Origin of the sequence: Ilumatobacter sp., from assembly GCF_039969435.1 — a bacterium.
GTDB lineage: Bacteria > Actinomycetota > Acidimicrobiia > Acidimicrobiales > Ilumatobacteraceae > Ilumatobacter_A.
Genome location: NZ_JBDVNU010000014.1, coordinates 1 through 114897 on the forward strand (window position 1 = coordinate 1; position 114897 = coordinate 114897).

The 114897-nt window shown below is 68.5% G+C and carries 108 protein-coding genes and 1 pseudogene (1 of these 109 only partly in view); 59 read left to right on the plus strand and 50 right to left on the minus strand.

Going from position 1 to position 114897, the window contains the following annotated elements; all coding sequences use genetic code 11:
* Positions 1-156: 156 nt before the first annotated feature.
* The gene (locus tag ABJK40_RS07390) at positions 157-621 is read right to left on the minus strand and encodes a metallophosphoesterase family protein (protein ID WP_348480315.1); all 465 of its coding nucleotides are present in this window, start codon (positions 619-621) and stop codon (positions 157-159) included.
* Positions 618-1328 (minus strand): YceH family protein, encoded by a 711-nt coding sequence (locus ABJK40_RS07395; protein ID WP_348480316.1) that lies wholly within the window; start codon positions 1326-1328, stop codon positions 618-620. The genes ABJK40_RS07390 and ABJK40_RS07395 overlap by 4 nt, the downstream gene beginning before the upstream one ends.
* A 191-nt stretch (positions 1329-1519) precedes the next feature.
* Here ABJK40_RS07395 and ABJK40_RS07400 point away from each other — a divergent pair, with 191 nt between their 5' ends.
* Entirely contained in the window at positions 1520-1837 is a 318-nt protein-coding gene (locus ABJK40_RS07400) for a hypothetical protein (RefSeq protein ID WP_348480317.1), read from the plus strand.
* Positions 1838-1928: 91 nt separating this feature from the next.
* On the plus strand, positions 1929-2753 hold the full coding sequence (gene heR / locus ABJK40_RS07405) for a heliorhodopsin HeR (RefSeq protein WP_348480318.1): 825 nt from the start codon (positions 1929-1931) through the stop codon (positions 2751-2753).
* Between the two features lie 53 nt (positions 2754-2806).
* On the opposite strand, the gene ABJK40_RS07410 is transcribed toward heR, so the two are convergent.
* Positions 2807-3520, minus strand: a complete 714-nt coding sequence (locus tag ABJK40_RS07410; RefSeq protein ID WP_348480319.1) for a helix-turn-helix domain-containing protein — start codon at positions 3518-3520, stop codon at positions 2807-2809.
* A 142-nt stretch (positions 3521-3662) separates the two neighbouring features.
* Between ABJK40_RS07410 and ABJK40_RS07415 the strand changes: the two genes are divergently transcribed.
* A complete protein-coding gene (locus tag ABJK40_RS07415) occupies positions 3663-7019 on the plus strand; it encodes a bifunctional proline dehydrogenase/L-glutamate gamma-semialdehyde dehydrogenase (protein ID WP_348480320.1) in 3357 nt (1118 codons plus the stop codon).
* An 87-nt stretch (positions 7020-7106) separates the two neighbouring features.
* Here the strand turns inward: ABJK40_RS07415 and ABJK40_RS07420 are convergent, their stop codons facing one another.
* Positions 7107-7538 (minus strand): Lrp/AsnC family transcriptional regulator, encoded by a 432-nt coding sequence (locus ABJK40_RS07420; protein WP_348480321.1) that lies wholly within the window; start codon positions 7536-7538, stop codon positions 7107-7109.
* Between the two features lie 137 nt (positions 7539-7675).
* On the opposite strand from ABJK40_RS07420, the gene ABJK40_RS07425 reads away from it, so the two are divergent.
* From ABJK40_RS07425 to ABJK40_RS07435, 3 genes are all read left to right on the plus strand, one after another.
* Positions 7676-8743: an ornithine cyclodeaminase gene (locus ABJK40_RS07425; protein ID WP_348480322.1), complete on the plus strand. Its 1068-nt coding sequence runs from the start codon at positions 7676-7678 to the stop codon at positions 8741-8743.
* A 131-nt stretch (positions 8744-8874) separates the two neighbouring features.
* Positions 8875-9771: an arginine deiminase-related protein gene (locus ABJK40_RS07430; protein ID WP_348480410.1), complete on the plus strand. Its 897-nt coding sequence runs from the start codon at positions 8875-8877 to the stop codon at positions 9769-9771.
* A gap of 107 nt (positions 9772-9878) precedes the next feature.
* Positions 9879-10751: a mechanosensitive ion channel family protein gene (locus ABJK40_RS07435; protein ID WP_348480323.1), complete on the plus strand. Its 873-nt coding sequence runs from the start codon at positions 9879-9881 to the stop codon at positions 10749-10751.
* Positions 10752-10776: 25 nt separating this feature from the next.
* Here the strand turns inward: ABJK40_RS07435 and ABJK40_RS07440 are convergent, their stop codons facing one another.
* Positions 10777-11175: a hypothetical protein gene (locus tag ABJK40_RS07440; RefSeq protein ID WP_348480324.1), complete on the minus strand. Its 399-nt coding sequence runs from the start codon at positions 11173-11175 to the stop codon at positions 10777-10779.
* 76 nt (positions 11176-11251) lie between these two features.
* On the opposite strand from ABJK40_RS07440, the gene ABJK40_RS07445 reads away from it, so the two are divergent.
* Positions 11252-12631 carry an NAD(P)/FAD-dependent oxidoreductase gene (locus ABJK40_RS07445; protein WP_348480325.1) on the plus strand — a complete coding sequence of 460 codons (1380 nt, stop codon included), beginning with the start codon at positions 11252-11254 and terminating at the stop codon, positions 12629-12631.
* 28 nt (positions 12632-12659) lie between these two features.
* Here the strand turns inward: ABJK40_RS07445 and ABJK40_RS07450 are convergent, their stop codons facing one another.
* From ABJK40_RS07450 to ABJK40_RS07470, 5 genes are all read right to left on the minus strand, one after another.
* Positions 12660-14003 (minus strand): serine hydrolase, encoded by a 1344-nt coding sequence (locus tag ABJK40_RS07450; protein ID WP_348480326.1) that lies wholly within the window; start codon positions 14001-14003, stop codon positions 12660-12662.
* A 34-nt stretch (positions 14004-14037) separates the two neighbouring features.
* Positions 14038-15273 carry an acetyl-CoA C-acetyltransferase gene (locus ABJK40_RS07455; protein WP_348480327.1) on the minus strand — a complete coding sequence of 412 codons (1236 nt, stop codon included), beginning with the start codon at positions 15271-15273 and terminating at the stop codon, positions 14038-14040.
* A gap of 69 nt (positions 15274-15342) precedes the next feature.
* The gene (locus ABJK40_RS07460; protein WP_348480328.1) at positions 15343-16779 is read right to left on the minus strand and encodes a serine hydrolase domain-containing protein; all 1437 of its coding nucleotides are present in this window, start codon (positions 16777-16779) and stop codon (positions 15343-15345) included.
* 125 nt (positions 16780-16904) lie between these two features.
* Positions 16905-17723 carry an alpha/beta hydrolase gene (locus tag ABJK40_RS07465; RefSeq protein ID WP_348480329.1) on the minus strand — a complete coding sequence of 273 codons (819 nt, stop codon included), beginning with the start codon at positions 17721-17723 and terminating at the stop codon, positions 16905-16907.
* Positions 17724-17927: 204 nt separating this feature from the next.
* On the minus strand, positions 17928-19673 hold the full coding sequence (locus ABJK40_RS07470; protein WP_348480330.1) for an amidohydrolase family protein: 1746 nt from the start codon (positions 19671-19673) through the stop codon (positions 17928-17930).
* A 119-nt stretch (positions 19674-19792) separates the two neighbouring features.
* Between ABJK40_RS07470 and ABJK40_RS07475 the strand changes: the two genes are divergently transcribed.
* Positions 19793-20524 (plus strand): dienelactone hydrolase family protein, encoded by a 732-nt coding sequence (locus ABJK40_RS07475; RefSeq protein ID WP_348480331.1) that lies wholly within the window; start codon positions 19793-19795, stop codon positions 20522-20524.
* A 102-nt stretch (positions 20525-20626) separates the two neighbouring features.
* On the opposite strand, the gene ABJK40_RS07480 is transcribed toward ABJK40_RS07475, so the two are convergent.
* Positions 20627-20911, minus strand: a complete 285-nt coding sequence (locus ABJK40_RS07480; RefSeq protein WP_348480332.1) for a thiamine-binding protein — start codon at positions 20909-20911, stop codon at positions 20627-20629.
* Entirely contained in the window at positions 20908-21276 is a 369-nt protein-coding gene (locus ABJK40_RS07485) for a helix-turn-helix domain-containing protein (RefSeq protein ID WP_348480333.1), read from the minus strand. Before ABJK40_RS07485 ends, ABJK40_RS07480 begins: the two co-directional genes overlap by 4 nt.
* 134 nt (positions 21277-21410) lie before the next feature.
* Here ABJK40_RS07485 and ABJK40_RS07490 point away from each other — a divergent pair, with 134 nt between their 5' ends.
* From ABJK40_RS07490 to ABJK40_RS07505, 4 genes are read left to right on the plus strand one after another with little or no spacing between them, the layout of a single operon-like run.
* A complete protein-coding gene (locus ABJK40_RS07490) occupies positions 21411-22661 on the plus strand; it encodes a M20 family metallo-hydrolase (protein ID WP_348480334.1) in 1251 nt (416 codons plus the stop codon).
* Positions 22658-23704, plus strand: coding sequence for a nitrilase-related carbon-nitrogen hydrolase (locus tag ABJK40_RS07495; RefSeq protein ID WP_348480335.1), 1047 nt, complete (start codon positions 22658-22660; stop codon positions 23702-23704). Before ABJK40_RS07490 ends, ABJK40_RS07495 begins: the two co-directional genes overlap by 4 nt.
* A 55-nt stretch (positions 23705-23759) precedes the next feature.
* Positions 23760-26387, plus strand: a complete 2628-nt coding sequence (locus ABJK40_RS07500; protein ID WP_348480336.1) for a molybdopterin cofactor-binding domain-containing protein — start codon at positions 23760-23762, stop codon at positions 26385-26387.
* A 40-nt stretch (positions 26388-26427) separates the two neighbouring features.
* Positions 26428-27477, plus strand: a complete 1050-nt coding sequence (locus ABJK40_RS07505) for an amidohydrolase family protein (RefSeq protein ID WP_348480337.1) — start codon at positions 26428-26430, stop codon at positions 27475-27477.
* A 73-nt stretch (positions 27478-27550) separates the two neighbouring features.
* Here the strand turns inward: ABJK40_RS07505 and ABJK40_RS07510 are convergent, their stop codons facing one another.
* Positions 27551-28198 carry an rRNA adenine N(6)-methyltransferase family protein gene (locus ABJK40_RS07510; protein ID WP_348480338.1) on the minus strand — a complete coding sequence of 216 codons (648 nt, stop codon included), beginning with the start codon at positions 28196-28198 and terminating at the stop codon, positions 27551-27553.
* 135 nt (positions 28199-28333) lie between these two features.
* On the opposite strand from ABJK40_RS07510, the gene ABJK40_RS07515 reads away from it, so the two are divergent.
* The 7 genes from ABJK40_RS07515 to ABJK40_RS07545 all read left to right on the plus strand — a co-directional run bounded on the left by ABJK40_RS07515 (position 28334) and on the right by ABJK40_RS07545 (position 34969).
* A complete protein-coding gene (locus tag ABJK40_RS07515; protein WP_348480339.1) occupies positions 28334-29047 on the plus strand; it encodes an SDR family NAD(P)-dependent oxidoreductase in 714 nt (237 codons plus the stop codon).
* A gap of 99 nt (positions 29048-29146) precedes the next feature.
* Positions 29147-30892, plus strand: a complete 1746-nt coding sequence (locus ABJK40_RS07520) for an amidohydrolase family protein (RefSeq protein WP_348480340.1) — start codon at positions 29147-29149, stop codon at positions 30890-30892.
* A gap of 68 nt (positions 30893-30960) precedes the next feature.
* Positions 30961-32814 carry a 4Fe-4S dicluster domain-containing protein gene (locus ABJK40_RS07525; protein WP_348480341.1) on the plus strand — a complete coding sequence of 618 codons (1854 nt, stop codon included), beginning with the start codon at positions 30961-30963 and terminating at the stop codon, positions 32812-32814.
* A 26-nt stretch (positions 32815-32840) separates the two neighbouring features.
* Entirely contained in the window at positions 32841-33761 is a 921-nt protein-coding gene (locus ABJK40_RS07530) for a homocysteine S-methyltransferase family protein (protein ID WP_348480342.1), read from the plus strand.
* Positions 33762-33845: 84 nt separating this feature from the next.
* Entirely contained in the window at positions 33846-34334 is a 489-nt protein-coding gene (locus ABJK40_RS07535) for a hypothetical protein (protein WP_348480343.1), read from the plus strand.
* Positions 34335-34478: 144 nt separating this feature from the next.
* A complete protein-coding gene (locus ABJK40_RS07540; protein WP_348480344.1) occupies positions 34479-34628 on the plus strand; it encodes a hypothetical protein in 150 nt (49 codons plus the stop codon).
* 44 nt (positions 34629-34672) lie between these two features.
* Entirely contained in the window at positions 34673-34969 is a 297-nt protein-coding gene (locus ABJK40_RS07545) for a Dabb family protein (RefSeq protein ID WP_348480345.1), read from the plus strand.
* A 33-nt stretch (positions 34970-35002) separates the two neighbouring features.
* On the opposite strand, the gene ABJK40_RS07550 is transcribed toward ABJK40_RS07545, so the two are convergent.
* On the minus strand, positions 35003-35983 hold the full coding sequence (locus ABJK40_RS07550; RefSeq protein WP_348480346.1) for a D-2-hydroxyacid dehydrogenase: 981 nt from the start codon (positions 35981-35983) through the stop codon (positions 35003-35005).
* A gap of 132 nt (positions 35984-36115) precedes the next feature.
* On the opposite strand from ABJK40_RS07550, the gene ABJK40_RS07555 reads away from it, so the two are divergent.
* Positions 36116-37255, plus strand: coding sequence for a nitronate monooxygenase (locus tag ABJK40_RS07555; protein WP_348480347.1), 1140 nt, complete (start codon positions 36116-36118; stop codon positions 37253-37255).
* Between the two features lie 149 nt (positions 37256-37404).
* Here the strand turns inward: ABJK40_RS07555 and ABJK40_RS07560 are convergent, their stop codons facing one another.
* The gene (locus ABJK40_RS07560) at positions 37405-41097 is read right to left on the minus strand and encodes an ABC transporter ATP-binding protein/permease (RefSeq protein ID WP_348480411.1); all 3693 of its coding nucleotides are present in this window, start codon (positions 41095-41097) and stop codon (positions 37405-37407) included.
* A 101-nt stretch (positions 41098-41198) separates the two neighbouring features.
* On the opposite strand from ABJK40_RS07560, the gene ABJK40_RS07565 reads away from it, so the two are divergent.
* Positions 41199-41807, plus strand: coding sequence for a hypothetical protein (locus tag ABJK40_RS07565; RefSeq protein WP_348480348.1), 609 nt, complete (start codon positions 41199-41201; stop codon positions 41805-41807).
* Entirely contained in the window at positions 41804-42718 is a 915-nt protein-coding gene (locus ABJK40_RS07570; protein ID WP_348480349.1) for an HTTM domain-containing protein, read from the plus strand. Before ABJK40_RS07565 ends, ABJK40_RS07570 begins: the two co-directional genes overlap by 4 nt.
* Positions 42719-42794: 76 nt before the next feature.
* On the opposite strand, the gene ABJK40_RS07575 is transcribed toward ABJK40_RS07570, so the two are convergent.
* From ABJK40_RS07575 to ABJK40_RS07585, 3 genes are all read right to left on the minus strand, one after another.
* Positions 42795-44201: a HAMP domain-containing sensor histidine kinase gene (locus ABJK40_RS07575; protein ID WP_348480350.1), complete on the minus strand. Its 1407-nt coding sequence runs from the start codon at positions 44199-44201 to the stop codon at positions 42795-42797.
* A 130-nt stretch (positions 44202-44331) separates the two neighbouring features.
* Positions 44332-45018 (minus strand): response regulator transcription factor, encoded by a 687-nt coding sequence (locus ABJK40_RS07580; RefSeq protein WP_348480351.1) that lies wholly within the window; start codon positions 45016-45018, stop codon positions 44332-44334.
* A gap of 133 nt (positions 45019-45151) precedes the next feature.
* Entirely contained in the window at positions 45152-45805 is a 654-nt protein-coding gene (locus ABJK40_RS07585) for a hypothetical protein (protein WP_348480352.1), read from the minus strand.
* A gap of 221 nt (positions 45806-46026) precedes the next feature.
* On the opposite strand from ABJK40_RS07585, the gene ABJK40_RS07590 reads away from it, so the two are divergent.
* Positions 46027-47277, plus strand: a complete 1251-nt coding sequence (locus ABJK40_RS07590) for an NAD(P)/FAD-dependent oxidoreductase (protein ID WP_348480353.1) — start codon at positions 46027-46029, stop codon at positions 47275-47277.
* 32 nt (positions 47278-47309) lie between these two features.
* On the opposite strand, the gene ABJK40_RS07595 is transcribed toward ABJK40_RS07590, so the two are convergent.
* Together ABJK40_RS07595 and ABJK40_RS07600 are read right to left on the minus strand one after the other, a co-directional pair.
* Positions 47310-48317, minus strand: coding sequence for an NAD(P)-dependent alcohol dehydrogenase (locus tag ABJK40_RS07595; protein ID WP_348480354.1), 1008 nt, complete (start codon positions 48315-48317; stop codon positions 47310-47312).
* On the minus strand, positions 48314-50590 hold the full coding sequence (locus tag ABJK40_RS07600; RefSeq protein ID WP_348480355.1) for an MMPL family transporter: 2277 nt from the start codon (positions 50588-50590) through the stop codon (positions 48314-48316). The genes ABJK40_RS07595 and ABJK40_RS07600 overlap by 4 nt, the downstream gene beginning before the upstream one ends.
* A gap of 184 nt (positions 50591-50774) precedes the next feature.
* Here ABJK40_RS07600 and ABJK40_RS07605 point away from each other — a divergent pair, with 184 nt between their 5' ends.
* The 4 genes from ABJK40_RS07605 to ABJK40_RS07620 all read left to right on the plus strand — a co-directional run bounded on the left by ABJK40_RS07605 (position 50775) and on the right by ABJK40_RS07620 (position 53962).
* On the plus strand, positions 50775-51935 hold the full coding sequence (locus ABJK40_RS07605; protein WP_348480356.1) for a histidine kinase: 1161 nt from the start codon (positions 50775-50777) through the stop codon (positions 51933-51935).
* Positions 51936-51973: 38 nt separating this feature from the next.
* Positions 51974-52609 carry a response regulator transcription factor gene (locus tag ABJK40_RS07610; protein ID WP_348480357.1) on the plus strand — a complete coding sequence of 212 codons (636 nt, stop codon included), beginning with the start codon at positions 51974-51976 and terminating at the stop codon, positions 52607-52609.
* Between the two features lie 111 nt (positions 52610-52720).
* The gene (locus ABJK40_RS07615; protein WP_348480358.1) at positions 52721-53566 is read left to right on the plus strand and encodes a phytanoyl-CoA dioxygenase family protein; all 846 of its coding nucleotides are present in this window, start codon (positions 52721-52723) and stop codon (positions 53564-53566) included.
* Positions 53567-53728: 162 nt separating this feature from the next.
* Complete coding sequence (locus tag ABJK40_RS07620; protein WP_348480359.1) at positions 53729-53962, plus strand: hypothetical protein; 234 nt, start codon at positions 53729-53731, stop codon at positions 53960-53962.
* Between the two features lie 52 nt (positions 53963-54014).
* On the opposite strand, the gene ABJK40_RS07625 is transcribed toward ABJK40_RS07620, so the two are convergent.
* The 3 genes from ABJK40_RS07625 to ABJK40_RS07635 form a co-directional block, all read right to left on the minus strand.
* Positions 54015-54665, minus strand: coding sequence for a DM13 domain-containing protein (locus tag ABJK40_RS07625; RefSeq protein ID WP_348480360.1), 651 nt, complete (start codon positions 54663-54665; stop codon positions 54015-54017).
* A 63-nt stretch (positions 54666-54728) separates the two neighbouring features.
* The gene (locus ABJK40_RS07630; RefSeq protein WP_348480361.1) at positions 54729-55538 is read right to left on the minus strand and encodes an ABC transporter permease; all 810 of its coding nucleotides are present in this window, start codon (positions 55536-55538) and stop codon (positions 54729-54731) included.
* A complete protein-coding gene (locus ABJK40_RS07635) occupies positions 55535-56524 on the minus strand; it encodes an ATP-binding cassette domain-containing protein (RefSeq protein WP_348480362.1) in 990 nt (329 codons plus the stop codon). Before ABJK40_RS07635 ends, ABJK40_RS07630 begins: the two co-directional genes overlap by 4 nt.
* A gap of 168 nt (positions 56525-56692) precedes the next feature.
* Between ABJK40_RS07635 and ABJK40_RS07640 the strand changes: the two genes are divergently transcribed.
* Complete coding sequence (locus tag ABJK40_RS07640; RefSeq protein WP_348480363.1) at positions 56693-57118, plus strand: hypothetical protein; 426 nt, start codon at positions 56693-56695, stop codon at positions 57116-57118.
* Here ABJK40_RS07640 and ABJK40_RS07645 read toward each other — a convergent pair whose 3' ends face one another.
* The gene (locus ABJK40_RS07645) at positions 57119-58270 is read right to left on the minus strand and encodes a beta-ketoacyl-ACP synthase III (protein WP_348480364.1); all 1152 of its coding nucleotides are present in this window, start codon (positions 58268-58270) and stop codon (positions 57119-57121) included.
* A 97-nt stretch (positions 58271-58367) separates the two neighbouring features.
* A complete protein-coding gene (locus ABJK40_RS07650; RefSeq protein ID WP_348480365.1) occupies positions 58368-59018 on the minus strand; it encodes a GTP-binding protein in 651 nt (216 codons plus the stop codon).
* A 137-nt stretch (positions 59019-59155) separates the two neighbouring features.
* Between ABJK40_RS07650 and ABJK40_RS07655 the strand changes: the two genes are divergently transcribed.
* Together ABJK40_RS07655 and ABJK40_RS07660 are read left to right on the plus strand one after the other, a co-directional pair.
* Positions 59156-59938, plus strand: a complete 783-nt coding sequence (locus tag ABJK40_RS07655) for a hypothetical protein (RefSeq protein WP_348480366.1) — start codon at positions 59156-59158, stop codon at positions 59936-59938.
* A gap of 111 nt (positions 59939-60049) precedes the next feature.
* On the plus strand, positions 60050-60739 hold the full coding sequence (locus tag ABJK40_RS07660; protein WP_348480367.1) for a hypothetical protein: 690 nt from the start codon (positions 60050-60052) through the stop codon (positions 60737-60739).
* Between the two features lie 36 nt (positions 60740-60775).
* Here ABJK40_RS07660 and ABJK40_RS07665 read toward each other — a convergent pair whose 3' ends face one another.
* The 4 genes from ABJK40_RS07665 to ABJK40_RS07680 form a co-directional block, all read right to left on the minus strand.
* Positions 60776-60985 carry a hypothetical protein gene (locus ABJK40_RS07665; protein ID WP_348480368.1) on the minus strand — a complete coding sequence of 70 codons (210 nt, stop codon included), beginning with the start codon at positions 60983-60985 and terminating at the stop codon, positions 60776-60778.
* A gap of 60 nt (positions 60986-61045) precedes the next feature.
* Positions 61046-61672, minus strand: coding sequence for a CAP domain-containing protein (locus ABJK40_RS07670; protein WP_348480369.1), 627 nt, complete (start codon positions 61670-61672; stop codon positions 61046-61048).
* A gap of 83 nt (positions 61673-61755) precedes the next feature.
* Positions 61756-62064: an AzlD domain-containing protein gene (locus ABJK40_RS07675; protein ID WP_348480370.1), complete on the minus strand. Its 309-nt coding sequence runs from the start codon at positions 62062-62064 to the stop codon at positions 61756-61758.
* Positions 62057-62791 carry an AzlC family ABC transporter permease gene (locus ABJK40_RS07680; RefSeq protein ID WP_348510214.1) on the minus strand — a complete coding sequence of 245 codons (735 nt, stop codon included), beginning with the start codon at positions 62789-62791 and terminating at the stop codon, positions 62057-62059. The genes ABJK40_RS07675 and ABJK40_RS07680 overlap by 8 nt, the downstream gene beginning before the upstream one ends.
* Before the next feature lie 182 nt (positions 62792-62973).
* Here ABJK40_RS07680 and ABJK40_RS07685 point away from each other — a divergent pair, with 182 nt between their 5' ends.
* The 5 genes from ABJK40_RS07685 (at position 62974) to bmt (ending at position 70431) form a co-directional block, all read left to right on the plus strand.
* Entirely contained in the window at positions 62974-63705 is a 732-nt protein-coding gene (locus tag ABJK40_RS07685) for an LppX_LprAFG lipoprotein (RefSeq protein WP_348480372.1), read from the plus strand.
* Positions 63702-66290, plus strand: a complete 2589-nt coding sequence (locus tag ABJK40_RS07690; RefSeq protein WP_348480373.1) for an MFS transporter — start codon at positions 63702-63704, stop codon at positions 66288-66290. Before ABJK40_RS07685 ends, ABJK40_RS07690 begins: the two co-directional genes overlap by 4 nt.
* A gap of 34 nt (positions 66291-66324) precedes the next feature.
* Complete coding sequence (locus ABJK40_RS07695) at positions 66325-68310, plus strand: prolyl oligopeptidase family serine peptidase (RefSeq protein WP_348480374.1); 1986 nt, start codon at positions 66325-66327, stop codon at positions 68308-68310.
* Positions 68311-68542: 232 nt separating this feature from the next.
* Positions 68543-69328 (plus strand): tRNA (guanosine(46)-N7)-methyltransferase TrmB, encoded by a 786-nt coding sequence (gene trmB, locus ABJK40_RS07700; RefSeq protein WP_348480375.1) that lies wholly within the window; start codon positions 68543-68545, stop codon positions 69326-69328.
* A gap of 110 nt (positions 69329-69438) precedes the next feature.
* On the plus strand, positions 69439-70431 hold the full coding sequence (bmt, locus tag ABJK40_RS07705; protein WP_348480376.1) for a betaine--homocysteine S-methyltransferase: 993 nt from the start codon (positions 69439-69441) through the stop codon (positions 70429-70431).
* Between the two features lie 18 nt (positions 70432-70449).
* Here the strand turns inward: bmt and ABJK40_RS07710 are convergent, their stop codons facing one another.
* Positions 70450-70779 (minus strand): hypothetical protein, encoded by a 330-nt coding sequence (locus tag ABJK40_RS07710; RefSeq protein WP_348480377.1) that lies wholly within the window; start codon positions 70777-70779, stop codon positions 70450-70452.
* A gap of 97 nt (positions 70780-70876) precedes the next feature.
* Between ABJK40_RS07710 and ABJK40_RS07715 the strand changes: the two genes are divergently transcribed.
* The 3 genes from ABJK40_RS07715 to ABJK40_RS07725 all read left to right on the plus strand — a co-directional run bounded on the left by ABJK40_RS07715 (position 70877) and on the right by ABJK40_RS07725 (position 74121).
* Positions 70877-71761: an acyl-CoA thioesterase domain-containing protein gene (locus ABJK40_RS07715; protein WP_348480378.1), complete on the plus strand. Its 885-nt coding sequence runs from the start codon at positions 70877-70879 to the stop codon at positions 71759-71761.
* Positions 71758-72393, plus strand: a complete 636-nt coding sequence (locus ABJK40_RS07720) for a DNA-3-methyladenine glycosylase I (protein ID WP_348480379.1) — start codon at positions 71758-71760, stop codon at positions 72391-72393. Before ABJK40_RS07715 ends, ABJK40_RS07720 begins: the two co-directional genes overlap by 4 nt.
* Positions 72394-72576: 183 nt before the next feature.
* Entirely contained in the window at positions 72577-74121 is a 1545-nt protein-coding gene (locus ABJK40_RS07725) for an NAD(P)/FAD-dependent oxidoreductase (protein ID WP_348480380.1), read from the plus strand.
* A 122-nt stretch (positions 74122-74243) separates the two neighbouring features.
* On the opposite strand, the gene ABJK40_RS07730 is transcribed toward ABJK40_RS07725, so the two are convergent.
* Positions 74244-75260, minus strand: a complete 1017-nt coding sequence (locus ABJK40_RS07730) for a glyoxylate/hydroxypyruvate reductase A (protein WP_348480381.1) — start codon at positions 75258-75260, stop codon at positions 74244-74246.
* 117 nt (positions 75261-75377) lie between these two features.
* Between ABJK40_RS07730 and ABJK40_RS07735 the strand changes: the two genes are divergently transcribed.
* Positions 75378-76130, plus strand: coding sequence for an MOSC domain-containing protein (locus ABJK40_RS07735; protein ID WP_348480382.1), 753 nt, complete (start codon positions 75378-75380; stop codon positions 76128-76130).
* A gap of 19 nt (positions 76131-76149) precedes the next feature.
* On the opposite strand, the gene ABJK40_RS07740 is transcribed toward ABJK40_RS07735, so the two are convergent.
* Complete coding sequence (locus ABJK40_RS07740; protein WP_348480383.1) at positions 76150-76497, minus strand: antibiotic biosynthesis monooxygenase; 348 nt, start codon at positions 76495-76497, stop codon at positions 76150-76152.
* 191 nt (positions 76498-76688) lie between these two features.
* On the opposite strand from ABJK40_RS07740, the gene ABJK40_RS07745 reads away from it, so the two are divergent.
* The 5 genes from ABJK40_RS07745 to ABJK40_RS07765 all read left to right on the plus strand — a co-directional run bounded on the left by ABJK40_RS07745 (position 76689) and on the right by ABJK40_RS07765 (position 82024).
* Positions 76689-79091, plus strand: coding sequence for an MMPL family transporter (locus ABJK40_RS07745; RefSeq protein ID WP_348480384.1), 2403 nt, complete (start codon positions 76689-76691; stop codon positions 79089-79091).
* A gap of 91 nt (positions 79092-79182) precedes the next feature.
* The gene (locus tag ABJK40_RS07750) at positions 79183-79875 is read left to right on the plus strand and encodes a phosphotransferase (protein WP_348480385.1); all 693 of its coding nucleotides are present in this window, start codon (positions 79183-79185) and stop codon (positions 79873-79875) included.
* Between the two features lie 61 nt (positions 79876-79936).
* Positions 79937-80176 (plus strand): hypothetical protein, encoded by a 240-nt coding sequence (locus ABJK40_RS07755; protein ID WP_348480386.1) that lies wholly within the window; start codon positions 79937-79939, stop codon positions 80174-80176.
* A 124-nt stretch (positions 80177-80300) separates the two neighbouring features.
* Positions 80301-80804 (plus strand): 5-(carboxyamino)imidazole ribonucleotide mutase, encoded by a 504-nt coding sequence (gene purE, locus ABJK40_RS07760; protein WP_348480387.1) that lies wholly within the window; start codon positions 80301-80303, stop codon positions 80802-80804.
* Entirely contained in the window at positions 80801-82024 is a 1224-nt protein-coding gene (locus tag ABJK40_RS07765) for a 5-(carboxyamino)imidazole ribonucleotide synthase (protein WP_348480388.1), read from the plus strand. Before purE ends, ABJK40_RS07765 begins: the two co-directional genes overlap by 4 nt.
* 21 nt (positions 82025-82045) lie before the next feature.
* Here ABJK40_RS07765 and ABJK40_RS07770 read toward each other — a convergent pair whose 3' ends face one another.
* Positions 82046-83233 carry an FAD-binding protein gene (locus ABJK40_RS07770; protein WP_348510215.1) on the minus strand — a complete coding sequence of 396 codons (1188 nt, stop codon included), beginning with the start codon at positions 83231-83233 and terminating at the stop codon, positions 82046-82048.
* Between the two features lie 44 nt (positions 83234-83277).
* Positions 83278-84105 (minus strand): agmatinase family protein, encoded by an 828-nt coding sequence (locus ABJK40_RS07775; protein WP_348480390.1) that lies wholly within the window; start codon positions 84103-84105, stop codon positions 83278-83280.
* 45 nt (positions 84106-84150) lie between these two features.
* On the opposite strand from ABJK40_RS07775, the gene ABJK40_RS07780 reads away from it, so the two are divergent.
* The 3 genes from ABJK40_RS07780 to ABJK40_RS07790 all read left to right on the plus strand — a co-directional run bounded on the left by ABJK40_RS07780 (position 84151) and on the right by ABJK40_RS07790 (position 85946).
* The gene (locus ABJK40_RS07780) at positions 84151-84951 is read left to right on the plus strand and encodes an alpha/beta hydrolase (protein WP_348480391.1); all 801 of its coding nucleotides are present in this window, start codon (positions 84151-84153) and stop codon (positions 84949-84951) included.
* 48 nt (positions 84952-84999) lie between these two features.
* Positions 85000-85461, plus strand: coding sequence for a hypothetical protein (locus ABJK40_RS07785; RefSeq protein WP_348480392.1), 462 nt, complete (start codon positions 85000-85002; stop codon positions 85459-85461).
* 98 nt (positions 85462-85559) lie between these two features.
* Entirely contained in the window at positions 85560-85946 is a 387-nt protein-coding gene (locus ABJK40_RS07790; protein WP_348480393.1) for a hypothetical protein, read from the plus strand.
* 57 nt (positions 85947-86003) lie between these two features.
* Here the strand turns inward: ABJK40_RS07790 and ABJK40_RS07795 are convergent, their stop codons facing one another.
* Both ABJK40_RS07795 and ABJK40_RS07800 read right to left on the minus strand, forming a co-directional pair.
* Positions 86004-87407, minus strand: a complete 1404-nt coding sequence (locus ABJK40_RS07795) for a HAMP domain-containing sensor histidine kinase (RefSeq protein ID WP_348480394.1) — start codon at positions 87405-87407, stop codon at positions 86004-86006.
* The gene (locus ABJK40_RS07800; protein ID WP_348480395.1) at positions 87404-88063 is read right to left on the minus strand and encodes a response regulator transcription factor; all 660 of its coding nucleotides are present in this window, start codon (positions 88061-88063) and stop codon (positions 87404-87406) included. The genes ABJK40_RS07795 and ABJK40_RS07800 overlap by 4 nt, the downstream gene beginning before the upstream one ends.
* Positions 88064-88256: 193 nt before the next feature.
* Here ABJK40_RS07800 and ABJK40_RS07805 point away from each other — a divergent pair, with 193 nt between their 5' ends.
* The gene (locus ABJK40_RS07805) at positions 88257-89375 is read left to right on the plus strand and encodes a PepSY domain-containing protein (RefSeq protein WP_348480396.1); all 1119 of its coding nucleotides are present in this window, start codon (positions 88257-88259) and stop codon (positions 89373-89375) included.
* Between the two features lie 54 nt (positions 89376-89429).
* On the opposite strand, the gene dnaB is transcribed toward ABJK40_RS07805, so the two are convergent.
* The 7 genes and pseudogenes from dnaB to ABJK40_RS07840 all read right to left on the minus strand — a co-directional run bounded on the left by dnaB (position 89430) and on the right by ABJK40_RS07840 (position 94353).
* Positions 89430-90839, minus strand: a complete 1410-nt coding sequence (dnaB, locus tag ABJK40_RS07810) for a replicative DNA helicase (RefSeq protein WP_348480397.1) — start codon at positions 90837-90839, stop codon at positions 89430-89432.
* A 257-nt stretch (positions 90840-91096) separates the two neighbouring features.
* Entirely contained in the window at positions 91097-91543 is a 447-nt protein-coding gene (gene rplI / locus ABJK40_RS07815; protein WP_348480398.1) for a 50S ribosomal protein L9, read from the minus strand.
* 197 nt (positions 91544-91740) lie between these two features.
* Positions 91741-91992 (minus strand): annotated as a pseudogene (rpsR, locus tag ABJK40_RS07820) (30S ribosomal protein S18); the annotation flags it as partial.
* A gap of 83 nt (positions 91993-92075) precedes the next feature.
* Positions 92076-92519: a single-stranded DNA-binding protein gene (ssb, locus tag ABJK40_RS07825; protein WP_348480399.1), complete on the minus strand. Its 444-nt coding sequence runs from the start codon at positions 92517-92519 to the stop codon at positions 92076-92078.
* A 38-nt stretch (positions 92520-92557) separates the two neighbouring features.
* On the minus strand, positions 92558-92890 hold the full coding sequence (gene rpsF / locus ABJK40_RS07830) for a 30S ribosomal protein S6 (RefSeq protein ID WP_348480400.1): 333 nt from the start codon (positions 92888-92890) through the stop codon (positions 92558-92560).
* A gap of 267 nt (positions 92891-93157) precedes the next feature.
* A complete protein-coding gene (locus tag ABJK40_RS07835; RefSeq protein WP_348480401.1) occupies positions 93158-93889 on the minus strand; it encodes a DUF192 domain-containing protein in 732 nt (243 codons plus the stop codon).
* A 44-nt stretch (positions 93890-93933) separates the two neighbouring features.
* Positions 93934-94353: a DUF5318 family protein gene (locus ABJK40_RS07840; protein WP_348480402.1), complete on the minus strand. Its 420-nt coding sequence runs from the start codon at positions 94351-94353 to the stop codon at positions 93934-93936.
* A gap of 144 nt (positions 94354-94497) precedes the next feature.
* On the opposite strand from ABJK40_RS07840, the gene ABJK40_RS07845 reads away from it, so the two are divergent.
* On the plus strand, positions 94498-95067 hold the full coding sequence (locus ABJK40_RS07845) for a class I SAM-dependent methyltransferase (RefSeq protein ID WP_348480403.1): 570 nt from the start codon (positions 94498-94500) through the stop codon (positions 95065-95067).
* A 145-nt stretch (positions 95068-95212) separates the two neighbouring features.
* Here ABJK40_RS07845 and ABJK40_RS07850 read toward each other — a convergent pair whose 3' ends face one another.
* Both ABJK40_RS07850 and ABJK40_RS07855 read right to left on the minus strand, forming a co-directional pair.
* A complete protein-coding gene (locus tag ABJK40_RS07850) occupies positions 95213-97432 on the minus strand; it encodes an EAL domain-containing protein (protein ID WP_348480404.1) in 2220 nt (739 codons plus the stop codon).
* Between the two features lie 153 nt (positions 97433-97585).
* A complete protein-coding gene (locus tag ABJK40_RS07855) occupies positions 97586-99058 on the minus strand; it encodes a CCA tRNA nucleotidyltransferase (RefSeq protein WP_348480405.1) in 1473 nt (490 codons plus the stop codon).
* A 131-nt stretch (positions 99059-99189) separates the two neighbouring features.
* On the opposite strand from ABJK40_RS07855, the gene ABJK40_RS07860 reads away from it, so the two are divergent.
* From ABJK40_RS07860 to ABJK40_RS07905, 10 genes are all read left to right on the plus strand, one after another.
* A complete protein-coding gene (locus ABJK40_RS07860; protein ID WP_348480406.1) occupies positions 99190-99924 on the plus strand; it encodes a GNAT family N-acetyltransferase in 735 nt (244 codons plus the stop codon).
* Positions 99921-102335 (plus strand): hypothetical protein, encoded by a 2415-nt coding sequence (locus tag ABJK40_RS07865; protein WP_348510216.1) that lies wholly within the window; start codon positions 99921-99923, stop codon positions 102333-102335. Before ABJK40_RS07860 ends, ABJK40_RS07865 begins: the two co-directional genes overlap by 4 nt.
* 12 nt (positions 102336-102347) lie before the next feature.
* Positions 102348-103202 carry a DegV family protein gene (locus ABJK40_RS07870; RefSeq protein ID WP_348480408.1) on the plus strand — a complete coding sequence of 285 codons (855 nt, stop codon included), beginning with the start codon at positions 102348-102350 and terminating at the stop codon, positions 103200-103202.
* Positions 103203-103320: 118 nt separating this feature from the next.
* Complete coding sequence (locus ABJK40_RS07875; RefSeq protein WP_348510217.1) at positions 103321-105372, plus strand: protein kinase; 2052 nt, start codon at positions 103321-103323, stop codon at positions 105370-105372.
* A gap of 13 nt (positions 105373-105385) precedes the next feature.
* Positions 105386-106132 (plus strand): sigma-70 family RNA polymerase sigma factor, encoded by a 747-nt coding sequence (locus ABJK40_RS07880; RefSeq protein WP_348482303.1) that lies wholly within the window; start codon positions 105386-105388, stop codon positions 106130-106132.
* On the plus strand, positions 106129-107175 hold the full coding sequence (locus tag ABJK40_RS07885) for a hypothetical protein (RefSeq protein WP_348482301.1): 1047 nt from the start codon (positions 106129-106131) through the stop codon (positions 107173-107175). Before ABJK40_RS07880 ends, ABJK40_RS07885 begins: the two co-directional genes overlap by 4 nt.
* A 94-nt stretch (positions 107176-107269) precedes the next feature.
* On the plus strand, positions 107270-107608 hold the full coding sequence (locus ABJK40_RS07890; protein ID WP_348482300.1) for a hypothetical protein: 339 nt from the start codon (positions 107270-107272) through the stop codon (positions 107606-107608).
* Positions 107609-107863: 255 nt separating this feature from the next.
* Complete coding sequence (gene trxB, locus ABJK40_RS07895) at positions 107864-108859, plus strand: thioredoxin-disulfide reductase (RefSeq protein WP_348482298.1); 996 nt, start codon at positions 107864-107866, stop codon at positions 108857-108859.
* A 99-nt stretch (positions 108860-108958) separates the two neighbouring features.
* Entirely contained in the window at positions 108959-109294 is a 336-nt protein-coding gene (gene trxA / locus ABJK40_RS07900; RefSeq protein WP_348482296.1) for a thioredoxin, read from the plus strand.
* 23 nt (positions 109295-109317) lie between these two features.
* Entirely contained in the window at positions 109318-110280 is a 963-nt protein-coding gene (locus ABJK40_RS07905; RefSeq protein ID WP_348510230.1) for a peptidoglycan-binding protein, read from the plus strand.
* 215 nt (positions 110281-110495) lie between these two features.
* Here ABJK40_RS07905 and ABJK40_RS07910 read toward each other — a convergent pair whose 3' ends face one another.
* The 5 genes from ABJK40_RS07910 to yidC form a co-directional block, all read right to left on the minus strand.
* Positions 110496-111377: a ParB/RepB/Spo0J family partition protein gene (locus ABJK40_RS07910; RefSeq protein WP_348482294.1), complete on the minus strand. Its 882-nt coding sequence runs from the start codon at positions 111375-111377 to the stop codon at positions 110496-110498.
* Positions 111378-111411: 34 nt separating this feature from the next.
* Positions 111412-112323 carry an AAA family ATPase gene (locus tag ABJK40_RS07915; RefSeq protein WP_348510218.1) on the minus strand — a complete coding sequence of 304 codons (912 nt, stop codon included), beginning with the start codon at positions 112321-112323 and terminating at the stop codon, positions 111412-111414.
* A gap of 428 nt (positions 112324-112751) precedes the next feature.
* Positions 112752-113291, minus strand: coding sequence for an RsmG family class I SAM-dependent methyltransferase (locus tag ABJK40_RS07920; protein ID WP_348510219.1), 540 nt, complete (start codon positions 113289-113291; stop codon positions 112752-112754).
* 248 nt (positions 113292-113539) lie between these two features.
* The gene (gene jag / locus ABJK40_RS07925; protein WP_348482289.1) at positions 113540-114466 is read right to left on the minus strand and encodes an RNA-binding cell elongation regulator Jag/EloR; all 927 of its coding nucleotides are present in this window, start codon (positions 114464-114466) and stop codon (positions 113540-113542) included.
* Positions 114467-114553: 87 nt separating this feature from the next.
* Positions 114554-114897: the final stretch of a membrane protein insertase YidC gene (gene yidC, locus ABJK40_RS07930; protein ID WP_348482287.1), read on the minus strand. It continues 808 nt past the right edge of the window; 344 of the gene's 1152 nt are visible here — the last part of the coding sequence; the start codon falls outside the window, past its right edge; its stop codon occupies positions 114554-114556.

The following is a 114897-nucleotide window of genomic DNA, read 5'->3' on the forward strand; positions in this document are numbered from 1 at the left end:
GAAGCTCTGTCGCCAGGATTACTACCGGTGGCGCCACCGGCCGGTCTCGGACGAGTTGCTCGACGAGGCGGATCTGACCAACGCGATCTTCGACGCGCACGCCGATGACCCGGAGTTCGGGTATCGGTTCCTCGCCGATGAGGTCCGCACTGCCGGTCACGTCGTGTGCGATCGGACCGTGTGGCGGATCTGTCGGGACAACGCCTGGTGGTCGGTGTTCGGCCAGAAGAAGGGAAAGGCGTCCAAGCCGGGCACACCCGCACACGACGACTGGGTGAAGCGGGACTTCAGACGCGGACAAGTGAACATGGGAATCGACGAAGCCAGGCGAGACCACCATCCCGGTTGCGTCGATCGTGCGACGACCGGCCCACGCGCCCCGATCTCCACCTCGAGGACGTGCGGGAGACCGAGATCGACGTCGTTGTTCCCGTCCACCGCATGGAGCGGGGCGAATCCTGCGAGTCGATCGAGCACCTCCCGGGACACGACGTCGCCGGCGTGGAGGATCGCGTCGGCTCGTTCGAGGCGGTGCCGACCCACGATGTCCACGATCTCGTCGGCACGGTCTGCACGAAGGTGCGTGTCGGCGACGACGAGGATTCGCTCGGGCTCCGTCATCCGTCCGATCCGAGGTCCGGCTCGGGCATTCCGAGGGCGGCCTCGAGCGCAGCCAGGCGTTCTTCGAGCCGCGACACCCGCTCGGCCAACGACGCATCGTGGTCCGCCGACCCCGACACGAGGTCCGTTCCGGGGGTGTACGAATCCACATCGGGTTCGAGGGCGAACGCCAGGTCGGAGTCGGCATCACCGACGTCGGCGACCGCATTCGGTTCGCCGAGCAGGTGTGCCCAGCGATCCTGACTCTGACCCGCCGACCGCCCGACGTTCGCCACCAGCGGATCGGTCCCCTCCGCCATCCGCTCGAGCACCGCCTCGATGTCGTCGAGCGACTCGAATCCGAGACCCTGCGACGTCGGATACCGCTCGGTTCGGGTCTTCAGCTCGCCCGTCGACTGCGGACCGCGCAGCAGCATGATCGCCAGCAGCGCGAGCCGGTCGTGGTCCACGCCGAGAGCGTCATCGAGGATGTGGCGATGCTTGTCCGTGCGACCGCTGCTGTTCATCCGGGCGAGACCCCCTCGGCGCAGCAGCAAGGTGGCGTCCATGACGATCCGTTCGTCGTACTCGACCACCGGATCCCGGTTCGACTTCTGGTTGCATGCGAGGACGAGGGCGTTCGTCGACAGCGGGTACTGATCCGGAGTCGTCGCCTGCTTCTCGATCAGGCAGCCGAGGACACGACGTTCTTCCGCAGAGAGCTCCATCGGTCCAACGTACCGGTGACGCCGATCCCACGAATGCGACGGTCACCCGCTCGTGGGGCCGACCACGTCGATCGCTGCACGTGTCCCGATGCGCGACCGAAACTCACGACATGACGACTGCCCACTGTGGGATCGTCTGCGCCGCAACTCGCGGCGAGGATCCGCCCGCCCGGAGAAACAGGGAGACAGACATGACACGACGCCTCATCACAACATTCGCCGCCGCCGCCACCGTGCTGGCGCTGACGGCGTGCGGCGGGAGCAGCGACGGCGGGAGTTCCGACGCGGACGGCGCGAGTACGGCCGCCGACGATCTCGTCGCGCTGATGGTGGACCAGGGAGCGCCGCAGGACGAAGCCGAGTGCATCGCCGAGAAGCTCGACGGTGTGAGCGTCGACGAACTCACCACCTTCTTCGAAGCCGTCGACGACGGCGAGGACGTCGTCGCGACCGAAGGGGTCGCCGAGAGGTTCATCAACGCCAACGCCGAGTGCACTCTCGTGGAGTGAGCACACCTGCGCCGGCGGATCACGGGTCGGGTTCCATGCGATGTCGACCTCGATCGGTTGACGGCCCGCCGCGTCGGGTAGCACTGGCGCCATGACCACCCTCACCGTCGATTTCGATGCGCCCACCGTCGAGGTGTCCGACGCTCGGCTGCGCAGGCTGCGGATCTTCAACGCGGTCATGGGCGCGCTGCACCTGGTGTCGGGCACGCTGATGCTCGTCCTCGGCGACACCGGTGTGAAGTTGCCGACCAGCACCTTCAACATCAACGGACCACCGGGCACCGCTCTCGCCGACGGTTCGATCAACGAGGTCGGCGGGCTCCCGATCGCACTCGGTACTGCGGCGTTCATGTACCTGTCGGCGCTGTTCCACTTCGTGATTGCCGCGCCCGGTGGCTTCGCGTTCTACTCCCGCGAGCTGCGGCGTGGCCGGAACCGGCTGCGGTGGGTCGAGTACTCGCTGTCGGCGTCGCTGATGATCGTGCTCATCGCGCTGATCACCGGGATCACCGACGTCGCTGCGCTCATCGCGATCGCGTTCGTCAATGCCTCGATGATCCTCTTCGGGTGGCTGATGGAGATGGTCAACACGCCGAACGGCGACCGGTGGTGGACTCCGTTCTGGTTCGGGTGCATCGCCGGCATCGGGCCGTGGGCCGCGATCGCCACCTACCTCGTGATCAACGCCGGCATCGAAGGTGGCCAGCAGCCTCCTGGCTTCGTGTACGGGATCATCGTGACGATCTTCGTGTTCTTCAACTCCTTCGCGATCAACCAGTGGCTGCAGTACCGGGGCATCGGCAAGTGGAAGGACTACGTGTTCGGCGAGACCGTGTACATCGTGCTCAGCCTGCTCGCCAAGAGCGCGCTCGCCTGGCAGATCTTCGCCAACACGCTGATCCCACCCGACGCCTGATCGTTCCGAGCCAACCTCTGTTGATCCGTCCGGGACGGATCAACAGAGGTTGGTCAACTGATCCGGTGGGCGCTGCGGTACGCGGCGGGTGACGAACCGACGACCTGGCGGAAGTGGCGACCGAAGGCACTCTGGTCGTAGTAGCCGCATCGGGTCGCCACGTCGGCGAGAGCGACGTCCGTCGTGGTGATCAGGCGCAGCGCCTCCTCGAGCCGGAACCGCATGATCAGTTGTTTCGGGGTGAGCCCGAGGACCCGGCGAGCGGTGCGCTCGAGTCGGCTCACCGTCATGTCCGCGGCGGCTGCGAGATCGGCCACTTCGAGACGCTCGGCGTAGCGCCGACGCGCCACCTCGACGGCATCGGCGAGTCGGGCGTACGGAGCGGTGCCGTCGACGGCCGTGCGCAGATCGACCGACACGGACACGATTCCGGCGACCTCGCCACGACCGTCGGTCCATCGCGACTTCGAGGTGAGGAACCAGCCGTAGGAGCGGTCGGGGCGGGTGATCACCTCCAACTCGTTGCTCAGCATCAGGCCGGTGTCGACGACGGCGCGGTCCTGCGCCTCGTACTGCTCGGCGAGATCGCGCGGGAAGAGTTCGGCGGCTGTCCGACCGACCACCTCTCCCGGGCCGTTGAGGCCGGCGCGTTCCGCGAACGCGCGATTGGCCGCCAGGTAGGTGCCGTCGACCGACTTGATGCTGAACATCACGTTCGGCACGGTCGCCAGCACGTCGATGACCGCTTCCAACGACCGGTCCAGCATGGCGTCAGTGTGCCAGGCGCCCGTCGAACGGTCCCACGTGGCCGCACACGTTCGGGTCGGCGTGCGCACTGGGTGGAATTCGCCACCGCGCGACGACGATCGCGTCCGAGACATGACCGGCCCGGTGGACTTCCATGTACGTATGACCGACACCGCCGCGCTCCCGACGTCCTCGCGCTCCGAAGCCGACCGCACCGACGCGGCTCTCGCTGATGCTGCGGTCGAACTCGCACGCCGACTGCTCTCCACGAGCCTGCAGGACGAATCGCGACGTGAGGTCCGTCGCCGGGAACGACTGGGAGCACTCCTCGCCGACGAGCGTGGACGTCAGATGATCTTCGCCATGACCGACCAGGTGCTGCGCATCGACGATCCCGCTCTGGCCGCCGACCGCTTCGCCGACGTGGTGCGCCGACACCACACGACGGCCGTCGGTCGCATCGACGCGCTGCTCCTGCGGGCCGGAGCGATGGTCGCTCCGCGCCTCCCACGGATCGTGATGCCTCTCGTCGTGAAGCGGATCAAGGCAGAGACGCACGGCATCGTCATTCCCGCCGACGACCCCGACTTCGCGACTCATCTGGAACGTCGGGCACGCGATGGCGTGAAGATCAACGTCAACCCTCTCGGCGAGGCGATCCTGTCCGATGCCGAGGCAGACGAACGGTTCGTCAGTGTGCTCGACCGGATCGGACGCGACGACGTCGACTACGTCTCGGTGAAGGTCTCGGCGATCGTCGCGAACCTCGACGCCATGGCCTTCGAGTTGTCGGTCGAGCGGATCTGCGACCGGCTGCGCACGTTGTACCGCGCTGCCGAGACGTCCCGCGTGCGGACGTTCGTCAACCTCGACATGGAGGAGTACCGCGATCTCGAGTTGACGGTGCAGTCGTTCATGCGCGTGCTCGACGACGACGAGTTCGCTGCGATCGACGCCGGGATCGTGATGCAGGCGTATCTGCCCGACACCCACGACGCTGCGGACCGACTCGGTGCGTGGGCGGTCGAGCGACACGCTCGCGCCGGCGGCACGATCAAGGTGCGTCTCGTCAAGGGAGCGAACCTCGCGATGGAGGCGGTCGAGGCGGAATTGCACGGCTGGACCGCCGCGCCGTACGGCACGAAGGCCGACGTCGATGCCAGTTACAAGGCGATGCTCGATTCGCTGCTGCGCCCGGAGTGGGCCCCGGCCGTGCGCGTGGGGCTCGCGTCGCACAACCTGTTCGACATCGCCTGGGCGCTCACCATCGGTGCTCGTCGCAACGTGCTCGACCGGATCGAGTTCGAGATGCTCGAAGGGATGGCGCCCGCCCAGGCCCGAGCCGTCCACGCTGCAGCGGGCCGCCTGCTGATGTACGCCCCGGTCGTCGCCGACGACGACTTCGACGCATCGATCGCGTACCTGTCCAGGCGCCTCGACGAGAACACCCAACCCGACAACTTCCTGCGTTCGCTGTTCACGCTCACCGCCGACTCCCCCGAGTTCGACCGCGAAGCCGACCGTTTCCGCACCGCGGTGAACGCCCGCCACGGCGTCGACCGGTCGCGGCGCCGCGCTCCGCTCCCCCTCGGAGTCGACACCGACTCGCGATTCGCGGCCGAACCCGACAGCGACCTCACCGACGCCGCCACACGCGCTGCGTTCCTCGATGCCGTCGCCACGCCGCCGACCCCGACGTTCACCCCCGTCACCGACACGGCCGCGATCGACGCCGTGATGTCCACCGCGACCGCCGCCCTCCTCGCCGGCCGTGCCGGCGAGGAGGATCGCACGGAGCCGGGTGATGCGGGACGCCCCGGCACGCGCTCGTTCGACGAGCGACGGAGATGGTTGCTCGTGGCGGCCGATCTGATGAGCGCCGAACGGGCGGAGACGATCGGGCTCATGGCGGCCGAGGTCGCGAAGACGATCCACGAGGGCGACCCCGAGGTCAGCGAGGCGATCGACTTCTGCCGCTACTACGCGACGACCGGCAGCGACCGCCTCGACGGCGGAATCGACGCAGGGCTCGAGGTGTCGGGGCGAGGCGTCGTGGTCGTGGTCGGGCCGTGGAACTTCCCGTACGCGATCCCGACCGGAGGCGTGGCGGGAGCACTGGCTGCCGGCAACAGCGTGATCCTCAAGCCGGCTCCCGAGGCCACCGCCGTGGGCGCCTGGATCGCCGATCAGTTCTGGCGCGCCGGCGTGCCGCACGACGTGCTCCAACTCGTCGTGTGCGAGGACGGTCCCGTCGGCACGCACCTCGTCACGCACCGCGACGTCGACACGATCGTGCTCACCGGCGCGCACGAGACGGCGTCGATGTTCCTCGACTGGCGCCCCGACCTGCGCGTGCTCGCCGAGACGAGTGGCAAGGACGCGCTGGTCATCACGCCGTCGGCCGACGTGGACGAGGCGATCCGCGACCTCGTGCGTTCTGCGTTCGGTCATGCCGGACAGAAGTGTTCGGCGGCGAGCCTCGGCATCGTCGTGGCCGAGGTCTACGACGACCCCACCTTCCGTCGGCGCCTCCGCGACGCGGTCACGTCGCTGCGGGTCGGAGCCGCCACGGACCCTGGCTCGATGGTCGGGCCGCTCATCGCGCCGCCCACCGGCAAACTCGAGCGGGCGCTCACCACACTCGATGACGGCGAGTCGTGGCTGGTCGAGCCGGTCCTGCTCGACACGCCGGGAACTCCCGAGGGAACCAGTTGGTCACCGGGCGTACGCCTCGGCGTTCGCGAAGGATCGTGGTTCCACCTCACCGAATGCTTCGGCCCCGTGCTCGGGTTGATGCGTGCCGACGACCTCGACCACGCCATCGCGCTGCAGAACGCCGGTGACCTCGGGTTGACCGGCGGCATCCACTCACTGGACGACGACGAGGTGGAGCAGTGGCTCGCTCGCGTCGAGGTCGGCAATGCGTACGTCAACCGCCACATCACCGGTGCGATCGTGGAGCGCCAGCCGTTCGGCGGGTGGAAGCGTTCCTCGGTCGGCGGCGGTTCCAAGGCCGGCGGCCCCGGGTACGTCACGCAGCTGGCACGCGTCTCCGGCGATCCGGTCGACGACGACCCTCGACGGCGGACCGCCTTCGAGCAGGTGTGGGCCGACTGGTACTCGGTCGATCACGACCCGACCGGCCTCGTTGCCGAGGCGAACATCCTGCGCCACGTACCGCTCGGATCCGTCGTCGCTCGCGTCTCGTCGACCGACGACCGGCAGGTCGATCTGCTGCGGACCGTCGCCGCCGTGACGGGCGTCCGCTTCGCCGTGTCGCTCGTGACCGACGAGTCGGACCTGGACTTCGCGCGGCGCCTCGCGACGATGGCGAAGCGCCCCGACCGCGTCCGCCTGCTCGCCTCGCTCGACGACGACGCCCGCCGCATCCTCCACGAGGCCGACATCGTGATCGACGTCGACCCACCCGTCGGTGACGCGATGATCGAACTCGGTCACTGGGTGAAGGAACAGGCCATCAGCCGCACCCGCCACCGCCACGGCCGCCTCCTCACCTGAGCTCGAACCGGATCCCCGACATCATCCAAACGGTGTCTCATCCAAACGGTGTCTGACACCGTTTGGATCACCGTTTGGATGACGGGTTCAGCGGAGGACGGAGTTGAGGAGCAGGCTGGTCTCGGAGTTGATGACGCCCTCGACGGAGCGGATCCGGCCGAGTACCTGATCGAATTCCGCCAACGACTCACAACGCATCTCCGCCACGAGGTCCCAGCCACCGTTGGTGGTGTGCAACGACTGGATCTCGGCCAGACCGCGCAACGCCTTGATCACCTCGTTGGTCGAACGACCCTCGACCTCGATCAGACTGATCGCCCGCACGTCGTCGTCACCGTGGTCGTCGCGCATGCGCACCGTGAAGCCGAGCACCTTGCCCGATTCGAGCAACCGATCGAGTCGGCTGTTGACCGTCGCCCGAGTCACCCCGAGTTGACGTGCGAGCGTCGTCACCGGAGCACGACCGTCGGTCCGCAGCAGCGCGATCAGCTTGCGATCGAGATCGTCGACGTCAGCCATCGCACAGATCGTAGATCAGGGATGCACGATCTGCTCGATGGATGTACATCATTCATCCCCTTTGAGGATTGATGATGCACATCGTCCGATCGTACGGTGGTCTTCACACCTGCGAACTCTCTCGACTGGAGCACCTCATGGTTCGATTCGTCAACGTCCACCACCTCGCGCGATGGGCATCGGACACCGGCCTCGAACCACTGCTCGTCGACCTCGTCGCCGCGATGGAGACCGACTTCCGTCGGTGGCCGGTCTTCGACAAGACGCCACGCATCCCCAGCCACTCCGAACACGGAGTGATCGAACTCATGCCGACCAGCGACGGCGAGACCTACGGGTTCAAGTTCGTCAACGGCCACCCGATCAACTCGACTCGCGGGCTGCAGACCGTCACGGCCTTCGGCGCCCTCGCCGACGTCGACACCGGCTACCCGTTGATGATCTCGGAGATGACGGTGCTCACCGCTCTGCGCACGGCCGCCACGTCGGCCATGGCCGCCAAGGTCCTGGCCCCCGTCGGCGCCCGCACGATGGCGATGATCGGCAGCGGGGCGCAGTCCGAGTTCCAGGCGCTCGCGTTCCGTGCGAACCTCGGGATCACGACACTGCGGGTGTTCGACGTGGACCCTGTCGCCATGGCCAAGTTCGAGCGCAACGCCACGGCGCTCGGCTTCGACGTCACGCTCTGCTCCGACGCAGCCGATGCCGTGATGGGTGCTCAGATCGTCACCACCTGCACCGCGGACAAGAAGAACGCCACGGTGCTGACCGCCGAGATGGTGTCGAATGCACGCGCCGCCGCTGCGTCGGCCGGCGAACCGACCGGGCTGCACATCAATGCGATCGGCGGCGACTGCCCCGGCAAGACCGAACTCGACATCGAGCTCACCCGGCTGGCGTCGATCTTCGTCGAGTTCCCCGAACAGTCGTTCATCGAGGGCGAGATCCAGTACCTCCCACGCGACTGGCCGATCACCGAACTGTGGCAGGTCCTCACGGATGACCGCCCGGGTCGCGCATCCGACGACGAGATCACCCTGTTCGACTCGGTCGGATTCGCCATCGAGGACTTCACTGCGTTGAAGTTCCTGTACGACTCGATCACCGGGACCGACTACTACGAGACCATCGACCTGATCGCCGAGCCGACCGACCCGAAGAACCTCTTCGCCCTCGTCGACGTCCGGCAACCGGCAACGGTGTGAGCGCGCATCCCGAGATCGCGATGATCGACACCCCCATCGCCGCCCCCATCGCCGGCGTTCCGACCACATCGACGCCCACGTCGACCATCGCTGCGCGTCGGCACTCGTTGCAGGCCCCGACGACGGTGTTGATGATCCGACCACACCACTTCTCCGTCAACCCGCAGACCGCCGCCGACAACGTGTTCCAGTCGGATTCCGACGGTCGCGGCCCCGTCGACGTCGCTGCCGCGGCGTATGCGGAGTGCACCGCGCTCGCCGACGCCCTCACGGCACGCGGTGTCCGCGTCCACCTGTTCGAGGACGAATCCGCCGAGCGACCCGACAGCGTCTTTCCGAACAACTGGTTCTCGACGCATCGCGGTGGCCGCATCGTCACGTATCCGATGTGCACGCCGAACCGCCGACTCGAGCGACGTCCGGACATCATCGAACTCCTCAAGGCGCAGTACCGGGTGCAGGACGTCATCGACTACTCGGGCCTGGAGTACGACGGCCTGTTCCTCGAGGGCACGGGCGCCATGGTGCTCGACCACATCGGACGCATCGCGTACGTGGCGCGCTCCCACCGGGCCGACCCGGTGATCCTCGAACGCTTCTGCACACACAACGGGTACGAGCCGATGGTGTTCGACGCGTGCGACGACGACGGCACACCGATCTACCACACCAACGTGCTGATGTGCGTCGGGACCGAACTCGCGCTGATCTGCCTCGATGCGCTCCCCGATGCGAAGCGCCGCGACGAGGTGGTCGAGCGCTTGACCGAGACGGGCCGCACCGTGCTCGACCTCACCCACGACCAGCTCCGTGACTTCGCCGGCAATGCGTTCGAGTTGACCGGCCGCCGCGGTCGCCTCCTGGCGATGTCCGCCCGAGCCCACCGGTCACTCACCGCGTCGCAGCTCCGCGTGATCGAGGCGTCGTGCGAGATCGTGTCGGTCGACGTCGACACGATCGAGCTCGCCGGCGGCTCCGTGCGGTGCATGCTCGCCGGCATCCACCTCGATCAGCGCCCGCCGGCTTGACGCCACCGTCGGCGGAGCCTGCTCCGGGCCGACGTCCCGGCCGAACTCACCCCGACGGATGAGGAGACGGCCGGACCCATCGCCGGACGTCGCGGCAGACTGGAACGATGCTGTCTCTGCTTCGTGTTCCGGTCGACGACGGGTCATCGGACTCGGCCACCGAGCAACTGGCCGACGCGGTGACCGACGCAGGCCTCGGCCCATGGGACTTCGCGATCGCCCTCGGCATCTTCGTCGGCGGGATCGTCCTCGCCTTCGTCGTCAAGGCGTTGGTCACCCGTCTGCTGAGACGCGGAAACCGGCTCGACCCGGCGCTCGCTGCGCTGATCGCCCGGCTCGTGGGCTACCTCGTGATGATCGTCGGCTTCGTCTACGCGTTGGAGTCACTCGGCATCCCGATCGGCCTCGCCGTCGGCGGACTCGGCATCGCCGGCATCGCCCTCGCCTTCGCGCTCCAGGACATCCTGGAGAACTTCATCGCCGGCGTCCTGCTGCAGATCCAACGTCCCTTCACGTACGGCGACCAGATCCTCGTCAACGACCACGAGGGAACGGTCCAGACGATCGACACGCGCAACACCACCGTGCTCACGCCCGCCGGCGAGTTGGTGAAGATCCCGTCAGCGACCGTGATCAAGTCCGACATCACGAACTACACCCAGCGCGGATCGCGTCGCACCACCCTGGCGGTCGGGGTGGCGTACGGGACCGACCTCCGAGCCGCACAGCGGATCCTGTTGGACGCAACCGAACGAGCCGACGGAGTGCTGGCGTCACCGAAGCCCGAGGCCTACCTCGAAGCGTTCGGCGAGTCCAGCATCGACTTCGCTCTCCGCTTCTGGCACAAGCCCTCGATCGCCGACTTCTGGTCGACTCGTAGCGAGGTGGCGTTCGAGGTCGAGGCCGCCCTGGGCGACGCGGGCATCACCATCCCGTTCCCGCAGCGCACGATGTGGTGGGCCGGAGAAACCGACGCCTGACGGGCCTGGAATCTCCCGTGCGCCGTCAGCTGATCTTCTCGAAGGACGGCTCCGGCGAGCGCTTCTTCCTGGCGGCGAACAGCCCGGCGATCAGCACGAGAGCGGCGACGACGCCGATGACGACCTTCGGGTTGCGACGGGAATAGCGGATCGCCCGATCGATGCTGCGGCCACCCTGCGAGACGACCTGACCGGCCACGTCTCCGGCGAACTCGATCGCCGAGCCCGCCAGGTCGGCGACGTCGACGTCGAGTGCGTGAGGCAGGTGCACGTCGGGCAGATGCACGTCGGGGAGGTTCACTCCGGACAGCGAACCGCCGAGGCGCGACACCGCAGGCTGTGAGGCGTCGGCCACACGTCGCAGCGACGTCGACGCACGGTCGGCGGCGATGTCGGAGGCTTCACGGAGATCGGAGATGTTCATTCCTGGATTGTTCCTCGCCCGAACACGCACGAAACACGCGGGGTTTCACGGTCTGCCGACGGGGTAACGGTGCGAGATGCCTCGACCGGGAATCGCCAGCGACCGCGACAACGACCCGCCCGGCGACCGGGAGTCCGACTTCGACGTCGCGATCATCGGCGGTGGTTCGGCGTCCGAAGCGCTTCTGCGTGAACTCGACGGCACCGGCACGTCGGTCGTGATGTTCGAGCCGCACCTCGTCGGCGGCGAGTGTCCCTTCTTCGCCTGCATCCCGAGCAAGGGCCTGCTGCACGACGTGCGCACCGGGCGCACGTGGGACGAAGCCGTGGCTCGTCGTGACGAACTCGTGAATCACCTCGACGACAGCGAGCACCGTGAGGACGCACGCGGCCTCGGAGCCACGATCGTGTCCGCGACCGCGACGATCACCGGCCCGAACACGCTCGACGCCGACGGCGCGCAGTACACCGCGGCGGCGATCGTGATCGCGATCGGTGCCGAGGTGGTGATCCCCGACATCGACGGGCTCGACACCCTCGGCGACCGGATGTGGACGAGCGAGGACGCCCTGACCGCACACGTCCGTCCGCAGCGTCTGGCGATCATCGGTGGCGGCGTCATCGGCAGCGAGATCGCCCAGATGTACAGCGGCCTCGGATCCGAGGTGACCATGGTCGACTCGTCGCCGCGACCGGCCGACGACCTCCACCCGGAGGTGGGTCGCCTCATCGCCGAGAGCCACGAGCGGGCCGGGATCACGGCGATCTACGGCGCCCAGGTCGCAGCGTGTGAGCGCACCGAACATGGCGTCCGAGTCGAACTCGCCGACGGGCGCAACGTCGAGGCCGACATCGCACTCGTGGCGATTGGACGGAAGCCCGACCTCAGCCGGCTCGGCCTCGACGTGCTCGGCCTCGACCACGACGACCTCGAGGTCGACCACGCCGGACGCATCACCGGGACCGGATCGCTGTGGGTCATGGGCGATGCCGCCGGTCGCCAGCAGTACACCCATGTGGCGAACCGACACGCTGCCGTGGTGGCCAACCACCTGACCGGCGACGGCTCACGCTCGTACGACGAAGCCGTCGTGCCCGCCTGCATCTTCATCGACCCGCCGGTCTTCGTGATCGGCGACACCTACGACGACCTCTCCGACGACGGTGACGTCGTGTGGTCCGAGACCAGCGTGCGTGTCCCCCGGTTCTCGACCGACGAACTCCCCGACGGATTCGTCGCCCTCGCCGGACGACGGTCCACGAACACGATCGTCGCCGCTCACGGGATCGGCCCGCGCTTCGACGAACTGTCCCACGCGCTCGTGATCGCGATCGACGGCGCGGTCCCGATCGACGTGTTGCAACGAACGATCCAACCGTTCCCGACGATCGGCGAGATCCTCGACGTTGCCTTCGACGCCCTCGCCGACGCGCTCGCAGCCACGACGGACGACTGAGCGGCGAACGGAACGGATCGCGGCGCGGTCAGGCGGTGGCGGCGGACTCGACGATGTCGTACAACTGTGCGGCGAGTTCGCCCCCGGTGACTGCGTCGGCCTCGACCACGAGGAACGCGCCGTAGCCGTCCTCGAGGTCGAGCCAGGGCACCGACCCGTAGGCGCCGGCGTCGCTGATGCGACCCGTGGCCCTGTCGACCCACCAACCCATGCCGTACCCCGTGTCGCTGCCGTACACGGTTCCCGTCCGGTCGGCATGCAGCGTGTCGAGCGCGCCCTGGGACAGCACCCGCTCGTCACCGCACGTCCCGCCGCGGAGGTGCATCAACAGCAGCTTCGCGTAGTCGCCCGTCGTGACGAAGGCGCCGCCCTCCATGTTCGGGTTGTCGGTCGCCATCAGCGTCTCGGGGTCGCCCGCGAACTCGGTGGGGTAGGCGAACCCGCCCGATCCGATCTGGGTGAAGTGGTTGTTGTAGCCGAGCGCGTCGAGTCCGCAGGGCTGCACGTAGATCTCGTCGATCAACTCCGCCCAGGACCTGCCCGACACGGCCTCGGCCACGGCGCCGGCGACCTGCCACTGGGCACCGCCGTACCGGAACTCGGTGTCGGGGGCGACGATGTCGCCGTCGTCGTCGGGCGAGGTGAAGATCTGTGCGGCACAGTCCTGCAATGTTCCGGACGCGACGTACTGGCACACGTACGGTGCGTAGCCCGGATTCGGCAGCAGCCCGACGAGACCGGAACTGTTCGAGACGAGTTGCGCCGGCGTGATGTCGGGATTGCCTCCTCCCCACTCGACGGCGTCGGCGACGGGAGCATCCATGTCGAGGAGTCCGTCGTCGGACAGGCGGAGCAGCACGCCGGCGGTGATCATCTTGCTCGAGGATGCGACGAGCGAGATGCGGTCGGGCGTGAACTCGCCCCAGTGGTGTTCGTAGACCACACCGGCGTCGCGTTCGACGACCACGAGTCCGGCGCCGTTCAGGCCGCGCTCGTCGACGAACGCCTGGACGATCGGCTCGACCGCCGAGTAGTCGCCTCCCTGCTCGGGCGACGCACCGGTCTCCGGCGCCGTGCCGCCGCCGTTGCCGGCCGTCGGGACCACGTCGTCGAGGGACGTACCTGCGTCGGTGCTGGGAGCGGCGTCGGTCGCGAGCGGTGCGTCGGTGGTGGGGGCGGCGTCGATCACGTCCGTCGTGACCGGCGGGTTCGTGGCGGGGGCCACCGTGGTCGACGGTTCGGCCGCCGTGGACGCAACGGGAACAGACTCGGACACCGTCGTGGCCGCGTCCCCTCCGGAGTCGGTGTCGGACCCCGAGCACGATGCAGCCACCGAACCCGCGAGCACCACCGCCACGAGCGAGCCGAACACGGACGAACGTCGACCCCGATGGTTCATCGTCGCGTCAGATGCGTTCGATGATGATCGCCGGTGCCATGCCGCCGCCTGCGCACATGGTGATCAGACCGACCTGCTTGTCGGTGCGCTCCAACTCGTCGAGCACCGTGCCGATCAGGATCGCTCCGGTCGCCCCGATGGGGTGACCGAGTGCCATCGCTCCACCGTTCACGTTGACCTTGGAGCGGTCCAGGTCGAGGTCGCGCTGGAACTTCTCGGATACGACGGCGAATGCCTCGTTGATCTCGAAGATGTCGATGTCGGCGAGCGTCATCCCCGCCTTGGCGAGCACCTTGCGCGCCGCCGGGACCGGGGCGTTGAGCATCAGCGTCGGGTCGTCGCCCATGTTCGCCGTGGCCACGACGCGGGCCCGGGCCTTCATGCCGTGCGCCTTCGCGTACGCCTCGCTGGCGAACAGGATCGCCGCTGCGCCGTCGACGACACCCGACGAGTTGCCTGCGTGGTGGACGTGCTGGATGTCGAGGTCCGGGTACTTCTGGTTGATCAGTTCGCGGAACGTCTTGGCGACGGTCCCGTCTTCGGAGGTGTGCCGGTAGTCGGCGATCGCCGGGAAGCTCGGCGGCAACGCGGCGAGCGACTCCGCCGTCGTGGACGGACGGGGGAACTCCTCGTGATCGAGGGCGACGGTGCCGTCGTCGTTGTGGACGGTGATCAACGACTTGTCGAAGCGACCTTCCTTGATCGCGACATCGGCACGGCGCTGCGACTCGGCGGCGAGGGCGTCGAGGGTCTCGCGCGAGATGCCTTCCATCGTGGCGATCGCGTCGGCGCACACTCCCTGGTGCGACTGAGGATGCAGATCCTGGAGGTGCTGGTTGCCCGCACCCATCGGGAGCATGCCCTTCTTCGGCAGCGACATCATCTCGGTGCCGCCGGAGACGACGAGGTCCTCCATGCCCGCCATCACCGCATGGGCGGCGTAGTTGGCCGTGGTGATCCCCGAACCGCAGAAGCGGTCGAGCGTCGCGCCGCTGGCGGTGATGTCGTAACCGGCGTCGAGTGCGGCCATGCGGCCGAGGTCTCCGCCCTGCTCCATCACCTGCGAGCTGGTGCCCCACACGACGTCGTCGACGTCGGCGGTGTCGAAGTCGTTCCGCTCGACGAGCGCGGCGAGCACGGTGCGCGCGACGTGCTGCGGGTGGAGGTGCGAGAGGGAACCCTTGCCGAGTTTCCCGATCCCGCGGGGTGTGCGGCAGGCGTCGATGATCAGTGCGTCGGACATGGAGCCGACGCTACGACGTGAGGACCCGCGGCATCGATTCGGACACCGCCGGCGACGCCCGATCGAGGGCTACACCGGGCCGGCGTCGCGCAGCGCCTCGGCGACGATGCCCGCGAGGTCGCGGGTGGACGACGGGTGGTCGCCGCTCACCGTGATCGCCCACGTGACGCCGTCGGCCTGACGGACGGTCATCGCATGCGTGCTCTCGACCGTGCCGGTGTGCCCGAACGCGTCCGGACCGAAGATCATCAGGGCCATGCCGTAGCCGGTCGTGCGTGGGGGCGGCGGTTCGAGCGTCGTCGACGTGGTGGCGGCCTGTTCCGGGGTCAGCGGAGGATCCTCGGTGATCGCCCGCATCTGCGCCATGGTGTCTGCGCCGAGCGGTTTCCAGCCGGGAGTCGACAGGTCGAGCGAGTCGATGATCGTGGCGACCTCGGTGGGCGACGCGATCCACGAACCGGCGCCCGCCAGGACCTCCATGTAGTTGCGGCCGTCGTCGGAGCGGTGTTCGACCTCGCCGTCGCGCACGTCGAAGGTTCCGGCGAGGCGCATCCCGTCGACACCGAGGGGTGCGAGCAGTTCGTCTCGGACCACGTCCTCGTACGGCCGGGCGGTGAGGTCCTCGATCAACAGGCCGACCAGGCACAGATTGAGGTTGCTGTACCGGAACGTGGTCCCGGGGGCCCGCTCCAGTCCGCGACCCAGCCCGACGGCGGCCGCCTGATCGCACGACTCGACCTGGCGGCGGAACATCAGGTCCTCGTACTGGGCGATGCCGGAGCGATGCGTCAGCAGGTGTCGCAGCGCGATCTGCTCGACCCCCGACGCCGGGTCCGTCACGCCGACCCGTGCGGCGAGCCGGGCACCGACCGGGTCGTCGAGGCCGATCGCTCCCCGTTCGACCAGGCGCAGGACCGTGACCGCCGTGACGACCTTGCTGATGCTGGCGATGCGATAGCGGTCGCCGACCTCGACCGGGTCGCCCGCCTCGGTGCGATCACCCAGCGCGACCTCGTGGACGACCTCACCGTCGCGCAGCACCGTGGCCGACACCGCCCGGGAACCGGATTCGAGGATCGTCGTCAGGTGCAGATCGAACGCTGCCCACCCGGTGACCGTCGGCGTCTCGTTCAGCGGCGCACCGGCCGACGACGAACCGCCAACCGACGAACCATCAACCGACGATTCCGGCGACGGCTCGGTCGAGGGTGCGGCCGTCGACCCCGGCACGAGCGCAGGGCCCGACGAGGGTGGTGAGGGCGTGGTGGAGTTCGAAGGGTCCTCGGCCGGCACCTCCGCTGGTTCCGTCGTGGCGACGCCGCCCGGCGTCGCCACCTTCGGATCGACCGGCGCGGCGGGCGCCGTCGCCGGAGCGGCTCCGGGCACGTCGACCTGGCGCTGCACGCCACCGCAGGCTGTCGCCGCGACCGCGAGGGCCGCCGTCACGGCGAGGCTCGCGCAGAGGTTGCGCAGGGGGATGCGGGCGGAGTGCAGCGTCATCGACATGCCAGGTTGATCATCGGTCGGGTCGCGACCGGACGTGAGGCCGAGCGACCGGCGCACATGCTTCCAGACCGCCGACGACCGCAGCGGTCACCATCCCGGTCGGATGTCCGACACGACGAGGGCCGTCAGGTGCCGCCGAGGAAGTCGACCACGGCGGGCCAGAGCGCAGGATCCTGGAACATCATCAGATGTCCGCCTTCGAAGATCCGCATCTCGACATTCGGCATCCGGTCGGCGATGACCTGGGAGTTGGCGACCGGGGCGATGCCGTCGTGACGACCGCACCCGACGAACGTCGGTCGGTCGATCGACGCCAGGCGATCGACCACGTCGTGGCCGTTGCGGGCGCGCAACTGGCGAGCGGCCCCCGCTGCGACCTCGGGGGGCACGGCCTGCTGCGATCGCGCGACCATGAAGTCGTACACGACGCCGAGGTCGGGGATCGGTTCGTCCGCTTCGGGGTCCCACCGCGTGTCGAGCAGGCCCATCCGTGTCCGGAACGCGTCGTCGGGATCCATGTCGGCGAGGTCACTGAGTCGGTACGACGCGTGGTCACCGCCGGGCGACGTGACGAGCAGGACCAGTCGGTCGACCAGGTCCGGGCGGCGCGCCGCCAGGTTCAAGGCGACCATCCCTCCGAAGCTCGTCCCGACCACGTGGCAACGCGCCGATCCGGTCGGGACGATGACGTGTTCGATCAGTGCCGCCGCATCGTCGGCGTACTCCTCCATCGTGTACTCGACATTCGGCCTGGACGTGCGTCCCAGGCCGCGCTGGTCGTACTGCAGGACCCGGAAGTGCTCGTTGAGCGGCGACCGAGCGGGCAACGTCTCGCGCAGGTCGCCGCCGGATCCGCCGATGTTCAACACCCACGGTGCGTCGTCGTCGCTGCGTCCGTGGACCTCGTGGTGGACGTCGATCCCGTTCAGGTGCGCGGTGGCCATCGGCCCATTCTCCCGCCGCGCCCTCCGTGATCCCCAACCGGGACCCGGCCCGGCTGTGAGCTGTCGACCGCGATGTCCCGGTCCACGGCTCACACCCGCTCGCGTCGCGATCCCCGGACATGTCAGCTGTGAGCTCCGGACCGCGATGTCGCAGTCCAGGGCTCACACCGCAGCGTGCCGGGTCGGCGCGGAACGTTCGCGGGCCTACGAACGGACGAGGCGGCCGGGGCGTGCTCCGGTGAACTCGTCGTTCTCGCGCGTGACCACGCCCCGCACGACAGTGGCCACGTAGCCCTCTGCGGACTGGAGCAGCCGGGTCCCGCCGGCGGGCAGGTCCCGGACCAGACGCGGTTCGCGCAGCGTGAGATTGTCGTGGTCGATGACGTTCACGTCGGCTCGCTTGCCGACGGCCAGCACACCGCGGTCGGTCAGGTCGAACAGCGCAGCGGTGTGGGAGGTCATCTTCCGGATCACGTCGACCAGGTCGAGCCGGGGGCCACGCTCGCGGTCGCGCACCCAGTGGGTCAGCATCCAGGTGGGCGTGGACGCGTCGCAGATGAAGTTCGCGTGGGCGCCACCGTCGGCGAGGCCGAGCACGGCCGCCGGGTGCGTGAGCATCTCGTGGAGGGCATCGCCGTTGCCGTGGGCGTAGCCGAGGAACGGCATCATCAACATCGCTTCACCGTCACGCTCACGGAGTTGTTCGTAGAACTCCTCGATCGGCTCGACCCCGTGCGCCTCGGCGAGCGCAGCGATCGACCGATCGGGCGTGGGCTCGTAGTCGACCGGATCGCCGAGCAGGTACTGGCGCTCGTAGGAGTTGACCACCTGGTACGCGATCGGTTCGACGTCCTTGATCGACTCCATGATCTCGGTCGACTCGGCGATCAGTCGCGCCTTGAGGTCGGGGTCGCCCATCGCCGCCGCCTGTTCGGCGAAGGTCAGATCACGCAGCGGTGCGAAGGAGGGCATGTCCTTGAAGCGGTGCTTCGTGGACAGCCCGATCAGGATGCCGAACGGGCGTCCGGCCACCTGCGGGACGACCTGCTTGCCGGCGTCCTGTGCTTCCTGGCTGAGTTGCATCAGTTCTCGCCATTCGTCGGGCTCGACCATGTTCTGCAACATCAACCAGGTGACCGGTCGGCCGATGTCGTCCGCGAGGCGGACCATCCAGTCGACCTCCTTCTTCGGAGCCACGAGGTCCTCGCCGGCCAGACCGGCCGGAGCGACCTCGAACACACCGCGACCGGCCCGCGCCATGGCCCGCCCGATCGTGAACAGCTCGTCCTCGGCGGCGAAGGTGCCGGGCACCGGCTCGCCGTTCATCGCACGGTGGCCGATGGTGCGGCTGGTGGAGAACCCCATCGCTCCGGCCTCGACCGCCTCCTGGACGAGGCGGGCCATCTCGGCGATGTCGTCGGAGGTGGCGGGCTCGTTGTTCGCGCCGCGCTCGCCCATCACGTACGTGCGCAACGGTCCGTGCGCGATCATCGCGGCCACGTCGGCGGCGTACTCTCCTCGATCGAGTTCGTCGAGGTACTCGGGAAAGCTCTCCCAGTTCCACGAGATTCCCTCGCTGAGGGCGGCGCCGGGAATGTCCTCGACGCCCTCCATCAACTGGATCAGGAAGTCGTGCTCGTCGGGCTTCACCGGTGCGAACCCGACGCCGCAGTTGCCCATCACCACGGTGGTCACCCCGTGGGGAGTGGACGGTTCCAGGTCACCGTCCCACGTGGCCTGCCCGTCGTAGTGGGTGTGGATGTCGACGAAACCGGGAGTGACGATCATCCCGGTGGCGTCGATCTCGCGCCGGCCCGGCCCGACCCCGCCATCGGCCTCGTCACCGATCGCCGTGATCACCTCGCCATCGATCGCAATGCTGCAGTTGGGGCGTGCTGCGGCACCCGTCCCGTCGATGACGAAACCGTTGCGGATCACCAGATCATGCATCGACCCACTCTTCCACGGAGCGCAGGACGAATCGTCGTCGGATGGTCGTCGGATGGTCGTCGGACGGCTGGTCGTCGGACGGTGCCGGGCACTCTCGTCGCTCCGGATACGGTCGAACGATGGACACTCGAGACGAGATCATCGACACCGCGACCGACGACGGGGACATGGCCGTCCTGGTCACTTCTCCCGCCGAGGCCGGCGACTGGCCGGCCGTGTTGCTGTTCATCGACGCCCCCGGCATCCGACCCGCCACGCACGAGTTCGCGGCGAAGTTGGCTGCCGAGGGCTACGTCGTGGTCACCCCCGACCTGCATCATCGCCACGGGCGCCTGCTCAACGCATCCGAGACCGCTCCTCCGGACGGGCAGACCACCCAGGAGATGGTGTGGGGCTGGATCACCTCGATGACCGACGCCCAGATCCAACACGACGGGGACCGTGCGCTGCGTGCTGCAGGCGTGAGCGACGACGCACCGATCGTCACGATCGGCTTCTGCCTCGGTGCTCGCGCCGCCTACCGACGACTGACGGACGACGACCGTGTCGTCGCGGCCGCCGGGTGGCACCCGTCGTTCCTCGCCGACGACGGTCCCGACTCACCCCACCTCACGGCACCGACGCTCACGAAGCCGTTGTACCTCGCGATCGGTGACGCGGACGAGGTCCAGTCGATCGCCATGCACCGACGCTTCCTCGATGCGGTCGAGCCGCTCGATCACGTCACCGTCGAGATCTACGAGGGTGCCGACCACGGGTTCACCTGGCCGAGCGCACCGACGTACCACGAAGCGGCCGCCACCGGCGCGTGGGAGGCGACGACGAAGATGTTCTCCGCCGCACTCACCTGACAGCGGCCTCCACCGGAGACCGAGCCGGTGACACCATCCCCCCCCCCCGACGTCTGCTCGGAATGCGTGTCGCCGGATCGGCGACCGATGTAGCGGTGCCGGTCAGTCGATCGCGTCGACGCGTTCGATGCGGACCTGGACGGCGTCGGCGCCCGCGGCGAACGACGCGCGGAGGAGGTCGGTGATCGCTGCGATCGTGGCGTCGAGGTCGCCCAGGGTCTCGGTCGCGAACGGCCCCATGTCGGGCGACAGTCCGGCAGCCGCGAGGACGTCGATCGCGGCCGAGACGTGCGGGCCGGGATCGTTCTCGCGGAACGGCTCCACCAGCACCTCGGCCCGTGCGAGCGATGCAGCCGGGCGGGGGGTCGAACCCGGTTCGTCGGTCATGCCCGTCGCTCCAGTGCGTTGAGGTAGCTGTACAGGGTCACGCGGCTGACGCCCATCGCCCGTGCGATCCGGTCGACCGCACCGCGCAGCAGGAAGGCACCCTGTTCGTCGAGGCAGCGAACCGCGGCCTGTTTCTCGGCACGTCCCATGGCACCGAGCTCGGCACCGCCGTCACGTTCGACCGATTCGATCATCCGTTCCAGTGCGCCGTGCAACTCCGAGGGGCGGACGTGCGCGATGACGCGACCGCCACGTTCGATCGGCAGTTCGCCGTTGCCGCCTTCCGCGACGAGGTTCCCACCGAGGAACTCGACGATCGGGAGCACGGCGCGCAGGAACTCGACATCGCTCGCTCCCTGCTCCACCGCCACGACAGTAACGCGTCGGATCCCGGTGGTCGGCGTGCGCCGTGACCGCCTCGGCCGGCTGCTGCACCACGTGCCGGTGTGACGGAACGGTGCTTGACGTTCTGTAAAGGTCCACTGGTACTGTCGCGACGGTGACGTCGACCGACCTGCGAATCGATCGCGACCGACTGATCCGCCGCCTCGAGGACCTGGGAGCGATCGGCGCGATCGACGGCACCACCGGGTGCGCCCGCCTCGCACTCACCGACGACGACCGAGACGGTCGCGATCTCGTCCGTACCTGGATGTGCGATCTCGGTCTGGACATCTCGATCGACGGCATCGGCAACGTCGTGGCGACCATGCCGGGCTTCGATCCGGCCATCGCACCGGTGATGACCGGGTCGCACATCGACACCGTCGCCACGGGCGGACGCTACGACGGGAACCTCGGTGTGCTCGCCGGACTCGAGGTGATCGAGACCGTGATCGCATCGGGCGTCGAGCTCTCCCGACCACTCGCCGTCGGATGGTTCACCGACGAGGAAGGCGCCCGCTTCGCACCCGACATGCTCGGCAGCCTCGTCTACGTCGGCGGGATGCCGCTCGAGGAGGCGCTCGAGATCGAGGACCGCAACGGCATCGGCGTCGGCGACGAACTCGACCGGATCGGGTACCGGGGCGCAGCACCGACGCCGGGTCGCGTTCCGCATGCCTTCGTCGAGTTGCACATCGAACAGGGCCCGGTGCTGGAGGACGAGGGAATCACCATCGGCGTGGTCGAAGGTGTCCAGGGCATCTCCTGGACCGAAGTGACGCTCACCGGCCAGTCGTGCCATGCCGGCACGACGCCGATGCGGCTGCGTCACGATCCCGGAGTCGTCGCCGCCGACGTCAGCTTGTTCGTCCGTTCCCTCACCCGGGACATCGGTGGGTCCCAGGTGGCCACGGTCGGCGCGCTGACGTTGCATCCGAACCTGGTCAACGTCGTCCCGTCGACCGCAGTGATGACGGTCGACCTGCGCAACACCGACGAGTCCGTGCTCCAGCAGGCCGAGACCCGGTTCCGCGGGCACCTCGCTCAGGCCGCCGAAGCGGAGGGCGTCGGCGTGGACACCCGGATGTTGGCCCGTTTCGAGCCCGTCGTGTTCGACGCACGCGTCGTCGACGTGGTCGAGGCCGCTGCTCGCGACGCGGGGCTGTCCACCAAGCGGATGCCGTCGGGCGCCGGCCACGATGCGCAGATGTTCGCCCGCGTCTGCCCGACCGCGATGATCTTCACGCCCAGCGTGAACGGCATCAGCCACAACGTCACCGAGTACACCGAGCCCGACGACATCGAATCCGGCGCCAATGTCCTGCTCGACGTGATGTTGCGCCTCGTCGAGATGGAGTTCGCATGACCGCACACTCGGCCCACGGTGCGTACCACCGGCCCCGCGAGCTGTGGGTCGGGGCCGCTCAACTGGGCCCGATCGCCCGCGACGAGTCGCGAGCCGACGTCGTCGATCGACTGCTCCTGCTCCTGCGACAGGGAGCCGAGTACGGATGCGAGCTGGTCGTGTTCCCCGAACTGGCCCTCACCAGCTTCTTCCCACGATGGATCCTCGACGGAGGCGGCAACGGCCCGATCAGCGGCGACACCACCGAACTGGACAGCTTCTACGAGGTCGAGATGCCGTCGACGTCGACGCAACGACTGTTCGACGAGGCGAAACGCCTCGCCGTCGGCTTCTGTCTCGGGTATGCCGAGCTCACGCCGCCCGACGCCGACGGGGTCCGCCACCGGTACAACACCTACGTGCTCGTCGACCGTGACGGCGAGATCACTGCGAAGTACCGCAAGGTGCACATCCCCGGCCACGAGGCGTACGAGCCGTGGCGTCAGTTCCAGCATCTGGAGCGTCGCTACTTCGAGGAGTCGCCCGACGGGTTCGGTGTGCACAACGCCTTCGGCGGCCGGATCGGCATGGCCATCTGCAACGACCGGCGCTGGCCCGAGACCTACCGGGTGATGGGTCTGCAGGGCGTCGAGATGGTCCTGATCGGCTACAACACGCCGCTGAACTACGCGCCCGACCCGTCACAGAATCCGTTGCAGGCGTTCCACAACCACCTCGTGATGCAAGCCGGTGCGTACCAGAACGGCACGTGGGTGATCGGCGTCGCCAAGGGCGGTGTGGAGGAGGGGGTCGAGTCGCTGGCGCAGACGTCGATCATCGCCCCGTCCGGTCAGATCGTCGCGCAGGCGACGACGATCGGCGACGAGTTGATCACAGCGAGGTGCGACCTCGACATGTGTGAACGCTACAAGAAGACCCTGTTCGACTTCGACCGATACCGCCGCCCCGAGATGTACTCGGTGATCACCGACCCCACCACGAAGTCACTGGTCGAGACCGCGGCGCGTGAGCGTCCCGACTTCGACCGCCACGACCACGACTGACGACGAACGGGAACGACGTGCAGCCGGGAACCACCAGGAGACGAGGACTCACCTCATGAGCGAATTCACCCTCAACGGATCGAGCGTCACGGCGTCGGACGACCACCCACACCTGCTGGCGGCGCTGCGTGAGGAACTCGGGATCACGTCGGCCAAGGACGGCTGCTCGCCGACGGGTCAGTGCGGCTGCTGCACGGTGCTGATCGACGGCAAGGCGCGGGTGTCGTGCCAGACGTCGATGGAGAAGATCGCCGGCAAGGACGTCGTCACCCTCGAAGGACTGCCGACCGCCGAGGTCGACCGCTACGCCGATGCGTTCGCAGCGTGCGGCGCGCTGCAGTGCGGGTTCTGCACCCCCGGAATCGTCGTGCGCACGAAGGCGCTGATCGACAAGAACGGATCGGAACTCACCCGCGAGCAGGCATCGCGCCACCTGGGTGCGCACCTGTGTCGCTGCACCGGCTACATCAAGGTGCTCGACGCGGTCGAGGCGCTCGCGCAGGACGTCGTGCCGGTGGTCGTGCAGCCGGGCGGCGTGGGGTCGCGGGGCATCAAGTACGAGGGCCGTGAGCTGTCCATCGGCACGCGCGACTTCATCGACGACATGACCGTGGCGGGAATGCTGCACGGAGCGCTGCGCCTCGCCGAACACGCACGGGCCGACATCGTCGCGATCGACGCATCGGCCGCGCTCGACCTGGCCGGCGTGACCGCGGTGTTCACCGCCGACGACATCCCGGCGGCACGCCGGGTCGGCATCATCCACAAGGACTGGCCGATCATGATCCCAGTGGGCGGGCGGACCTCCTACCTGGGCGACGTGCTCGCGATCGTGGTCGCCGACACCCGCCAGATCGCCCGCGCCGCCGCCGAACTGGTCACGGTCGAGTACGACGTGCACGAGCCGATGGTCGATCCGGTGCGGGTGATCGATTCGAGTGAGCCGGCGGTGTGGGAACTCGACGGCAACGTCCTGTCCACCTCCACCTACTCGCGTGGCGACGTCGACTCCGCGCTCGCGTCGGCAGCGTTCACGGTCGACGAGACCTTCCAGACCCAACGCATCGAGCACGCGTTCCTCGAACCCGAATCCACCCTTGCCGTCCCCTCGGGCGACGGTGACGATCGTTCGCTGTACGTGTACTCCGGCGGGCAGGGAATCTGGGACGACCGCAACGACATCGCCGCGATGCTCGGGATCGACTCTCGGCGGGTCACCACCGAGCTGGTGTCGAACGGTGGCGCGTTCGGCGGCAAGGAGGACATGTCGAACCAGGCGCACACCGCGCTCGCGGCGTGGCACACGGGACGGCCGGTGAAGATCACTCTGTCGCGCGAAGAGTCCCTGCTGATGCACCCGAAGCGGCACCCGATCAAGATGCACTACCGGGCCGGGTGCGACGCCGACGGCAAGCTCACCGCGATCCGCGTGCGGATGATCGGCGACTCGGGGCCCTACGCCTCGGTCGGCATGAAGGTGCTGGAACGTGCGGCGGGCCATGCCACGGGGCCGTACCTCGTCGGCAACGTCGACGTCGAGGCCATCGCCGCGCGCACCAACAACTCGGTGTGCGGTGCGTTCCGCGGCTTCGGTGCGAACCAGGCACAGTTCGCGATGGAGGGTGTTCTCGACCGCTTGGCCGAGCAGGTCGGCATCAGCGGCTGGGAGATCCGGTCGCGCAACGTCGTCGTCCCCGGTGAGGTGTGGGGCCCCGGCCAGACGATGGACGACGGATGCCTCGGCGCACGCCAGTGCCTCGACGCGGTCAAGCCGGCGTACGACGATGCGGTTGCCGCGGGCAAGTCCGTCGGCCTCGGGCTCGGGCTGAAGAACTCCGGCCTCGGCAACGGCTTCAACGAGGTCGCCCGCGCCGTCGTGCACTTCCTCGAACCGGTCGACGGCGCCCCCGGTCGGGTCGAGGTGCGCCACTGCTGGACCGAGATGGGCCAGGGGATCCACACCGTCGCCCAGCAGGTGGCGGTGGAGGAACTCGGCATCGATCCGCAACGCATCGACGTGATCGTCGACTCGACGCGTGAACTCGGCGCCGGTCAGACCACCGGATCGCGCGGCACGCTGATGGGCGCGGGGTCGGTCAAGGCGGCGTGCGAAGCGGCCATCGGCGACGGCTGCCAGGTCGGGGTGGACTACGAAGGCGAGTACCGGGTCGACTGGACCCAGTCGCTCGCCCAGATCGCCGACGCCAAGGCCGCCGGTCGACCGATCGAGAACCCGATCATCCACTCCACGTTCGGATACGCCGCGCAGGTCGTGGTGATGGATCCCGACACGGGCGACATCGAGAAGGTCGTGGCGGCTCACGACGTCGGTCGGGCGGTCAACCCGATGCTGTGCGAGGGCCAGATCGAAGGTGCCGTCCACATGGGACTCGGCTACGCGATGACCGAGGGCTTCCCGTGTGACGAGACGGGCTTCCCGACCAACACGACCCTGAAAAGCCTCGACATCATCCGTCCCAAGGACATGCCACCGGTCGACGTGATCCTCGTCGAGGCCGCGCAGCCCGACTCGCCGTACGGCATCAAGGGCGTCGGCGAGATCGGCCTCGTGCCGACCGCCGGGGCGGTGGCCGCCGCGATCCGTGCCGCCACCGGTGAATGGCACACCGAGTTGCCGATGCGCAACGAATCGAACCGTGAGCGTGCATCGGCGTGGACCTGATGAGGGAACTCGCGACGAGCCCGGCCGGCGGAGTCGTGCGATGAGCGCGACGACACCGGGGATGGTGTGTGCGCACCACCACCTGTACTCGACCTTCGCACGCGGCATGCCCGCGCCGCCGAGGAGTCCGGGCAACTTCCTGGAGATCCTCGAGAACGTGTGGTGGCGACTCGACACCGCGCTCGACCTGGAGATGATCGAGTGGTCGGCGAAGCTCGGCGCGCTCGAAGCCCTCCAGGCCGGCACGACGGCGATCATCGACCACCACGAGTCGCCCCACGCGATCCCCGGCTCGCTCTCGGTGATCGCCGATGCGTGCAACGAGGTCGGCGTGCGGATCAACACGTGCTACGGCATCACCGACCGGCACGGGTCGAGCGCGGCACTGCGCGGGCTCGCCGAGAACGACCGGTACCTGCGCGAGTGCGCGCAGCGCGACGACCCGATGCGGCGCGGAATGGTCGGCGTCCATGCGGCCTTCACGGTGAACGACCGACACCTCGACGATGCAGCGGGCCTGGCCGAGGACCACGGCGTGGGCGTGCACATCCACGTGGCCGAAGGGCCCGACGACGTCGGTGCCGCGGATCGATTGCGGGACCTCACACGCGACGACTGGCTGCTCGTCCACGGCGTGCACCTGTCCGACGTCCACGGGTTGCGCGGCACGGTCGTGCACAACCCGCGATCGAACATGAACAACTCGGTGGGGTACGCGAACCCGTCGCGCTTCACCAACCCGGTGGCGCTCGGGACCGACGGGATCGGAGCCGACATGCTCGCCGAGTTCGGCCTCGCCTACGTCAAGCATCGCGACGCCGACGTGAACGCGTCACCCGACTCGGCGTGGACGTGGCTGCAGGCCGGATACGACCTGTTCCCCGACGCGAACGACGACTCGGTCACGTGGTCGTACGACACGATCGAGCCGTGGCACGTCGCGTTCACCCCGACGATCCGCGCGATCGACGTCGACGTCGCGGGCGAGCCGGCGCTGCGCAACGGCGTCGCGACTCGTGTCGACGCCGACGAAGTACGCGCCAAGGCGGCCGAGCAGGCCGCCCGCCTGCACGCCGCCCTCGCATCCTGAACTTCGTTCGACGGCGTCCGCACCCGGTCCGCAGCGATCGACCCGCAGCTGTCGGTCCTCGGCGGCCCGGAGGTCAGCGATCGGTCCACGCCGGTCGCAGGAGTTCGCGGAGTTGCGGCCCGAGCCACGTCGGCAGGATCGGAACGTCGCGTCGCTCGACGGTGAGCACGGCGGCGTCGACGCGAGGACGTGGCCGGAAGGCCTCGCGGCCGATCTTCGGGCCGAGACGGAACTCCCACCACGGCGCCCACGCAGCGGCGCGCAGGCTTGCCGGCGGCTGCCGGGCCAGTTTCAGGGCGACCTCCCTCTGGAGGATCAGGTCCGCACGGCGCGGGCCGCGATCGGGTCGGTCCAGGAGCTTCGCCAGCGTGTCGGTGGTCAGCCCGAACGGCGGGTTCGCCACGACCCGGTACGGCACGCGCGGCATGCGCAGGTCGCGCAGGTCGCTGGAGACCACCCGGACGTTCGCGCGTCGCGCTCCGACCCCGACGCGGAGTTGCTCCACCCAGTGTGGATCGATCTCGACCGCCCACACGTCGGCTCCGGCATCGGCCAGGGCACGGGTCAGTGCACCGGCACCCGCGCCGAGATCGACGACGAGTTCGCCGGACCGGAGGTCGAGGCCGTCGACGAGTGTGTCGACGATCGTGCGGTCAGTGAGGAAGTTCTGTCCGAGTTCGCGACGGCGCCGGTCGCGCTCGGTCGGTCGCCGATCGGACACGGGACATCACCGTCATGAACATGTCCGCGACGGTACACATCGACGGGTCCGGCGTCTCCATGGGTTTCGCCAGGCGACGGGCGAGCGCACGGCCGACCGCGGGCCGGCGTCCGGCCCGACCCGTAGCGTGACGCAATGATCGACACCGCAGGACGGACCATCATGATCAGCGGTGCCAACCGCGGTCTCGGCAACGCGATCGCACGGCGGTTGCACGGCGACGGTTTCACCGTGAGCGTGGGTGCCCGCGACGTCGATGCTCTCACCGATGCGATGGCCGGCTGCGACACCGACCGGCTGCTGTGCCATCACTACGACGCACTCGATGCCGGGTCGGACCGGGCGTGGGTCGACGCGACGATCGGGAGATTCGGTCGGCTCGACGGCATCGTCAACAACGCAGGCATCGTCGACACCGCATCGCTGGAGGACCTGTCCGCCGATGCCGTCGACACCCTGCTCGCCGTCAACGTCAAGGCACCGCTGCGGATGACCCAGCTCACGCTGCCCCATCTCCGAGCGTCGGGCTCCGGGCGCGTGGTGAACATCGCGTCGCTGTCGGGCATCCGGGTCAAGGGCACCTTCGCTCCCGGCTACGCGATGTCGAAGCACGCCGTGATGGCGCTGACCGAGGCCACCAAGCAAGCCGGATGGGACGACGGTGTGCGGGTCACCGCGGTGTGCCCTGGCTACATCGCCACCGACATGACCGCCGACTTCGGTGAGGACCCGACGACGATGATCGACCCCGCCGACCTCGCCGAACTCGTGTCGACCACGATCTCGCTGCCGAACACGGCGTCGGTCGCCCAACTGAACGTCGCCTGCCGCCTCGAACCACACGTCTGAGAGGTCGTGGCGGTCGACGCTCCGTCGGAGTCACCGTCTCCGGTCCGATGCCGACGAAGCGACGTCGGTACCGTTGACGACAATCGAAGGAGAGACACCATGTCCGATCTGATCATCCGCAACGGAACCGTCGTCGACGGGACCGGGGCGCCCCGTCGGACCGCCGATGTCGCGATCGTCGACGACCGCATCGTCGCGGTCGGCGACGTCACGGCGTTCGAACCCGCGGACCGCGAGATCGACGCCACCGGGCTGCTCGTCACCCCCGGCTGGGTCGACATCCACACGCACTACGACGGCCAGGTCACGTGGGACCCCGACCTCGCACCGTCGTCGATCAACGGCGTCACGTCCATCGTGATGGGCAACTGCGGGGTCGGCTTCGCACCGGCCCGGCCGGATCGCCACGACTGGTTGATCCGCCTGCTCGAAGGCGTGGAGGACATCCCCGGCACCGCCCTCACCGAGGGGATGACGTGGGGCTGGGAGAGCTTCGACGAGTACCTCGACGTGCTCGACACACTGGAGTGGACCGTCGACGTGGGAGCGCAGGTGCCACACGCCGCGCTGCGGACCTACGTGATGGGTGAACGCGGGGCCGACCACGAATCGGTGGCCACGCCGGAGGAGATCGAGGCGATGTGCGCCATGACCGAGTCGGCCGTGCGCAACGGTGCGCTCGGATTCACGACGTCTCGGACGTGGGCGCACCGGACGTCGTCGGGCGAGTCGATCGGCACGTTGCGCGCCACGGCCGACGAGGTGGTGGGCGTCGCGCGCGGCCTCGACCGGGCGGGTGCGGGAGTGATGCAGTTGATCTCCGACGTGTACCAGTCGGGAGACGACGCCCTCGTGGAGCGCGAACTCGATCTGCTCGGACGCATCGTCCACGAGGTCGGACGTCCGCTGAGTTTCACGGTGCAGCAGAACGACGAGACACCGACCCGCTGGCGCGAACTCGTCGACCGGATCGAAGGGTGGTCGTCCGGCGGTGCCGACGTTCGCGCCCAGGTGGCCGTTCGACCGATCGGGGTCCTGCTCGGCCTCGCCGCCACGGCCAACCCGCTGCGGCGCTGCCCGACCTACGCCCGCCTGCACGACCTGCCGGTCGCCGAGCGGGTCGCCCACCTCGCCGACCCGTCGACGCGCGCCGACATCATCGCCGAGCACGCCGAGGTCCGGGTCAGCGACTTCCCGGCCCTGATCCACGCCGGGTTCGACCGCATGTACCCGCTGACCGACCCGCCGAACTACGAGCCGACCCCCGACGACAGCGTCGCGGGCCTCGCCGCGGCCGAGGGCGTCGAGCCGATCGAGAAGATGTACGACCTGATGCTCGCCGACGACGGCGCCCAACTGCTCTACATGCCGCTGATGAACTACGCCGCCGGCAACCTCGACGACGTGCGGGAGATGATCCTGTCCGAGCACTCGATGTTCGGGCTGTCCGATGCCGGCGCCCACTGCAACGTCATCTCCGACGGCACGTTCCCCACGACGGCGATCACCCACTGGACACGCGACCGCACACGCGGCGAGCAGATCGACCTGGAGTACGTCGTGCACCAGCAGACCCAGCGGACCGCCGCGCATGTCGGGTGGAAGGATCGAGGCGTCATCGCCCCCGGTTACCTCGCCGACCTGAACGTGATCGACCACGCACGCCTCGCACTGCGGCCGCCGCAACTGGTGGCCGATCTGCCGGCGGGCGGCACCCGGCTCATGCAGGCGGCGCAGGGCTACGTGGTGACCATCAAGCGTGGGCGTGTCACCGTGGAGAACGGCACGCTCACGGGTGATCGGCCGGGTCGGCTGCAGCGCGGGGCGCAGCCGGCGCCCGCCTGACATCGACGACCGTGTGGACCCGGCAGGCCTCGCTGTACAGGCCGCTTGACGGTTTGTAAGGTCGTCGGGTGGAACACGCCCCGCCGCTCACGCCGATGTCTCTGCCGATGCTGCTGCATCGAATCGAGCACGAGTGGGTCACGCGCAAGCGGATCTTCGACCTCCCGACGGCGCGGTTCTGGAAACCCGACACGCTTCCCGGAGGCAGCGGTGTCGACCTGTCGTTCGAGTTCCTCGGCCGTCCTGCGGCGTCGCCGGTCGGACCCGCGGCCGGGCCGCACAGTCAGATGGCGCAGAACATCGTGCTGTCCTGGCTCGGCGGCTCGCGTCTGTTCGAGCTGAAGACGGTGCAGGTCCTCGACGAGTTGGAGATCGCCCGCCCGTGCATCGACATGGAGACCGTCGGCTACAACATCGAGTGGAGCCAGGAGCTGCTCGTCCACGAGAGCCTCGAGGAGTACGTCAAGGCGTGGATCATCATCGAGTTGCTGAAGCGGTGGGAGCCGTTGCACGAGTTCATCGGTGATCCCGCCGACGGTGGGGCCGGCCCGCACGTGTTCGACATGTCGGTCGGCTACGACCTCGCGGGGATCCAGAGCGACAAGGTGGCCGGGTTCATCGACTCGATGCACGATGCGACCGACGAGATCGAGCGCTTGCGTGCGCAGATCCCCGACGACTCGGTGTTCGCGCCGTTCCGCGACATCGAGATCCCGTCGCACATCTCCGACACGATCACGCTCTCGACGTTCCACGGCTGCCCTCCCGACGAGATCGAGCAGATCACCAAGCACCTGATCGAGCGCCACGACATCGACGTGATCGTGAAGTTGAACCCGACGCTGCTCGGACCCGACGGCGTGAGCAGCATCGTCCACGACCGACTCGGTTACGAGGACGTGCAGTTGGTGCCCCACGCGTTCGAGGACGATCTTCCGTTCGATCGGGCGATCACGCTGATCGACGACCTGCACCGCTTCGCCCTCGACCACGGCCACCGCTTCGGCATCAAGCTCACGAACACGCTCGTGGTGAGCAACCACAAGGGGTTCATGCCCGACGACACGATGTATCTGTCCGGGGCACCGCTGCACGTACTGGCCACCGCCGTGCTCGGCAGGCTGTCGGCCGCACTTCCCGGCCGGTTCATGATCCCGGGCCACGACGGGCCCGATGCGGACAGCGCAGCACCGAACGGTGGCGGCGACATCATGGTCAGCTTCTCCGCCGGTGTGGACAAGGAGAACCTCGCCGACACGATCGCCATGGGCGTGCGACCGGCGAGCGTCTGCTCCGACCTGCTGCAACCGGGCGGCTACGGGCGCCTTGCGCCGATGCTGAAGGCACTCACCAAGGCGGTCACCGAAGCAGGCGCCACCGACCTCCCCGGGTTCCGCGCTGCACGCCTCGCTGCGGCGCGCGATGCGGGGCATCTCGACACGGCGGTCGCCCACTTCGCCCACATCACCGGTCCCGACCTGGCGAGCTACCACCTCGACGGCAACTCGAAGCTGCCACGGTCGGTCGACCACGACCTGGAGATGTGGGGGTGCGTCGCCTGCAACTTCTGCGTGACCGTGTGCCCCAACGACGCGTTCTTCAAGGTGCCGACACCCGAGGCGCTGGCCGAGGAGGTCGAGGACGCCGGGCGACAGCAGTACCTCGTGTTCAGCGAACTGTGCAACGAGTGCGGCAACTGCCTCACGTTCTGCCCCGAGAACGGCGACCCGGCCGTGATCAAGCCACGCCTGTACCTGGACGAAGAGCGCTTCGCGGCCGCCGACGGTCCCCGCTTCCTCCTGGACCTCGCCGGCGGACCGGACGGCGTGACGGTCACGGCGAGCGACGGGCTCGATGATCAGGTGCCGCGACTGCTGTCCGTGCTGAATGCCCGCGAGGGCCTCCCGCTCCCGACGACCTGAGGTGGCCCCGCGAGTAGCGTGACGCCGTGCACGCCATCACGATCCTCGACGGCGGGATGGGCAAGGAACTGCGACGGATCGGTGCCCCGTTCCGGCAACCCGAGTGGTCGTCGCTGGCGTTGATCGAGGCTCCCGACATGGTCGTGCAGGCGCACACGAACTTCATCGGGGCCGGCGCCGAGGTGATCATCACCAACAACTACGCGGTCGTGCCGTTCCACCACGACGCCGACTTCTTCGCCGAACACGGCATCGCGCTGGTCGACCTCGCCGGTCGGCTCGCCCGTCGGGCTGCCGACGCCGCCGCACGCGAGGTGCGCGTCGCTGGGTCGATGCCGCCCCTGTTCGGCTCGTACGAACCCGAGCACTTCGACGCCGATGGCGCCCGCCCGATCTACGCCGACATCGCCACAGCGCTCGCACCGCACGTCGACCTGTGGATCGGAGAGACCCTCAGCACCCTCGACGAGATGCGGGTGATCGTCGAGGCCATCGCAGTCACCGGGCCGGACCGCCCGGTGTGGATGTCGTTCTCTCTCCCCGACGCCTGGGCAGCGGGGACCCCGATGGCGCTGCGTTCCGGCGAGACGATCACCGAGATCGCCCAGGCCGTCGCCGACCTCCCCCACCCGGTCGATGCCGTGCTGTTCAACTGCTCACTCCCCGAGCAGACCGGACCGGCTCTCGCTGCGCTGCGAACCGACCTCGACGCCGTCGCGCTCGACGGCGTCCGAACCGGTGGCTACGCCAATGCGTTCCCGAACGAGCGCGACGACGCGTACCGGGCCAACGAGGTGATCTTCGAACGGCGCGAGGACCTGACGGCGACGCGGTACGCAGACATCGTCGAATCGTGGATCGACGGCGGTGCCACGATCGTCGGCGGATGCTGCGACATGTACCCCGAGCACGTCGCGGCGCTGGCGGCGCGCTTCGCCCGCGCCTGATCGGCCTCGGGTCCCGACCTGCGTTTCGCAAGAGTTCGCGAGTCTCCCCGCACCGCCACCGCCAGGACATGTCAGCATGTCGTCGTGCGACATCGACGAACCCGTGCGGTCGGCTGCATCGCGATCCTCGCAGCGTTGACGTCGTGCGGTTCCGGCTCCGGCTCCGGCGCCGACGGTGCCGCCGAGAACGGGAGCACCGGGCCGACGAGCCCACCCGCGGCGGCCGCCTCGCCCGCCGGTGAGGACGTGACGCCGACACCCGATCAGACCGTCGAACCGGGTCCCGCTGCACCGGCGACGGCCGACTCCGCCCGTCCCGTCGAGCCACCGGTCGCCGACCCGACACCGCCCGGGACCACATCGACCGAGACGACACCTGCCGAGGCCGGGCCCGCCGAGGCGGTCGTCGGCGGCCGCCTGCTCGCCGCCGAGGTGCGACCGGAGGCAGAACTCGACTCGAATCCGTTCCCCGATCTGGTCGTCGACGACGTCGGCAAGGACGCACAGGTCAACATTCGCAACATCCTGCCGTCCGACCGACCCGTCCTGCTGTGGGCGTGGGCGCCGCATTGACCCGTCTGTCGTCGGGAGGCTCCCGACGTCGAGCAGTTCGCTCGTGATCACCTGAACGACCTCGAAGTCATCGGCTACGGCACGCAGGACAGCCGCGCCGAGGCGGTCGACTTCGTCAACGACCGTGGGACGTCGTCGTTCACGATGCTGTGGGATTCCTCGTTCGAATCGTGGATCTCCCTCGAGATCACCGGCCAGCCGACACTGGTCCTGCTCGACACACAGGGCAACGAGCTCGGACGCTGGTTCGGCCTCGAGGAGGACGAGATCCTCGACCTCGCCTCCCAGGCCTGACCCGTCGGAGTCCCTTTCCGGCGCGTCCTGCGATACTGCTCGTCATGTTCAGACACGTGGTCATGTTCGAGTGGAACGACGGTGTGGCCGACGCCGACATCGAAGCGATGGGTGCGGCTCTCGACGCACTCGTGGCCACGGTTCCCGAGGTCGTGGAGTACCGCCACGGTGCCGACCTCGGCATCACGGACGGCAACTTCGACTACGTGATCGTCGGAGAGTACGCCTCGGTCGAGGACTACGTCACGTACCGGGACCATCCGGAACACCAGCGGATCATCGCCGAGATGATCAGGCCTCACGTGAAGTCGCGAGCCGCTGTCCAGTACGACGCCCACTGATCCGTCCGTCGACGAACACGTCAACGTGGCGGGTCACGTTCGACGAGTGGTGCGCGACGCCGACCGGACCTCGTTCGCCATGGCCTCGCCGGCGACCCAGCGCTCGAGGTTGGCGAGGAAGGCCTCGGCGGCGCGCCGACCGGTGCCGTCGGTCGAGCCCGAATTGTGCGGCGTGATGATCAGGTTCGGAGCGCTCCACAACGGGTCGTCGGCGGGCAGCGGTTCGGGGGTGGTGACGTCGAGACCCGCGCCACCCAGTCGACCCTCCACCAGCGCTGCGTTGAGCGCCGCCTGGTCGACCAGCTCGCCTCGCCCGACGTTCACGAACAGTCCGTGCGCGCCGAGCGCGTCGATCACGTTCGCCGTGACGATGCCCGTCGTGTCGGGCGTGAGCGGCAACGCGACGACCATCACGTCGTGGTCCGCGGCGACGCGCTCCAACTCCGTCAGTGGCTGGACCGGATAGGGCTCGTCGCCGTGGGCGGCGCGGCGCACGATCGTGGGTTCCATCCCGAACGCATCGGCGAGGCGTGCGACCTCCTGGCCGATCGGTCCCCAGCCGACGACGGCGATGCTGCGACCGTCGAGTTCGACCCACCGGTGCCAGTTCCACTCCGCCCGATCCTGCGAACGGATCATCGAGGGGAGGTCGCGGGAGAGAGCGAGGAGATACATCATCGCCGTGCGGGCGATGGGTGCAGCACTGCTGCCCGACGACGTGGTGAGCCGCACACCACGATCGGTGAACGTGGAGAAGATCGGGCTGTCCACGCCGGCCGACATCGTGTGGAACCAGCGCAGGTTCGTCGCGCGCAGTGCGACCCCGATGAAGCTCGGCGCGCGTTCCGGCCAGGCGTCGTGGGAGAAGAAGGTGAGCGTGATGCGTTCGATGTCGTCGTCGGCGACCGGTTCGTCACCGACCAGCGTGACGTACTCCAGGTCCGGGGCGATCGAGCGGAGTCGATCCTCGTTCTCCGCGAAGAAGGTGTCGGTACAGAACAGGACATCGGCCACGCACCGAGTGTGCCACCGCCGCCCTGCGCACCCGACGACCAGGTGGTGACATCGATGCGAGATGGATGTCACCAGGTGGCGCGGAGATCAGCGGGTTCGTCCCGGCGGTGGGTTCGTTGCGAGACTGAGGTGATGAAGACAGCCGCCACCGAGATGCTCGACATCGAGTTCCCGATCCTCGCGTTCAGCCACTGCCGTGACGTCGTCGCCGCCGTCACCAAGGCCGGGGGCATGGGGGTGCTCGGCGCCGTCGCGCACTCCCCCGCACAGTTGGAGATCGACCTCGACTGGATCGAGAACGAGGTCGGCGGCCGTCCGTACGGCGTCGACCTGATCGTCCCCGCGAAGTACGCCGGCGACGGGGATGGCGGCTACACCGTGGCCGACATCAAGAAGTTGATCCCGGACACGCACCGCGAGTTCGTCGACGACATCCTCGCCCGCTACGACGTGCCGCCGCTCGCCGACGACGCCGAACTCGGTCGCGGCACGTACGGACGCGACGGCGACGCGCCGTTCAGTGCCAACAATGCGCTGCCCCAACTGGAGATCGCACTCGCTCACGACACGGCGTTCGTGGCGAATGCACTCGGCCCGCCCCCGCAGTTCCTGATCGATCGGTGCAAGGAGGCGGGCAAGCTGATCGGCGCTCTCGCCGGGCGTCCGCAGCACGCCGAACGCCACCAGGCTGCGGGTGTCGACCTGATCATCGCTCAGGGTTCCGAGGCCGGTGGCCACACCGGCGAGATCGGATCGATGGTGTTGATCCCCGAGATCGTCGACGCGGTGAACATCCCGGTGCTCGGGGCCGGCGGCATCGGGCGCGGACGCCAGATGGCTGCCGCCATGGCGCTCGGCGCGCAGGGCGTGTGGTGCGGCTCGGTGTGGCTCACGACGGACGAGGCCGAGACCCATCCGGCGGTGAAGCAGAAGTTCCTCGCCGCCACGTCGGCCGACACGATCCGGTCGCGTTCGATGACGGGCAAGCACGCTCGCATGCTGAAGACCAAGTGGACCGAGGAGTGGGAGCGTGCCGACACGCCCGACCCGCTGGGCATGCCGCTGCAGCCGATCCTCACCAGCGAGGCACAGACCCGGATCAACCGGGCGGCGAACACGGTCGGCTCGGGCGCGAACGAGTTGGCCGGCTACTTCGTCGGTCAGATCGTCGGCACGATGAACCAGCCGAAGTCGTCGGGACAGGTCGTGATGGAGATGATCGAGGAGTTCATCGAGTCCGTCGAATCCCTCGCCGCTCAACTCCAGGTCTGAGTTCGTCCGAGTTGGTCCTTCTGGTTCAGAACCAGAAGGACCAACTCGTCGCTCGTCTCCAGACCTGAGTTGGTCCGATCCATTCAGAACCAGAAGGACCAACTCGTGAGTTGGTCCGATTCATTCAGAACCAGAAGGACCAACTCGGGCTAGCCGGCGAGGTGGGCCCAGTCCGGTGCGAGGTCCGACCACGGACCCTGGGCAGCGACGGCGCCGTCGACCAGGACGACCACACGGTCGGCACGGGCGAGCGCCGACCGTTTCGTCGTGGAACCGATGACCGTGCGCCCGCTCGACCTCATCGCGTCCCACAGCCCGATCTCGGTGGAGGCATCGAGCGCCGACGACACGTCGTCGGCCACCAGGAGTTCGGCGTGCGTGGCGAGAGCGCGTGCCAGGGCGAGTCGTTGCACCTGCCCACCCGAGAGGCGGACACCGCGGTGGCCGACGAGGGCCTCGATTCCGCCCGCCTCGTCGACGTCGCGCTCGAGTTGTGCGTGTCGGATCGGATCGCTCACGTGGCGCACGTGGTCGAGTCGCACGTTGTCCATGAACGTGCCCGACAGGACCCGGGGAATCTGCGCGACGTAGGCGACGCGACCCGGACGCAGGAAGGTCTCGGGATCCTCGACGACGTTGCCGTTCCACGACAGCGTGCCCGTCGTGGGCACGAGTCCCGCCAGTGACGCCAACAGGCTGGACTTTCCCGATCCGATCCTCCCGAGCAGCAGTACCAGGTCGCCTCGGTGGACCGTGAGGTCGATGCCTTCGACCCCGATCGTGCCGTCGTCGTGCACGGCGCCGAAGTCGCACAGGTCGAGCCGCTCGAGACGCTCGGTCGTACCGACGACCGCATCGGGACCCACACCGCGCACGAGGTCGATGCCGGCGGGGAGGCCGACGAGGTCGCGCCCGCCGGCGAGCCGGCTGGTCTCCTGCTGCCACGCCCGAGTCCCGGGTGCCTCCGTGATGACCGCTCCGGCGACGCGTCCGAACCACTCGAAACCCGCAACGGCACCCGAGACGAGCAGCGCCGTCGACAACCCCCAGCCTCCGGCGACGTGGATCGCCCACGCAGCGACGACGCCGCACTGGACGAGCACGACCGGAACCCCGTCGAGCGCGGACTGGACACGGTGCTCGCGGACCGCAGCGTCGACCCGCCCCCCGTCGACCCGACGAAGATGCTCGTGGACGGTGGCGGTGGCAGCGCTCAGCTTCACGGTCCGGATCGAATCGAGAGCCGAGACGAGCGACCGACCGAAACCCGCTCGCGCCGTCGACGATGCCGCGGCCGAACGTCCTGCCGACGGCGAGCCCAGCGCCGATGTCGCGGCGGTGATCGCCATGACCGCGAGCAGCACGCCGCCTGCGAGTGCGGTGCCACCCAGCAGAGCGGTGATGACCACGATCACGAGTCCGTTCACCACGTCGTAGCAGCGGTCGGCGTAGCGGGTGTACCGGTCGGAGTCCATCGCTCGGGCGACGACCTCGCCCGGCGGAGTCGGTGGGAGCCGTCGCTGGTCGGTCTGGCCGACGAGCACCACCGTGCGGACGCGGAGCATGACGGCGATCCACCAGTGCGGGAACCGGCGGACGGCTTCGGCGAGGAGCAACGGAGACGCCACGAAACCCGCGACCAGTGCGACGAGGAGCAGCGACGTCGAACGGCCTTCCTGGAGACGCACGACGAGATGCCCCCAGACGAACCCCGTCACGGCGCCGTAGGCACCGAGCATCGATGCCGCGAGGAACGCGCCGATGCTGAGCAGCCCCCACCGTGGGTGGATCCGCACCGCATTCCACATGCCCCGGGCCAACCGTGGTGGCGCCGGGATCTCGATGGCGTCGGGCGCCTCCCCACTCCGACGGGTGCCGCCGATGGGCCCGACGTCGGAGCCATCGCCGGCTCCCTGGTCATCGGCACTGCGGCCGCCAGCACGCAGGTCGTCGGAATCGACGGCGACCGAACCGGTGTCGCTCGAACTCGCGTCGCCCGTCTTCGCGCTGCCCGAACCGAAGCCGACGCGGGCACCCATCGCCGACGCGGCCGCTCCGGTCCCTGGTGACGACGTGGTGTCGACGAACGGCGCCTCGCAGGCGTCCTCGAGCAGTCGCCGGAAGGGACCGTCGACGTCGGCCAGTTCTGCACGCGGCCCGGCCTGGATGAGGCGACCGGCTTCCAGCACGGCGACATGATCCGCACGTTCGGTGGTCGTGAGGCGGTGGGCGATCAGGATCCCCGTGCGCCCGGCGAGTAGACGGCGCGAGGCCTCGACGACCTGTTGCTCGGTCACCGGATCCATGCGCGCCGTGGCCTCGTCGAGCACGATCACGGCGACGTCGCGCACCAGGAGTCGGGCGAACGAGATCAACTGTTCCTCGCCGGCCGACAGTGCGAGTCCGGCGGGTCCGATCATCGTGTCGAGTCCGTCGGGCAACCCTTCGACCCAGGCGGTCAGGCCGAGTTCGTCGATCGCGACCTCGACGCGTGAGCGGTCGGCCGCGGCGAACATCGCCACGTTCTGGGCGACCGTGCCCGCGATGATCTCCGTTCGCTGCGTGACGACACCCACCGACGAACGCAGGTCGTGCAGGTCGATGTCGAGCACGTCGACACCGTTGAGCAGGACCGTTCCGGGCAGCGGCTCCGCCGCACGTGACAGCAGCGAGGCGAGCGTCGACTTGCCCGAACCACTGCGGCCGACGACGGCACAGGTGGAGCCGGCGGCGATCGTCAGACAGATGTCGTCGAGTGCGAACGAGCCTTCCGGGTACGCGAAGTCGAGGTGGCGCAGTTCGATCGACAGCGAGCCGTCGGGCACCGGGACGCCACCGACGGGCTCGGCTTCGACCGACATCAGTTCACGCAGGCGGATCAGAGCGCCGACACCTGCTTGGAGGTCGGGCAGTTGATGCGCCACCTGGTCGATCTGACCGACGAACGTGACGGTGACCGCGAACAACGTGACGAGTGTGGCCGTCGACCCACCTCCGCCCGCCACCAGGATCACCCCGGACACGGCGACGGCAGCGAGCAGGCCGTGTAGCAGCAGACCGGCGCGCCGCAGGATCACCGCTTCGACCCGGATCACGTCCTCCATGCGGACGTGGATCTCGGCAGCGAGTTCGGCACTGCGACGGATGATGTGCGGCTGCCCGAGGCTCGTGCGCAGATCGTCGCGTGCGGCGATCCCCTCCTCCATCGCCGCTGCGTGGTCGGTCCATGCGGCTTCCTCGAGCACCTTCAGGTGGGAGAGTCGCGCGAGTTGCGGACGGACGGCGAAGAACACCGCTGATGCCGTGATGGGGAACAGCACCCACGCCGGCCACCAGGTGAACCCGGCGACGAGGACGAGGGGGACCGTGACGAAGGCGAGTCGGATCACCCTCCACGCCTGTTGGCGCAGGAGTGCACCGATCTCGTGGGTGTCGTCGTCGATGCGATCGAGGATCTCGCCGACCGCCTGTTCCGTGAGAGCACCGAGCGGTTGGTGCATCACGGCGTCGAGCAGATCGGAGCGGAGACGACCCTCCGCACGGTCGATCACGCCGCTCCAGGTGACGCGACCGACGGTGTCGAGCAGTGCGGCGCCGACCAGGCACGCGGCGAGCAACACCACCCCGGTCGTGTCGGGACGATCGGCGAGGCGACCGATCACCAGCGTGCCGAGGGCCTGGCCGACCGCCCCGAGCGCGGCCGCGCACAGCGCGAACCGTGCGGCGCGACCACCGAGGCGACGCCGCCCGATGTCCCGATCGACACCCGGCGCCGATGTCGACGCATCGCGCGGCGCGCGCGCGGAGTCGATCCGCTGCGCGTCGCTCGGAGCAGTTGACATGGCCATGCCACGACGCTACGTCGGCGCCCGGTCGTGAACGGCCTCGGTTTCGCATGGCGGGTGGGCGGTGATGCGGTGGCGGCGTCTGTCACGATGAGCGGGTGGACGACGCGCCCGAGACCGACCGGAGCGACGACGACCATTCTGCGGCGGTCGCCGACGGCTCCTCTCCGGCGGTTGGCGAGGATTGGCAGACCCGGATGCTTCGTCGACGGTTCGGTCGGTTCCTGGTGGGCGTCGGTGTCGCCGTGTCGTCGTTCTGGATCGTGGCTCCGAACATGCCCTCGTCGGCGGTCCGCGACCGCCTCGACACGCTCTGGGAACCCGCCGTGGGGATCGGCCTCGTGCAGGACTGGGCGGTGTTCAGCCCGAACCCGCGCAGCCAGTCGATCGACGTGCGCGCGCGCCTCGACTACGCCGACGGCACGATCGATTTCTGGGACGTGCCCGACTTCGGACCAGGCGTCGGCGCATTCCGCCAATATCGGTGGAACAAGTGGCAGGAGCGCGTCCGCCTCGACGAACGCAACGAGCACTGGGCGCCGACCGCCGAGTGGATCGCCCGACAGAACGTGCGCGACGGGGAGCAACCCGAGCGGGTGACGCTGATCCGGCGCTGGATCGACCACGAACCGCTCACCGCCGACGGCCCGTCGGTGAACCTCGGGTGGAACGAGTTCGAGTTCTTCGTGTGGGAGCGCGACGCATGAGCGAAGCACTCCGAACCTTCGGTCACCGGCTGTTCGTCGCGGAGCGATCGGCATGGCCACTGGCGATCGCACGGGTCGTGATCGGCGTGGCGATCCTCCTCTGGACGCTCACGATGATGCTCGACCTGCGCGCGCTCCTCGGCGACGACGCTCTCGTCGGCGTCGAGTTCGCCGACGACCTCGATCGGTTTCTCCCGTTGGACTCGACCCTCACGGTCGGCGTCGCTCTGCTCGCACTGATCACGGCCGGCATCGCGATCATCGTCGGCTGGCGACCGTCGCTCTGGCTGGTGGTGGCCTTCGTCCTGCTCGTCGCGATCCAACGACGCAACACGATGATCCTCAACTCGGGCGACATCATCCTGCGCAACCTCACGCTGCTGCTCGCACTCACGCCGACCGGTGCTGCGATGTCGGTGGATCGAATCCGCCGGCACGGACGTGCAGCGTTCTGGACCTCGGCACAGGTCGCACCCTGGGGCCTGCGCGTCGTGCAACTCCAGATGATCGTCGTCTACTTCTTCGCGTTCTGGTCCAAGAGCGGCGAACTGTGGCAAAACGGCACCGCGGTGTCGACGGCCTTCCGTCTGCAGGATCTCCAGCGATTCGGGGAGTGGAGCGTCCTCGTCGACGACATCTGGGTCGTCGCCTTCCTCACGTGGTCCACGCTGGTGGTCGAACTCGCCCTCGGCACGCTGCTGTGGGTCAGGCGGCTCCGCCCGGCGCTGATCGTGTTCGGCGTCCTCTTGCACGTCATGATCGACACGTTCGTCCTCGTCGGGTTCTTCGGCATCGCGATGGTCGCCGGATTGGCCACCTTCCTCGACGCCGACCGCCTCGACACCCTCGTCGCCCGCCGACGGGCCGACCGCGCTCCCGACGTGGAACCCATCACCCAACCGGCCCACTGACCGCGACGACGCTCACCGACGCCACAACCTCTGTTGATCCGTCCGGGAGCGAACAACAGAGGTTTCGTCGGTGGCGTCAGTCGGGGAGGAGAACGGGGAGGGTGAAGCCGACGTCGGCGCCGCCCGCCGGTGACTCCGACGCCCACACCTGGCCACCGTGGACCTCGACGATCTGAGCGACGATCGAGAGACCAAGGCCCGACCCCGGCATCGACCGGGTGGTCTCGCTGCGGTGGAACCGACCGAACACGGCGGAGCGTTCGGCGACCGGGATGCCCGGACCGGCATCGCGCACGCTCACGGACCCGTCCCGGACCACGACGTCGATCGGCGCGCCCGACGGGCTGAACTTGTCGGCGTTGCTGACGAGGTTGTCGACCGCACGCGCCAGCATCACCGGGTCACCGTCGACGACCGACGACCGAGACTCGATCCGGATCGGCCGGTCGCCGCGCCGCTCCCACCGGGCGACCACCGAGCGGACCACGTCATCGAGGTCGACGGGAACGGGGCGGAAGTCCACGTCGCGCTGATCGGTCGCGAGGTCGATCATCTCGTCGAACAGGTCACCGAGTTCCACGAGTTCGGAACGGATCGCACCGAGGATCTCGTTGCGCTGGTCCATGGGGAGGTCGCCCGCCCGCTCCAACATCTCGACGTTCATCCGCAGGCTCGTCAGCGGCGTGCGGAGTTCGTGTCCCGCGTCGTGGATCAGACGATGTTGCTGACGGCGACTCGCCTCGAGTCGTTCGAGCATCGACCGGAACCCGGCGGCGAGTTGGCCGATCTCGTCGTCACGGGCGGCGTCGGCGGCGACCACACCCAGCTCGGCGGAGAGGTCGCGTGACCCTCCGCCACTCGCCCCGACCACCGATGCCAGGGAGGTCAGACGTCGCAGCGGTGCGGTCGTGCGTGACGCGATCAGCCAGCCGAGACCGGCGGCGAGGAGAGCCACGAACGACGCGATCACCGCGAACCGACCGACCAGCGCCGAGCGCACCGCGTCGGCTTCCGACGTCGACCGTGCGACCTGGACGACGACTCCACCGCCGAACGCCCGCGACGCCATCCGGTACGACTCGCCGTCCAGGTCGATGTCCTCCAGGAGAAGTCCGCCCGGCGGCAGTTCGTCGATCGTGTCGAGCCCGGAGGGCGCGGGCAGTTCGATCGTGCTCGAGCGGACCGACACCGCGTCGCGGGTGATCTGGACGATCGCATCGTCGTCGGCGACGGGAAGACCGTCGAAGAAGCGGACCTGACCGGGACGTACTCGACCCGGACCCGGACCCTGCTCGCCGTTGCCGACGTCGTTGCCCAGGGCACGGAGATCCTGTGCGTAGTCCCGCACCCGGGCCTCGAGGAACCGGTCGATCGTGTTCGAGAGTTCGCGCGTGGTGGTTCGATACGTGAACGCCCCGACCATCGCGCTCGTGGCGAGTGCCACCAGGGCGAACAGCAGGGCGAGGCGTGAACGAAGACTCACGAGCGCCCGTGTGCCGGTCGCCGCACGGTCCCCGAACCCACGACCACGGAACCCACGGCCACGGAACCCACGGTCCCCGATCTCACCGACCCGGAACCCATGTCGTCGTCGATCATCGGGTCGTCGTCGATCATCGGGCCGTCGCCGGTCGCAGCACGTAGCCGATCCCGCGCACGGTGTGCAGGAGTCGGGCCTCGCCGCCCTCCTCGAGCTTGCGACGCAGGTAGCCGACGTGCACGTCGAGCGACTTCGACGACGACTCGAAGTCGTATCCCCAGATGTCCTCGTAGATGTGGCTGCGCGACAGCACGATCTCGGCATTGCGGGCGAGCAATTCGACGATGTCGAACTCGGTCTTCGTCAGGTCGACCGCCCGCTCGCCACGCACGACGGTCCGCTTCGCCGTGTCGATCACGAGGTCGGCCACGTGGTGCACGGCCGACACGGCACCGCGGTCGGTGCGCCGCAGCAGAGCCCGCATCCGTGCGAGGAGTTCGTCGAGTTCGAACGGCTTGGACAGGTAGTCGTCGGCGCCGGAGTCGAGCCCTTCGACGCGATCGGCGGTGGCGGTGCGCGCGGTGAGCAGGAGGACCGGAACCCTGTTGCCGCGGTCGCGGAGCCGCCGGATCACGCTCATGCCGTCGACGAAGGGCATGTTGACGTCGAGGATCGCCGCATCGGGCGCGTGCTCCGCGAAGGCTTCGAGAGCGGCGGCACCGTCCCCGACGACGATCGTGTCGTACTCCTCGAAACGCAGGATGCGATCGAGAGCTTCGCGGATCTGCTTGTCGTCTTCGGCGATGAGGATGGTCGACATGGGCTGGCTCGAATCTAGATGACGAGAGCCGCACCCGACGGCGGGTGCGGCTCGGATGGCGTCGGTCCGGCCGACCGAGCGAGGGGACTCGGTCGGCCGGCTCTCGGGGCCGGTGTCCGGGTGGGCGGCCGGCTCAGCTTCCCGCGTCGTCCTCGTCCGCGGCCGGCGCTTCGACGTCGTCGGCCGGACCCGTTGCGTCCCCCTCGCTCGGGCCACGATCGCAGGACCCGTCGCGGCCTCCCCGTGGGCCTTCGCCGTCGCCACGCCGGGGGAGCCCCTCCTCCACCCGGGTCTGGACCCGGTCGGGGAGGTCGGCGGTGATCTCGGCGGCTTCCTCGGCGGTGATCCGACCGTTTGCGACCGCCTCGTCGAGCCGCTCGGTCCGCTGCTGGACGATCACGTCGACCACGGTGGCGACGTCGACGCCGTTCGCTTCGGCGATCTCCGCGAGGGTGGCTCCACCCCTCATCTGTTCGCCGAGGTCCTCGACCGTGATCCCGAGGACGTCGGCGATCTCCTGACGATCGGCTTCGCGCTCCGCGCGATGCGCCTCGCGCCGCTCGGTTCGATCGGTCCCGACGTCCGGACCGGCGTCCGGCCCGCCGGGCTGGCCGGGCTCATCGGACGCGGTGTCGGTGTCGGTGTCGGTGGCGGTGTCGGGTGCCGGCGCGACCACGGTCGTGTCGGTCGACGTGGTGTCGGTGGCGGCGGCAGCGATGCCGGTGACGCCGAGGATCGAGCCCCCGGCGACGAGGGCGCCGAGGACGCCGGTGCGGATCTTGTTCATGGTGGATGCTCCTTGTGGATCGGGCGTGCGCCCGGGGGTCGGTGTCGTGCTGACGGGGACCATGCAACGCCTCGAAGGTCAGGCTGGAGATCGCGAAATCGAAGGGTTCGGTAAGGATTCGTCGACACCGGACGTCGGCCCGGCCCCTCGAACCGGCGGGCGTGACGGTTGTTGTGTCGCTCCGTCGTGGGATCGCGCCGATTTCACGGCAGCGTGGTGGCGTGGAGAAGATCGACGTCGCCGTCATCGGGGGTGGACCAGCCGGTGCGGCCACGGCGATCCGCGCCGCTCGCCTCGGCGCGAAGGTCGTCGTGTTCGAGAAGGGCCCGCACGGGCGGGACAAGGTGTGCGGCGACGGACTCACGCCGCGGGCCGTCGGTGCCCTGAACGAACTCGACATCGACATGGCCGATGCACACCGCATCCGTGGTCTCCGGATGATCGCCGGAACGACGACGCGCGAGCTCGACTGGCCCACGACCGACCGCTTCCCGAACCACGGCGCGGTCTGGCCGCGGCGTCGTCTCGATGCTGCACTGATCGACGCTGCGGCAGCCGCCGGTGCCGACATCCGCTTCGAGACCGAGGCGTTCCCGATCCTGGACGGCGACCGGGTGCTCGGTGTGGAAGCTCGTAGGACGAGTGACGACCGGACCGTGACCGGGCCGTCGGAGAGGTTCGAGGCCGGCCTCACGGTGGTCGCCGCCGGACCGCCCGGACAGGTGGCCCGCATGCTCGGCGCGACCCGCGTCGAGGGCGAGACGTTCGGGCTCGCGATCCGCACGTATGCCGAGACGCCACGACACGGCGACGAGCACCTCGAAGCGATGCTGTCGTTGAAGGACGAGAACGGAACCGCAGTCCCCGGCTACGGCTGGATGTTCCCGGCCGGCGACGGCACGGTCAACATCGGTGTGGGTGCGCTGTCCACCATGAAGGGGTTCAAGAAGTTGAACCTGAACACGATGATCGAGTCGTACCGACGCGTCGTGGAACCCGACTGGGAACTCGGTCCGAACCTCGAGCGGCCGCGTGCGTGGCGGCTCCCCATGTCCACCCAGAAGCGCTTCGGGCGAGGATGGGTCGCAGTCGGCGATGCCGCCGGTCTGGTCAACCCGATGAACGGCGAGGGGATCGACTACGGGTTGGAGTCCGGGATGCTCGCCGCCGACCTGTTCGTCGAGGATCCGGCCACGGCGCCCGCACGCTACGACGAGCTGGTCGGCGAACGCTTCGATGCGTTCCTGCGCACCGGCCGTCGGTTCTCCTTCCTCATCGGGCATCCGTGGATCCTCAGGACCGGCCTGAAGTTCTCGGTGAGCACCGAGTCGATCGCGAACATCACGCTCGCCGTGATGGGCAACCTGGTCGACAACACCACGCCCGGCGCCGCCGGCAAGGTGATGTGGCTCGCCGACAAGGGACTCGGTCTCGCCGACCCCATCCTGCGCAGGACCCGCGCCGCTGCCTGACGGGCCGCACCGCTGACGGGCCGCTGGTCGCGTCAGGGGTGAGCGACGAGCTTGCCGAGGGTGTGGCCGTGACCGATCTCGACGAGTGCCGAAGGGACCTCGTCGAGCGACATCGTGCGGCTGACCATCGGGCGGATCGAGCCGTCGTCCAGCATCGCGCGCAGGACGTCCAGGTCCTGGGGCGTCTCACGTCCGAACACGAGCGCGAAGCGTTGCGACGACACCAGGCCGAGCAGCCGGGCCGCGACGAGACGCGGGATCGGCCCGAGGACCGGTGCCTTGCTCCCACCGATCAACCCGTACACCCCGTCGGGTTCCAGCACGCGGCGACAGTCGCGCAGCGAGCGGTTGCCCGGGCTGTCGAGGATCGCGTCGTACCTCGTCGAACCCGTCGTGAAGTCGATCGTCGAGTAGTCGATCACGTGGTCGGCGCCCAGTGACCTCGCGGCGTCGACGTGCGCCGTGCTGCACACCGCGGTGACCTCACCACCCATCGACTTCGCGATCTGCACGGCGAAGTGCCCGACGCCGCCCGTTGCTCCGTTGACGAGCACGTGCTTCCCGGCATCGAGTCGAGCCACGTCGCGGACCGCCTGGAGCGCGGTGAACGCCGCCACCCCGGCGCAGGCAGCCGCGTCGAAGGAGACGGCGGCGGGCTTCGGTGCGAGGGTCGCCTCGGGGACCGACGCGTACTCCGCACATCCGCCGCCGGAGACGAATCCGAACACCTCGTCGCCCGGTGCGAAGCTCGTCACTCCCGGCCCGATCTCGTCGACCGTTCCCGCGATGTCGGTCCCCGGCACCAGCCGCTTCGGTGAGCGAAGCCCGAGGCTCGGTCGAGCGATGAACGGACGGCCGACCACACCGTGCCAGTCGGCGGGGTTGAGCGACACCGCCCGTACCCGCACCCGCACGTGCCCCTCGGCCAGACGAGGCAGGGCGACGGTGCGGACGGCGAGTGTCGAAGGAGATCCGAATCGTTCGGCGACCACGGCGCGCATCGTCGTCACACAGGATCCGGGCGTGTCGGGCGAGTTCATGATCCGACCGTCGCGGGTTCGCGATCCTCGGACGGAGCCGGCACGGGGTCGGTGGAGGCCCCCAGCGCCGCCGGTCCGGCCTCGCCGTCGATGTCGACGTTCGGCAGGATGCGGTCGAGCCAGGCGGGAAGCCACCAGTTGGCGTCGCCCATCAACTTCATCGTCGCCGGCACGAGCACGATCCGCACGATGGTCGCGTCGACGAGGATCGCCGTGGCGAGGCCGAGGCCGAACATCTTCGTCGTCGGATCGTTGCCGAGGACGAAGCCGCCGAACACCGAGATCATGATCAACGCCGCCGATGTGATGACCCGCGCCGTGGTGGCCAAGCCGTGGATGACCGCTTCGTCGTTGTCACCCGTGGCCACGTAGTGCTCGCGCACACGCGACAGGAGGAACACCTCGTAGTCCATCGACAGTCCGAACAGGATCGCGAACAGGAACATCGGGATGAACGACACGATCGGCACCGTCGACTCCAGGCCGATCAGGTCCTTGCCCCACCCCCACTGGAACACCATCACGAGCACGCCGTAGGCGGCACCGATGCTCAGCAGGTTGAGCAGTGCCGCCTTCAGTGGCACGAGCACCGAGCGGAACACGAACATCAGCAGCAGGAAGGACAGGACGATCACCGCGCCGATGAAGGCCGGGAGGCGATCGGTGACGCGACCGGCGACGTCGCCGAAGTTGGCGGTCGAACCGCCGACGTGAGCGGTGGCGGACTCGTCGCCGATCGCCGCCGGGAACACGTCGGAGCGGAGTCGTTGGACGGTCGCGAAGGTCGCATCGTCCTGTGGCGCCGTGGTCGGGAGTGCGACGAAGGTCGCCACGCCGTTGTCGAGATCGATCCGGGCCGGACCGACGGACGCGATGCCCGGATCGGCGGTGACCGCAGCGACGAGGGGGGCGACGATGTCGGCGTCGACGTCCGCCGGGTCCGCACCCGGGGCCACCGCGGACAGGTCGACCGCCACCACGAGCGGCCCGTTGACGCCTGGCCCGAATCCTTCGGCGACGAGGTCGTAGGCCCGCCGTTGCATCTTCGACTCGGGCAGGGCCCCGTCGTCGGGGAAGCCGAGATCGAGTGCGAGCACCGGCGCCGTCAACGCGATCAGCAACGCGGTCACGCCGATCGCGTACGTCCAGGCGTGTGACGCGACGTGGCGCCCCCAGCGCTGCCATCCCTCGCCGTCGCCGGTGGAGTGTCCCCTCCGGTGGATGCCGAAGCGGTCGATCCACGGCCCCGAGATCCCGAGGAATGCGGGCAGCAGCGTCACGGACGCAACGACCATGATCAGGACGATCACCGAGATCGCCACGCCCGCGGCGGTCATGAAGGGCACGCCCGCCACGGCGAGTCCGAGGATCGCGATCACGACGGTTCCCCCGGCGAAGATCACGGCCTGACCGGCGGTGGCCACGGCCCGACCGGCCGCGTCGGCCACGTCGAGGCCGCGATGCAGGAACTCGCGGTGTCGCGTGACGAGGAACAGTGCGTAGTCGATGCCCACGCCGAGCCCGATCATGCTGCCGATCTGCGGCGCCCAACTCGGCACCTCGATCACGTACGCGACGAGCGACATCGAACTCACTCCGACAGCGAGGCCGAACAGCGCCATGCCGATCGGGAGGCCCATCGCGATCACCGACCCGAACGCCAGGAGCAGCACGACCATCGCGATCACGATTCCGACCAGTTCGCTCGACCCCTGCTCGGGTTCGTCGAATGCGAAGAAGAGGTCACCACCGCCTTCGACCTGGAAGCCGGAATCGGCGGGCACCGAGTCGACCAGCTCGACGAAGCGTTCGAGATCGGCCCGGTCCAGTTCGTCCAACTCTGCGTAGCTCACGTCGACGGTGGCGACGCGCCCGTCGGCCGACACGCCTCCGCTCCCGATCGCCGCGTCCGCACCGGCGCCCAGCGCGGTCGCCGGGTCGCTCACCGCCAGGACGTGGGGAAGCTCCAGGAGTTCGCTGCGGATGTCGGCGAGCAGCGAGCGTGCCGGCACCGAGTCGAACAGCGAGGTCGCGTCGTCGACCGGTGTGACCACCACTCGCGCGGTGAGGCCGGCATCGGCGGAGCCGGCCGCGGTGAGCAGATCGGTGGCCACCTGGGAGTCCACGCCCGGCACCTCGAAGGAATCGCTCAGGGTGCGCCCGAACGAGGCCGACCCGGCCACGACCGCGACGGCGACGATCAGCCAGGCGCCCACGACCTTCCACGGATGACGGGCGGCACCGGAGCCGATTCGGTAGAGCAGTGCAGACATGTGGGTTCCTCGAGGAGAGTCGGGCGTGAGAGTCGGGGCAGTCGCGTCCGACGGATCTCATCGTCGTGACGTCGAGTCCGCCGAACATCGGGAATCCGGTTGCTCCGCGCCCGCCCGAACGGGCGATGTGCGATCGTCCCTTCGGCCGATCTCGCCGTCGGGTCCGTCGGCCTACATTGGGTTCGTGAACGACGGTCTGGTGAGGACACTGCTCGCCGAGCCCGCCGTCACCGATCCACCACGGCGGGTCTGGCGGGACTGGGCGCTCGTCGGTGTCCTCGTCCCGTCGGCGGCGATCGAGGGGCTCCTGCGCGACGACCTCGTGTGGGCGCCGTGGTCGGCCGTGGCCGTGATGCTGCTCAGCTTCACGTTGCTCTGGCGCCGATCCCATCCGCTCCCGGCGACGGTGATCACGATGGGCACGGTCGTCGGACTCGACCAGGTGGCACGCATCGTGACCGGCGGACCGGTGGAGGTCTACACGGCGGCGTTCCTGCTCATCCACGTCTACGCGCTGTTCCGCTGGGGTTCGGGTCGTCACTGCGCCGTCGGGCTGGGCGCGATGGCACTGACCTTCGCGTCGAGCCAGGTCGTGGCGTACGTGGGAGTCGGCGACGCGATCGGCGGTGCGATCGTGTTCCTGTTCCCGGCGGTGTTGGGAGTCGAGGTGCGCCACCTCGTGCGATCACGCCTGCGTGACCGTGAGGAGGTCAAGACCCGCGAGCGGGAACTCCTGGCTCGTGAACTCCACGACACCGTGGCGCACCACGTGTCGGCCATCGCGATCCAGGCACAGGCGGGTCGCGTGGTGGGTGTGACCGACCCGGCCGCGGCGCTCGACGCGCTGACCGTGATCGAGGCCGAGGCATCGCGCACCCTCGCCGAGATGCGCAGCATCGTCGGCACGCTGCGACGCAGCGACGACGCGGCCGAGCTCGCTCCGCTCGCCGGGCTGACCGAGATCATGCGACTCGCGGACCGCACGTCGCCGGGCCCGCACATCGACATCCGGCTCGACGGCGTCGACCACGTCAACCCGACCGTCGGTGCCGCCCTCTACCGCATCGCGCAGGAATCGATCACCAACGCTCGACGCCACGCGACCGGGGCGACGCGGGTCAGCGTCAGCGTCGACGGCGCCGAGCATGCCGTCCGTCTCGTCGTGGTCGACGACGGTGCCACGCCTCGCTCGGCGGCCGGGTCGGGCGGGTTCGGGGCGGGCGGGTTCGGACTCGTCGGGATGACCGAACGGGCCGAGTTGCTCGGCGGCACGCTGCGGGCCGGGCCCGGCGACGGCTGCGGCTGGCGTGTCGAGGCGACGATCCCACGCGAGGCCGTGTCGTGACGGTGCGGCCCGCGTTGCAGCCCGCGTTGAGAGTGGTCGTGGCCGACGACCAGGATCTGGTCCGGACCGGCCTGCGGATGATCCTCGACGCCCACGACGGCATCGAGGTGGTCGGCGAAGCCGTCGACGGTCGCGACGCGGTCGAGATGGCTCGGCGCCTGCGGCCCGACGTGTGCCTGTTCGACATCCGCATGCCTCGACTCGACGGCATCGAGGCGACCCGACTGATCAGCGGGCCCGACGTCGCCGAACCGATCCCGGTCGTGGTGATCACCACGTTCGATCTCGACGAGTACGTGCACGGCGCGCTCCGTGCCGGCGCCCGGGGATTCCTCCTCAAGGACGCCGGGCCCGAGATGCTCGTGCAGGCGATCCGGGCGGCCGCTGCCGGAGACGCCCTGATCGCCCCGAGCATCACCGCCCGACTCCTGGAGCACTTCGCGTCCGCGACTCCTGTGACGTCGACCGAGCCGAGGTTTCCCTTGACCCAGCGCGAGGAGGAGGTGGTGCAGCGCGTGTCGGCCGGTCGGACCAACGCGGAGATCGCCGACGATCTGCACATCAGCCTCAGCACCGTCAAGACCCACCTCGCGAGCCTCACGACCAAGCTGGGCGTGCGCAACCGCGTCGAGATCGCGATGTGGGCTCACGACACCGGTCGCGCGAAGCGCTGACGCTGTCGGTCACCGCGACTGCCCTGGTGGGTCGCCCGACTGCTCGAAGGCGAGGCATGGCGACCGGTGTGCGGAGGCCGACCCGTCGAGGCCCCGCACTACGGTCGGGCCATGACGATCACCCACGTTCAGCCCGACACGTCAGCCGAGGCGATCCACGAGATCCTCGCTGGCGACGGGGCGCTCGTGATCGACGATCTGGCATCGGTGGAGTCGATCGATGCGATCACCGCCGAGATGGAGACGTTCGTCGAGGCGACCCCGCACGGGTCCGACGACTTCTCGGGGCGCACGACGAAACGCACGGGCGCTCTCATCGCTCGATCGCCGTCGAGTCGCGATCTGGTCACGCACCCGCTGATCCTCGACGTGGCCGGGCGCCTGATGCACCAGGCATCGACGTTCCAGGTGCACCTGACGCAACTGATCTCGATCGGCCCGGACTCGCCGAGCCAGTCGATCCATCGCGACGAGTGGGCGTTCGACTTCTTCGCGTTCCCGAGCGACGTGCACCCGCAGTGCAACACGATCTGGGCGATGACCGACTTCACCGAGGAGAACGGCGCGACCCGCCTGATCCCCGGGAGTCAGGACTGGGAGGTGGACCTCGGCCACTCGGTGGAGGAATCGGTGCCGGCCGAGATGACGAAGGGCTCGTGTCTGCTCTACACGGGCAAGGTGTACCACGGCGGCGGCGCCAACCGCTCGGACCGGGTGCGCACCGGACTGAACCTCACCTACTGCGTGGCGTGGCTCCGCCAGGAGGAGAACCAGTACCTCTCGTGCCCGCGCGAGGTCGCCCTGACCCTCGACGACGATCTGCTGAAGCTGATGGGCTACCGGATCGGTGCCTACGCGCTCGGCTACGCCGACGACGTCCGCGACCCCCTCGACGCACTGCGCGGAACCTCCGGCCAGATGGGCTTCGGCGTCACCCCGAAATCCGACGGCGCCTGACCCGCCCACGTCCGACCCCTCCCCCGCACCGGCGGGTCGACTCGAGCTCCCCCAATTTTTCTTCGGACTGCCTCTTCAAACGAATGTATATTCGTCGGCCTTCGAAGTCGTCGGGCGGCGAACGGCCGTGTCCACCTGATCCGCCCCGACGGTTCGGTCATCATGCCCGTCGGCGCCCGCATGCCCCGATGGCCCGACGGCGAACCCCCGGGCGCGCCGGACCCGTCGGCAGACGGAGACGGAGCGAAGCTCTGCGCCATCCGAGCCCTCCTCGGTGATACCGACACCATGACCTACGACGAGTTCCTCGAACGCGGTGCAGCGGCGAGACGAGCCGGAGTCGTCCCGATCGTCCGCCTCACCGTCGAGGACCTCACACGTCGACCTCCTGACTGAGTCCCCGTGTCGGACAGGAACTCGACGCCGGTCGGCTTCTGCGGCTGTCGGGTCAGGCTGCGGGAGCGAGGTCGGCGGCGGCGAAGGCCACGCCGAAGCGGACGCACCAGATCACGACGGTGTCGAACTGCTCGAGGTCGACGTCGACGGGGATCTCGTAGTTCTGTTCACCGATGTTGCCCTTCAGGTCGCCGAGGTCGACGAACTGCCCACTGACACCGAACTCGTCCGCGTCGGCGCCGGCGTCGGCGGTGGTCAGGTACACGTTGAGGTCGGGTCCGTTGTCGGTCGCGAAGTCCTCGAAGCGCAGGAACCGCTGCTCGGTCCCGTCGTTGAGGACCTTCGCGACGCCTTCACCCGGGTGGCTGCGTGGCCCGAACACGCCCTCGAACTGCGTGACGACCACGCCGGCGGCTTCGGCTTCGTCGACGGCGGGTGGCATCGGTTCCTCGGTCGCCACCTCGATCGGGGTGTCGTTCGTCTCCATGAAGTCGTTCATCTCCTCCGTCATCGCCTCGTCCACCACGTCGGAGGGGATGTCCGACGCCGCACCCGAGTCGAAGACCGGCCCCTCCTCGGCGACCTCGTCGTCGAAGAACTCGGTGTGGATGCCGAACACCCCGAAGGCCAGGAACGCGAGGATGCCGACTCCGAGGACACCGACGATCGCGGCGACGGCCCGGTTCTCCCTGATCCAGTTCATCTGCTGAAGTTAGACGCCGTGCACGCGCCGATGCCGCGAAATGGCCCCCGGGTTCGCCGCCGCCTATGCGACCGTCGACCGCGAGAACTGGCGGATCGACCAGCTCGCGAAGACGGCGATGATCCCGACGGACCACGCGACCGTCACCCAGAGATCGCTGCCGGGGTCGATGCCGTTGTACATCGCACGGGCCGCGTTCGTGGCGATGGTGAAGGGGTTGTTGACCGCGATCGGTTGCAACCAGCCGGGCATCTGGGAGGGATCGACGAATGCCGACGACACGAACGTGAACGGGAACATCCACACGAACCCGGCGGAGTTCGCGGCCTCGACGGACGACACGTTCAGTCCGATCAGGGCCTGGATCCACGCCATCGCGTAGCTGAACAGCAGCAACAGGAACGTCGCTCCGAGCGCAGCGATCAGCGACCCTTCGAAGCGGAAGCCGATCGCGAACGAGACGGCGAGCATCACCACGAAGGTGAACACGTTGCGGACGAAGTCCGAGACGGTGCGCCCGATCAACACCGCCGCCCGCGACATCGGCAACGAGCGCAGGCGGTCGATGTAGCCCTTCTGCATGTCCTCGGCCAGCCCGACCGAGGTGAACGCCGAGTTGAACACGACGGACTGGGCGAACACGCCGGGGATCAGGAACTGGTCGTACTCGGAGTAGCCGGGGATCACGATGGCCCCGCCGAACACGTAGACGAACAGCAGCACGAACATCACCGGCTGCAACGTGGCGAACACGATCAGTTCCGGGTTGCGCGGCATCACCCGCAGATGACGGGTCGCTTCGACCCATGAATCGCGCAGCGCGCTCAGGATCCCCGACTTCGGGACCGGACGCTCGATCGTGTCGACGTTCACGACGCCACTCCGCCGGATCCGTGCTCCTCGTCAGGCTCGCCGTCGGCGGAGTGGCCGGTCAACTGCAGGAACACGTCGTCGAGCGTCGGCCTCCGGACCTCCACGTCGAGCACGTCGACACCGGCGTCGTCGAGCGCTCGGATCGCCTTCGGAACGACGCGGTCCCCGGAGCGGATCGACGCCGACAGCCGCAGGCCGACCGCATCGACCGACACGTCACCCGAACACAGCGGAGCCAGCGCCTCGATCGCCCGGGTGACGTTCTCCCGCCGTGCGATCGTCACCGACAACCGGTCTCCGCCGATCTGGTCCTTCAGTTCGTCGGCCGTGCCGTTCGCGATCACCACCCCGGTGTCGATGACCACGATCCGCTCGGCCAGTCGGTCGGCCTCGTCGAGGTACTGGGTGGTGAGCAGCACGGTCGTGCCGTCGTCGCCGAGTTCCTCGATCAGTTCCCACATCGCGAGGCGGCTGCGCGGGTCGAGACCGGTGGTCGGTTCGTCGAGGAACAGCACCGACGGGCGGGCGATCAAGCTCATCGCGATGTCGAGCCGGCGTCGCATCCCGCCCGAGAACTCCTTGACCACGCGGTCGGCGGCGTGCTCCAGGTCGAAGCGGGCCAGCAGTTCGGTCGACCTCTCGGAGATGTGTCGCTTCTCGAGTTGATACAGCCGACCGATCAGCGCCAGGTTCTCACGCGGTGTGAGTCGTTCCTCGACCGCCGCGTACTGACCGGTGAGGCCGATGCGTGCTCGCACCGAGGCCGGGTCCGTCGCGACGTCGATGCCGTCGATCAGCGCGACACCGGAGTCGGGTCGAAGCAGCGTGGTGAGCAGTCGGACGGTGGTGGTCTTGCCGGCGCCGTTCGGGCCGAGCATCCCGTACACGGCGCCGCGGGGGACCTCGAGCGACACGCCGTCCACGGCGCGAACCCGGCCGAACGACTTGACCAACCCGTCTGCCTGCACCGCGAGATCCGCCACCACGCGCCGATTCTGGCAGGTGCGATCACTGCGAGACGTCAACGGTCAGACCGTGTGTCACCGGTCCGTGGGTGGTGGATCGCCGACGGTCGCGATGGCCGGAGGCGGCGCCCCACGCGGAGGCGAGACGACGTGTGTTCGTGCGCCGACGCGTCCGGGTATCGGTCCGCCATGGCTTCGAGAGGACTCCTGTACCTCACCCTGCGACGACGCCCGTGGTTCGTCTACCTGGTGTGCGCTTTCGTCGCGCTGGTCCCGGTGATCATGTGGCAGCAGCGGTACGCCGACGTGCGGGAACGCACGGGACGCGACACCGTGTCCGTGCAGGTCGTGTCGGTGACCGACCAGGGCAACGACGATCTGGTCACGGCGATCCTGGACGACGAGCGGATCACGTTCACGTACCCGGGCTCCGTCGCCAAAGGGGACAGAGTCGAGGTGTTCCGATCGGACTCCCGATGGGTCGCCGCCGAGCTCGCCCCGCTCTGGGTACCGATCGCTGCGACGGCACTGCTGTGGGTACCGGTCGCGTTCGTCATCTGGCGATACCCGATCATGGCCCGCGGACGCGGGTGGACCCGACGGCGTGACGCCTGATCAGGCTCGTCGGACGACGACGCTCCCGACGGAGTAGCCGGCACCGAACGAACAGATCACGCCGAGGTCACCCGAGGCGAGGTCGGCGCGGTGCTTGTGGAACGCGATCACCGAGCCGGCCGACGACGTGTTCGCGTAGACGTCGAGGATCACCGGTGCCTCGTCGGTGTCGGGCACGCGACCGAGCACGCCCTTCGCGATCAACTGGTTCATCTTGAGGTTCGCCTGGTGGAGCCAGAACCGACGAACGTCGGTGGCCTGCGCGTCGACCTCACCGAGATGGCCGGTGATGTGCTTCACGACCATCGGGCACACCTCCTTGAACACCGACTGGCCGTTCTGTCGGAAGACCAGTTCGTGTGGATCGCGTGCATCGTCCTCGGACGCGTTGAGGAAGCCGAAGTCGTTGCGGATGTTGTTCGAGAACTGCGTCGCCAGTTTCGTGCCGAGCACATCCCACCGACCGTGCTCGCCCGATCCGTCGTTCAGAGCGTCGTCGGTGCGTTCCAGCACCAGTGCGGTGCACGCGTCACCGAAGATGAAGTGGTGGTCACGCAGTTCGAAGTTGTTGTGGCCCGACGTGATCTCCGGGTTGACCACCACGACGCACGAGGCCGAACCGTTGCGCAATGCGTCGACGGCGTTCTGGATCGAGAACGTGGCCGACGAGCAGGCGACGTTCATGTCGAAGGCCCAGCCACCCGCACCCAGTTCGTTCTGGATCTCGATCGCCACGGCCGGGTAGGCCCGCTGCAGGTTCGAGGCCCCGAGGATCACCGCGTCGACGTCGGCGCCCGTGCGACCGGCCTGCTCCAATGCTTCGAGGATCGCAGGCATCGCCATCTCCGCGGTGACGCTCAGCTCGTGCTCGGCCCGGGTCTCGAGGTGCGGGCGCATGCGATCCGGGTCGAGCACCCCCGACTTCTCCATCACGAATCGCGAGGCGATCCCCGACGCCTTCTCGATGAACTCCTCGTCGGGATGGGCGCGTGGCGCGATCGACCCGGCCGCGATCTCGTCTGCGTGCCCGGCGTTGAACTTGTCGACCGACGCCGTCAACGACGCTGCGAGTTCCGCATTCGAGATCGAGTCAGGTGGGGTGAAGAGGCCCGTCCCGGTGATCGAGACACTGACGGATGACGGTGCGGTCATGCCGTCGACGCTACGTCACTACCGATCGGTAACCGGCAGCGCCCACCTCGCACCGCCCGACCCGTGCGGCCGGAGTGGGTCAGACCCGAGACGGCCGTCAGTCGAGGAGGTGGGTGCGCACCACGCTGCGGAGACGGTCGATGCCGTCGCCTTTCGTCGCACTCGCCCACAGCACGTCGCCGGGATCGAGCATGCAGCCCGCTGCGAGTTCCTTCTGACGCGTCGCCCGCTTGGACGACTTGACCTTGTCGAGCTTCGTGGCCACCACCGTGTGCGGAACCGTGTTGAAGCGCAGCCAGTCGAGCATCTGCGTGTCGAGCTTCGTCGGGCCGATCGCGCCGTCGACCAGCACGAACACCATCACGAGTTCCTCGCGCTCGAGCAGGTACCCCTCGATCATCGCCGGCCAGTCACCCTTCACGCTCTTCGCGGCCTTCGCGAAGCCGTACCCCGGAAGGTCGACGACCGTGCCGACCGGCTCCTCGGCCAGGCTCTGCACCTCCTTGCCCTTCTCGTTGCCCGCCGCTCGACGCATGGCGCCCTCGTCGAGGCGGAACAGGTTGATCAGTTGCGTTCGCCCCGGCGTGTTGGACACCCGGGCCAGTTGCTTGCGGTTGGCGAGCGCGTTGATCAACGACGACTTGCCCACGTTCGAGCGTCCGACGAACGCGACCTCCACCGGTGACGGAGGCAGCGTGCGGGCGCGAGACGCCGACTCCACGAACGTCAACTGCAACGGACTGCTCATCGCGACCTCGAACTCACCCGGACATCTTCCAATGTTTTCGCGCGAAAAGTGCAAGACCCGCGTCTCGGCGCGCTCCTGCACTCCGAAGACGCCACATGCGACGTCCTCGGAACTCACCACGAACCAGGAGCAGACAGATGACGAACCTCACCCCCTTCACTCGGAACCTCGGTCGCCGGACCGCCGGCCACGTCACCAGCGTCACCGTCCGGCGCAACCTCACGATCGCCGCCGTCGCGGTCGCCGCACTCGGCTTCAGCAGCTGCTCGGCGATCGTCGACAAGGCGACCGAGAAGGCAGTGGAACAGGGCGTCGAGCGCTCGGTCGAAGCCGACACGGGTGGCGATGTCGACCTCGACTTCGACGCCGGTGACGGTTCGTTCACGATCGAGACCGAGGACGGTCGTCTCTCCGTGGACGGCGAGGACGGCACGTTCGTGGTCGAGACCGAGGAGGGCACGTTCGAGGGCAGCGGTGACGAGAACGGCTTCGAGGTCACCGACGAGAACGGTGCGACCGTGGTCGACGCCGGCTTCGACGCCGACGGCACCGGGGAGAACGGTCAGGTCGAGATCACCACCGACGACGGGTCGTTCACCTCGGCGACCGGCGACGCGGCGTGGGATCTGTGGCCGTCGGACCTCCCACGCCCGGATCTCGTCGGCGACGCAACGGTCTCGGGCACCTCGGCAGCCGACGGAGGACTGTTCCTGATCGCCGCAGGCGAGGTCGACGCGAGCCCGACCGACGCAGTCGAGGCGTTCACCGAAGGTCTCGACGGTTTCACCACCACGTCGGAGGGATCGAGCGGGGACGCGGTCTGGGTCAACCTGGAGAGTGCGGACTACGTCATGTCGATCGCGGTCGACGCCACGACGGATCCGGCCTTCATGTCGATCACGCTGACGGCCGCCGCCTGAGGAACGAACTCCGAACGGGAATTCAAGCTCGTCGCACGCCCCGCCGATCTACCGTGTGGGGAATCGATGATCGAAGATCCATCACATCGAAAGTCACGGGAGAACAGCATCATGATCCGCACCGAAAGAAGTCGATTCGCACTCGCCATCGCAGCGGTGGCCATCCTCTCCACCGGATGTGGGCGCCTCGTCGAGAGGGCCTCGGAGGAGGCGGTCGAACAGGCCATCGAGAACGACAGCGGCGAGGAGGTCGACATCGACTTCGACGACGGCGGAGTCCGGGTCGAATCGGCCGATGGTGACATCACCTTCAACGCCGACGAGAACGGAGTCCAGATCGACGGCGCGGATGCCGACGGGAACGACATCTCGATCAACGCCGACGAGAACGGCTTCGAGGCCGAGGGACCGGACGGCGAGGTGGTCACCGGCGCAGCCGACGGCGATGGCGGTTTCACCGTCGAAGGCCCCGAGGGCGAGGCCGTGTTCTCCACGACTCAGGGCATCCCCGACGAGTGGCCGGACGACGTGCCACGACCCGAGGGCCTCAGCGACGCGACCGGGACCTACCTCTCCGAGGGCGACGTCGTCAACCTCGCCGTGACCGGAACCGTGTCCGGCGATCCGACGTCCACCTTCGACGGATACGTCGACGAACTCCTCGACGCAGGATTCGAGGAGGAGTCGACCTTCACCCAGGGCGAGTCCACGACGGCGTCGTTCGTGCGTGGCGAGCAACAGTTGATCGTGAGCATCCAGTCCGACGGGAGCGCCTCGCTGATGACGGTCTCGCTGATCTGACGCACACCGGTCGAACCGGGTCGGCGGCTGACGGGATCAACCGGCGACGAGCGAGGCGATCGCCCACACCGCAGCGACCAACCCGAGCAGAGCGAAGCCGAGACTGCGCGCCACGGGTGCGCGTTCGAGATGGGACTCGTCGAGCTGTCGCTCCGGCGGCTTCACCACGGCCAGCAGGTTGCCCACGAACAGGGCACCGCCGAACGCCAGCACCAGGAACGGCAGCAGGTCGTCACCGAGGAACACGACCCGATCGTACGGCCGCGTTGCCACAGATCGACGGCGCTCGACGTCGGTGCGGACCGCTCAGCACCAGGACGCGTCGTAGGTGCCGGGCGGGCGGGGGACGCCGAGGGGCCGGGCGAACACCTGGGTCCAGAACTGTCCGTAGGTCGCGCCGCCGGTGACGTGACCGACACCGAGTTCGGTGAACGCTGGGTTCAAGATGTTGCGACAGTGACCCGAACTGGTCATCCAGCCCGACATCACCGCCTCCGGCGAGCGGTATCCGGCGGCCACGTTCTCTCCCCACGTACTGAACGCGTAGCCGGTGCGGCTGATGCGGTCTCCGGGGTCGGAACCGTCGCGCGGGTCGGTGTGGTAGATGGCGCCGTCGGCCGCCTGGCGCTGCGTGTGGGCCAACGCGGCGACGTTCAGTTCCGGTGAGAACGTGAGCGGCACGAGGCCACGCGACGTGCGCTCGACGTTCACGAGATCGAGCACCTGCTGCATCTCCGTCGACACACCGCCCGCCGGCGTCGGGGGTGCGGTGACCGGAGGGCCGGTCGGCGAGCTCGTCTGGGTCGCGTTGCCGATCCGATCGGCGCGCTCGACTGCGGTCGAGGGGTCCGAGATCGGCTCGGTCGCCGCCAGAGCACTCCCTGCGGACACCAGGGACGACAGTGCCAGGACGGCGCCCGCGACTCGCTTCATGAGACTGTCTCGGCCTGTCGTCGACGACACATGAGCCTCGCGCCACGACCTTGACGAACACCTGACGGTCGGTCCACCCTCACCTACGTCACCAGCCGCGTCAGAGCGGTCGCCGCCGACGCGAGGACGATGACGAGGACGAACGGCGCTCGGCGCCAGAGCGCCAGCCCGGCCACCACGATCCCGACGATCCGTGCGTCGAGCACGATGCTGCGTGCATCGCCGACGCTCGACACGATCGCGAGCGACGCCAGCAGCGCCGCAGGGAGGAGGTCGACCACCCCCTGCAGACTACTCGGGAGCCGACGCGCACCGAGCAGCAACGGTCCGGCCGACTTGAGCAGGAAGGTGCCCGCAGCCAGAACGACGAGCACGATGGAGGCGTCACTCACCGGACTGCCCACCGCTCAGGTCGGACGCTTCGCTCGGCGCGGACGGTCGCCACGGCCCGACGGCCCGAGCCGCCATCACCGCGGACATCGACGCGAGGATCGGCACGCCGGGCGCCGTGAACGGCACCAGTGACACGGCGACCACGGCCCCGGCCACCGCGACGACCAGTTGACGGCGATCAGCGAGACGCGGCCACAGGAGCGCCAGGAATGCGGCGGGCCCGGCGACGTCGAGCCCGAGGTCCTCGATCAGGTCGCCGGCACCGCTGAACGCGACGAAGCCGACGAGGGTCGTCAGGTTCCACACGACGAACACGCCGAGGCCACCGACGAGGTATCCGTACCGTCGAGACGCCAGGTCGTCCGATGCGGTGCCGACGGCGGTCGACTCGTCGATCATCAACTGCGACATCGCCGCCCGTTTCCAGAGTGCACCGCCGAGCGCCGGAGCCATGATCACGCCGAACGCCAACGAGCGGACGTTGAGCAGCAGACCGGCCAGGGCAGCCGCCGCGACCGAGCCGCCATCGCCGAGGATCTCGACGGCTGCGAACTGCGAGCTCCCGCCGAAGACGAACAGCGAGTAGCCGACCGCTTCCCACACGCTGAGGCCCGCGGTCGACGCCGCTGCACCGAACACGATCCCGAACGGAGCGACCGCAGCGGTGATGGAGATCGCCATCCGACGCAGGCGTCGCCTCGTGGCGTCGGGCTCGATCACCTGCACGTCTCGCGCTCCTCTCCCCACCCGGTGTGGTCCATCGACCGGCACCGGTCGAGTGGGGAAGATACGCGCCGAGTGGACGGAATCGTCGCACCCGTTTCGTCGTTTCACCGATGTCCGGCTCGCTTCGACGTCGGCCCGTCGGGGTAGTGATCCGATGGACGAACCAGAGGACGGAGCCCGACATGACCGCACGAACGACGACACTGACCCTGCTCGCAGCATCGACCGTGATCGTCGCCGCATGCGGCGGATCCGGGTCGGGCGAGCCCACCGAGCCGACCATTCCCTCCGACCCGACGTCGATCGTCGACGCGTCGGCAGCGGCGATGGGCGCCACCACGAGTGTGCGCTTCGAACTGCGACGGGAGGGAGCTCCGGTGTTCATCGACGAGTTCGAGAAGCTGACGCTCGACTCCGCCGTCGGCGAGTTCACCGTGCCGCGTTCGGCGCAGGCACTGCTCCAGGTGGGCGTGGAGGGTGGACTCACCACCGAGTTGGGGGCGATCGCTCTCGACGACGAGGTGTGGTTGTCCAACCCCATCACCGGGAACTTCGAGACCTTGCCCGCCGGCTACGACATCGACCCGTCGCTGTTCTTCGATCCGACGAACGGGTGGCAACCGTTGATGGAGAACCTCACCGACGTCGTGCTCGTCGGCACCGAGCAGCGAGAGGGCAACGCCCGGTACCACATCGCAGCCACCGCACCGGCCGAGCAGGTCGAGGTGATCACGGCCCGACTGGTCCGCGATCAGGACGTCCAGATCGACTTCTGGATCCAGCCCGTCACCGGCGAGGTCGCCGAAGCACGGTTCTCCGCCGACTTCGACGGTGGTGACGTCCGGTGGACCCTGCTCCTCAGCGACTACGGCGGGGAGTTCGACATCGAAGCACCCGACGGTCTCGCGTCGTGACCGCCTCGGGGGACGACGCCGACGTGACCACGTCGGGCCGCACGGTTGCGGGTCACGACGGCGGCGACGCACCGATCGGGCGGCGGCCGGCGTCGCCCCGTGCGATCCTGTGGGCCGTCGGCTTCAGCGTGTTCGTCGCCGCCGACGACCTCACCGTCGTGTCGACGATGTTGCGCCCGATGATCGGCGACCTCGGCCTCGTGCTCCCGGACGGGCTCGACGACGCGGCGTGGATCGTCAACGCCTACCTCATCGCGTTCATCGCGGTGATGCCGATCGCCGGACGCGTCAGCGACGTGATCGGACGGCGCCGCACGTTCATGGCGGCCTACGCGACGTTCATGGTCGGCACGATCTGGATTCCGCTGAGCGACTCTCTGGGGCCGTTGCTGATCGGCCGGGTGCTCACGGCGATCGGCGGTGGCGCCATGGTGCCGGTCGCGCTCGCCGTCGTCGGGGACGTGTACTCCGAACAGCGACGGGCCCGGGCGCTGGGCACGCTCGGAGCGATCGAGACGATGGGTTGGGTGTGGGGTCCGCTGTACGGAGCCATGCTCGTGCGCTTCTTCTCCTGGAGATGGCAGTTCTGGCTGAACGTCCCTCTGGCGATCGCGGGCGCTGCGGCGGTGTGGTGGGCGCTCGCCGAACACGACCGACCCGCACGTCGAGGACGCGTCGACTGGCTCGGCGCCGGCCTGCTGACCCTGGTGCTGGTGTCGCTCAACCTGGCGCTCCTCGGCTCGGCCGAGGTCCAGAGCGTCCAGGGCCTCGACGAGTTGACCGGCAACGGCGGGACCGACCTCCGACTGCTGTATCCCGTCGCCGCTGCCGGGGCCGTGGCGTTCGTCCGCCAACAGCGACGCCTGCGGCGCACCGGTGGCGACCCGATCGTCGACGCCTCGTTGTTCCGCGGCCGCAACGTGCGCGTCGCGCTCATCGTCAACTTCGTGGTCGGGGCCGGCCTGGTGATCGCCATGGTCGACGTGCCCCTGTTCGTCAACGCCGTCGAACGCGATGTCGAACGTTCCGCCGTCGTCGCAGGTTGGATCCTCTCGGCACTCACGGCAGCGATGGCGATCGCGTCCTACGTCGGTGGGCGGGTCACCGAGCGCACGTGGTACGGACCCCCGATCGCGCTCGGTCTGTTCGCTGCCACGGGCGCCTACGCCGTGATGGGGCTCACCTGGGACGGCACGTCGTCGTACGTCCTGCTCGGGTTGCAACTCGCCGTGCTCGGGGCCGGCATCGGCCTCACGGTCGCACCGACCACGTCGGCCGTCGTCGACCATGCCGTCCCCGAGTCGCGGGGTGCCGCTGCAGCGGTGGTGATGGTGGTGCGGATGATCGGCCTGAGCGTCGGGCTGTCCGCGCTGACCGCATGGGGTCTCGCCCGGTTCGACGCGCTGCGTGGCGACCTCGACCTGCCGGCCATCACCGACCCCGGCTTCGGCGTCGCTCTCGAAGCCGCCACCGAGCAGCTCACCGCCCAGTCGATCGCGGACACGTTCCTCGCGAGCGCGGTGGCCCTCGGTGTCGGCCTCGCCATCTCCCTGGTGCTGCTGCGCCGACCCACCCGCGACTCCCGATCGACCCCCGATGCTGCACGACCCCTTCGGGCGCTCCACGAACTCCCCACGGAAGGATCCACCCACATGGACGACGACACCCGCCACGACGGCGAGCACGACGGGACGGCGGACGACGACGAACCCGCCGGTGACACGAAGGCGGGCGACCCCGAGGCGGGCGACACAGGGGCGGGCGACACAGGGGCCGGTGACCCGGTCACGTCCGAGCACGACACCTTCGTCGTGCCGCAACGTCTCACCGACACCGACGAGATGCCCGTGATCGCACGCGACCACGATCACGACGACGATCACGACCACGACCACGACGGGCTGCAGGACGCGCGTGCGCACGAGTCCGGCCGCGGGTGGGTGCACCGCAACATCACGACCGTCGTCGCGGCGATGGGAGTACTCCTGCTGGCGTCGCTGCTGCTGTCGGCGTTCATGTTCTCCCGGGTTCGTGCCACCGAGAACGAACTGGCCACCACGCAGGAGGACCTCGAACGGGTCGAGGCCGGTGCTGCACTGTTCGCCTCGCAGGTGAACGGGTTCGTCGAGACGGTGAACGAGTTGGGACCGTCGATCGACGAAGGCCTGGACCAGGCCGTCACGGAACTGGAGGACTTCGGCTCGGCGACGATCGAGTTCACGGTGCCGATCGACCAGACGATCACGATCGACGAGACCTTCGACCTCGAACGCACGGTCACGGTGCCGATCGAGACCACGATCCCGATCGACGAGGAGGTCGAGACGACGATCACGATCAACGGACCCTTCGGCGTGGGCATCCCGGTCGACATCACGGTGCCGGTCGACCTCGACATCCCGATCGACCTGACCGTCGACATCCCGATCGACGAGTCGATCCCGATCGACGTGGAGGTGCCGGTGGAGCTCGATGTCCCGATCTCGATCGAGGTCGAGGGAACCGAACTCGAGACGCTCACCCAGTCGCTGATCGACGGGCTCCTCGCGTTCCAGGAGGGTCTCTCCGGACTCACGGGCGGTTGAGCGCCGGGTCCTCGCCGCTTCGTAGAGTCGGAGCATGACGATCGAATCGCGCCCTCGCTCCGTCGCTGCGTACGGCACGTGGCCCTCACCCCTCTCGGCTGTCGATCTCGCCGGTGCCAACACCGGATACAGCGACGTCCGGGTCGACGGCGACCGGGCTCTCTGGTTGCAGTCGGATCCGGCGAACGGTGGGCGGACCTCGGTCGTGTCGGCCGGTCGTGACGAGCCGGCGCAACGCATCACGCCGGACGATTTCGACGTACGCACCCGCGTCCACGAGTACGGCGGGGGTGCGCTCGGTGCGGGCCACGGCGTGGTCCTGGCCTGTCGATGGGACGACCAGCGGGTCCACCTGATCGACGGCGACGAGGTCCGTGCTGTCACTCCCGAGCCGATCGCTCACCACGGGATCCGCTGGGCGGCCATGACGGTGCTGCACGGCGGGGCGGCCTTCGTGGCGGTCCGGGAGACACACGGCGCCGACCGGCTCCACCCGAACGTGAACGTCCACGGCGACGACGAAGCCGTCAACGAACTGGTGCACGTCGACCTGGTGTCGGGCGAGTGTTCGGTCCTCGTGTCGGGCCCGGACTTCGTCGGCGGACCCTGGGTGAACCACGGCGGATCGCGGATCGCATGGCTGCAGTGGAACCATCCGCACATGCCGTGGGACGCGGCCGAACTGTGGATCGCCGACCTCGCAGGTGGGGCGATCGCCGGCGCCGCACGGGTGGCAGGAGGAACGGGAAGCGCGGTGTGCGACGCTGCCTGGGACGGCGACGACCGACTGGTCTTCTGCGACGATCCGAGCGGCTGGTGGAACGTGTACGCGTGGACGCCGGACGGCATCGAGCGCCTGCAGGACGAGGCGGTGGAGAGCGGCATCCCCCGGTGGGTCAGCGGCGACGGCTGCCTCGCCGTCGTCGGATCCTCGCCCGACGGTGACCGACCTGCCGACGTGTTCGCGGCGACCGCCGACCGAGGGTCCACGCATCTGCGCCACATCGGCGTGGGCGAGATCCCCCTCGCCGGCGTCGCGTCGATCTCGAATCCGATGGCATACGGCAGCGACGTCGTCGCGGTGGTCGGTGGGCCGACCATCGCCAACGCCGTCGTGCGGATCGACCCCGCCTCCGGTGAGTGGACGCCGCTCAGCGACGCCGTCCCGGTTCCCGACGGGGCGACCGGGTCGGTGCCGGTGCCGATCACGTTCGGCACGCCCGACGGTGCGGTCGCCCACGCGCTGCACTACCCGCCGGCGAGCGACACCCACGTCGGGCCCGATGACGAGCGGCCTCCGCTCGTCGTGCTGAGCCACGGTGGACCCACGTCCGCTGCACGGACGTCGATCCACCTGACCGCGCAGTACTGGGCATCGCGAGGCTTCGCAGTGGTCGATGTCGACTACCGGGGGTCGGTCGGATACGGACGCGAGTTCCGCGATGCGTTGCGCCACCACTGGGGCATCCACGACGTGACCGACTGCGTCGCTGCTGCACAGCACCTCGTGGAGCGCGGCCTCGCCCACAGCGACCGACTGATCATCGAGGGCGGGAGCGCGGGCGGCTACACGACGCTGCTCGCCTTGTGCACCACGAACGTGTTCGCAGCGGGTGGCGACATGTTCGGCGTGTCCGATCTGCGCGCGCTCGCCACCGACACCCACAAGTTCGAGTCGCGCTACCTCGATTCGATGATCGGCGAATGGCCCGCCGAGGAGCCGACGTACGTCGAACGCTCGCCGCTGAGCCACGTCGCGACCCTCACCACACCGATCATCGTGTTGCAGGGCGACGAGGACGAGGTGGTTCCTCCGTCGCAGTCCGAGGTGATCGTCGACGCCATGCGCGCGGGTGGGATCGCGCATGCGTACCTGTTGTTCGCCGGTGAACAGCACGGGTTCCGCAAGCCCGAGAACATCGTGCGGGGGGTCGAGGCCCGCCTCGCGTTCTACGGGCGCATCCTCGGGTTCGAGCCCTTTGACCAGGTGGAACTCCCGGAGTTCGTCCCGGGTCGGTAGCCCTCGCCCGGACGTACGCGTCCCCTGTGTCACCGATGGCGAAGAGTTCCCCGGTGGGTTCAAGACATCGTCGGCATCCTCGTTCGTGTCGACGACGACAACATCGTCGACGAATTCTGATCGTCGCGGTCACCACGAGCGGATCACCCCGGTGATCCACTCGGACTGATGTCGATGCCGCCCACCGGACCTCGTCCGGTCGGCGGTGTCGCGTGTCGGTATCGTGCGCGGCGTGCGAGACCATGCAGTGGAGTCCCCCGACGGCGTCGTCGCGGAGCCGACCCGAACTCGTGGTGGCCCTGCGATGCTCACCGAGTCGGAGTCGGGGGCTCGCAACGTCCGGCGCCCTGCGTTGACGTTCAAGGTCCGGCGCCGTGGACTGTCGGACAAGCGCCGGGCCGAGTTCGACGAGTGGATCACCGACTGGTCGATCCCGATGGACGGTCCACTGCTCGACTGGGCCGACGTGTTCCCCGCCGGCGAAGGCATGGCGCGCGACCCGGCCAGGGGGGTGGTGCTCGACATCGGGTTCGGACACGGCGAGTCCACCATCCGGATGGCCCACGCCGAACCCGAACTCGACGTGATCGGAGTGGAGGTGCACGATCCGGGCGTGGTCACGGTGCTCGACGCGATCGTCAACGACCCCCTCCCCCATGTGCGGGTGATGCACGGCGACGTGGTCCCGTTCCTCGATCGCATCGCGCCCGAGTCGTTGCGCGTCGTTCGGATCTTCTTCCCCGATCCGTGGAAGAAGCAGCGTCAACATCACCGCCGACTGGTCCGCTCCGATGTGGTGACGGCACTCGTCGACCGGATGGAGATCGGGGGCCACCTGCACCTGGCGACCGACATCGTCGACTACGCCGAACTGATGCAGCGGGTGTGCGACGGCGAGTCCCGCCTCGACGGAGGGGTCGTGGAGCGACCCGGGAGTCGACCGCTCACACGGTTCGAGCAGCGCGGCCTCGACGAGGGCCGTCCCCCGACCGACCTGATCTACCGCCGCACGACCTGAACCGCGTCCCGACCCCTCGTCGTTCTGGTTCAGAGCCGGGGCGACGGGGTTCGGCGTCGTGGGACTGGCGTCGGTCGCGGCGGCACGGCGTTCCCGGCAGACTGTTCACCATGAGTGTGTTGCACGACCTGATCGCCGAGCGCGGCGTCCTGCTGATCGACGGGGCCATGGGCACCGAGCTGTTCTCCCGCGGTCTCGAATCGGGCGGTGCACCCGAGCTGTGGAACGTCGAGCACCCCGACCGCGTCACCGCCGTCCACACGGACTACGTGAACGCCGGGTCGGACATCATCCTCACCAACTCCTTCGGCGGCACCGGCTTCCGCCTCAAGTTGCACCAGGCCGACGATCGCGTGATCGAGCTCAACGAAGCGGCCGCACGCGTGGCCCGCGCCGCCGCCGATGCGAGCGACCGCCGGGTGCTCGTGGCGGGGTCGATGGGCCCGACCGGCGAACTGCTCGAGCCGATGGGTTCGATGACGCCCGACACGTGCGCATCAGCGTTCGCCGAGCAGGCCAAGGGCCTCGACGCGGGTGGGGCCGACGTGCTCTGGATCGAGACGATGAGCCACCTCGACGAGATCGCGGCAGCCGTCGAAGGCGCCCGATCGGTGAGCAACCTGCCGATCTGCGCCACGCTCAGCTACGACACCGCCGGGCGCACGATGATGGGCGTCACGGGTGAGCAGGCCGTGATCCGTCTGGCCGAACTCGGCGTCGACGCAGTGGGCGCCAACTGCGGCAACAACCTCTCCGACACCGAGGCGGCGCTCCACGAGATGCGTGCCGCCAACCCGGACATCCTCCTCGTCAGCAAGGCGAACGCCGGCATGCCCGAATGGGTCGGAGCCGAACTGCACTACAGCGGGTCGCCCGAGATCATGGCCGCCCACGCCATCCGTCAACGTGACGCGGGGATCCAGATCATCGGCGCGTGCTGCGGGAGCTCGCCCGCACACCTCGCGATGATGCGCAAGGTGCTCGACGGTGAGATCGACGTGCCCGACGTCGACTTCGAGGCGGCGGTCAAGCGGTCGGCGATCGTCCCGCGCGAGCGTCGGGGCCCACGTGGCCGCGATCGTCCCGCCGGCGCCTCGTACTGACCGTTCTCGGCCTCGGCGCTACATGGCGCCGAGTCGAACGAACGTGAACACCATGACGACGCACAGGGCGATGGCCGTGGTCACGCGCTTCTTCTGATCCCAGACGACGCCATCGCCCTGGTACACGGGCCCCGTCAGGAGGATGACCAGGGTCAAGGGGATGAAGATCAGAGCGGAGACGACCAGGACCCAGCGCTTGCGGTAGAAGGGTGCCGTGTCGAACGGATTGCTCGTCGGCGTGAGTGCCCGAGGTCGCACGGACCCGTGGACACCGCCCGGGGTCGTGGCACTCGGCCCCCCTGCGGGGGCGACGGTTGCGGACATGTCGGACGGAGGATTGTCGGTCATTCCACGATCATGACGATCGACCGGTAACACAGCGCCAACAGCGAAGGTGTCGCAACGACTGCACCTGGTTCGCCCCCGACCGGTCACAATGTGGTCCATGGATCACGGCGAACGCGCACCACTGATCGGCGACGTCGATTTCCGCGACCTCTTCGACCTCGAGCCCCACGGGCCCGACACCTACGTCGGCCGGGTCGCCTACTACCCGTGGGGCAAGCGGCTGTTCGGCGGCCAGGTGGTGGCCCAGGCACTGCGTGCCGCGATCCACACCGTGGATCCCGAACGTGTGGCGCACTCGTTCCACTCGTACTTCATCCGTCCCGGGTCACCGAACGAACCGATCCGGTTCGAGGTCGAGCGCCTGCGCGACGGACGGTCGTTCACCACGCGTCAGGTGGTCGCCCGCCAGTCCGGCGGTGCGATCCTGAATGCGTCGGTGTCGTTCCAGGTCCCCGAGCAGCACGAAGCCGACGTCACCCTCGCCGGTCTCCCCGCCGGTGTCCCCGACCCGACGACCAGCGGCCTCGTCGACCAGTCGTGGGGCGACCTGCTCGACCGGCGGGCGGTCGACCTCCCCGACGGCGGAGTCGGTTGCTGGATCCGACTCCTCGCCGACCTCGGCGACGATCCCGTCCTGCACCTCTGTGGACTCACGTTCATGTCCGACGCAGCGCCGCACCGCGCCGGGCGTTCGTCGCACCCCGAGTACACGAACGACCCGTCGGATCGCCAACGGTTCCTCGGCGCAAGCCTCGACCACTCGCTCTGGTTCCACCGACCCACCCGCGCCGACGAGTGGCACTGGTTCGACACCCACTCGCACGGATTGGCCGGGGGTCGCGGTCTGGTCACCGGCGATGTGCTCACGATCGACGGCCGCCACGCCGCGACGATGGCCCAGCAGATCCTCCTGCGCAAGAACCGCAACGTCACACACGACGACCTCACGCCGGACCGACCCACATCGGACGACGCGACGTGAACACGCCTCCCGAGCCGAGCGAACCCGTCCGCTGCGGGTGGCCGACCGACGACGAACAGTACGTGGCGTACCACGATCGGGAGTGGGGGCGACCCACCACCGATCCGACACGCCTCTTCGAGAAGATCTGCCTCGAAGGATTCCAGTCGGGACTGTCGTGGATCACGATCCTGCGCAAGCGCGAGAACTTCCGCGCCGCATTCCACGGGTTCGACCCCGAGTCGGTCGCTGCGTTCGGTCGACGCGACGTGGAGAGGTTGCTGGGCGACGCCGGGATCATCCGGCACCGCGGCAAGATCGACGCGACGATCAACAATGCGCAGCGGATGCTCGAGCTGGTCGAGGCCGAGGGGTCCTTCGTCGACTGGATCTGGAACTGGGCGGTGACCGAGCCCGTGCGTCTCTCCGATGCGCACGGTGCCGTCGCAGGTGGTGTCCCGGCACAGACCGACCGGTCGATCGCACTGTCGAAGGAACTGAAGCGTCGCGGCTGGAAGTTCGTCGGTCCCACCACCGCCTACGCCTTCATGCAGTCCGAAGGCCTCACGAACGACCACGACGTCGCCTGCTTCGTGCACGCCGACTGCGAAACCGAACGCACCGCCGTGCTCGCCGGTCGCACATTGCGCTGACGCCCGCCGCCGAGCAGTCCGGGCCGGCTCGCCGTGATGCCGACCGTCCGCTGCACGAGTGCAGCTGATGATCTCGGCTGCGTGTGATCCGGCCTGCGTGTGATCTGGGCTGCATGTGATCGGGGCTGCATGTCATCTGGCCAGCATGTGATTCGGGCGGGCGGTCGCGTCTACGGTCGTGGCATGGGGAATGGAACAACGTTGCAGCACGTCGATGTCCTGATCGTCGGGGCGGGCCTGTCGGGCATCGGCATGGCGTGTCACCTCACACGCGAGTGCCCGACGAAGTCGTACGCGATCCTCGAGGCCCGCCAGGACCTGGGTGGCACGTGGGACCTCTTCAAGTACCCGGGCATCCGCACCGACAGCGACATGCACACCTTCGGCTACGACTTCAAGCCGTGGAAGAGCAACATCTCGATCGTCGAGGCCGACCTGATCAAGAACTACATCCAGGAAGCCGCCGACGAACACGACGTCACCCGCCACATCACGTTCGGTCGGCGAGTGGTCGACGCGTCGTGGGACTCCGCCACGTCGACGTGGACGGTCACGATCCGGCCCGAGGTCGACGGCCAGGTCGTCGACAGCAGTGTCGATGGGGCCGTCGGTGAGCCGACGACGATGACGTGCAACTGGCTCCAGATGTGCAGTGGCTACTACTCCTACAGCGAACCGCACCGACCCGACTTCCCGGGCGAGGAACGCTTCGGTGGCGAGATCGTGCACCCCCAGTCGTGGCCCGACCACCTCCAGACCGCCGAACAACTCGACGGGAAGAAGATCGTCGTCATCGGGTCCGGCGCGACGGCGGTGACGCTGATCCCGGCACTCGCGAAGAAGGGTGCACACGTCACGATGCTGCAGCGCACTCCGTCGTGGATCTTCCCGGCGCCGGCGAAGAACCCGATCGCCGCCGGTCTCCGTGCGGTGCTCCCGGAGAAGGTCGCCTACGGAGCGATCCGCAGGATGAACACGTGGCGCACCGAACTGGCGTACAAGCAGACGCGGACGAAGCCCGAGAAGATCGAGGCGATGATCAACAAGATGGTCGCCAAGAAGCTCGACGGCTCCAAGGAGATGGATCCGCACTTCACGCCGCCCTACAAGCCGTGGGACCAGCGGCTGTGCCTCGCCCCCGACGGCGACATCTTCACCGCCATCAAGGAGGGTCGCGCCGATGTGGTGACCGACCACATCGAGACCTTCGACGAGACGGGCATCGTGCTGCGGAGTGGCGAGCGGATCGACGCGGACGTGATCGTCACGGCGACCGGGCTGTCGATGCTCGCGCTGGGAGGCGTGACGCCGGTGGTCGACGGTGAACGGATCGACATCGCCGAGACCTTCACCTACAAGGGCTTCATGTACTCCGGTGTGCCGAATCTCGGGACCACGTTCGGCTACATCAACGCCTCGTGGACCCTGCGTGCCGACCTGATCGCCCGCTACATCTGCCGCCTCCTGAACAAGATGGACGCCGACGGCACCACGCGTGCCCTGCCCGTTGCCGACCCCGGAATGCCCCAGCGGCCCTACGTCGACGACTTCTCCGCCGGATACATGCAACGGCGTGTGCACACGTTCCCGAAGCAGTCCGATCGCGACCCGTGGACGGCGTCGCAGAGCTACGCACACGACAAGAAGGTGCTGCTCGCCGCCGACGCCGACCTGGCCGACGGTGTGATGGAGTTCTCGTCGCCCGTCCGCGAACCTGCGACCGCCTGAACGTCGCGATCCGGTCGACACGTGCCGGCAGGAATCCTCCGTCCGAGTTCCGGTCAGCGCACGTCGCCGATCGGAGCCGATGAGCTGACAGGAACGGGAAGAACCGGGGTCGACGGACGGCGTCAGTAGCCGCGAGTCCGGTCCACGAGCGCGTCGGCGGGAAGCGTGCCGTCGACGAGGAACGCCCGGACGTTGGCGGCGGCGATGACGGCGGCCGTCTCGGCGCTCGTCGGACCGGAGACGTGGGGCAGCACGGTCACCCGCGGATGACTCCAGTACGGGTGACCCTCGGGGAGCGGTTCGGTGACGAACACGTCCAGCACCGCATGCTCGAGGTGAGCGCGATCGAGGCGGGCACCGGTCACGCGAGAACCTGTGTCGGAGGCGCCACTCGTCGTGCCGTCGTCGAGGGCTGCGAGGAGCGCCTCGTCGTCGACGGTCGGCCCGCGGCCGAAGTTGATCAACGACGACCCGGTGGGCATCTGCGCGAACGCCGCAGCACCGAGCAGTCCGGTCGTCGCCTCGGTGTGCGGGAGCAGGTTGACGACGATGTCGGATCGGCGGAGGAGTGCATCGACACCACCGCCGTCGAGCCCGTCGTGGAAGCACTCGACCCCGTCGATCGACTTCGGGCTCCTCGACCAGCCGGTCACGTCGAAGCCGTGATCTCGCAGCGTCTCGACCGCGGCACGGCCGAGCACCCCGAGTCCGAGGACGCCCACACGACGATGGGACGCGTGGACGAGTTCGTGCACGATCCACTGGCCGTTGCGTTGCTGGCGCGCGTAGCGCGGCATGTCGCGGTGGAGGTGGAGCGTCCACGCGAGCACCGCTTCGGCCATCGTCTCGGCGAGTCGGGGGTCGACCATGCGGGCCACCTCGACACCGGCCGGAAGAACGGGCAGGATCGCCTCGACGCCGGCCCACGTGCTCTGCACGAGTCGCAGGTTCGGGAGCCTCGCCAGTTGTCCCTCGCTCGGCCCGTCGGCGATTGCGACCGTCACCTCGTGCAGGCGTTCCGGTGCGATCTCGCCGAGGACCCGTACGTCGAGATCGGGCGCGGCCCGACACAGGGCGTCGACGAGGGCTGCGTTCGGTCCGTTGTCGGGACTGCGCACGAACGGGACCAGCGGTGTCATCGGTGCGCAGCCTCGCGGCGGAGATCGCACCACGCAACCCGGCTCCACCCCGGCGGACCGCCTCCCTGCCGTTGACCGTCTGGGCGTGGCGGTTCGGGTCGCGTCTAGTGTCACGCCATGATCGGCGTCGAGACCTGTGACCGTTGTGGATTCGATCGGAGCCAGTGGAACGAGCAGGATGCCAGCCGCACCCTGGCCCACGCCGACGAACTGCTCGCCGGGTGGAGTGTCGATGCCCGCCCCGAACTCGAGAAGCGCCTGCTCGAGCACCAGCTGGACGACATCAAGGCGGTGCAGTCGTCGCCCGACCTGTACGACGAGGTGCATCACCTGTGGCACGGACTGGTGTCGATCGCCGACATCCGACGCAAGGGTGACGACGCCGTCGCCCGCCAGGTCGGTTCGGTGGCCCAGATCAACTCGTCCGATGGCGGCGTTCCGAAGACGGCGATCCCGACCGCCGACATCGGCGTGCGCGGAGTCGACGGCGACGTGCAGGCGTCGCGGGTCCACCACGGTCGGCCGTGGCAGGCCCTGTGCCTGTGGAGTGCCGAGGTGATCGACGCGTTCGCGGCCGACGGTCACCCGATCGCCTATGGATCGTGCGGCGAGAACCTCACGCTCGCCGGTCTCGACTGGTCCACGATGCGCGGTGGCACGATCATCGACATCGGTTCGGGACCCGACGCCGTTCGCCTCCAGGTGAGTGCACCGTCCGAACCGTGCAGCAAGAACAGTGCGTTCTTCACCGACCGCGACATCAACCTGATGGACCACGACCGCAACCCCGGCCACAGCCGTTGGTACGCCTCGGTGCTGCGCCCCGGGTCGATCGCCACCGGCGACCGGGTGGTCGTCAGCCCGATCTGACACGCGATCGGCAGCGGCGTCACCCCGGTCGAGGCCGAACACGGGTGAAGCCGTACGCGCGTTCCACCCGCGCGACGCGCAGTTCGTACTCCTGGTACCAGCGGGTGCGACCCGTTTCGCGCACGACGGTGTGTTCCGCATCGGCCCTCCAGGTCGCGATCGCATCCTCCGATTCCCAGTACGACACCGTGATGCCGACGCCGTCGCCGCCCCGGGCGGAGTCGACGCCGAGGAAGCCGGGCACGTCGCCGGCGAGTTCGATCATGCGAGCGGCAGCCTCGGCGTAGCCGTCCGTCCGGTCGGTCGTGGTGCTCGTGAAGATCACCGCGTGATACGGCGGCTCGGGAGTCGATGCGAGGCCGGCCATCTGCGAAAGGTAGCGATCGGACAGGGGCGGATCCGGTGGGGATTCACGGGCGGGCGGTGACGGACGGTCCCCGATCGGGTGGCCGCTCCACCACCACGACGCGCCGAGCCGGGAGTCGCGACCGGACCGGGTGCCGCGTGGCACACCGCCCAGTGCTTGCTTTCCTCCGGTGACGGACGCACTGTTCACTGATGAAATCAGCGTCCACTCTGGAGCGGCCCGGCGCCGGTGATCCGGCTCCTTCGTCGACCCTGCGACGGCCGTCGTTCTGGGCCCGTGTCGGTGGCACCGCCTACGACCACCGGGGCCGCGTGCTCGTCGCGTGGATCGCTGTCCTCGTCGCCGTCTTCGGATCGGTCGGGCTGATCGGCGCATCGACCGAATCGTCGTTCGACACCCCCGATTCCGAATCGGCTCGCGGGTTCGAGATCCTGCAGGAGAACTTCGGCAGTGCCGGCAGCTTCATCTCCGGATCGCTCGTGTTCGAAGCCCCCGCCGGCATCGACGACCCGGAGGTCGTGGCTGCGATGACCGCGATCTTCGAGGCCGTCGAGGACTACGACGAGGTCACGGTCACCAGCCCGTACGACCCGGCCGGGGCGCAGCAGGGTCTGGTCTCGCCGGACGAGACGATCGCGTACGCGACGCTGTCGTTCACCGAGGACACCGACGAGATCCGGGCGAGCGAGATCGGCGGGGAGATCGCCGAGCTGGTCGAGGCGAACACCGCCGACGTCGACGGGCTCCGGGTCGAGATCGGCGGTGCCGCACTCGGTGAGTTCGAGCCGCCGGAGTCGGAACTGATCGGTGTGGCGTTCGCCATCGTCATCCTCGTGCTGGCATTCGGGTCGGTCCTCGCGATGGGCCTTCCGATCGGTGTCGCGCTGTTCGGCGTCGGCATCGGCGTGGGCACGATCACGCTGCTCACCAACGTGATGACCATCCCCGACTTCGCCACCACGCTCGGCGCGATGATCGGCCTCGGCGTCGGCATCGACTACGCCCTGTTCATCGTGACCCGCTACCGCGAGGGCACGCGAGCCGGTCTCGACAAGAGGACCGCCGTCGTCACCGCGATCGACACCGCGGGGCGCGCCGTCGTGTTCGCCGGGGCCACCGTGGTCATCTCGCTGCTCGGCATGTTCGTGATGGGGCTGTCCTTCATCAACGGCCTGGCCACCGGCGCGGCGGTGACCGTGGCGATCACGATGGTCGCGTCGGTCACACTGCTCCCGGCGCTGATCGGCTTCGCCGGCGAACGCGTCGAGACCACCCGTTGGCGCGGCCTGATCATGGCGGGCGCCGCATCGCTGGGCCTCTTCGGTGTGGGGCTCGGCTTCCCGATCCTCGGGATGCTCGGCCTGATCGTGCTCGTCGGAACCCTCGTGGCGTCGTTCTTCGTGCCCAAGCTGCGCGAGGCACTGCCGACACGCCCGCAGAAGGACCTGCGCGACACATGGTCGTACCGGTGGAGCCGGTTCGTCCAGTCCCGTCCGTGGCCGATGGCGATCGGCGTCTCGATCTTCCTGCTCGTGGTCAGCCTCCCGGTGCTCGGGCTGCGCCTCGGTTTCGGCGACGAGTCGACGTTCGCCGACGGCACGACGACCCGCGAGGCGTACGACCTCCTCGCCGACGGCTTCGGGCCCGGGAGCAACGGACCGCTGCTGCTCACCGCCGAGATCACCGACCCGGCGCAGGTCGCCGCCATCCGTGACGTCGTGGCCGAACTGAACGACACACCCGGCGTCGCACAGGCACTCGGTCCGATCCCCTCCGAGAGCGAGCAGGCCGTGCTGATCCGGGTGGTGCCCGAGACCGGTCCGCAGGACGCCGCCACGTCCGACCTCGTCAACACGCTGCGCGACGACGTGCTCCCCGCCGCCACGGCGGGGGTCGGCGTCGACGTGCTGGTGACCGGTTCGGTCGCATCGAGCATCGACTTCTCGACCTACCTCTCCGCACGTCTGCCGGTCTTCTTCTTCGCCGTGCTGTCGCTGTCGTTCCTCCTCCTGATGATGGTGTTCCGCTCGGTACTCGTGCCGTTGAAGGCCGTGATCATGAACCTGCTCTCGATCGGTGGCGCCTACGGGATCGTCGTCGCCGTGTTCCAGTGGGGCTGGGGCATCTCGCTGCTCGGCACGGGCAGTGGGCCGATCGAGCCGTTCCTGCCGATGATGCTGTTCGCGATCGTGTTCGGATTGTCGATGGACTACGAGGTCTTCCTGCTGTCACGCGTCAAGGAGGAGTACGACAGGTCGGGCGACGCTGCGAACTCGGTGGCCGACGGACTCGCGGCAACGGCCCGGGTGATCACGGCGGCTGCGGCGATCATGGTCGTGGTGTTCGGGTCGTTCGTCCTCGAGGACGCACGCGTCATCAAGATGTTCGGCGTCGGCCTGGCTTCGGCGGTGTTCCTCGACGCGACCCTGGTGCGCATGTTGCTCGTGCCGGCCACGATGGAACTGCTCGGCGAGAAGAACTGGTGGCTCCCGATGTGGCTCGACCGGGTGCTGCCGACCCTGAACGTCGAAGGCGGTCATCACGACGTGGTCGTCGGCGGGTCGGCACCCACGTCCGACCGCGATCAGACCTGATCGCGTCCGGTCCCACGTCGTCCTCCGACGCAGCGGCGCCTCCGACCACCGTCACGGGGGACCGGTCGGATGCGGACACTACGGTCACGACATGACCGATGAGCCGGGTCCGCTGCTGGCCTCGGGGCGCGCCGCGGACGTGTTCGACCTCGGCGACGGGAGGGTGCTGCGGCGGTATCGCGAACACCACGATGTCGACGTGGAAGTGCGGGCCATGCGCTACGTCGCCGAGCGTGGGTTCCCGGTGCCGAACGTCCATTCTGCCGACGGATCCGACCTGGTGATGGACCTGATCGCCGGTCCCACCATGCTCGAGGCACTCGAAGCAGCGCCCTGGAAGGTGGTCTGGCATGCCCGCAGACTCGCCCGTCTCCAGCGGCGCCTCACTCGGATCAAGGCGCCCGACTGGCTGCTGGCCGACTCGACCTCGGTCGGATCGGCCCGGACGCACCGACCCCAGAGCGTGCTCCACCTCGACCTGCACCCGATGAACGTGATCCTGTCTCGGAAGGGACCGGTGGTGATCGACTGGACGAACGTCGCGGGCGGCCCGGCGGGCTTCGACGGGGCGCTCACCTTCGTGATCATCTCGACGTCGGCCACGTCCACGCCACGCGACCGGTTCGGCCAGCAGGCGTTTGCTCGGTCGTTCCGATGGTTCCGAGGCAAGCGGGTGATCGAGCCGTTCCTCGAAGCTGCCTGCGATCATCGCCTCGCCGACCGCGGCATCCTGCCCGACGAGCGCGTGGCCGTGGCGGCCTTGCGTACGCGGTTGCGGAAGTGAACGCTGCCCGCCGTCGACCGCCCGCGTGACACGGCGGTGGCCGATCGATCAGAATGTCCCGATGAGTGGATCCGCCGTCACACCGCCGAAGGGTCGTGCGACACGCGCACGCAACGACATCGGCCGCCGTCGAACGTTCATCAACCCGAAGCTGCAGTGGGCATTGGTGATCCTGGTTGCGCTCCTCGTCTTCGCCGCCATCTTCTACTTCGGGCGCGACGTCAAGTCGGACCTCAGCACCGCCGGTGTGCCGGGCCCGTCGACCGGCACGGCCGGCGTCGTGTGGGCTCACGGCATCTGACCTCTTCGCTGCGCACCACCGACTGCCGGTGCCTCGGCTCCTATGCTCGCCGGGTGATCGCTTGCACGACGAGATCCCATCGATGAAGTGCGACAGATGAAGTGCGACCGATGAGCTGGCGCAGATGACGGGGGAACCGGTCGTGATCGGCGTCGTGATGGGGTCGTCGAGCGACTGGCCCACGATGTCCCGGGCCACGGACATCCTCGATCACTTCGGTGTCGCCTACGAGGCGAAGGTGATCAGCGCGCATCGCATGCCCGACGAGATGTTCGCCTATGCCGAGGCCGCACAGGGCCGCGGTCTCCGGGCGATCATCGCGGGGGCGGGCGGAGCGGCGCACCTCCCCGGGATGCTCGCCGCCAAGACCATCGTGCCGGTCCTCGGTGTCCCCGTCGCGTCGCGTCACCTCGCCGGGCAGGACTCGCTGCTCTCCATCGTGCAGATGCCGGCGGGCATCCCCACGGCGACGTTCGCCATCGGCGAGGCCGGTGCGACCAACGCAGCACTGTTCGCGATCGCCCTGCTCGCCGCTCACGACGAGCGACTCGCCACGGCGCTGGCGACCGATCGCGACGAGCGTCGAGCCGTGGCGGCGGGGTCCGTGCTCCCGCCGCCGACGCAGTGACGAACGAGCGGCGGGTCGTCGTCCCTCCGGCGACGATCGGCATGCTCGGGGGCGGGCAACTCGGCAAGTACGCGCTGGCGGCCGCGAACGCGATGGGGTACCGGACCGTCGTCGTCGACCCCGACCCGCAGGCTCCTGCGGCCGTCGTCGCGAACGACCACGCGATCGCCCCGTACGACGACTCCGATGCGTTGGATCGGCTCGCGGCCGCCTGCTCGGTGGTCACGACGGAGTTCGAGAACGCGCCGGCGGCCGCGCTGGAACGACTCGCTCGTTCCGTTCGCGTCGCTCCGGGAGCCTCGAGCGTCGCCGTGGCTCAGGACCGGATCGTGGAGAAGACGTTCCTGGTCGACCATGGCATCGACGTCGGCGAGTTCGTCCCGATCCCGGGATCCGGTGCGCACTCCTCCCTCCTCGACACCGCCCGACGCATGGCGAACGGCGGTGCCGTGGTCAAGACCGCCCGCCTCGGCTACGACGGCAGAGGGCAGCGGCGCGTGTCGTCGGAGGCGGAACTCGAGGCGGCCCTGGTCGAGTTCGCCGGTGTGGACGTGATCGTGGAGGCACTGCTGGACCTGCGCGTCGAGGTCAGCGTGCTCGTGGCACGCTCGAGCGAGGGTCGGTCGGTCAGGTGGCCGGTCACGGAGAACGAGCACGTCGATGGTGTGCTCGACCTGTCGGTGGTGCCGGCCCGGGTCGGGCCGGCGTTGGCGGCCGAGGCCGAGCGGATCGCCGTGTCGGTGGCCGACGCGCTGGACTACGTCGGAGTGCTGGCGGTGGAGTTGTTCGTGGTCGGAGACGAGCGTCCGGGTGCCGATGGTGCGCCGAGGCTCCTGGTCAACGAGATCGCGCCGCGGCCGCACAACAGCGGCCACTGGACACTCGACGCGAGCGTGACGAGCCAGTTCGAGCAGCAGATCCGAGCGGTGTGCGGAGTCGGGCTGGGGTCCACGGCGATGACCGCCCCGGCGGCAGCGATGGTCAACCTCCTGGGCGACCTGTGGTTCCTCCCCGCTGCCGATGACCCGAACGGCGAGGGCTCACTCGGCGATCCGGTCGAGCCGGACTGGGCGGCGGTGCTCGCCGACCCCGACGCCACCCTGCACCTCTACGGCAAAGCCGAGCCGCGCCCTGGTCGCAAGATGGGTCACCTCACCGTCACCGCCGACTCCCCCACCGCCGCCGCCACCCGAGCCCTCGCCCTCCGACACGCCCTCTGAGAACCGTTCGACCATGCGGTGTCAGACCGAGCGCTCGACGTTGCTCCGGAACCAGTCGGTGGTGAACCGACCCGTCGGGTCGAGACGGTGCTTGAGGTCCAGGAAGTCGCCGAGTCCGGGCCGTTCGAGCCGCCATCCGGTGGGGATCGCCTTGCCGACGTGCCAACGGACATCGAACGGCGCCAAGACGAGGGCGACCCGGTCGACGGCGGCCTGCACCGCTGCCGGGTCGAGCTTCCAGGTGAAATGAAGTCCGGTCGAATCCCGCTCGTGGAACGGACTCATCCAGAAGTCGTCGGCGGCGACGGTGCGGATCTCGCTGACCAGGAGCACGTCGTCGAGTTCGGGGCCGATGGACCGGATGGCCTCGATCGCGGCAGCGGACGCGGTCCGTTCGACGAAGCACTCGGACTGGATCTCCGAGCCTGCACTCGGGACGGCGTCGGCTCGGAAGTGCGGCAGACGATTCCACCACGGGCCACGTTCGCCGAGTTGGCGCGTGCACGCGTCCGGAGGGTTCCCGGGAATCGGATGACGCATCGCGTCGGCGGGGACGAGGCTCTGTTCGATGTCGGTCCGAGACGGCGGTCGGTCGTCCGACCGCTGCTTCCGCCACAGTTCCCCAGCGACATCGCCCCAGCGTGTGAACACACTCACGCTGCTCGCCGAGGCGAACACATCGTCGAACGACTCCACGAGCGTCGTCCAGGCCAGCCCGTCGTGAACGGTCTGTGAGACCTCGTAGGTCGGTTCGGTCTGCAGGACCACGCGGGTGACCAGTCCGAGTGAGCCGAGCGCCACGACGGTGCCGAGGAAGTCGTCGTCACCTCGACGGAACGAACGGACCTCCCCCGTTGCCGTCAACAGGTCCAGTTCGCGGACCGCGCTCGCCAGACACGGCGACGTGGAACCCGATCCGTGGGTCGCCGTCGAGATGGCACCGCCGATCGAGATGTGCGGCAACGACGCCAGGTTGTGCAGTGCGCGCCCGCGGGTGTCGAGAGCGCCGCTCAACTCGGCGAACGTCGTCGAAGCAGGCGACGACACCGTTCCCGCCGACTCGTCGAACTCGATCGACTGCGGGATGTCGCGCAGATCGACGAGGACCTCGCCGTCCCCGATCCGGTTGAACGAGTGACGACTCGCGACCGACGAGATCCCGACGCACGATGCGACGATCGACGAGAGTTGCTCCAGCGACGAAGGCACCGACACATCGGCGGCTCGGTAGTCGACGTTGCCTCCCCAGTTCCTCACGGTCGGCGGCGGGCGAGCATGGCGCCCGCGAGTTCCTTGACGAACTTCGCACCGACCATGGCGGTCATGTCGACGACGTCACGGGTCGGGTTCAGTTCGACGATGTCGGCACCGACGATCGGACCAGGCAACGCATCGATCACGTCGAGCACTTCGCGCACCGTCAGCCCGCCGGGTTCGTGGTGGCTCACTCCGGGCGCACACGACGGGTCGAGCCCGTCGAGGTCGAGGCTGACGTAGATCGGGCCGGTGAGCGACGACGCGTCGAATTCGGAGAGTCGCCGCGGTGTGATCATGGTGACGTTCCACCGCTCGGCCTGATCGACCATGTGCTGCGTCGCGGTGCGGATCCCGAGCTGCACCAGCTTCGTCATGCACCCCTCCTCGAGCGCGCGTGCGAAGGGCGACGCATGGCTCAGCGGGTTGCCGTCGAGGTCGTCGTACATGTCGGGGTGAGCGTCGACGTGCACCACGGTCAGGTCGTCGTGGACCTCACGGAATGCCCGCAGGATCGGATAGGTCACCGAGTGGTCGCCTCCGAGTGTGATGAGTTGTCGGCCCGCAGCGAGTTGTCCACGCACGGCGGCCGTGATCGCATCGGCGTCGGCGTGTGAGCCGCGCTCGTTGGCGATCGAGACGTCACCGACATCGTCGAGGAGCGGAGTCACGTGGACCGATGCCTCGTTCGCGTCGTTGCCCGACGCCGAATGCAGCGCGGCGCGGATGGCGTCGGGGCCGAGAGCACAACCCGCGAGGAAGGAGGAGTTCGCGTCGAGCGCGATGCCGAGCAGAGAGATCGGATCGATCGAGCGACGTGCGGTCATCGTTTCATCATGGCGCAGCGCGCGCCGTGCGCGACACTGGCGCTCATGGCATCGACCACATCAGCCGACGGCGTCTCGATCGAGTTCGACGTCCATGCGCCCACCGGCGGCGACCGCGACGCGACCCCGGTGATCCTCGTGCACGGGATCACGGAGAGTGCGGTCACGTGGGACCCGCTCGTCGACCGACTCGCCTCGGGTCGCCAGGTCGTGGCGCTGGACCTCCGCGGCCACGGACGTTCGGGCACCGCCGACCGCTACGACCTCGAAGCGATGGCGGGCGACGTCGCAGCGGTCTCGACCGCCCTCGACCTCGACCGGCCCCATCTGGTGGGCCACTCGCTCGGCGGCGCCATCGTGTCGGCAGCGGGGGCGGCTCTGCCGGTCTCCTCCGTCGTGAACATCGACCAGTCGCTCCAGCTCGACGGTTTCCAGGCGCAGCTGATGGGGTTCGAAGCGCAGCTCCGCGATGCCGACGCCTTCCCGTTCGTGATCCAGGGTCTGTTCGAGATGATGGCCGGCGACCGGATCCCACCCGAGGAGATGGCTCGGATCAACGCTGCCCGCCGACCCGACCAGGACGTGGTGCTCGGTGTGTGGGAGATGATCCTCACGCTGCCGGTGGCGGAGATCGCAGCCGTCGTGGACGGTGCGCTCACCGGCTATTCGGGCCTCGATGTCCCGTACCTCTCGCTGTTCGGCATCGACCCGGGCGACGGATACGCGGAGTGGATCGGGTCGTACATCGACGGTGCGGTCACCGAGGTCTGGCCCGACCACGGCCACTACCCACACCTGGCGGATCCCGACCGATTCCTGGCTCGCCTCGACGCGTTCTGGGCGTGACGTCCTGGGCCTGACGGCGGTGCCGTCCTGCGGGGATACGGTTCGGCCATGGCGCGTCTGAGCGAGATCGGTGAGCGAGATGGCTGGCGATGCTGGATCTGCGACGAGGCGGTCGACCCCGACCGGTCCGTGAACGACGATCGCGGCCCGAGTGTCGACGAACGGATGTCGGATCGTCGGGCGAAGGCGAAGGGCAAGAAGAAGGGCGACGGCGGCCTCGTCGAGCGACTCGCCCACCGCGGGTGCAACACCGGCAAGGGCAAGGTCGAAGCGGTCGTCCCGTGGGCCGAGCACCTGTTCGTGGTCGACCCGTCGCCGATCATCCCGAGCGTCGACCGTCTCGTCAAGAAGGGCGGTCGTGAGGTGATGGCCCGCTGCCCCACACAGGACGATGCGGAGCAGGCGGCGGCCTGGCTCGTGGACCGGGTCTCGCGGCTCGAACCCGACCTCGACGTCACGTCCGACATCGACGCCGGCGGCGGGCAGTTCCTCGTCGCGCTGCGCGCCTGACCCCGCCACCGCAAGTCATGACGAGGTCTTGACCCAAGTTCGAGCGGTCGTGTCCCGATCAATGTGTCACGGGGGACGACCGGAACGAGGATCAGATGATGGACGAACGAACGACACGACACCTGGAGTCGGCACTCCGCGCGCACTCGGGTCGGTCGGTTCGTGTCGGTGTTCTCGACGACTCGACCCTGCGTGTCGTGCTCGATCCGACGGGTGACCGAGGGCGGGTCGACGTGCTCGCGACCGGCGCCGACAGCCGATGGACCGTGTCGGATCGCGGAGCGACCGGTGCGCTCCACGGGCTCGATCTCGACTTCGTCATCTCCAAGCTCGCGGCGTTCGACACACAGCTCACCCGGCGCGGCGACGAACTCGTCGCCGACACCGACGACCGGTCGCTCGCCGAGGCAGTCGCCGCGTTCGTCGACACCCTGGAGTTCGTCCCCGTCCTCGTCGGACTGTATGCCAACGACCTCGCGGCGTGATCGGCACCCGTCCGGGAAGCGCCGGGACGTCATACGGCCGATGGACCCGACTCGGGTTCAGGCGTCGCGATACGTGAGGGTGACGGCGGTCCCGGCGGGGCTGGTGCGGACCTGCACCTGACCGTGTTGCGCCCGGGTGAGGGTGTCGACGACGGCGAGGCCGAGCCCACTCGTCCGGTGTCGACCCGCCGGTCGTGTCGTGGTGAACGGCTCGAACACGTGCGGGAGGAGTTCGTCGGCGATGCCGTTGCCGTCGTCGGTGACGGTGATGAGAACGCAGTGTGCGTCGGCATCGACCCGGGCGTGGATCTCGACGGTCGTGTCGGGTGGGTTGTGGTCGATGGCGTTGCCGACGAGGTTGGTCAGGCTCTGCTCGATGCGGGCCTGGTCGCCCACGAGAACGCAGGGCGGAGCCGGACGCAGGGTGACGCGTCCGTCGAGGCCGAGTGCGCGTACGTGGGTCGCGACCGCATCGAACAGGTCGGGGACGAACACCGGGCCCATGCGGATGTCGATGCGATCGGGGTCGCGTGCGATGTCGGAGATGTCGTCGAGGATCCGACGCAGGCGGTGGAGTTCACGACGCACGGTCGTCGCCGTGTCGGCGATGTCCTGCGGTCCGGCGTCGTGATGGGTCTCGAGGAGTTCGAGATGTCCTTCGGCGACGGCGAGTGGGGTGCGTACTTCGTGGGACACCGCCGCCAGGTACCGCTGCCGGGCGTCGTCGCTGTCCTCGATCCGGTCGAGCATCGCATTGAGGTCACGTGCGAGTTCGGCGACCTCGTCGTCGGTGTCGGGGACCGGCACGCGGGTCGACAGGTCGACCGGGGTGATGTCACGCGCAGCGTCGGCGAGACGGTGCAGTGGGCGCAGGGTTCGACGGACCACCAACGCGAGCAACACGCCACCGACGACGAGGGCGACGACGCCGGCGAGAGCCGCGCGTTGCAGTGCGGATGCGGCGGCGTCGTTGGCGGGCTCGAGCGACGCGAACACGGTGACCACCGCGAGTGAGGCGCCGCTCTCGTCGATCACGTCGAGGTCGAGTACCCGTACCGGGCCGGCGTCGGTGTCGACGGAGCGGAGGCGCCCGGGCTCGACGGGCGGAGCGTCGCGGCTGCGGGAGAGCGCTGCGAGGCGCGCCGGGCCACCGGTCGCCGTGACCCGGATGCCGACGACGTTGATCAGGGCGACGTGGCGAACGCTGCTGGGGTGCACCGTGAGGGCGGTGTTCGCCGCCTGCCGTGCCTCGGGTGGCGACAACACGCCGTCGAGCCCGCCCGATGCCGTGGCCTGTCGGGCGAATTCGTTGCCGAGCGCCTGCGCTTCGTCGCGCAGCAGCCCGTCGGTGTCGTTGCGTCCCGAGACCGCGACCAACTGGTACGTGATGAGACAGACGATCGTCAGGGCGAGGGTCATCACCACCACGGCCCGCAGGACGACTCGCGTGGTGAGCGTCATGTGTCGTGGAGCTTGTATCCGGCGCCGCGGACCGTCTTGATCCGCTCGGCCCCGATCTTGCCGCGGAGGTGGCTGACGTAGACCTCCACGACGTTGGACGAGCCGTCGAAGTCGTAGCCCCACACCTGGTCGAGCAACTGTGTCTGGGACAGCACGCGCCCGGCGTGACGGGCGAGGACCTCGAGCAGCGCGAACTCGCGGGACGACAGATCGATCGAGCGGCCGTCGACCATCGCCGTGTGCCCGGCCAGATCGATGCTCAGCGAGCCGACCGCGATCACGTCCGATCGGGACTGGTCGGTGGAGCGGAGTCGCGCGCGGATCCTGGCGAGGAGCTCGCTGAAGCTGAACGGCTTGATCAGGTAGTCGTCGGCGCCTGCATCGAGGTTCGCGACACGATCGGTGACGGAGTCCTTCGCCGTCAGGATGATCACCGGAACCGTGGGGCGACGTCGACGAAGCCGAGTGAGCACCTCCTCGCCGGGGATGCCGGGCAACCCGAGATCGAGCACCACGAGGTCGACGTCGTCCGACATGGCCAGTGCGAGTCCGTCGATTCCGTCCGATGCGACGAGCACCTGGTAGCCCGCCGCTTCGAGCCCCCGTCGGACGAATGCGACGATCCCCTCCTCGTCCTCCACCAGCAGTATCGACACCGTTCTCCCACCTTCTCGGCCGCCGGCCACACCGGACCGTCGCCGCACATCGTCCGAACAGCTTCGCCGACGCCGCTGAACCGGGCCTTGACCGAACCTGAAAGGAGCTTTCAGGTTCGATTCATGCACCGCTCAGACCACGGCGTCAGAGTACCCAGCAGCAACCGACAGACGACCCAGGAGGTCCACCGACATGACATCACGAAACTCCTTCCTCACCGCCGCCGGACTCATCGGAGTCATCACCCTCGGCACCGCGTGCGGCGGAGACGGGAACGCCACCGATGTCGATCCGATCACCGCCGGAAGCGTCGGGGCCGCCGACCCGACGACCGCGACGACACCCGACACTTCGTCGGACTCGACGTCCGGTGAGGTGGCCGTCGAGTCGGTCACGGGACTCGACCAACTCTCCGGAACCCTGCGCTCGGGCGACGACCCGGACGACTGGGAGGTCGCCGGAGTCGACGTGAACTTCGGCCCGGAAGGTTGGCTCCAGACGGCGCCCGCCTTCGAGGACTTCGACGCCGATGGCAGCGCCGAGCCGCTGCTCGAGGAGCTGCGCGGCCTCGACGGCAGCGAGGTCGACCTCGGCATCCGCTACGAGATCGACGACGACGAAGACCGCGACGACGCGGACGTGTTCACCATCGGCGGCCTCACCTTCCGCGACCCGACAGGACCGGCGCCCTGGCAGGCACCGACCGGCGGTGCGGAGATCACACGAGACGAAGCGGTCGCAGCGGCGATCGCGGCCGTCGGAACCGGCGCCGTGCTCGACGACATCGAGCGCGAAGACGACGACGGGTGGAACGGTTGGGACGTCGAGATCCGCGACGCCGGCGGCAACGAGTACCACGTGCTCGTCGACGCGACCGGGACCGTGGTCGACGTCCGCCCCGACGACGACAACCCGTCTCCGACGGTCACGAGCCAGGCGCCCGCCGACCCGGGAGCCGTGGCCGTCGACACGAACGCCGACATCGACGCCGACGACCAGAGCGGCGACGGGACCGTCGTGACGGTGCGCGAGGTCCGACTCCCCTCCACGGCGGGCTTCGTCGTCGTGCGGACCGACGCTCCCGACCCGCAGGTCCTCGGACACACAGCCGTCGAGGCCGCGGACACCAACGCCACGATCGACGTGGAACTCGACACCCCGCTCACGGGCACCACCCGACTCGAAGCCGTGCTCTACGCCGACGACGGAGACGGCGTCTTCGACCCGGCGGTCGACCGGATCGTCGTCGACGAACAGGGTGACCGTTCCGACGAGCAGGTCGACGACGACTTCACCTACACCGTCGCCTGACCGGGGTTCCCGACCCCGTCGGTCAGCGTCGAGGCGACGTCGCCCTTGCTCGAGTCACATCGAGCGGGCGGCGTTGTCGAAGCGCGTGTACTGGCCGAGGAAGACCAGGCGCTTGGTGCCGATCGGGCCGGCACGGTGCTTGGCCACGATCACTTCGGCCGAGCCCTTGTCCGGTGACTCGGGGTTGTACACCTCGTCGCGGTACAGGAACATCACGACGTCGGCGTCCTGCTCGAGCGAACCCGACTCACGCAGGTCGGCGAGCATCGGTCGCTTGTCGGCTCGCGACTCCAGGTTGCGGCTGAGCTGGGACAACGCAACGATCGGACACTCCAGCTCGCGTGCCAGCACCTTCAGGTTGCGGCTGATCTCGGAGACCTCCAACTGGCGGTTCTCGGACTGGCCCGATCCCGACATGAGCTGCAGGTAGTCGATCAGGATGACCGAGATGCCGCCGTGCTGCGCCTTCAGGCGGCGGGCCTTGGCTCGGATCTCCATGACGGTGACCTGCGGGTTGTCGTCGAGATACAGCGGCACTTCGAGGCGACCCACGGCCAGGCCGATCTTCGACCAGTCGGACTCGGTCAGCTTGCCGGTGCGCAGCTTGCTCGAGTCGACCTTCGCCTCCGACGCCAGGATGCGCTGGGTCAGTTCGCTGTGGCCCATCTCGAGGGAGAACACGAGCGCCGGCTTGTCCTCGTGCTTCGCGATGTGAGTCGCCAGGCCGAGGCCGAACGCGGTCTTGCCCATCGCCGGTCTCGCACCGACGATGTTGAGGGTGCTGGGCTGGAGTCCGGCGAGCAGTTCGTCGAGTTCGATGTAGCCGGTGGCTGCACCGGTGATCGTGTCGCCGCGCTCGAAGGCGAGCTCGAGTTCGTCCATCGTGATGTTCAGCAGTTCCTGGATCGGGCGGGTCGAGTCGACCACCTTGTCCTCGGCCACCTCGAACATCTTCTGTTCCGCCAGGTCGACGGTCTTGGTCACGTCGTCGGGCTGGCTGAACGCGAGGTCGGTGATCTCGCCGGCGGTCTGGATCAGGCGCCGCAGCAGCGCCGTGTCCATCACGATCTTGGCGTAGTGCTCGGCACCCGACACCGACGGCGTGGCGTTCTGCAGTTCGCTCAGTTGGGCGATGCCACCGACCTCGTCGAGCATCCCCGCCTTGCGCAGTTCGTCGGCCACCGTGACGACGTCGACGGGACCCGACGACGAGTACAGCGCACGAACCGCGTCGAAGATGTGTTGGTTCGCGGGGTTGTAGAAGTCGCGCGGTTTGAGGCCTGCCTCGCCCACGGCCCCGATCGCGTCACGCGACAGCAACAGGGCGCCGAGGACCGACGCCTCGGCTTCGAGGTTGTGGGGGGGGACCCGGCCCGAACCCCCGCTCGGCGCGCCCAGTCGGCGGATCGGCGTGACCGATCGACCCCCGCCGCTTTCGATGGGGAAGTTCTCGTCGCCGGCCATTGCGGATCATTCTCCCTGGTAGTGGGTGTGCATAACCAGTACCGACAGCCTGCGGATCGCCTGTGGACGGCCTGTGGACAACCGGTACACGTCCCCACAACCCTGCAGGAGGTGACGTGTGGACATCTATGTGGAAAACGCAACGGGGCGCGCCCCGCACGAGTGCGGGACACGCCCCGGCGTGTCGATCCGATGTCACTCGACAGTTCGAATGACATCACTGATCAGGATGTGACCGACCGTTCGGTCGGTGCAGCTCACTCGGCTGCGACGACCTCGAGGGTGATCGGGAACGAGACGCTGGAGTGCAGCGACGCCGTCGCAGTGTGCGAGCCGGTCGAGCGGACTCCGTCGATCTCGATGTTCTTGCGGTCGATCTCGATGTCGGTCTGCGCCTTCACCGCTTCGGCCACGTCGGCTGCCGACACCGAGCCGAAGAGCTTGCCCTCCGACGATGCCTTGGCCGTGATCGTGATGGTCTGCGGCACGAGCTTGGTGGCGATCGCAGTGGCTGCTTCGCGGGACTCGTGGTCACGGGCGTCGCGAGACGCACGCATCCGGGCGGCCTGCTCGATCGCACCGGGTGACGCCTTGAAGGCGTGACCCTTGGGGAGCAGGAAGTTGCGGAAGTGACCATCGGCCACCTCCACGATGTCGCCGCGCTGGCCGAGGCCTGCGACGTCGGAACGGAGGATCGCCTGCATGATCAGACCTCCACCGTCTCGTCGGTGCCGACCTCGGCATCGTCGAACTGATCGTCGGTCGTGTCATCGCCGCCGTCGACACTCGTGTCGACCTGCGAGTCGCTCGTGTCCAAGGACCGGTCCTCGTCACGGTCGCCGCCACGACGGTCGTCGCGATCGCCGCGGCGCCCACCCGTGCGGGTCGATGCCACACGCTTCGCGTACGGCAGCAACGCCATCTCGCGAGCGACCTTGATGGCGTTGGCGACGAGACGCTGCTGCTGCAGATCGTTGCCGGCGACGCGCCGGTTCTTGATCTTCGCGCGATCGCTCATGAAGCGGCTGAGCAGATCGACGTCCTTGTAGTCGATGTACTCCACCTTCTCGATGAGCAGGATGCTGGTCTTCTTCTTGAATTTGCGAGGGTTCGCGTCCCGCGCCGAGCGGGCCTTGTTCTTCTTGGATGCCATGAGGCAGAGTTCCTAACTGGAGGTTCCGTACTGGAGATTTCTGGTCGAGGTCGAGGGAATCGACTCGGCTGACGACTGGTCGGTCAGAACGGCTCTTCGTCGCCGTAGACGGGATCGGGTGCGCTGGAGGCGCTGCCGCCTCCGCCGCCGCCACCACCGGGGCCGCCATCGCGGCTGATGCGCTCGACCTGCGCCTGGGCCCAGCGGAGGCTGGGACCGAGGTCGTCGGCGATCACTTCGGTGATGTTGACCTTCTGGCCTTCCTTGTTGTCGTACGAGCGCTGCTCGAGACGACCGGTGACCATGCAACGTGAGCCCTTGGTGAGCGACGCCGCAGCGTTCTCACCGAGTTCGGCCCATGCCACGATGTTGAAGAACGAGACGGCCTCTTGCCATTCGCCGTTCTGCTGCCACCGTCGGTTGACGGCCAGACCGAAACTCGCCACGCCACGGCCCCCCGTGGTGTAGCGCAGTTCGGGATCCCTGGTGAGGTTCCCGATCAGGGTGACGGTGTTGTCTGTTGCCATGTTGATTCCCCTTGTGCTGGAAGCGGTTCAGCAGCCGATCAGGCCGCGACGACCGCCATGCCGCGGCGCTCGGCCTCGGCTTCCGGAAGTCGGATGAGCTTGTGGCGGACGATGTCGTCTGCGAGACGGAGCGTGCGCTCGAGCTCGTCGAGAGCACCGGGGCCCGCGACGATTTCCGCGACCAGGTAGTAGCCGGACGGCTTCTTGTTGATCGGGTAGGCGAACTGGCGTTTGCCCCACCATTCGATCTTGCCGTGCAGCTCACCGTCGGCCGCCTTGACGCCGTCGGTGACCGACTTCATCCAGGCCTGTGCTTTGGGGTCATCGACGTCGCCGTCGATGATGACCATCAATTCGTATCCACGCTTCATACGTGTGTGTTCTCCCTTCGGATACCAGCACACCGGGCGACCCCGATGTGCAGTAGCCCCCGTGGGGGCAGGGCCAATATGGACCACGGCACGCTATCGGTCGCGCGTTGATCGCGCGCCGTGGCCGACCGGGCTCCGGTTCGGCGGGCACGATTCGTCATGGACACCATCCAAGCGCAGGGGTACCTCAGAGTTGTTCGAGAGGTGTGGGAGAGCGGGGAGGTGGTGACCCGGGTGCACGTCACCGGGTGGGCGACGCATCATGTCTCAGGCGCAGGGAAGATCGAGCAACTCGACGGTCGAACCGGGGCCGATGCCCACCGCGTCCAGTTGGCCGCCGAACATCTCGATCGCCAGGGTGTACGCAGCGTCCGCGCCGTACCGCTCGCACGTCGCCGAGTCGTCGACGAGGCACGGCTCCATGTCCGCCTGTCCCACGTGCGCTCCCGACTCGTCGAACCACGCGATGGACAGCGGTGTCGGCGTCTGGAACATGAAGAAGTTGCCCTCGCGCGGTTGCTCCCAGCGAAAGGCCATGCCGACGGCAGAACCGAGATCGGTCACCCCCATCAGTCCCCGCTGGCGCAGTGCGTCGTCGTCGGCCAACCAGAGGCACACGTCGCATTCGTCGCCCTCTGCCGACGTGATGCGCGCCGACACCGAGCCGTAGCCCTCCGGCAGCACCGTCTCGGTGGCGTCGGGTGCCCGGGTCACGATCACCTTCTCCGGGGACGAACCGCCCAGCGAGCCGGACCCGGTCGTCGACTCGTCCGGGTTCTCGCCTGGGTTCGTGTCATCCGGGTTCTCGTCCGCGTTCTCGCCGGGGTTCGTGTCACCGGGGTTCGAGTCGTCGGAGTCCGTGTCGATGACCGGGTCGACGCCGGACCCGGCGGGCGTCGGCATCTCGTCGGAACCGGCCGAGTCGGGATCCGACGTGGCGTCGCCGTCGACGGCGAGGTCGGACGATCCCGACGAGCAGGCGGCCAGCAGGAGTGCCATGGCGACGCCCACCCCCGCGCGTGAACGTCTCCGCACCGACCGCTTCACGAAGGCGTGCGCGTTCGCGTGCGTCCTCGGCCGCCGACCGGCAGGATCCGCAGCAGGTGATGCCAGCGACACTCGGTGCACGCCTCGACGACGTAGGCGTTCAAGTCCTCGGGACGGGCATTGAGCGACCGCATCTCCTTGGCCGTCGACACGCACCGTCCCTGGGGTCCGATGCCGTGACCGAACACGTAGGTGATCAGGCGCAGCTTGCTCTGCTCGCAGATCGGACACTCCATCTGCGTCTCGGTGCCGACGTTGCGTGCCGCACGGATCAGTTCGGGGTGGGCGTCGCACACCGTGTCCAGCGGGATGCGACCGCGGCGCACCTCGTTGATCAGCATCCGTCGGGCGAGGCGATGGTCGACGATGCCGCGCGCACCATCGGTCCCCTGGATCGCGCCGGCCGTGAATGCCATGGCGCCCGATCGTAGTGGGGGCCGTCCAGCCCCGCGCCGCCGACTCGACAACGTCCGAGGATCGCCCGAGCGCGCACCCATCGGGCACCCACGGCGCACCCACCGGTGCACGAGCACCGGCACCGCAGCGGGCACACTGTGGGCATGGCAGCGAACATCATCTACGGAGCCGGCATCGCGGACGAGACCGAACTGAAGCTGTGCGGCGACGTGAGCGGCGCCAAGCGCGCCGTCGAGTTGGGGATCTCCGAGTGGTTCAACTCGATCGAGTTCGCCAAGGCCGGGGGCAGGGCGATCGCCGTCGACCCCGATGCCGACGTCGTCGCCGAGATGCGCCGCCGGGCCGATGCGGCCGAGGTCACCGTGCAGTGCCTGCAGGCCGATCTGGCCGACCTCGGAGACATCGCATCCACGTCGTGCGACGTCGTCGTCGCCGCCCAGTCGATCCTCGACGTCGACGACCTCGGACGCCTGCTGCGCCAGGTCCATCGGGTGCTCAAGCCGTCGACGCCGTTCGTGATCTCGATGCCGCACCCCTTCCTCGCCGTCGAACCGACTCGTCCCTACGGCACGGCCGGACGAACGATCGGTCAGTGGTTCACCGCCCTCGAACGCTCGAACTTCCGGGTCGACCACGTGAAGGAACTCGGTGTGGGCCCGACGCAACCGATCCCCACCACCCTCGTGCTGCGTGCCCAGAAGGAAGGCAGCTGACTCGACCATCCAACCGGTGAGACTCCCTCGGCCACACAACGACCCAGACTCACCGCACCACCCGACCCCCACCAACCGGTGAGACTCCCTCGGCCCCACGGCGACGCAGACTCACCGCGACGTTTCGGAGCGCGGTGCTGGGGCGTCAGAACGGGACGTCGAGGCCGGCTCGGGCGTCGAGCAGGCGCGCCGGGACCGGTCGTCCGAAGAGGTAGCCCTGACCGCTGTCGGCTCCGAGCTCCCGCAGTCGGGTGAGCTGCAACGGCGTCTCCACGCCCTCGGCGATCACCTGGAGCCCGAGCGAATGGCCGAGGCGGATCACGGCGTCGACGATCGACGAGTCGTCCACCTCGATGCCCAGACCGCTGACGAACGAGCGGTCGACCTTGATCGCCTCGACCGGGAACTTCTTCAGGTAGGTCAGCGACGAGTACCCGGTCCCGAAGTCGTCGACCGACAGGTGCACGCCGAGACCGCGCAGGCTGCGCATCGCGACCGTGGCCGCCCCGACGTCGGTGAGCAGCGCCGTCTCGGTGATCTCGAACCACAGTGCGTCGGCCTCGATCCCGCTCGTGCCGAGCGCGTCCTCGACGAGCAGCAACAGGTTCGAGTCGCCGAGTTGTTGCGTGGCCAGGTTGATGGACAGGCCGCACCGTCCGTAGGGATGATCCTGAGCGCGCCACGTGGCGAGTTGCGCGAGGGAGTCGCGCAGCATCCGCTCACCGATCTCGCCCATCAGCCCAGCGCTCTCCGCAGCCGGGAGGAACTTGGCGGGAGCGAGCAGACCGCGGTCGGGGTGCAGCCAGCGAACGAGCACCTCGAACTTGGTGACGTCACCGGTCGCCAGATCGACGATCGGCTGGAAGTACGGCACGATCTCGTCACCTGCGAGCGCACGTCGAAGGTCTCCGGTCACCTGCAGCGGTGACGGCCCGGCGTCGGGGGCCGCCGCTCGGTCGGTGGCTTCGAAGCGAGCGATCCGGTCGCGCCCACCGGCTTTGGCGCGGTACATGGCCGCGTCCGCGTCGCGCAGCATCTCGGCCGCGTCGATGCCGACACGTGAGTTCGTGGTGAAGCCGATCGACGCGGTGACGATCATCTCGTGGCCGTCGATGAGCACTGCGTCCTGCACCGATCGCTGCAGCCGTTCGGCGACCTTGGACGGATCGAGCGGTCCGAGTCGGATCTCACCCGTGGCATCGTCGGCCACCTTGGTGGTGCCGTCGACGAACACCACGAACTCGTCGCCGCCGAAGCGGGCGAGTTGGTCGCCGACACGCATCACCGACCGAAACCGGGCGGCGACGTGGCGCAACAACCGGTCGCCCACCTCGTGGCCGAGGCTGTCGTTGACCACCTTGAAGTTGTCGAGGTCGATGAACAGCACCGCCACCTCGTCGAGGCCGGCGGTCGGCAACAGTTCGTCCAGGCGAGCCAGGATCGATGCCCGGTTCGGCAACTCGGTGAGCGAATCGTGCGTGGCCGCGTGCGACAACTGCGCGGCCGCGCGACGTTGCTCGCTGATGTCCTCGATGTGGGTGATGGCGAGTTGCACGCCGTCCTCCTCGATCACCGCGACCTGGGTCTTCGCCCAGACGAACTCGCCGTCACGGCGCAGGTACCGCTGCTCGATCCGGTAACTGTCGTCGATCCCGAGTTCGATGCGAGCCCGTTCCGCAGCGGCCGCACGCAGGTCGTCCGGATGCGTGATCTCACGCACCGACCGACCGAGGAGGTAGCGACGTGAGTGGTCGAGCATGTCCGCCAGTGACTGGTTCGCGTCGACGATGCGCGAGTCGGACATCCGCACGAGAGCCATGCCCGTCGGGGCCGAGTGGAACGCCTGCTGGAAACGGCGGCGCGCCTGCTCGAGCGCCTCGGACGAACGCTCGCGATCACCCACGTCACGCAGGATCACGACCGTCCCGACCGACCCCTCGGCCGCCGGGTGCAGCGACGCCTCCACGAGCACCACCTCGCCGTCGCGACGCACGAGTTCGAACACGGCGTGCGCCGATCCCGTCGGGTCGATGCCGAGTCGCTCCCACCGGTCGGTGATGTCGTCACGGTCGTCCGCCGACACGAAACCGATGAACGACCGCCCGAGCAGATCCTCGATGGCGCGCCCGGTCAGCGTGGCCGCACGCTCGTTGGCCGACGTGATCGACCCGCCGGCGTCGACGCTCAACACGGCGTCGGGCAAACCGTCGAGCAGACGTCGGACACCCTCGTGGGTGGCAGCGAGGTCGGTCGCCGAGGCGTCGAGGCGACGTCGGACCCGCCGGGCGTCGAGGGCGACGACGGCGACGGCGAGTGCAGCCACCACGCCACACACGACCACCACCACGATTCCGCCGGAACTCACGCGGCGAGAGTACGACGACCCCGGTGGACGGACGCGGATGCACGGCACCCCTGCAGCGCCCCGTCACGGGCGGGCCTCGCAGGGCGAGACCTCACCAGCAGGCGTCACCGGCAGGGCCTCATCGAGCGGGGCGTCAGCGAGTGACGGCGTCGGTCATCTCGACGGCGAACCACCTCGGCGGGCGGCGTGCCAGGCGTCGAGACGCTCGCGGATCTCGGTGTCGCCGACCAGGCCCTCCTCCAAGCGGATCTCCATCAGGAACTTCATCGCCTCACCGACTTCGCGGCCGGGGTCGATGCCGAGATGAGCGATCACCTCGTTGCCGTCCATCTCCGGACGCAGCGACGCCAACTCCTCGGCCTCGGCGAGCTCACCGATCCGCACCTCCAACTCGTCCATCCGTCGGGACAGGCGAGCCGCCTTCTTCGCGTTGCGGGTGGTGCAGTCGCAACGCGTCAACACGTTCAACTCCTGCAACAGGTCACCGGCATCGCGTACGTACCGCCGAACCGCGGAGTCCGACCAGCCCATCGAGTACGTGTGGAAACGCAGGTGCAGGGAGACGAGTTCGGTCACGTCACGCACGTCGTCGTTGGAGTACCGCAGCGCCGCCATGCGCTTCTTGGTGATGCGTGCGCCGACCGCGTCGTGGTGGTGGAACGTCGTGCCCTTGCCCGGCTGGTAGCCGCGGGTCTTGGGCTTGCCGACGTCGTGGAACAGCGCGGCGAGGCGGGTGAGGCGGAAGTCGAACACCTCCCGGTCGCCCGACGCGATGTCGTCCCACTCGTGCAACGGCCGGACGTTCTCGACGACGGCGATCGAGTGCGTGAGCACGTCCTTGTGGCGATGGATCGGGTCGTGCTCGAGGCGCATGTTCGGCAACTCGGGCAGGAACTGGTCGGCCAGGCCGGTGTCGACGAGGAACCACAGACCGGCCGCCGGGTGGTCGACGACGATCAGTTTGTCGAGTTCGTCCCGGATCCGTTCGGCCGACACGATCTCCAATCGCCCCGCCATCGCCGTGCACGCGGCGACGAGGTCCTCGGTCGGCTCGAACTGGTAGCGGGCGATGAAGCGAGCGGCACGCAGCATCCGCAGCGGGTCGTCGCTGAAGCTGACCTCCGGGCCGAGCGGGGTGCGGAGCACGCGTTGCACCAGGTCGGCGGCACCATCGAACGGGTCGACGAGCTCGGGCGTGGCACCGTCGCCGGTCAGTTCCAACGCCATTGCGTTGACGGTGAAGTCCCGCCTGGACAGGTCGGCGTGGATCTCGTCGGCGAAGACGACCACCGGCTTGCGCGACTCGTCGGTGTACGCCTCGGCTCGGAACGTGGTGATCTCGTAGGGGCGCGTCTCGCCCGTCTCGGGGTCGACCTTGTTCGCACCGATCGTGCCGAACTTCTCGCCCTGGGTCCAGATCGCGTCGGCCCACCCGGCGAGGCAGGCCTTGGTCTCCGGCGGACGTGCATCGGTGGTGAGATCGAGATCGAAGTCCGTCCTGCCGTCCGCGAGGAGCAGGTCACGCACGGTCCCACCGACCAGGTAGAGCCGGTGGCCGTTGGCCCGGAACCGCTCGGCGAGGGGCGCCAGCTCGCGCAGGACGGGAGCGAAACGTTCGGGAATCACCGCGATGAGCGTATTGCGGGGAGAGGAGCGCCGGTCGGACGATTCGGCCGGCCGTCGGGTCACGGATGGCATCGAGCGGTCGGCGTTGCAGTGCAACGGCGTAGGCCCGGCAAGGCACTAGCTTCGGCGCGGTGCGCCAGTCGACTGCGAACCCGACTGCTCGCGCCGACATCCGCCGCTGGCCGCTCGATCCAAGCACCGCACACCTCGTCCTGCTCGACGTGCACATGGAACCGTCGAGCGAGTCGATCGACGAATGGGTGCGGCGGGCGTTCGAGTCCCCGGGCATCGAACGCATCCGCACCGGCGCGCTGTTCCCCGGTGCCGCCGGGGCGTTCGCGTCGCACGGGTTCGTCGAGGCCGACCGACTGGCGCTGCTCGAGCGAGCGCTGCACGAACCGTCGCATGCTGCGGCACCGCTCGGGCTGGCCACCTCCCGGCTCGGGAACCGTCACCTGACGATCGCCGCGAACATCGACGCCGCGTCGTTCCCCGACGGCTGGCGACACGATGCCGCGTCGCTCCGTGAGATCGCCACGGCCACACCTCAGTCACGCCGCCGACTCGTGACTCTCACGTCCGGTCGCCGCTCGTCGCCACGCGGTCCGGTCGGCTTCGCGATCACCGGGCGTGCAGGACCCAACGGGTACCTCCAACGCATCGCTGTCCACCCCGATGCCCGCCGCCACGGCGCCGCGACGTTGCTGGTGACCGACGCACTCGACTGGCTCGTGCGGCGCGGTGCCCGACGTGCGATGGTGAACACCGGCATCACCAACACAGCGGCGCTCGACCTCTATCGACGCTCGGGATTCGAGCGCCTCGTCGACGACCTCGTCGTGGTCGAGCTGACCCGGTCGGCATGAATCGCGCCGTCGCTGCGGTGCTGGTGGCCGCGTCGGTTGCCGGGCTGTCGGTGTTCGCGACCGACGCGTCGGCGCAGGAGGAGCCGCCGCCCACGTCGCAGCCTCCGTTCACGGCGTCGGGCACGATCGAACTCGAACTGATCGACCAGACGTTCGACCTCGCGCCCGGCGGCGACATCGAGCTCGTCTACCGCATCACCGGCGACCTCGCCACGGTCGCCGAACTGACCCCGCCGACCACCACCACAACCACGACCACCACCACCACGACGACCACGACCACCACGACCTCCACCACGGCACCGCCCGCTCCGGAGTCGACCGTCCCGCCATCGCCGTCACCGGCGCCGAGCGACGCGCCGCCGACCGGGGCACCGGTGACCGAGGCGCCGCCGACCACCGAACCGGCACCCACCACCACGCTGCCGCCACCGGTCCCGCTCACCGTCGGCGTGCTCAACTACGAGCCGATCGACGACCCGAGAGACCTTCCGGGGATCCTGGGTTCCAATCCGCGTTCTCCTCGGATCTCGGACCAGTTCTTCATCGACGGGGTCGGATTCCTCGACGCACGCTTCCTGATCGATGTGGACAGCGCCTCCGTCGCGACGCTGCGCATCACCGTGCCGACGGACTCCGATCCCAGCGTCGCCGAACGGTTGAAGTTCGACGACGACGGCATCCACCCCATCCTCATCCAGGTGAGCGTCGACGGGCAGGTGGTCGCACGCCACGGCACCGTGGTCGAACGACGATCCTCGGCGACCACCACCCCGCCTCCGATCGACCTCTCGTTCATCGCATCCATCGACGACCCGGGGCCCACCGGGGACGCGGCCGAGTTCGCCGATGCCGTGGACGAACTCGACGAACTGCTCGGCATCGCCACCGCTGTCGACGCGCCGATCACGTTCGACATCCCACCGAGCGTCGCATCCGCAGCCGTCGACGCGAACCGATTGCCCGACGGGACGGCGGACGTGCTGCTCGACGACGAAGTGCTCGCTGCGCCCGCAACACCGTTCGACGTGTCGTCGGCGGCCGCCGTGGACCGGGTCGATGCGTTCGAACGGCAACTCAACGCCGGCGAGGACGACATCCGGACACTGCTCGGAGTGGTGACCGTGCGCGACATCTGGCTGGCCACCGAGCCGCTCAGTGCCGAAGGGGCCCAGGTACTGCGGCGGCTCGGGGTCCGCTACGTCGCGATGCCCGCCGACGTGTACTCCGACACGGTTGCGAACGAAGGAACCGATGACGTCATCGACCTCGACAGCAGCGGCAGCGGCAGCGGCAGCGGAGGCGACGTCGACGACACCGAGAGCGACACCGAGAGCGAGAGCGACGAACTCGCAGAGCTTCCCGACCGCGACCGTTTCGTCGAGCTCGAACTGCCCGACGGCTCGACGATGCCGACGCTGATCATCGACGACGAGTTCGGAGCGACCTTCGAGGCCCAGCGCACCGAGGAGATCCTCGCCGAACAGACGCCCACCGAATGGGCTCTGGAGACGGTCGCGCAGTGGCGCCTCGCTCAGTACGCCGCGCCGCGCTCCGAGCAGCGTGACCGCCTCGGGCGGTTGATCGCGGCGCCCGGGCTGGGCGCCTTCGACCCCACCCTGGTCACTGCGCTCCAGACGTTCGCCGAGGGCACCGACGCCGTCCGGTTCGCCCCGGCCAGCGCCCTGGCCTCGGTGACCGACCGCCAGGACCAGCCGCCCGGAGCCGCACTCCCCGAAACGGCCGGGCCGTCACTCGAGGCACGTCTCGACCGCATCGCCCTCGTGGAAGCCGACCTCGCCGACACCGCCACGATGCTCGCCGAGGACGACCCACGACCCGCGCAGTGGACCCGCCAGCTCGACAGCCTGGTCTCGACGGCCTTCGGCGACGCCGCCGTGCAGACGCAACTCGACGAACTGGTCACCGAGGCCGCCGGGCTCCGGGGCAGCGTGGTGGCACCCGAACCGTTCACGTTCACCCTCACCGGACGCGAAGCGCAGCAGATCGACGTGCGTATCGGCAACACGCTCGACGAGCCGCTGAACGTGATCCTGCGGCTCAGCTCTCCACGACTGGACTTCCCCGACGGCGACATCGCCGTCACGCTCGATCCGCTCGACACCACGGTCGTCGACGTCGCCGTCAAGGCACGATCGAACGGGACCTCGCCGGTCACCGTCGAGATCCTCACCCCGTCGCCCGCCGAGCGAGCGTTGGTCGAACCGGTTCGCCTCACCGCCCGCGTGAATGCGTTCACCGGTCTCGGTCAGGTACTCACCGCAGCGCTCGTGCTGATCCTCGCCACGTGGTGGATCTCGAGTTGGCGCTCCAAGCGTCGAGCGCGTGAGGCGGGAACGACCGAGCACGCAGGCCCGGCGTCGGACACCGATCCCGTGCCCGCTGAGTAACCTCTCTCCCCCGTGAGCAACGTACGCATCGTGACCGACAGCGCGTGCGACCTCCCCGCCGAGGTCGCCGACGAGATGGGGATCGAGATCGTCCCGCTCAGCATCCGCTTCGGCGACGAAGAACTGATCGACCGCGAGCAGCTCAGCGTCGCCGAGTTCTGGAACCGCTGCGTCAACATGTCCACCCTGCCCGAGACCGCAGCGCCCGCTCCGGGCCAGTTCGAGACGGTGTTCCGTCGGCTGGCCGCCGATGGCGCCACGGGCATCGTGGTGGTGTCGCTGTCGGGTGCGTTGTCCGCGACGATCCAGAGCGCCGAACTGGCGGCGAAGTCGGTCGCCGCCGACGATGCCGTCGACGTCGACATCCGCATCGTCGACTCGCGCACCGTCACCATGGGCATCGGCACGATCGCGATCGCGTGTGCGAAGGCTGCTGCGTCCGGTGCCTCGCTCGACGACGTCGCAGCGCTCGCCGAGGACCTCGCCGGGCGCACCCGCGTGTTCGCCGCGCTCGACACGCTCGACAACCTGAAGAAGGGCGGCCGCATCGGCGGCGCCAAGGCCTTCCTCGCGACCGCGCTGTCGATCAAGCCGATCATCGACGTCACCGGCGGCGTGGTGTCCGAGGCCGGCAAGCAGCGCACGCGCACGAAGGCGCTGGCCCACCTCGTCGAACGGTTCAAGGGATACGAGGGGCGCGTCGAGAACCTGGCGGTTCTGCACGCCGACTGCTCCGACGTCGACGTGTTCGTCGAGATGCTGCGGCCCCACTACGACGGCGAGATCCTGATCGGCGAGATCGGGCCGGTCATCGGAACCCACGGCGGTCGCGGCACCATCGGCGTCGCCTTCCACGAAACGGCCTGACGTCGACACCGCGTCGCGTCGGGGCGATCCGATCGTTCCGACGTGGAGTCCGGCGACCGGGATGTTCGAGGATTGCCTCATCCGTCATCGCCACGCCCACTAGCGTTCCGTGACGTTCATGTCTACTCCGACCCCCACGACCATTGCCGGCCGGTACGAGCTGCAGCGCCGCCTGGCGACGGGTGGGATGGCCGAAGTGTGGCTGGCGATCGACCTCACGCTCGATCGACGAGTGGCGGTCAAGTGGCTGAAGCCGACGCTCGCCACCGACCCGATCGTGGCCGAACGGTTCCGGCGTGAGGCGATCGCGGCCGCCAGTCTGAACCACCCGAACATCGTCGCGGTCCACGACGTGTTCGAACAGGACGGTCGCCAGGCCGTGGTGATGCAACTGGTCGACGGCAAGAGCCTGCGCCAGCTGTTGGACACACAGAACCGATTGAGCCCCGAGCTCACGTGCCACATCGGCATCGCCGTCGCGAAGGCCCTCGACAACGCACACGGTGCGGGGTTCGTCCATCGCGACGTCAAGCCCGGCAACATCATGATCACCTCCGACGGTCGCGTCCTGCTGACCGACTTCGGCATCGCCAAGGGTCTGCACGGCGACGGCAGCGACGACCTCACGAGCGACAACATCATGATGGGCACCGCCAAGTACCTGGCACCCGAGCAGGTGCGGGGCAAGAAGCTCGACGGGCGGGCCGATCTGTACTCGCTCGGCCTCGTCATGTACGAGTGCCTCGCCGGGAGGGTCCCGTTCCTCGGCGAGTCCGATGCCGACACCGCCCTCGCCCGACTCCAACGCGACCCGACCGACCTGGCGCGTCTGCGCGCCACATTGCCGACCCGCCTGGTGGGCGCAGTGCACTCACTGCTCGCTCGCAAGCCCGAACTCCGCCCGCCCAACGGCGCAGCGTTGATCGTCGAGCTCGAAGCCGCGCAGGCCGAGGGCCCGCCGGCGTTCGACGAGACCAACGAGGAGCGTTCACCGGTCTCGCCGTTCTCGGCAGGCAGGTTGGTGCGGGCTCCCTCCGACGCGCGTGGCCGTGCGACCGACCGCAGCCGCGGCATGCGTCAGCCCACGCCACCGCGCGGCAAGCAGTCACGCCCCGAGGACAAGCGGGCCTCACCCGACAAACGACGTCGCACCTCCGGCGGCTCCGACGGAGCGCGCGACATCCCGCACCGCGATCTGCCCGACGTCGCACGGCCCGGGCGTGACCTGTTCGCGAGCGGCCCGGTCGGCGTGATCGGAGAACCGCCTCACATCACCGGGCGCATCCCCGTGCAGCCCACCCCGTCCACACGCGTGGCGGTCACGCGAGCCGACCCGCCACCCCCGCTGCACACCGCACCGGCGCCCGCCCAGCCCGCGACGTCGCGTCCCCCGGCCGGCCGGGACCGCACCCCGCCCGCCGGCCATCAGCGTGGCGCTCCGGCCAGAGGCATGAACCAGAAGTGGAATCCGTCGGCAACGGTGATCGGTGGGCTGATCGCACTCGCCGTCGTCGTGGCGATCGTCCTGTGGGTCACCATGGCCACCGGCGACGACCCCTCCGCCCCCGACTCCGTGCTCCCCGAGAACCCCGCCGGCGCGCCGGCTCCCGCGCTCGACACGACCGCGTCCGACGACGAGGCGATCGTCGACCCCGAACCGGTCGCCAGCGAGGCACCCGTCCCCGCAGAGCAACTCGCAGCGGCCACGGTCATCACGTCGGTCACGTCGTACGACCCGATCACCAACGACGGCACGAGCGGCAACGGCGAGGAGAACGACGACCTCCTGTCTCGACTGACCGACGGTGACACCTCCACGGCCTGGCGAACGCAGTGCTACTCCAACCAGTTCATGGGCGCCAAGCCCGGGGTCGGGGTGATCGTCTCCTTCGACGCCCCGCTCCAGAACGACCTGGAGGTGGTCGTGGAGAACGGCCCGTACAACATCGAGTTCTACGCGTCGAGCAGCGACACGCCCCCCGCCACCCTCGACGAATGGGGTGCTCCGTTCGACACCTCGTTCGGGCCCGACGGCCAAACCGTCACCGCAACCGCTGCCGGGTCCGACGCCGACCACGTCCTGGTCCACATCCTGGAACTGGGTCGCAACGACGTGTGCAGCGACGACAACCCGTTCAGCGAAGCGATCTCCGAGATCTCGATCAGCTGATCACGTCGCCGCCGTGGTCCGCCCGGCGACCGCTCGGGGACCCCTCCCCGTCGGATGCCCACCTCGCCACGACGCGGTTCGTTACAGTCGCCGCATCGCTGTCCAGACCGACGACCTCGAGCTGATCGAAGCTGCGCGAGCCGGTGACCGGTTCGCGCTCGATCAGCTCCTGCGACGCCACTACGACCGCATCCACGCCGTCACGAGACGCATCGCCGGCCCGACCCGCGACGCCGACGACGCCACGCAGGAGGCACTCATCAAGATCGTGCGCAACCTGCCGTCGTTCGACGGTCGCTCGTCGTTCGGTACGTGGGCGTACCGCATCGCCACGAACGCGGCGCTCGACGAGCTCCGCAAACGGAAGCGTCGGCCTGCGCTCGCCGTCGTGCGCGACGACGACTCCGGGCCACACGACCGACGTGGGTCGCTCGAACCCGTCGACGAACTCGCCGGCCGCCGGGTCGAGGCGATCGTCGATCGCCTCGCGATCGACGAGGGGCTCGCGGCTCTCCCCGAGGAATTCCGTGCCCCGGTGGTCCTGCGTGACGTCGGCGACCTGGACTACGCCGAGATCGCCGAGGTGCTCGAGATCCCGGTGGGCACCGTCAAGTCGCGCATCGCACGCGGCCGCCGCATGCTGGCCGACCAGCTCCGACTCGAGGAGCATCCCGACCTCGTGGCGCAGGTCACATCGGAAACTTCTCGTCCCGTCGGGAACCGCACAGGGGACTTCGAGCGTCCAACGGATCTGACATGAGTGACGACGCCGACGACCAGATCCACGAGAACTCGCTGCTCGCCAGCGCGTACCTCGATGGCGAGGCCACCACCGACGAACGCGCCCTCGTCGAGACCAGCCCGGACACACTGGCCGAAGTCGAGGCGTTGTCCCAGGTCAGAGAGGTCCTCGCGGCGACCGCACCGGTCGCGTCGCTCTCCGAACGCGAGGCGCACCTGGCGGGAGCCCTCGACGTGTGGGAGCGGATGTCCGATCTCGAACGCTCGGGTGAAGCGACTCCCGGGCGCGGCGTGGATGCTGCCGCGGCCGCCGCGCTCAGCACCCCGACCTCGTCGTCGCAGGGGCGTCGTTCACGGGCGGCCCGGCGCACCGGATCGCTCGGAGCCTCACAGTGGCTGCTCGGTGCGGCTGCTGCGCTCGTCGTCCTGGCGGGCGCCGCCGCCGTGTTCCGTGGCGTCCTCACCGAGGACACGGGAAGCAACGAGGCGGCACCTGCGCTCGACGCGGCCGACGGGCCGGAGCTGAGCGAGGTGGAGGCGAACGAGGCCGCCGAAGTGCAGGGCGAGAACGTCGGCGACGACTTCGTCCCGAGTCCGACCGATCTGAGTGACGACGTCGCCTCCGACCCCGACGGCCTCTTTCCCGCCGGTGACGCCATGGAGGACTCCACGACGATGCAGGAGTCCGCTCCCGACGATGCGGCTGCCGACTCCGAACCCGTGAGCGCCGGGGAGCAGCCGGCACCGGCACCGGAAACCGGTCGTGTCGAGCTGCTGTCGCCGGAGGATCTCGCCGACTACGGGTCACTCGTGATCCCGCGTGTCTCCTCCGCACCCGTCCCCACGACCGACATCGATTTGGAGGCTCCCGGCGACAGTTGCGAGGGCGAGTTCGGGATCGAACAACTGCTCGAGCCGGCTCGCTACCTCGGTGAGGACGTGTTCGTCGGCGTCGACTTCGACGACGGGATCGTCTACGCCTACACGGGCGGCACACCCGACCAGCCCGACTGCACACTCGTCGAGTCCGTCGCACTGCCGTCACCGCCCGAGCAACCCTGAGCCCGAACAACCCTGGGCCCGAACAACCCTGGGCCCGAACAACGGATGCGAGCTCTGGGTCCATCACCGGACATCGCGGCTAACCTCGCACGCCATGGCCGGCAACCCGCTCACCGATCCGAACTGGGCCGAGGCCACGACCGAGCAGGTCGTGAAACTCGTCGACAACGTCAAGGCCAAGACGACCAAACCCGCCGTCATGGCCGCCCGCGGCCTGGTGTTCGGTCTGATCGCGATGTTCCTCGGCCTGTTCGCGGTCGTGCTGCTCCTCGTCGGCCTCACCCGTGGATTGCAGGCGGCTCTGGAACCGTTGCCGTGGTTCTTCGACCAGGCTCGCGCCGTCTACGTCAGCTATCTGATCGTGGGCGGTCTCTTCACGCTGGTCGGGGCGATCCTCTTCAAGAAGCGCAACGACACCTCCGGCGCCGTCTGACGTCGCACTCGACGTGCCACCCGACGTGTCGATCGTCTCGGTGGATGCCACCGGGTGGACACCACGAGGGCGGGAACGGCTGCGTCACACTCCCCGGGAATGCCCGTGACGTCGCCCGAGTTGACGAACCTGCAGGATCGGCCGGGTTCTTCGTCGCCCGAACCCCTGACCCCCACCAGACGAACCTCACCAGACGAACGTCACCAGATGAGTACCACCAGGTGAGAACACCACCAGATGAACACGGAGTTCGACATGACCGCCAGCACCAGCCCCGACACCGCAGAGTCCGAGATCGCCGGGACGGACGTCGTGCACGACGTCGTGATCATCGGTTCGGGCCCCTCGGGCCTCACCGCAGCGATCTACACCGCCCGGGCCAATCTCGCTCCACTGCTCATCGAAGGCGAACCGTCGTCCACCTCCGATCAGCCCGGTGGGCAGCTGATGCTCACGACCGAGGTCGAGAACTTCCCCGGATTCCGTGACGGCATCATGGGCCCGGAGTTGATGGACGAGATGCGCGCACAGGCCGAGCGCTTCGGCACGATCGTCAAGACCGAGAAGGCGAGTTCGATCGACTTCAGCGAACGGCCGTTCACCATCACGACCCGCGAGGCCACGTACCGGGCCAACTCGGTCATCGTGTCGACGGGTGCCCAGTCGCTGATGCTCGGCCTCGAGGCCGAGGAACGGTTGATCGGTCACGGTCTGTCCACCTGCGCCACGTGCGACGGGTTCTTCTTCCGAGGGCACGAGATCGCCGTCGTCGGCGGGGGCGACTCCGCACTCGAAGAGGCGGGCTTCCTCACGAAGTTCGCGGACAAGGTCACCGTCATCGTGCGCCGTGGCGAACTCCGCGCCTCGGCGATCATGCAGGACCGGGCCCTGGCGAACCCGAAGATCGAGTTCCTGTGGAACACCTCGGTCACCGAGATCAACGGCGCCGACAAGGTCGAGAGCATCGACGTCGTGAACAACGAGACCGGTGAGACCGGCACGTTGAACGTCACCGGGCTGTTCGTCGCGATCGGCCACAAGCCGAACACCGACCTGTTCCGCGGCGTGCTCGACATGGACGAGGCCACCGGCTACCTCGTCACCCGACCCGACTCCACCTACACCAACGTGCCGGGCGTTTTCGCCTGCGGCGACGTCAAGGACTCGGTGTACCGACAGGCGATCACCGCTGCGGGCAGCGGATGCATGGCAGCCATCGACGCCGAACGCTGGCTCGAAGACCAGCACTGATCCGTTTCCGGATCGTTCTGCGCCGGTACGGTGCTGTCGGGAATGACCTCCCGACGCACCGGGTTGTACGGGTCTGACATCTTCGAAAGGACCATGAACATGGCAAACGGAATCACCGACCTCTCCACCGCGACCTTCGACGAGACCGTCGCGGGCGCCGACGGCCCCGTGGTCGTCGACTTCTGGGCCGAGTGGTGTGGACCCTGCAAGAAGATCGCACCTATCCTCAGCGAGATCGCCGGGGAGCGTGACGAGCTGTCGATCACCAAACTGAACGTGGACGACAACCCCGACATCGCGATGAAGTACAGCGTCATGTCCATCCCGACGCTCATCGTGTTCGACAAGGGTGAAGTCGTCGGGCGCATCACCGGCGCCAAGAGCAAGGGCGCCCTGCTCGAGGAGATCGACGGATTCCTGGCCACTTCCCGCTGACCCGCGGCCAACGCGGCGAAGCCATCCGAGATCTGCAGCGCCGGCTCGGCGCCGCCGGATTCGATCCGGTCGGCGCCGAACCCGGCGTTTTCTGCGTGGTCACCTCGGACATGGTCACCTCGTTCCAGACGCAGCGCGGCGTCCTCGTCAGCGGTGCCTGTGACGAGCCCACCTGGCTCGCCCTGATCGAAGCCGGTTGGTCACTCGGCGACCGGCTGCTCATGTTGAACGCTCCGATGTTGCGCGGCGACGACGTGGCCGACCTCCAACGGTCCCTGAACCACGTCGGTTTCGACTGCGGTCGCCCCGACGGCATCTTCGGGCCGTCGGCCAGTCGCGCCGTGATCGACTTCCAACGCAACTCCGGTCTGACCGCCGACGGCATCTGTGGCGCTCAGACCGTGCGCACGTTGCGCCTCGTCAGCGAGAAGAGCGGAACGGGTCCGGGTGTCGCTTCGATTCGTGAAGCGGAGACCCGCTCGGGTCCGTCGTCGATCGGCGGACTGCGCCTGGTGGTCGGTCAGTTCGGCGGTCTGAGTTCGATCACCCGCACCGTGGCACGATCACTGCGCGAGCGTGGGGCGACCGTGATGTCGACCGACGAGTACGAAGCTGCTGCGCAAGCAGCCGCGGCGAACCGCTTCGGGGCGAACGCCTACGTCGGTTTCGACGCACACCCGGCACCGCGCTCGATCATCTCCTACTTCGCCGTTCCGTCGTTCGAGTCGATCGGTGGCCGCGTGCTCGCCTCGCACATCGTCGACGAGCTCGACGACGTTCTCGAAGCCCGACCCGAGCTTGCGGGAATGCGCCTTCCCGTACTGCGCGAGACACGCATGCCCGCAGTGCTCTGCTCGGTCGGCCCGGTGCGCAGCGTGGTGGACCGGACGAACCGCCTGAGTGAGGCGGTCACCCGTGCCGTGGCCGCCTGGAGCCAGGCCCCGATGAACGCAACAGGCGCTGTCTCTCGACCACACATCGACTGACGGAATCGTTGCCCCGCAACGATTTACTGTGGTTATCCACAGGTATGTCCCCAATCTGTGTGTTTCCCTGTAGGACATCTTCAGGTCACCACCGCGTCATGTGGCGATCCGTCGGTCGTCCGGCCACTCCACGCGCGAGAACCCTTGAGTGAACAGTTGTGCACATCAACCTCACGCGCGAGGTCGCGCGCGACCCTCACGCGCGGGTCGACTCCTCACTGGGTCATCTGGCGATAGATGCGCTCGAGATCCTCGAGGTCAGCGAAGTCGATCGTGACCTTGCCACGCTTGGCGCCCAACTGGACACTCACTCGCGTCGCCAGGTGCTCGGCCAAGAGCTCCTCCAGTTCGAGCAGTCCCGGAGGGCGCAGCCTCGTGGCAGGGGTGAGTCCGGCACCGTCGATCGTTGCCGAGGTCGTCGACGAATCGGTGGTGTCCTCGTCCTCATCGAGCGGAGGAACGGCATCAGGTCGGACTCCTCGGACGGCCTGCTCGACCATGCGCACCGACCACCCGTCGTCCACCGCTTCACGGGCCAACGCTTCCTGACGCGCCCGATCCGGTGTCCCCAGCAGTGCCCGCGCATGACCAGCGCTGAGCCGTCCGTCGGCGAGCAGTGACTGCACCGACGGCGGCAGTCCGAGGAGCCGCAGCGAATTCGTGATCGACGATCGGCTCTTGCCGACCCGTCCTGCGAGATCGTCATGGGTGAACTCGAAGTCCTCGATCAACTGCTGGTACGCAGCGGCCTCTTCGAGGGCGGTCAGGTCCTGACGATGAAGGTTCTCGACGAGCGCGTGCTCGATGGAACTGAGATCCGTGGCGGTCCGGACGATCGCAGGGATGGTCGCCAAACCCGCGCGCTGCGTCGCCCGCCAACGACGTTCACCGGCGACGAGTTCGTAACGGTCGTCGTCGAGCGGTCGGACGAGGATCGGCTGGAGGACCCCCATCTCCGCGATCGACGCCGCCAGTTCGACGAGGGACTCCTCGTCGAAGTGTTGGCGGGGCTGATGCGGGTTGGGGGTGACCGACGCTGTCGGGATCTCCCGAAGTTCGGGCTGGGCACCGGAAGCTCCCGGTGCGCTGTCATCCATGGGGATCAGCGAACTGAGCCCCTTTCCGAGTCCGCTACGACGCGTCACGATGTACCTCCTTGGCAGCGTCCCGATACGCCAGTGCGCCCCGGGACTTGGAATCGAACGTCGTGATCGGTTGTCCGAACGACGGAGCTTCGGACAGGCGCACCGAGCGCGGGATGATCGACCTCAGCACCTTGTCGCCGAAGTGTTGTCGCACTTCGCTGACCACCTGATCCGAGAGCTTCGTCCGTGCGTCGTACATCACGCACAGGATCGTGCTCACCTCCAGCTCCGGGTTCAGGTTCTTCTTCACCAGGTCGACGTTGCGCAGCAGTTGACCCAGGCCTTCGAGGGCGTAGTACTCGCACTGGATCGGAACCAGCACTTCCCGCGCTGCGGACAGACCGTTGACCGTGAGGAGTCCGAGTGACGGGGGACAGTCGATCAACACGTAGTCGTAGTCGTCGAGCACTGCGTCGATCGCTCGCTTCAGGCGTTGCTCTCGGGAGAACGCTGGGACCAGTTCGATCTCTGCGCCGGCCAGATCCAGTGATGCCGGAGCGACGAACAGGTTCTTGACGTCGGTGGGCTCCACCACGTTCTCGAGCGGTTCGTCGTGCAACATCACGTGGTACATCGAATGTTCGAGACCACGGTTCTCGATCCCGAGCCCCGTCGATGCGTTCCCCTGCGGGTCGAGGTCGATCAAGAGCGTCCGGAGGCCGAGTTCAGCGAGCGACGCACCGAGGTTCACCGTCGTGGTGGTCTTGCCGACTCCGCCCTTCTGGTTCGCGATGGCGATGATCCGCGGCAGCGGACGACGAACCACGTGCGGGGGTACCGCGTCGGGTGAGGTGTCGAGTGAGGTGTCGGGTGATGCAGGGGGAGTTGTATCGGGAGTCGTCCCCTCGTCGGGGACCGGGTCGTTCGGTGCACCTTCTGGTGCGTCGTCTTGAGTCACGGCATGTTCCATTCGATTGACGCTGGAGAACAGCGGCCCGTACTGTGCCCGATTCGACGCACAGTTACAAGGACCCTCGAGATGTTTCACGTGGAACATCGGGCACGTCGAGCGTCATCAGAACGACGGCGTCATCAGAACGATGGCGCGCAGCGGCGCGGATCGAGAGCACCGGCCAGCCATCCGATGCTGATCGCATCCCAAGAGGGACGGAGGCGCCGACGTGCGGCAGTTCCACCGTTGCTGATGTTCCACGTGAAACATCGGCAGACACTCGCTCGCCTGCACGATATCGACATGCACCCAGCGCCTGCGCGGGCGGTGGTCGTCGTGGACCGGCGTGAGCCGCTCGACGGGGGAGCATGATGGGACCGAGAAGATCACGGAAGCGGCGTGAATGTTTCACGTGGAACATGATTGACGGATCGTCACGCGCCCGTTCTGGCGAAGATCGACACCTGGCCGCTTCCGTCGTCGACCCTGACCACACCCAGATCGACGAACGCGTCAACCGCCCACCGGTCACCACTCGGTGGCTCCGAGATCACGATGCGACCGCCGCTACGAACGATCCCGGCTCCGAAGCTCAATGCTTCCCTGGGAGGTCCGAAGCCGCGGGCGACGACGGCAGACACGTCATCGATGCGTGAGCGGAGGGCGGACGCATCCGCGCACAGGACGGACACCCGGTCGTTCCATCGGAGACGCCGCACCGCCCGTTCGAGGAAATCCGTTCGCTTCGCCCGCCGATCGACCAGGATCACGCGAAGGTCGGGACGATCGTGAGCGATCACGAGTCCTGGAACCCCACCCCCCGAACCGAGGTCGACCACGACCCCCGACACATCCGTCAGCGCACCGACGAAGGCGCGAGCGTGCTCGATCACCTCTGCGACATCGCGCTCCCCCAGGAACCCCAAACGCTGGCTTTCCTCAAGGACCTCGTACGCATCCGGGTCGAATGACACTCGGGCAGTGTGCCACGGTTCCGCCACCCGAACACGAACATGCTGTATGCGGACCTCCCGGAGTTCGCACGACGACCGGACGATTGCCGCCGGTACGACGACAGCACGGCGTCTGTGCTCCACCCGGCGGCGCCTCATCCTCGGCGGCCGGCACCGAGGTGAAAACGACGACAGCCCGACCGCACTGCGGTCGGGCTGTCATCGACACCGGGGAAACCCGGTGGCTGCGGTGTGGCAGCGGGGAGTCGTCAGGCGGGAACGACGACGATCCGACGGTTCGGATCATCGCCTTCCGACCGGCTCTCGACGCCGTCCTCGTCGTTCAACGCGTCGTGGATCACCTTGCGGTCCGCCGAGTTCATCGGCTCCAACGCACGGGGCGTCCCGCTCTCGCGCACCGACGCTGCCACGTCGACCGCAAACCGTTGGAGCGCCTCGCTGCGACGGGCACGGTAGCCGGCCACGTCGATGCGAAGCCGAGTCTCGTGATCTCCGAGACGCCGTTGTGCAGACACGCGAGCGAGATCCTGCACGGCGTTCAACGTACGTCCGCCTGGGCCGACCAGCAGCCCGAGTCCTTCGCCGTCGACCTGGACGTCGAGTTCGGTTCCGTCGACCTCGAGGCTGGTCGATCCGGACGAACCGAACGCGGCAACCAGTCCGTCCATGAACAGGACAGCGGCGTCGCCGACCTCTTGTGGAGAGACCGGGGACGGCTCTCGCTCTTCGTTGCTCATCTTCTTCTCCTGGCTGTTTCTCGTTCGATCGTTGTCGCGGCCACCGCGCGGGCGGCCATTCGATGGCCGACTCGACGCGTCCGGCTTGGTCGATGTGGCCGCACGGTCAGTGGACGGCTGCGTCGTCAACTCGTCGGCGTCGACGTCATCGGTACTGTCGTGTTCGGTGGCAGACCCGCTGCCGGCCGATGACCCGGACGGCGTCGCGTCGCCGCTCGACGACTTGGCACCGCGCCGACGCCGCTCCTGCTTCGGACGGACGTGAGCCGGCTTGACCCTCGCCCGGACCCGACCTTCTCCGCGCGTCCGACCGAACAGGCCTGGTCGCGGCTCGTCGAGCACGTCGAACTCTGCTTCGTCCGCTGCGACGCCCAGACGGTCGAGTGCCGCCTCCTTGGCTGCTTCCACGGTCTTCGCTGTGGTTTCCACCCACTCCATGTGGTCCTTCTTCCCTGTGGTGATACCGAGATCCGGTGAGTCCGGGATCTCTCGATGGTGAGATGTCGGCGATCGACGATCGCTCGGTCAACGCTTCTTCTTCTTGGCGACCGGCTTGTTCGACTTCGGTCGACTCTTGGCTGCCTCGGCCTGCTTGCGGGTCGGGGTCGGGCGACCCTTCCCACCTGCGGCATCGTTCCGACTCGCATCGGTCGGACGCGACTTGGGAGGCGTGACTCGCTTGCTCTGACCCGTCGGGCGTGCGCTCGGCGTGGTCGAGTCCTTCTTCTTCGCGCCACCGACGTTCTTCTGGGCGTCGTCGGCCTGCTTGTCGGGGCGACCGGCTGTGAGGTCGCGCTTGGCCTGCGCCAGGAACCCTCCGGTCTCACCCTTCTCCTTGGCGTGCTCACGTGCCGCTTCGCCGGCGCGCT

Coding starts and splice junctions, on each gene's coding strand:
- ABJK40_RS07390 (WP_348480315.1), bottom strand. CDS start 621: ATGACGGAGCCCGAGCGAATCCTCGTCGTCGCCGACACGCACCTTCGT.
- ABJK40_RS07395 (WP_348480316.1), bottom strand. CDS start 1,328: ATGGAGCTCTCTGCGGAAGAACGTCGTGTCCTCGGCTGCCTGATCGAG.
- ABJK40_RS07400 (WP_348480317.1), top strand. CDS start 1,520: ATGACACGACGCCTCATCACAACATTCGCCGCCGCCGCCACCGTGCTG.
- heR (WP_348480318.1), top strand. CDS start 1,929: ATGACCACCCTCACCGTCGATTTCGATGCGCCCACCGTCGAGGTGTCC.
- ABJK40_RS07410 (WP_348480319.1), bottom strand. CDS start 3,520: ATGCTGGACCGGTCGTTGGAAGCGGTCATCGACGTGCTGGCGACCGTG.
- ABJK40_RS07415 (WP_348480320.1), top strand. CDS start 3,663: ATGACCGACACCGCCGCGCTCCCGACGTCCTCGCGCTCCGAAGCCGAC.
- ABJK40_RS07420 (WP_348480321.1), bottom strand. CDS start 7,538: ATGGCTGACGTCGACGATCTCGATCGCAAGCTGATCGCGCTGCTGCGG.
- ABJK40_RS07425 (WP_348480322.1), top strand. CDS start 7,676: ATGGTTCGATTCGTCAACGTCCACCACCTCGCGCGATGGGCATCGGAC.
- ABJK40_RS07430 (WP_348480410.1), top strand. CDS start 8,875: ATGATCCGACCACACCACTTCTCCGTCAACCCGCAGACCGCCGCCGAC.
- ABJK40_RS07435 (WP_348480323.1), top strand. CDS start 9,879: ATGCTGTCTCTGCTTCGTGTTCCGGTCGACGACGGGTCATCGGACTCG.
- ABJK40_RS07440 (WP_348480324.1), bottom strand. CDS start 11,175: ATGAACATCTCCGATCTCCGTGAAGCCTCCGACATCGCCGCCGACCGT.
- ABJK40_RS07445 (WP_348480325.1), top strand. CDS start 11,252: ATGCCTCGACCGGGAATCGCCAGCGACCGCGACAACGACCCGCCCGGC.
- ABJK40_RS07455 (WP_348480327.1), bottom strand. CDS start 15,273: ATGTCCGACGCACTGATCATCGACGCCTGCCGCACACCCCGCGGGATC.
- ABJK40_RS07460 (WP_348480328.1), bottom strand. CDS start 16,779: ATGTCGATGACGCTGCACTCCGCCCGCATCCCCCTGCGCAACCTCTGC.
- ABJK40_RS07465 (WP_348480329.1), bottom strand. CDS start 17,723: ATGGCCACCGCGCACCTGAACGGGATCGACGTCCACCACGAGGTCCAC.
- ABJK40_RS07470 (WP_348480330.1), bottom strand. CDS start 19,673: ATGCATGATCTGGTGATCCGCAACGGTTTCGTCATCGACGGGACGGGT.
- ABJK40_RS07475 (WP_348480331.1), top strand. CDS start 19,793: ATGGACACTCGAGACGAGATCATCGACACCGCGACCGACGACGGGGAC.
- ABJK40_RS07480 (WP_348480332.1), bottom strand. CDS start 20,911: ATGACCGACGAACCGGGTTCGACCCCCCGCCCGGCTGCATCGCTCGCA.
- ABJK40_RS07495 (WP_348480335.1), top strand. CDS start 22,658: ATGACCGCACACTCGGCCCACGGTGCGTACCACCGGCCCCGCGAGCTG.
- ABJK40_RS07500 (WP_348480336.1), top strand. CDS start 23,760: ATGAGCGAATTCACCCTCAACGGATCGAGCGTCACGGCGTCGGACGAC.
- ABJK40_RS07505 (WP_348480337.1), top strand. CDS start 26,428: ATGAGCGCGACGACACCGGGGATGGTGTGTGCGCACCACCACCTGTAC.
- ABJK40_RS07515 (WP_348480339.1), top strand. CDS start 28,334: ATGATCGACACCGCAGGACGGACCATCATGATCAGCGGTGCCAACCGC.
- ABJK40_RS07520 (WP_348480340.1), top strand. CDS start 29,147: ATGTCCGATCTGATCATCCGCAACGGAACCGTCGTCGACGGGACCGGG.
- ABJK40_RS07540 (WP_348480344.1), top strand. CDS start 34,479: ATGCTGTGGGATTCCTCGTTCGAATCGTGGATCTCCCTCGAGATCACC.
- ABJK40_RS07545 (WP_348480345.1), top strand. CDS start 34,673: ATGTTCAGACACGTGGTCATGTTCGAGTGGAACGACGGTGTGGCCGAC.
- ABJK40_RS07555 (WP_348480347.1), top strand. CDS start 36,116: ATGAAGACAGCCGCCACCGAGATGCTCGACATCGAGTTCCCGATCCTC.
- ABJK40_RS07560 (WP_348480411.1), bottom strand. CDS start 41,097: ATGTCAACTGCTCCGAGCGACGCGCAGCGGATCGACTCCGCGCGCGCG.
- ABJK40_RS07570 (WP_348480349.1), top strand. CDS start 41,804: ATGAGCGAAGCACTCCGAACCTTCGGTCACCGGCTGTTCGTCGCGGAG.
- ABJK40_RS07580 (WP_348480351.1), bottom strand. CDS start 45,018: ATGTCGACCATCCTCATCGCCGAAGACGACAAGCAGATCCGCGAAGCT.
- ABJK40_RS07585 (WP_348480352.1), bottom strand. CDS start 45,805: ATGAACAAGATCCGCACCGGCGTCCTCGGCGCCCTCGTCGCCGGGGGC.
- ABJK40_RS07595 (WP_348480354.1), bottom strand. CDS start 48,317: ATGAACTCGCCCGACACGCCCGGATCCTGTGTGACGACGATGCGCGCC.
- ABJK40_RS07600 (WP_348480355.1), bottom strand. CDS start 50,590: ATGTCTGCACTGCTCTACCGAATCGGCTCCGGTGCCGCCCGTCATCCG.
- ABJK40_RS07615 (WP_348480358.1), top strand. CDS start 52,721: ATGACGATCACCCACGTTCAGCCCGACACGTCAGCCGAGGCGATCCAC.
- ABJK40_RS07620 (WP_348480359.1), top strand. CDS start 53,729: ATGCCCGTCGGCGCCCGCATGCCCCGATGGCCCGACGGCGAACCCCCG.
- ABJK40_RS07625 (WP_348480360.1), bottom strand. CDS start 54,665: ATGAACTGGATCAGGGAGAACCGGGCCGTCGCCGCGATCGTCGGTGTC.
- ABJK40_RS07640 (WP_348480363.1), top strand. CDS start 56,693: ATGGCTTCGAGAGGACTCCTGTACCTCACCCTGCGACGACGCCCGTGG.
- ABJK40_RS07645 (WP_348480364.1), bottom strand. CDS start 58,270: ATGACCGCACCGTCATCCGTCAGTGTCTCGATCACCGGGACGGGCCTC.
- ABJK40_RS07650 (WP_348480365.1), bottom strand. CDS start 59,018: ATGAGCAGTCCGTTGCAGTTGACGTTCGTGGAGTCGGCGTCTCGCGCC.
- ABJK40_RS07655 (WP_348480366.1), top strand. CDS start 59,156: ATGACGAACCTCACCCCCTTCACTCGGAACCTCGGTCGCCGGACCGCC.
- ABJK40_RS07660 (WP_348480367.1), top strand. CDS start 60,050: ATGATCCGCACCGAAAGAAGTCGATTCGCACTCGCCATCGCAGCGGTG.
- ABJK40_RS07670 (WP_348480369.1), bottom strand. CDS start 61,672: ATGAAGCGAGTCGCGGGCGCCGTCCTGGCACTGTCGTCCCTGGTGTCC.
- ABJK40_RS07685 (WP_348480372.1), top strand. CDS start 62,974: ATGACCGCACGAACGACGACACTGACCCTGCTCGCAGCATCGACCGTG.
- ABJK40_RS07695 (WP_348480374.1), top strand. CDS start 66,325: ATGACGATCGAATCGCGCCCTCGCTCCGTCGCTGCGTACGGCACGTGG.
- bmt (WP_348480376.1), top strand. CDS start 69,439: ATGAGTGTGTTGCACGACCTGATCGCCGAGCGCGGCGTCCTGCTGATC.
- ABJK40_RS07710 (WP_348480377.1), bottom strand. CDS start 70,779: ATGACCGACAATCCTCCGTCCGACATGTCCGCAACCGTCGCCCCCGCA.
- ABJK40_RS07715 (WP_348480378.1), top strand. CDS start 70,877: ATGGATCACGGCGAACGCGCACCACTGATCGGCGACGTCGATTTCCGC.
- ABJK40_RS07725 (WP_348480380.1), top strand. CDS start 72,577: ATGGGGAATGGAACAACGTTGCAGCACGTCGATGTCCTGATCGTCGGG.
- ABJK40_RS07730 (WP_348480381.1), bottom strand. CDS start 75,260: ATGACACCGCTGGTCCCGTTCGTGCGCAGTCCCGACAACGGACCGAAC.
- ABJK40_RS07735 (WP_348480382.1), top strand. CDS start 75,378: ATGATCGGCGTCGAGACCTGTGACCGTTGTGGATTCGATCGGAGCCAG.
- ABJK40_RS07740 (WP_348480383.1), bottom strand. CDS start 76,497: ATGGCCGGCCTCGCATCGACTCCCGAGCCGCCGTATCACGCGGTGATC.
- ABJK40_RS07745 (WP_348480384.1), top strand. CDS start 76,689: ATGAAATCAGCGTCCACTCTGGAGCGGCCCGGCGCCGGTGATCCGGCT.
- ABJK40_RS07750 (WP_348480385.1), top strand. CDS start 79,183: ATGACCGATGAGCCGGGTCCGCTGCTGGCCTCGGGGCGCGCCGCGGAC.
- ABJK40_RS07755 (WP_348480386.1), top strand. CDS start 79,937: ATGAGTGGATCCGCCGTCACACCGCCGAAGGGTCGTGCGACACGCGCA.
- purE (WP_348480387.1), top strand. CDS start 80,301: ATGACGGGGGAACCGGTCGTGATCGGCGTCGTGATGGGGTCGTCGAGC.
- ABJK40_RS07775 (WP_348480390.1), bottom strand. CDS start 84,105: ATGACCGCACGTCGCTCGATCGATCCGATCTCTCTGCTCGGCATCGCG.
- ABJK40_RS07780 (WP_348480391.1), top strand. CDS start 84,151: ATGGCATCGACCACATCAGCCGACGGCGTCTCGATCGAGTTCGACGTC.
- ABJK40_RS07785 (WP_348480392.1), top strand. CDS start 85,000: ATGGCGCGTCTGAGCGAGATCGGTGAGCGAGATGGCTGGCGATGCTGG.
- ABJK40_RS07790 (WP_348480393.1), top strand. CDS start 85,560: ATGGACGAACGAACGACACGACACCTGGAGTCGGCACTCCGCGCGCAC.
- ABJK40_RS07795 (WP_348480394.1), bottom strand. CDS start 87,407: ATGACGCTCACCACGCGAGTCGTCCTGCGGGCCGTGGTGGTGATGACC.
- ABJK40_RS07805 (WP_348480396.1), top strand. CDS start 88,257: ATGACATCACGAAACTCCTTCCTCACCGCCGCCGGACTCATCGGAGTC.
- dnaB (WP_348480397.1), bottom strand. CDS start 90,839: ATGGCCGGCGACGAGAACTTCCCCATCGAAAGCGGCGGGGGTCGATCG.
- rplI (WP_348480398.1), bottom strand. CDS start 91,543: ATGCAGGCGATCCTCCGTTCCGACGTCGCAGGCCTCGGCCAGCGCGGC.
- ssb (WP_348480399.1), bottom strand. CDS start 92,519: ATGGCAACAGACAACACCGTCACCCTGATCGGGAACCTCACCAGGGAT.
- rpsF (WP_348480400.1), bottom strand. CDS start 92,890: ATGAAGCGTGGATACGAATTGATGGTCATCATCGACGGCGACGTCGAT.
- ABJK40_RS07835 (WP_348480401.1), bottom strand. CDS start 93,889: ATGGCACTCCTGCTGGCCGCCTGCTCGTCGGGATCGTCCGACCTCGCC.
- ABJK40_RS07840 (WP_348480402.1), bottom strand. CDS start 94,353: ATGGCATTCACGGCCGGCGCGATCCAGGGGACCGATGGTGCGCGCGGC.
- ABJK40_RS07845 (WP_348480403.1), top strand. CDS start 94,498: ATGGCAGCGAACATCATCTACGGAGCCGGCATCGCGGACGAGACCGAA.
- ABJK40_RS07865 (WP_348510216.1), top strand. CDS start 99,921: ATGAATCGCGCCGTCGCTGCGGTGCTGGTGGCCGCGTCGGTTGCCGGG.
- ABJK40_RS07875 (WP_348510217.1), top strand. CDS start 103,321: ATGTCTACTCCGACCCCCACGACCATTGCCGGCCGGTACGAGCTGCAG.
- ABJK40_RS07885 (WP_348482301.1), top strand. CDS start 106,129: ATGAGTGACGACGCCGACGACCAGATCCACGAGAACTCGCTGCTCGCC.
- ABJK40_RS07890 (WP_348482300.1), top strand. CDS start 107,270: ATGGCCGGCAACCCGCTCACCGATCCGAACTGGGCCGAGGCCACGACC.
- trxB (WP_348482298.1), top strand. CDS start 107,864: ATGACCGCCAGCACCAGCCCCGACACCGCAGAGTCCGAGATCGCCGGG.
- trxA (WP_348482296.1), top strand. CDS start 108,959: ATGGCAAACGGAATCACCGACCTCTCCACCGCGACCTTCGACGAGACC.
- ABJK40_RS07910 (WP_348482294.1), bottom strand. CDS start 111,377: ATGGATGACAGCGCACCGGGAGCTTCCGGTGCCCAGCCCGAACTTCGG.
- jag (WP_348482289.1), bottom strand. CDS start 114,466: ATGGAGTGGGTGGAAACCACAGCGAAGACCGTGGAAGCAGCCAAGGAG.